Origin of the sequence: Paraburkholderia sp. J94, from assembly GCF_905220285.1 — a bacterium.
GTDB classification, from domain to species: domain Bacteria; phylum Pseudomonadota; class Gammaproteobacteria; order Burkholderiales; family Burkholderiaceae; genus Paraburkholderia; species Paraburkholderia tropica_A.
Genome location: NZ_CAJMZH010000007.1, coordinates 171,485 through 286,827, shown reverse-complemented (window position 1 = coordinate 286,827; position 115,343 = coordinate 171,485). Strand labels below are relative to the sequence as shown.

Below are 115,343 nucleotides of genomic sequence, written 5' to 3'. Positions count from 1 at the left end.
TGGTGCGCCACGGCGGCACCGCGATCCTCTCCGAAACGCCCGAGATTTACGGCGCGGAACATCTGCTCACGCGCCGCGCGGTGACGCGCGAAGTCGGCGACAAGCTGGTCGCGCGCATCCGCTGGTGGGAAGACTATTGCGCGCGCCATAACGCGTCGATGAACAACAATCCCTCGGCGGGCAACAAGGCGGGCGGCCTCACCACCGTGCTCGAAAAATCGCTCGGCGGCATCGCCAAGGCGGGCAGCACGAATCTCGTCGATGTCTACGAATACGCGCAGCCGGTGCTCGCGAAAGGCCTCGTGTTCATGGACACGCCCGGCTACGACCCGATCTCGGCGACGGGCCAGGTCGCGGGCGGCGCGAACCTGATCTGCTTCACGACGGGGCGCGGCTCGGCCTATGGCTGCGCGCCCTCGCCTTCGCTGAAGCTCGCCACGAATAGCGCGCTCTGGAAGCGCCAGTCGGACGACATCGACCTGAATTGCGGCGGCGTAGTGGACGGTAACGACGACATCGACGCGCTCGGCGAAGCGCTGTTCCGCATGATGCTCGACACGGCCTCGGGCACGCGCACGCGCAGCGAACTGCATGGTTACGGGCAAAACGAGTTCGTGCCCTGGCAGATCGGTGCGATCACCTGAAGCGCGTTATCGAGTACTCCATACGCATGCCTAACTAATATTCGACCATGACACAAGCTCAAGCCTCTGCTACGCCCTATCGCGGCGTCTTCCCGGTCATGCCGACCATCTTCACGGAAAACGGCGACCTCGACCTCGACGGCCAGCGCCGCTGCACCGACTTCATGATCGACGCGGGCTCGAACGGCCTGTGCATCCTCGCGAACTTCTCCGAGCAGTTTTCGCTGACCGACGCCGAACGCGAAACCGTGATGCGCTGCGTGCTCGAACACGTCGCGGGCCGCGTGCCGGTGATCGTCACGACTTCGCATTTCAGCGCGCGCGTGTGCGCCGAACGCAGCCGCGCCGCGCAGGACGCAGGCGCCGCGATGGTGATGGTCATGCCGCCGTATCACGGCGCGACGCTGCGCGCGAACGAGGCCGCGATTTACGGCTTCTTCCGCGCGGTCTCGGACGCCGTCACGATTCCCGTGATGATCCAGGACGCGCCGATGAGCGGCACCACGCTCACCGTGCCGTTTCTCGCGCGCCTCGCGCACGAACTGGAGCACGTGAGCTACTTCAAGATCGAAGTGCCGCAAGCGGCGGCGAAATTGCGCGAGCTGATCCGCGTGGGCGGCGACGCGATCGTCGGACCGTGGGACGGCGAGGAAGCGATCACGCTGATCGCCGATCTCGAAGCGGGCGCGACCGGCGCGATGACGGGCGGCGGCTACCCGGACGGCATCCGCCAGATCATGGACGCATGGGCTGCCGGGCAGGTCGAGGCCGCCGAGGACGCTTATCAGCGCTGGCTGCCGCTCATCAATCACGAGAACCGGCAAGGCGGCATCGCGACCGCGAAGGTGCTGATGAAGGCCGGCGGCGTGATCGCCTCGGACGCCGTGCGCGCGCCGCTGCCGGGCGTGGTCGAGGCCACGCGCGCGAGCCTGCTGCGCGTCGCGAAGCGGCTCGATCCGCTGGTGCTGCGCTGGGCCAAATAAGCCAGAATCGGTCCAACAAAAAAAGGCGCCGCGTCTTTCAACGCGGCGCCTTTTTCACGTCATCTCAACCTCACTTCTTGTCGACCACCGCCACGGCTTCTTCCACCGTATAGAGCTTGTCGCTCACGCCGCCCGGCTTGAGCTTGGCGAGTTCCGCGTCGAGCGTTTCGCGCGTCACGCTCACGAGCGGCACCTGAATGTCCTTCGGCATCTTCTTGCCCGCGAGCGCCTGCTGCGCGACCCAGAACGCCGCCGTCACCGCGCCCGGAGGATTCGACACCGAGGTCGTTTCATAACCCGCGCCCGCCTGGTTCTTCCACCAGTTCAGTTCGTCGTAGCGATTGCCGAGCACGATGATCGGCGTCGGGCGGCCCGCGGCCTTGAACGCCTGCGCGGTGCCGAAGCCGTCGTCGCCCTGCGTCGTCACACCGTCGATCTTCGGCAGCGTGGGCAGCACGCCCGCCACGGCTTTTTGCGCGACCGTCTGCGTCCAGTTGCCGTTGACGCTCGCGACGATCTTCATGCCCGGATACTTCTTGAGTTCGTCGACGATACCCTGGTGAATCGCCTCGTCCACCGACACACCGGCGAGACCACGCACTTCGAGCAGCGTGCCCTTGCCGTTCAGACGCTTCGCCAGATAGTCGACCTGATTCGCGCCCCACGCGTGGAAATCGAACGACACGCGATACGCGCACGGCTCGGTCACGATGCCGTCGTACGACACCACGACGATGCCCGCCGCACACGCCTGCTTGATGACACCGTTGAGCGCCGTGGGCGAAGCCGCATCCACGACGATCGCGTTATAGCCTTGCAGGATCAGGTTCTGGATCTGCTGCGCCTGCTCGGTCACCTGGTTCTCGGCCGTGGTGAACGTGGGCGCCGCCGCGACGCGTTTTTGCGCGACGGCTTCGTTCGTCACCGTCTGCCAGTCCTTGATCATGGTCTGCCGCCACGCGTTGCCCGCGTAGTTGTTCGACAGCGCAATCTTCTTCGTCGCCGTGCTCGTTTGCGACACTTGCGCGTGCGCGCCCGTCGCCGCAAACGCGAGGCTCATCAGCGCCACCGCGCCGGCAATGTGGCTCAATTTACGCATGGAAAGTCATCTCCTCTGAAGGGTTCTTGTCTTGCGGAATGCTGCGATATCGAATCAGCGCGCGCCGCGCACGCCAACCGGCAGCGAATAGACCGAGGTCGTCGCCGTGATGAACAGGCAGTTGCGGTTGAGGCCGCCGAAGGTCAGGTTCGCGACCGCCTCGGGAATCAGGATCTTGCCGAGCAGCGTGCCGTCCGGCGCGTAGCAGTGCACGCCGTCGGCGGCGCTGGTCCAGACGTTGCCGTGTTCGTCCACGCGCAGACCGTCGGGAATGCCCTGCTCCATCTCCACGAAAATGCGGCCGTTCGTGAGTCGCCCGTCGCGCACGTCGAACACGCGAATATGGCGCGGGCCGTTCTCGACATGCGAGGCGCCCGAGTCGGCGATATAGAGCTTCAATTCATCGGGCGAGAACGCGAGGCCGTTCGGCTTGACGAAGTCGTCGGCGACTCGGCGCGGCTCCAGCGCGCCGCGCACGAACGCATAGACGTGGCAGCCGCCGATTTCGCTTTCGGCGCGATAGCCTTCGTAGTCGCTGAGAATGCCGTAATCGGGATCGGTGAACCAGATCGTGCCTTGCGAATCGACCACGAGATCGTTCGGCGAATTCAGGCGCTTGCCGTCGTAATGCGAGGCCAGCACGGTCACGCTGCCGTCGTGCTCGGTGCGCGAAATGCAGCGCCTGCCGTGCTCGCAACTCACGAGCCGCCCTTCGCCGTCGCGCGTGTTGCCGTTGCTGAAATTCGCGTTCGCGCGGAACACGCCCACGCCCATGCCGGGCGCCCAGCGCATCATGCGGTTGTTCGGAATGTCGCTCCACACGAGCAGGTCGCTCGCCGGAAAATACACCGGCCCTTCGGTCCACAGACAGTCGCCCGCAATTTTCTGCAACAGCGCGTTGGGCTGAATCAGCCGCCGAAAGCGCGGATCGTGGACTTCGTGGTCGTGCGCGTTCATGGTGTCTCCTTGTTATTCGATTTAGGCGGCGCGCGATGGCGGGCGCAACAACAGAGGCGCAGGCGCATCTCGCGCCGCGCCACCTCCAGTTAATCAGGCATCCTTAGATAACGATCAGCGCAGCTTCTGCCCGCCCGCAACGGCGGTGACCGCGATGATGAGCACGCCGTAGACGAGCGAGCGCACGCCCGCGTCGGCGCCCACGGCATTGAGGATCGACGTCATCATGAAGAGGAACATCGACGCGCCCCAGACGCCGAGAATCGAAGCCTTGCCGCCCGTCACGAGCGTGCCGCCGATCACAACCACGGCAATCGAGATCAGCATGTACTCGACGCCCATGTCGAGCGCCGCGCCGCCCGCGACCGCCGCGAGACACACGGCCGCGAGCGAGGCGATGATCGCCGAGAGCACGTAGGCGGTGCAGCGCGTGCGATGCACGTTCACGCCCGCGAGCCACGCGGCGCGCGCGTTCTGGCCGACCGCCGAAAGCCGCCGTCCGTACACGCTGCGATGCATGAGCAGCGCGATCAGCAGCGAGAGCACCACGGCCAGCAGCGCGAGATACGGAATGTGCAGCAGGCGTCCGGTCGCGAAGTTGCCGAGCGCGGCGGGCGGCGCGGGCAGATTGCCGCCCTGCGTGATCGCCACCGACTGGATGATGAAGCTGGAAGACAGCGTGGCGATGATCGGCGGAATGCGCAGCAGGCGAATCAGCGCGTAATTGACGAGGCCGACCGCGAGTCCCACGCCGATCACCGCGACGATGCCGAGCGCGATGCGCGCGTCGCTGCCGTTCATCACGTGCATGCCGATCACGCCCGCGAGCGCGATCGTCGACGGCACCGAGAGGTCGATATTGCCGGTGCCGGAGGTGATGACGAGCATTTGCCCGAGCCCGACCAGCACCATGAAAATGCCGTAAACCAGCGCGGTTTCGAGCACATTGGCGGCCACCGGCAAGCCGAAGAAACCGACCGTCGCGGCCCAGACCAGCACCGCGCCCGCAAACGACAACGCCCACGGTGCGTCGAGTGCTTTCACGCGTGCGAACAGGCCTTGCGCGGATTCAGCGGAATCGGCGGGCGTGGCGGCGACGCCGCCGGAACGAGGCGTCGTCATTGGCGCTCTCCGTTACGTTGAAGCAGGACGCGCAGCGACAGCACGACGATCAGGATCGCGCCCTGCATGCCCACCTGCCAGTCCGACGAAATGTTGAGGAACGCGAGGAACGACGCCGCGAGCGTGAGCGTGATCGCACCGAGCACCGCGCCGACCACCGAGACGCGTCCGCCCACGAATTCGCCGCCGCCGAGGATCACGGCCGCGATCGAGAGCAGCGTGTAGCGCAGCGCGATGTTGGCGTCGGCGGAGGTCGTCAGGCCGAGCAGCGCGAGACCCGAGAGCACGCCGAAGATGCCGGCCACGCCGTACATCAGCGCGCGTCGTCCGACCAGCGACCAGCCGAAGCGGCTCACGGCGCGCGGATTGCCGCCGACCGCGCGGCTGCGCACGCCCGCCGAACTGCGCATCAGCAGGAAGTGCGCGACCACGGCGATCACCGCCGACCAGACGATGGGCGCGGCCACGAGCGGCGTCTGGAAACTCATCGCCGAGCCGAGCCAGCCGGGGCTGTTGCCGCCCGGCGACGGCAGCAGCACGATCGCGAGCCCGCTCCACACGAACGACAGCCCGAGCGTGACGACGATCGACGGAATGCGGCGAATCTCGATCAACGCGCCGATGGCCGCATAACCGGCCACGCAAGCGGCGAGCGCGAGCACGCCGAGCAGCGGATGCTGATCGAGGATCGTCGCGCCAATGCAGGCGACGAGGCTCACGAACGGCCCGATCGAGAGATCGAGGTCGTTCACGGTGATGATCGCGAGTTGCGCGAGCGTCGCGAGCACCAGCGGCACCGCGAGATTGAGCAGCAGATTGGAGCCGAAATAACTGAGCGTGGCCGGTTGCAGAAACAGGATCGGCACCAGCACCGCGCACAGCGAAACGGCGGGCAGCATCGTGCGCAAACGCGCCTGGGTCATCACAGTACTCATGCAGCCAGCTCCTCGAAGCTCGCCGCCAGCAGCGCTTCTTCCGTGCATTCGCCCGCGTGCAGCACGCGCGTGACGCGGCGCGAGCGGAACACGAAGGTGCGGTCGCAATAGGCGAGTTCGTCGTTTTCGGTCGTGTACCAGACGAAGGTGCGGCCCTTCGCGGCTTCGGCGCGCACGAGCGCGTAGATCTCGCGCTTGGTGCCGATATCGACGCCGCGCGTGGGATCGTCCATCAGAATGAGCGAGGCGTTCGAGGCCAGCGCGCGCGCGAACAGCACCTTCTGCTGATTGCCGCCCGAGAGCGACAGGATGTTCGATTGCATCGACGCGCCGCGTATGCCGATCTTCGTGCGCCACGTTTCCACCAGCGCACGCGCGGCCTTGAAGTCGATCAGCCAGCCGAGGCCTTTCGCGGCGCCGCTGCTCGCGGCATCGTTCGTGTCGTGCGCCGTCATGCCGCCGCGCCCGAGCCAGCGCACGTCGAGGTTCTGCGCGATCGACCAGACCGGAAACACGCCGTCGCGCGCGCGGTCGCCCGCGACGAAGGCCACGCTGTCGCGCGAGGCGCGTTGCGCGATGTCGTAGATCGCGAGCAGCGTTTCGGTTTGCCCTTGCCCCGCGAGGCCGCCGAAGCCGATCACTTCGCCACGCGATGCGTCGATTTCGGCGCGCCGGTGCGGCCCGATCACCCAGCGATAATCGCGCGTGGCGTGCTCGCGCGCCGTCTGCGCGGCGGCATCTTCGCGCGGTGCGTTCGCCACTTCCACATGCTGGCCCATCGCCTGGATGATCGCGTCGCGCGTGAGATTTTCGCGCGGCAGAATGCGCACGAGCTTGCCGTCGCGCATCACCATCACGCGGTCGGCCACGCGCTCGATTTCGCCGAGCATGTGCGTGACGAGCAAACACGTCACGCCGCGCGCGTTGGCCTTGCGCACATAGGCGAGCAGTTGTTCGGCCGTGTGCGCATCGAGGCTCGAGGTGGGTTCGTCGAGAATCACGAGACGCACGGGCGTGTCGGTTTCCGTGAATGCGCGCGCGATTTCCACCATCTGCCGCTGCGTGAGCGTGAGGTCGGAAACGAGTTCCGCGCCGCTCAGTCCGCAGCCCGGAAAGATTTCGGCGAGCTTCTCGCGCATCAGCGTGCTCGCGCGCTTGCGCCAGCCGCGTCCGCGCAGACGCGGATGCACGACGCACATGTTCTCCGCGATGCTCAGGTTCGGACAGAGCGACAGCTCCTGGAACACGCAGCGCACGCCCGCGAGTCGCGCGGCGTCGGCGTCGTAATGCGGCGCGGGCGCGCCGTGCGTGTCGATGCGGCCGTCGGTGGGCGTATACACGCCCGCGAGCACCGCCATCAAGGTCGATTTGCCCGCGCCGTTATGCCCGGCGATGCCGACGCATTCACCCGTGAGGAAATCGAAATCGATATCGGACAAGGCCCTCACATTGCCGAAGGACTTGCCGATGCCAGAAAAACGTATCAGGGGGGACGCGCTTTGTTTCGACTCGATGTTATCGATCACATCCGTGCTCCGAAAAACCTTCGCGGCGGGCGTCTCTCCGGTCGCGACACGTTCGTGTCCGCCCCGGCGACGCTGGTCTCCATGCTTGTACTCCATCTCGATGATGGAGGCTTTCTAATATACTAATGTTGCGGAAAACTTCAGACCCATAGGGATTTGCCCTAGACGGAGCACCGGCAGCGCGGCGCAAGGGCTTGCGGAAAGCGAAGGAAAGCGCGGGAAAACGATGCGCAATGAGGCGGCCGTTCGAGTCTAAGGACCGAATCGATATCGTTCTAATGAAAAACCGGACGCTTTCGATATCGGTTTCGATATCGCAGCCGCTGCGTGAGGGACGCAGCCTGATCCGACATAGTGGGATGCAGTGACTGTTTTTACCGGTTCGCCGCCGCATTGCACGGCGGCGAACCGCAGCCTTTAAAGCCGACGATTAAACCGGATTCAGCGCACTCGCGCCGCCGAGCACGGCCGCGACGTTATCGAGCGCGGTGAAGCCCATCTGGTCGCGCGTTTCCACCGTGGCGCTCGCCATGTGCGGCGAGAGGAACACGTTGTCGAGCGTGGCGAAGCGCGGATCGACGTTCGGCTCGCCGCGATAAACATCGAGGCCCGCGCCGCGCAGTTTCCCCGAGGTCAGCGCCGCGTACAGCGCATCTTCATCGACGAGACCGCCGCGCGCCGCGTTCACGAAGATCGCGTCTTTCGGCAGGAGTCCGAATTCGCGCGCGGTCATCAGCGGCGCGCCGCCGCCGGGCACGTGCAGCGTCAGCACCTGGCTGTGCGGCAGCATGGCGTCGAGGCTCTCGTAATACGTCGCGCCGTTTTCGAGCGCGGGCGCGGCACGCTGGATATCCGTATAGATCACGCGCATGCCGAAGCCTTGCGCGCGCCGCGCGACCGCGCGCCCGATGCGCCCGAACCCGACGATGCCGAGCGTCTTGCCGTTCACGCGCGTGCCGAGCATGTCGGTCATGCCGAACGACTTGCCCCAGCCCGCGCGCATGATGCGCTCGTATTCCGACGCGCGGCGGCAGGCCGCCAGCACGAGCAGCATCGTGAAGTCGGCCGTGCATTCGGTCAGCGCGTCGGGCGCGTTCGTCACGACGATGCCGCGTGCGCGCGCCGCCGCCACATCCATGTGATCGACGCCCGCGCTCGCGTTCGCGATGATCTTCAGCGTCGGCGGCAAGGCGGCGATGTGCTCGGCCTGAAGGCCCGACTTCTTGCCGATCAGCACGGCGGGCAGCGCGTGCTTCGTGCAGAAGTCGACCACGGACGCCGCGTCCATGTCGGCGTCGGTCACGTAGGCGTGAAATTCGGCTTCCGCGCGCTGCGCCACGGCAGCGGGAACCTTGCGTGCGATGAGCAGTCGGGTGCGTTGAGTGTCCGGCATCGTGCTTTCCTTTGGGTCGAATGACGACGAGAGACTACGAAGCCGCACACCGATGCGTCAATCTTGATTCGATCAATCAACTTATCGGCGGGTATCGCTCAAGCGCGCCGTTCACTGCGCTATTCACACGCAGTGCTTTAATTCGCGCCCTTAATTCGCGGACTGAATCACGGACTCAATCACGCACCTAAGCGCAGACTTAATCGCGCATGCCTTTTGCGCGTCCCGCCTCGCGCGCCGCATCGGGACATTCCCTGATGCCCCCCCGGCTGGCAAGCCCTCTGATGTTGATTGATCCAATCAAGATTGCTGCCCGTGTCAGCCGAATGCAATCCTTTTTCCGTGTTCAACCGAATCGACCAGAGGACGGGAAATGTCTGCATCGACGCATGAATCGAAACCCGCATCGTCCCCCGCATTGCCACGCGCATTGCCTCGCATCGCCGCCGTCACCGGCGCGGGTTCCGGCATCGGCCGCGCCACGGCCATCGCGCTCGCGAGAAACGGCTTCACGGTCGCGCTGATCGGACGCCGCCTCGAACCCTTGCTCGATACGCAGGAAGCGATCGGCCTGACCGGCGGCGAGGCGCAGCCCTTCACCGCCGACGTGACCGATGCCGACTCCGTCGAGCACGCGTTCGAGCAGATCGCGCAGCGCTTCGGCCGCCTCGACGTGCTGTTCAACAATGCGGGCCGCAACGCGGGCGCGGTGCCGCTCGAAGACTACGAACTCGATCTCTGGAACGACGTCGTCGCCACCAATCTCACCGGCGTGTTTCTGTGCGCGCGCGCCGCGTATCGGCAGATGAAAGCGCAGTCGCCGCAAGGCGGACGCATCATCAACAACGGTTCGATCTCCGCGCACTCACCGCGTCCGAACACGATCGCCTATACCGCGACCAAGCACGCGGTGACGGGCATCACGCGCTCGATCGCACTCGACGGCCGCGCGTACAACATCGCGTGCGGCCAGATCGACATCGGCAACGCGGCCACGCCGCTCACAGAACGTATGAACAAAGGCGTCTTGCAGGCCGATGGCCGGCTCGCGCCCGAAGCGCGCATGGACGTGGAGCACGTGGCGAATGCGGTCGTGCATATGGCGACGCTGCCGCCCGAGGCCAACATTCTCGACATGACGATCATGGCGACCACGATGCCGTTCGTCGGCCGCGGATAACGACACGAAGCGGACCGCATAAAAAAAGCCGCCTGACATGGAGACACCGATGAAATACGCAGAGGATCAACCGTTGCCCGCGGGCACGCCGGCTTACGCGCAAAGCGCGAAGCGCACGAAAGTCCGCTATGCCGTGCTCTCGATGCTGCTGATCGCGACCATACTCAATTACGTCGATCGCTCGGCGCTCGGCATCGTCGCGCCTTCGCTCTCGAAGGATCTCGGGCTCAACAAGATGCAGATGGGCGAGCTGTTCGCCGCATTCGGCCTCGCCTACTCCATCGCGCTCGTGCCCGGCGGCGTGCTCACCGACGTGCTCGGCTCGCGCGTGGCCTATGCGCTCTCGCTGGTGGGCTGGTCGTTCGCGACGCTCACGCAAGGTTTCGCGAACGGCTATCACATGCTGCTCGGTTCGCGTCTCGCGATGGGCGCGCTCGAAACGCCCGCGTTCCCCTCGAACACGCGCGCGGTCACCTTGTGGTTTCCGGTGCAGGAACGCGGCTTCGCCACGAGCGTCTACGTGATGGGCCAATACATCGGCACGCCGCTGTTCACGGGCCTGCTGTTGTGGATTTCGTCGATGTATGGCTGGCGCACGGTCTTCTTCGTGACGGGCGGTTTCGGCATGCTGTTCAGCGTGCTCTGGTATCGCACCTATCGCGATCCCGCGCGCCATCGCGCCGTGAACGCCGCCGAACTCCAGCACATCAACGGCGGCGTCACGCCCGCCTCGCGCAAGCCGCGCGACAAGTTCAACTGGCGCATGGCGCTGCGCCTGCTCGGCTATCGCCAGATTCTCGCGATCTGTCTCGGCAAGTTCTGCAATAACACGCTGCTGGTGTTCTTCACGACGTGGTTCATGACCTATCTGGTCGAAGCGCGCCACATGTCGATGATCAAGGTGGGCATCTTCCAGGCGATGCCGTTTCTCGGCGCGACGATCGGCATTCTCAGCGCCGGATTTATTTCGGACTTCTGCATACGTCGCGGCGTCTCGGTGTCCACCGCGCGTAAAGCGCCGCTGATCGTCGGCACCTTGCTGGGCGCATCCATCGTGCTCGTGAATTTCGTCGAGTCGAACGAACTCGTGATCGCCGTGCTGACCGTCGCGTTCTTCGCGCAGGGCGTGGGTTCGATGTCGTGGGCCGCCGTGGCCGAAATCGCGCCGCGCCAATATGTGGGCCTGACGAGCAGCATCACGAGTCTCGCCGCCAATATCGCGGGCATCACCACGCCGCTGATGATCGGCTATATCACGCAGCACACGGGCCACTTCTACTGGGCGCTGAATCTGATGGGCGCGATCTGCCTCGTCGGCACGCTCTCGTATTCGGTGCTGCTGGGCAAGCTGTCCCGCATCGAACTCTAACGCGCACGCCAACCGGAACCGCTCATGCCGAACCTGCCCTCGCCTGTCGAATGCCGATGGGATCATCTGCAACTCTGCTCGGCCGACGCCGAAGCCACCGCCGCATGGTTCGCGCGCTGCCTGAACGCCGAGATCGTGCGTCGGCCTGGCCGCGTCGATCTGCGCATCGGCGGCGTCGATCTGTTCATTACGCCGCTCGCGCCTTCGCAGATTCATTCGCAAACGGCGTCGTCCGCTGAATCGCGCGATGCGCAAGCGCGCCGCGAAGGCATCGATCACTTCGGCGTGACGGTGGACGATCTCGACGCCGCGTTCGCGCATCTCACGCGCTGCGAGGCGCAGATCGTCGAGCCGGTGCGCCAGATCCGGCCCGGCGTGCGCGCCTGCTTCGTGCGCGCGCCGGGCGACGTGCTCATCGAGGTGCTGGAGCGCCGCCCCGCCGAGATGACTTTTCGCTAGAAAGCCTGCAAGATGAGACGATGTCGGCGTCGCGCGCGGCTCGTCCGCGGCGCGTCGCCCCGCTCATCGTTCCCCGCATTCCCCTGTTTTCCCATGCGAAACTGGATCACTCTGGCCGAAGCCGCCCGGCAACTCGGCGTGCAAGCGCAGACCGTCTACGCCTACGCGAGCCGCGGCAATATCGCCGTGATGCCCGACCCGCACGATCCGCGCAAAAGCCTCTATCGCGCCGACGACGTCGCGCGCCTGTGCCGCAAGAAACAGGTCGGACGCAAGCGCGAAGCGCTCGCCGCGGGCACGATCTTCGGCGCGGAGCCGTGCATCTATAGCGGCATCACCACGTTCTCGAAGGGCCGCCCGTACTATCGCGGACGCGACTCCATCGCGCTCGCCGACCACGCCACGCTCGAAGACGTCGCCACGCTGCTCTGGCACGCGCGCGCGCCCGTGACCTTCCCCTTCGAGGCCGACGACGCCGCACCGGAAGGCGAAACGCGCGGACGGCAATGCGCGTTCACCTCGCTCGCGGCGCTCGCCGCCAACGGCCACTCCACGCTCGGCCGCACCGACGCCGCCCTGCACGTCGAAGCGGGCCAGCTGGTCGCGGCCGTCGCGCGGGCATTCGGTGCAAGCGGCGGTGCAAGCGGCGGTGCAAGCGGCGGTGCAAGCGGTCATGCAAACGGCGACGACGCCATGCCGGTTCACGCACGCCTCGCGCTCGGCTGGAATCAGGACGCCCACGGCGCCGAGCTGATCCGCAAGGCGCTCGTGCTGGTCGCCGACCACGAGATCACGAGTTCGGCGTTCGCGGCGCGCATCACGGCGTCCACGGGCGCCTCGCTGCCCGGCTGCCTGCTCACGGGTCTCGCGACCTTGTCGGGGCCGCTGCACGGCGACGCGTCCGGGCGCGTGCGCGCCGTCTTCGACGACGTGAACCGGCTCGGCGCGGATCAGGTCGTCACGCATCATCTGCAATCGGCGATTCCGGTGCCGGGCTTCGGCCATCATCTGTACCCGGACGGCGACCCGCGTGCCGCCGCGCTGCTCGACGCGCTGGAGCCGCCCGCCGAACTCGCCGCCTTCATCGCCAAGGTCGTGAAGCTCACCGGCCTCAAGCCGACCATCGACGTCGCGCTCGCGACGCTCGCGGCGCAACTGAATCTGCCGCGCGACGCCGCGTTCGCGCTGTTCGCCACGGCGCGCTGCGTGGGCCTGCTCGCGCACTGCATCGAGCAACTGCGCGTGGGCAAGGTGATTCGCCCGCGCGGACGCTATACCGGCCCGCCGCTCGAAGAAGAAGCGGGCCCGAGCGCGCCGCGCCGGAGCAAGGTGGCCGCGCCCGACGAAAAGACCTTGCAGAAGAATCGCTTGTTCAAGGTCGCGGGAAGTTGAGTCGAACCCGACTCAGCGCGCGCTCGCGAAGCGTTAGCGCGCCTGTGCGCGCAACACCTTCGCGGCCGCGACCATCTGCGTCAGCGCCGGAATCACCTCGGCCCACTGGCGCGTCTTCAGGCCGCAATCCGGGTTCACCCAGAGGCGCTGCGCCGGAATGCGCTCGGCCGCCTTCTGCATCAACTGAACGATATGCGCCTCGGTCGGAATATTCGGCGAGTGAATATCGTAGACGCCCGGCCCGATTTCGTTCGGATACCTGAAGGTATCGAAGGCATCGAGCAATTCCATATCCGAGCGCGAGGTCTCGATCGTGATGACGTCCGCGTCCATATCGGCGATCGACGCGATGATGTCGTTGAACTCCGAATAGCACATATGCGTGTGGATCTGCGTTTCGTCGGCGACGCCATTCGCCGCGATGCGGAACGACTCCACCGCCCAGCCCAGATACTCGCTCCATTGCGCGCGGCGCAGCGGCAGACCTTCGCGTAGCGCGGCCTCGTCGATCTGGATCACGCGCACGCCCGCTTTTTCGAGGTCGAGCACTTCCTCGCGGATCGCCAGCGCGAGTTGCTGGCACGACACCGAGCGCGGCTGGTCGTCGCGCACGAACGACCAGTTGAGGATCGTCACCGGGCCGGTGAGCATGCCCTTCATCGGCTTGTTCGTGAGCGATTGCGCGTAGGCGATCCACTCGACCGTCATGGCCTTCGGGCGGCTGATGTCGCCGAACAGAATGGGCGGCTTCACGCAGCGCGACCCATACGACTGCACCCAGCCGAACTGGCTGAACGCGTAGCCGTCGAGCTGTTCGCCGAAGTACTCGACCATGTCGTTGCGCTCGGCTTCGCCATGCACGAGCACGTCGAGTTCGAGCGCTTCCTGTTCGCGCACGCTGCGCGCGATTTCGGCGCGCATCGCGGTGCGATAGCCCGCGTCGTCGAGTGTGCCGCGCTTATACTGGCTGCGTGCCTGGCGGATCTCGCCGGTCTGCGGAAACGAGCCGATCGTGGTGGTCGGGAACGCGGGCAGCTTCAGCAACGCGGCCTGCTTCGGCGCGCGTTCCGCATACGCGTGCTGACGATGGCCGAGCGTCGCGTCGATACGCGCCAGGGCCGCTTTCACCGCCGGATTGTTCACGCGCGGAGAGTGTCGGCGCGCTTCGATGGCGGCGGCATTCGCCGCGAGTGCATCGGCCACGGCTTCGCGGCCTTCGTTCAGCGCGCGCGCCAGCAGCGTCACTTCGTCGAGCTTTTGCAGCGCGAAGGCGAGCCACGAACGGATCTCCGCGTCGAGCCGGACTTCGCTCGCGAGATCAACGGGCACATGCAGCAGCGAGCACGACGGCGCGATCCACAGACGTTCGCCAAGTTCGCGCGCGAGCGGCGCGAGCCAGTCGAGCGCGGCGTTCAGATCGGTCTTCCAGATGTTGCGGCCATTGATCGCGCCAACCGACAGCACGCTCGTCGCGGGCAGCTTCTGCGCCGCCAGCACGACTTCCTCGCGCGCGTTGACCGCGTCGATATGCAGGCCGTCGACCGGCAAGCTGCACGCGAGATCGAGATTCTCTTTCAGCTCGCCGAAATACGTCGCGAGCAGCAGCTTGACGCTGCGTTCCTCGAAGCCTTCGTAAGCGCGCACGAACGCCTCGCGCCACGCCGGTTCCAGTTCGGTCACGAGAATCGGCTCGTCGATCTGCACCCACTCCACGCCCAGCGCGTTGAAATGACTCAGCAGCGCGCGGTACACGGCCATCAGGCGCGGCAGCAGCGCGAGCTTGTCCGAGTCGTCCTTGGCCTTGCCGAGCCACAGATACGTGAGCGGCCCGACGATCACCGGCTTCGCCTTCACGCCCTGCGCCTGCGCTTCGCGCAGTTGCGCGGCAAGGCGCGCGGTGTCGAGATTGAACTGCGTATGCGCCGTGAATTCGGGGACGATGTAGTGGTAGTTCGTGTCGAACCACTTCGTCATTTCGCCCGCCGCCACGCCGCCGCAGCAGGCCGCGTGATCGTCCGCGCCCGCCGCCGAGCGGCCGCGCGCGACGCGGAAGGCGTTGTCGAGCGCGTCGCCGTGAAAATCGCGCACGCGTTCGGGCAGATTGCCGAGCGTGAAGCTCATGTCGAGCACCTGGTCGTAGAACGAGAAATCGCCGACCGGCACGAGATCGAGCGCGCGCTGATTCGCCCAGTGGCGAGCGCGTAGTTCGGCGCCGAGCGCCGTGAGTTCGTCGCGCGACGACTCGCCCTTCCAGTAGCGCTCAAGGCCGAATTTCAGTTCGCGTTGCGCGCCGATGCGCGGGAAGCCGAGGTTGTGTGTCGTGACCATTGCGCTGCCATCCGATAAAAAAGGTTCCGAAGTGGCAGCGATGATAGGGCTTACGGTCGATGAATAAAAATGGCATTATTTCATCGATCCATTAGAAATTTTCATCTGAAGTCCGATCCGTCTCTCCATGCTCGAACGCATACACCTCGTCATCGTCCGCGAAGTGGCCCGCCAGGGCTCGCTGACCGCGGCCGCCGAAACGCTGTTCCTCACGCAGTCGGCGCTGAGTCATACGGTCAAGAAAATCGAGCAGCAGCTCGGCACCGCGATCTGGGACCGCGAGGGCCGCAGCCTGCGGCTGACGCAGGCGGGCCGCTATCTGCTGTCGCTCGCGGAACGGCTGCTGCCGCAGTTCGAAACCGCCGAGGCGCGCATGAAGCAGTTCGCGGCGGGCGAGCGCGGCACGCTGCGCATCGGCATGGAATGCGCGCCGTGCTATCAGTGGCTGCTCAAGGTGGTGTCGCCGTATCTGGCGCGCTGGCCCGACGTGGACGTGGACGTGAAGCAGCGTTTCCAGTTCGGCGGCATCGGCGCGCTGATCGGTTTCGACATCGACGTGCTGGTCACGCCCGATCCGCTGAACCGGCCCGGCCTGCGTTTCGAACCGGTGTTCGACTACGAGCAGGTGCTGGTGGTCGCCGAAAACCATCGGCTCGCTCATGCGCGATACATCAAACCCGAGCAACTCGTGGATGAAACGCTCATCACCTATCCGGTGGAAACCGACCGGCTCGACATCTACAACCAGTTCCTGCGGCCCGCGAACATCATGCCGCGCCGTCACAAGACGATCGAAACCACCGACATCATGTTGCAGATGGTCGCGAGCCATCGCGGCGTGGCAGCGCTGCCGAAATGGCTCGCCGAGGAATACGCGGACCGCATGCCGCTCGCCATCGTGAAGCTCGGTAAACAGGGCATCGCCAAGCAGATTTTCCTCGGCACGCGCGAAGGCGACGCGGCTGTCGATTACCTCGGTTCATTCGTCGAATTCGCGCGCGAATCGAACTGGCAGGCGCCGCGCATGAAGCGCTGAATGCATGCGGATTGCCATAGGCGAAATCGTTTGTCACACGGCTTGTTCCAATGTCATCCGCGTGAGACGACAGCAATCTTTTTTTATCAGTAGAATGCTGCAAACGTATAGGCGCGCAGTGTTTCGAAACCGGCTACAGGACCGGCGAAGCAAGCGGGTGGTGCCAACGCCTTCCCTACCGTCGCGATGTGACGCGTATAAGGCAAAGGCATCACTCCTTGCCACGGTTTAGCCACCGATTTCGAACCCATTTCCTGTGGTACTTACCTAGCCGCAATACCGTGTATTCCAAAACGCAAATCGATCCGGTAGTGAGCTTCCGCAACTCGCAGGGCGAGCAGGTGCGGGGCACGATCATCAATCTCCAGCGCAAGTCCCTGGTGATGGAGGTCTATAACCCGTACTCGATTGTCCAGGTCAGCGAGGTGCTGAGCGACCTGTCGGTCAAGATGGGCGTGGAGCAGGCCTATGCAGGCAAGGCCGTCGTCATCAGCATGGTCAATACCGGCCTGACCGCGATCGTCTCGGTCACGCTGATCGACGAGTGGCGCGAACTGAGCGGCGGCGTGCTGGAGCCGCGCGCGGTGGGCGAGGAAGCGCGCCGCTTCGCGCAAGACTGGGCCGAGCGCTTCCAGATCCGCCGCGACTATCAGATCGCGGTCAACCAGCTGCGCGCGTTCCTCACCGACATGTCGCGCTGGGTCGAACAGGCCGATCTGGCCGACACCCTGCCGAAGGAAGGCAAAAGCCTGCGCGAAGACTTCTTCCTCGAACTGGCCTCGCCGCTGATGCAGCGGACCAAAGTCTATTTCGACGAATTCGAAGGCGAGGCGCGCCTCGTCGACGAAGAACTCGCGCCCGCGCATCGCGCGTTCGCCCAGGCGGCGCTCCATCCGCTGCTGCTGCGCTCGCCGTTCGTGTTCCGCACCTTCACGAAGCCGCTCGGTTACGCGGGCGACTATCAGATGGTCAACCAGATGCTCGACGACCCGCGCCAGGGTCCGAGCACGTACTTCCAGATCGTCAACGCGGCCTTCCTGCAAACGGCCGTGGCGCGCGCGCACCGCAACCGCATCGAGCTGCTGGTCGATTACCTCACGCGCCTCGCCAACGCCGCGCGCGCCGCGGAGCGGCCGTTCCGCGTGCTCAACGTGGGCTGCGGTCCCGCGCAGGAAATCCAGCGCTTCATCGAGGAATACGACGAGCCGCAGTGGCTCACGTTCGAGCTGCTCGACTTCAGCCAGGAGACGCTCGACTGGACGCGCAATCGTCTCGGCTCGCTCGCGCAGAGCCTGGGCAAGCCGATGAGCATCAGCTATACGCACGACTCGGTCCACCATCTGCTCAAGCGCCGCATGGACGCCGACGCGCCCGACACGCGCGTGTTCGACGCGGTCTATTGCGCCGGTCTGTTCGACTATCTGTCCGACAAGGTCTGCGCGCGGCTGACCCAGTATTTCGCGAGCCGCACGCGCCCCGGCGGCCGCCTGCTGGTCACCAACGTCCACGCCGACAATCCCGAACGCCTGAGCATGGAGCACGTGCTGGAGTGGTACCTCATCTATCGCAACGAGGCGCAGATGGCCGAGATCATGCCGGAGGACGGCGGCGAGCCGCGCCTGTACACCGACGCGACCGGCGTCAACGTCTTCGCCGAAGCGGTGATCGGCCAGCCTTGCGCTGCCTGAGATGAGTACCTCCCTCGTTGGGCTGCAAACGACCTATCGCGAGGAGCTGCGCGACTACCGGTTGTTGTGCAGCAAGGCCGGCGGCCTGACCGTGATCGTGCTCGTGCTGATGGGCATGGCGATGGATTACGTCGTCTATCCGTCCGAGCAGCGAACCTTCGCGTTCGTGCGCGCGCTCACCAGCGTCGCCATCGGCCTCGCCCTGCTCGCGCTCTACACGCAGGCCGGGCGCCGCCACGTGCAGGTCATCACCTTCGGCTGGCTGCTGCTGCCGCAGGTCATGATCTCGTGGATGATCTACGCCACCGAAGGCGAAGCCTCGCTGTTCTACGCCGGCCTCATGCTGACGATCTTCGCGGTGGGCATCCTGTTCCAGTCCGGCGCGTGGCAGACGCTCGCCTTCGGCGTCGCCACGGTGGCGCTCTATTACGTCGCCTGCGCCGCGCATCCGGGCGGCATCGAAGACGTCAGCAAGTTCCAGTTCCAGCTGATCCTGATCTTCTTCTGCGCGCTCGCGAGTTCCATCTATACGTACTTCAACGAGAAGGGCCGCTTCCAGCTTTTTCGCCTCAAGGACGAAGTCGCGAACAAGAACGAGCAGCTCGCGCGCACCAACGAGAACCTCGCGCAGATCAAGGGGCAGTTGTTGCAGCAGGAGAAGATGGCCGCGATCGGCACCTTGTCGGCGGGGCTGCTTCACGAGGTCAACAACCCCGTGAACTTCTGCCTGATGGCGATCGAGATCGCGATGGAGGAGCCGCAGGTCAAGGACAGCGACTCGCTCCAGGAATGCCTCACCGACGTCAAGCAGGGCATGCACCGGATCCAGCACATCGTCTCGGACCTCAAGACCTTCGCCTACCGCAAGCCGGGCGCGGCGGCCGACGACGTGCCGTTCCTGTTCGAGAAGGCGCTCGATTCGTCGATCCGGCTCAGCGCGCACGAACTGCGCGGCGTGACCGTCACGCGCGAACTGCCCGCCGACACGCTCGTGCTCGGCGACGAAGCCGCGATCATCGGCGTGCTCATCAATCTGTTTTCGAATGCGGCGCTCGCGATGCACAAGGCGCATACGGCGTCGCCGAAGGTGCACGTCACGGCGCAATGGCGCGACGAGCGGCTGCACGTGAACGTGCGCGACAACGGTCCGGGCATTGCGCCGGAAAATCTCGCGCGGGTGTTCGAGCCGTTCTTCACGACGCGCGAAGTCGGCCAGGGCCTCGGCCTCGGCCTGTCCATCAGCTATGCGGTGGTCGAGCGGCACGGCGGCACGCTGTTCGCCGAAAGCCAGTTGGGCGAGTGGACCGCGTTCAACTTCGACCTGCCGCGTGTGGAGTGAGGCCGAGATGAGCGAAACCCAGTCAGCACGCCCGACGGTCGTCTATGTCGACGACGAGGAATTGGCCCGCAAGTATTTCGCGCGCTCGGCGGGCAGCGCCTATGAAGTGCTGCTCGCCGACGGCGCCGACGAAGCCCTGTCGATCCTGCGCAGCGAGGGCGCGCGCGTGTCGGTGCTCGTGACCGACTTCCGCATGCCGGGCCGTCACGGCGACGAACTGCTGCGGGAAATCGCGCGCGACTATCCGCATATCGTGCGCGTGCTGGTGACGGCCTATGCGGACAAGGACGCGCTGCTCGACGCGCTCGCGTCCGGCGAGGTGTTCCGCATCCTCGAAAAGCCGCTGGGCGTGAGCACGGTCCGCGAGGTGCTGGCCGAGGCCGCGGCGGCGCGCCCGACGTGATGCGGCGCCCGACGATCGCGCCGCCTGCCGCTGCCCTTGTCATTGCACCGAACATGGCCCGCTTTCAGCCCCGCTTTGAGGCCCGCTTCCAGGCCCGCTTCCAGGCCCGCTTCCAGGCCCGATGTTTCAGGCGCGAGGTCCCGCGATTCGCGACGCTGGCAGCCCCCAATTTGAAGAATCGAATGCACAGGAGTGTTTCATGAGCCACACGATTGCCAGCCAGACGCCCCCCCCGGCGATTCTGTTCGTCGACGACGAAGCCACCGCGGTCAAATACTTCGAGCGCGCCATCGGCGCGATCGCGCCGGTCGCGACGGCCGGCTCGGTGGACGACGGCAAGGCGATGCTCGACGCCCACGCCGACAGCCTCGCTGTGCTGGTGTCCGACCAGCGCATGCCGGGCGAGTACGGCAACGAACTGCTGCGTTACGCGCGCGAGCGCTATCCGCACGTCGTGCGCATTTTGACCACGGCCTATTCGGAACTCGATCAGACCGTCGAGGCCGTCAATCAAGGCCAGATCCATCGCTATATCAAGAAGCCGTGGGACATCACCGCGCTGCGCATGGAGATGAAACAGGCGCTCGAACTCGCGGGGCTGCGCAAGGAACGCGATCAACTCGTGCGCGAAAAGCTCGGCGTGATGCAGACGCAGACCGTGGCCACGCGGCTCGGCATCGTGCAGACGCTGTGCGCGAGCCTGATCGGCCCGGGGCGCTTCCAGCCGGTGGAAACGTATCTGGCGGGCGCCGATCTCGCGGGCACGGGCAACGTGCAGCCCGACTGGCAGCGCATGGATTACGCCGATCTCGTGCGCGCCGAAAGCGAATCGAGCGGGCGCTTCGGCCACGCGGTCGCCACGCGGCTCGCGCAACTGCGCACGCAACTGGCGGGACGCAGCGCCGCCGACGCCGTGCAGGTGGTCGCCGACGCGCTCGGCGAGCGCGTGCGCGGCAGCGGCGATGCGCTGATCTGGGCCGCGCCCGATACGCTCAGCGAATTCCTCGCGCGGCCGGTCGGCCAGTCCGTTTCGGACGCGCACGCGGCCTGGCTCGCCTGCCTGCTGTGGATCGAGGAAGCGGGCGGCGCGCTGCAATTCGGGCGCGACGCGGACCTCCTACTCTGCCGCGCCGCCCCGCGCGCCGACAGCTTCGCCGCCGACCGTCTCGCGGTGTGGATCGAACGGTTTGCGGAACGCGCATTCGAGCAGACGCGCGTTTAAAAGCGCATTCGCTGAATTCAAACGGACGCCGCACGAGCGTCCGTTTTTTATTAAATAGCCGAATCTTTCAGCCGGTATTCCCCGCTTTAAATCCCCGGTAAATCTGTAATATTTTCTGACGCTGCGCGATCGCGCAAACGTTTAACCGGCGCTTACAGTTCACGACTCGATCATCGCGCCCCAAAATCCCGCAAACACCCGCCCCACCAGGCTTTCCAGGTTTTTCCCATCCGTTTAATCGCGCCCTTTTATTAAAAAGGCACGCGCAAACCTTTGCGTAAGATTACGAAATGAAAAACCCAATATTTCATCTAAGTTAATACTTAATTTCGGATCCTTAACGCCGATAAACCCGCTGGCGGAATACAAGACCAGTTCCGCCTCGCCCCGGTCGTTTTCGTCGCGCCTGGAGCGAGTGCAAAGGAAAGACGGGGAAATCGAACAATGAATCAGGCATACAACGTAGTCTGGAACGCGAGCCAGGGGACGTGGCAAGCGGTATCGGAACTCGCGAAGCGACACGGGCTGCACTCCGTGTCGAACGGCACGACGACGCGCGCGTCGGCCAGCGTGTGGCGTCCGGCGCTCAGCGCGCTCTCGCTGGCGGTATCGGCGCTGGCGATGACGGCGCCGACGAGCGCGTACGCGGTCAGCCCTGCCGTGGGCACGACCTACACCAGCGGCGACCAGACGATCGATTCGGCCACGACGGTGAGCGGCACGGCCACCGGCGTCGAGACCGACGGCAGCATCGGCACGCTCACCAACAACGGCACCATCACCGGCGGCACGAACGCGATCTACAACCTTAGCGGCAGCTCGATCGCGTCGATCATCAACGCCGGCCTGCTCTCGGGCAACTACGGGGTGTACAGCGAGGGCACCATCGGCGTGATCGACAATCAGTCGACCATCACGGCCAACAACAACTCGGGCATTTACAACGTTCTCGGCTCGATCACGTCGATCGTGAACGAGTCCGGCGCGCTGATCCAGGCGCACAACACCGGCATCCGCAACACCGGCACGATCGACACGATCACCAACGACGGCACGATCATTGGCACCACTTTCGCGGCCATCGACAACTCGCCCGGCACGATTGGCTTGATCAGCAACACCGGCGTGATGGAAGGCTCGACGTACGGCATCTTTAACGGCAGCGTCACGAGCTCGATCGGCACGATCGAAAACAGCGGGACCATTGCCGGTACGAGCACGGGTACCGTCTACGGTATCTACAACCTCGGGACGATCGGCACGATCGACAACGACGGCGCGATCTCCGGCTATATCGGCATCTACAGCGACAGCACCGGGACGATCGATTCGATCAACAACACCGGACTGATCAGCAGCAACTACGAAGGCGTCGACAACCTCGGCTCGATCGGCACGATCAGCAACAGCGGCACGATCTCCGCCGGCTACTTCGGGATCTATAACGTTGGCACGATCGGCTCGATCGACAACAGCGGCACGATCACCGGCACCGTCATCAGCGGCGCGAACTACGGCATCTACAACACCGGCTCGATCGGCGCGATCGACAACAGTGGCACGATCATCGGCAAGACCATCGGTCTCGGCGGCAGCGTCGGCATTGACAACCTCGGCTCGATCGGCTCGATCGACAATAGCGGCGAGATCTCCGGCTATTTCGGCATCTACAACGGCAGCGTCGGCACGATCGATTCGATCAACAACACCAGCGTGGTCAGCGGTAGCGTGTACGGCGTCGACAACCTCGGCTCGATCGGCACGCTCACCAACAGCGGCACGATCACGGGCAGCAGCTACGCGATCGTCAACGCCGCGACCGCGTCGATCGGCTCGATCGTGAACACGGGCGTGATCGCCGGCAACATCGAGAATGCGTCGAGCAACGCGCTGACGATCAGCGGCGGCACCGGCACGATCTTCGGCACGCTGACGGGCTACAACGGCACGGTCGGCACGATCACCAGCACCGACGCCGACCTCGTGTTCGACTCGGGCAACCTGCTGCTCAACGACTCGATCAACGTCGGCACCAACACGGTCTACAACAACAGCGCGACGCTCGAAGTCGACAGCGTCACGACCATCACCGGCAACTACACGCAAGGCCAGGCGGCCACGCTGCTGATCGGCGTGACGAGCGGCGCGATCACTACCGGCAGCCTCACCGACACCGGTTATGGCCGTCTCGTGGTGTCGGGCAACGCCACCATCGCCTCGGGTTCGTCGGTCGAACTCAAGAGCACGACGGGCGGCTACAGCTTCGCCGCGGGCCAGCGCTTCGTGGTGGTCGACGCGACCGGCACCGGCACCTATAACGAAGGCACGCTCAACTACTCGATCGCGGGCGTCACCGCCACGCTGACCGGCACCACGGTGACGACCTCCGACGGCCACACCGACCTCGTCGTGACCGTCGACAGCGTCGGCACCACCACCAGCTCGACCGGCGACGGTTCGTCGAGCGGCAGCGGCTCGTCCAGCAGCTCGACGACCGACTACACGAAGGTCGCGACCCAGGCCAACGCCTCGAACGCGATCTCCGGCCTGCTCGGCTACACCGGCGTGAGCAACGCCGCCCTGCTGAACCTCTACGACGCCGCGATCTCCTCGCTCGCCACGGGTTCGAGCAGCACCGCCAACCAGCTCGGCAAGCAGCTCGGACCGCTGCAGACGCAGTACGCCGGCTCCGCCGCAACGCTCGACGCAGTCGGCGTGGTCGGCGCGCACATCGACGCGCTGCGCATCGCGCACTCGTCGGGCGCCACCGGCCTCTCGACCGGCGACAGCCCGACGCACTGGACCGCGTGGGGCCAGGCATTCGGCGGCCACGCAAGCCAGGCTGAACGCGACGACACCGACGGCTACAGCGCCAACTACGGCGGCCTGCTGCTCGGCGCGGACCGCAGCGTCGGCGACAACTGGCGCGTCGGCGGCGCGTTCGACTACTCGCACACGGCGATCAACTTCACCGGCAGCGAGTCGGGCGACAGCGCCGACGTGAACGCCTACGGCCTGATCGGCTACGCGAGCTACTCGGGTTCGCCGTGGTACGTGAATCTCTCGGGCGCGGCCACGCTGCAGCACTTCGACACCACGCGCGCCGTGAACATGACGGGCTATAGCGGCGTCGCCTACGGCAGCTTCAGCGGCCAGCAGTACGTGGCGCGCGCGGAAGCCGGCTGGCCGATCGCGCTCGCGGGCATGACGCTCACGCCGCTCGCGAGCCTCACGTACAGCTACCTGAACGAAGCGGGCTACACCGAAACAGGCGGCAACGGTTCGGCGCTGACGATCGGCGGCGAGCATTCGAGCTCGGTGCGCAGCGCACTGGGCGCGAAGCTCGAAAAGTCGTTCGGCACCTCGTACGGCGAACTCGTGCCCGAACTGCGCGTGCAGTGGATCCACGACTACAATCGCACGCGTCAGACCACGAGCGCGAGCTTCGCGGCCGACCCGACCGGCGCGACCGCGTTCACGACGCTCGCGGCCACGCCGCTGTCGAATCTCGCCGATGTGTCGATCGGCGTGACGCTGGTGCGCGCGAGCAACCTGAGCGTGTCCGCACGCTACGAATTGCAGGCCGGTTCCGGGTTCATCTCGAACACCGGTATCCTGCGTCTGCAACAGCGCTTCTAATGTCGTCGCCGACATAACGCAAGCCTGACGGCCCGCCTGCCGCGCCGCCCTCACGGGGCGCGGCAGGCGGGCCGAACGATTCAACCCTCGCCCGCCGGGCCACGAATTCGACCACCGCGCATGCCGGACCAGAACGCTCCTTCGACCCTGACTCTCGCCGAGGCGCTCATGCGCGCCCACGCCCACTGGAACGCCGGGCAAGCCGCCCAGGCCGAACAGCTCTGCCAGCGCGTGCTGGCCGTCGCGCCGGGGCAGTCCGACGCGCTGCATCTGCTGGGCCTGATGGCGCACGCCTACGGCAAGCTCGACCTCGCGATCGAGCATCTCCAGGCCGCCTGCCGCGCGCCGCAAGCCCCCGCGGCGTACCACGCCAATCTCGCGGAAATGTGCCGCCAGCACGGCCATCTCGCCGAAGCCGAAGCAGCCGCGCGCCGCGCCGTCGCGCTCGACGCCGATCTGGTGGCCGGCTGGAACAATCTCGGCATCGTGCTGCAGGAAATCGGGCAATTCGACGAAAGCCGGCGCTGTCTCGAGCGCGTGGTCGCGCTCCAGCCCGACTCGGCCGAAGCCCGCAACAATCTCGGCAACACGTGGCGCAGGCTGGCCCGCTTCGACCTCGCCGAAGCCTGCTATCGCGAAGCGCTCGCCTGCAAGCCGTCCTACGCGCAGGCGCACAGCAATCTCGCGTTCCTGCTCTCGACCCAGGGACGTCTCGACGAGGCCGCCGCCGAAGCCCGTCTCGCGATCGATCTCGACCCGCATCTGATCGACGCCTACCTCAATCTCGCCGATGTCGAAAGCGCGCGCCTCGCCCCTGCTGCCGCGCTGCGCACGCTCGACATGCTCGGCGCGTTCGCGCCGCGCCATCCGGGCGCGCTGATCGCGCGCGCCAAGGTGCTGTGCCAGTTCGAGCGCCCCGACGAAGCGCTCGTCGTCGCGCGCGACGCGCTCGCACTCGCACCGCAAGTCGCCGACGCGCACCTCACGCACGCGCGCGTGCTGCAGGCGCTCGGCCAGACCGCGCCAGCGCTCGACGCCTACGCGCGCGCGGCGGAACTGCCCGGCGCGCTGCGCGAACAGGCGATGCTCGGCCGCGCCATGCTGCTGCTCGAAGCAGGCCACGGCGACGAAGCGCAGGCCGTCTACGAAGCGACGCTCGCCGCGTTCCCCGGCTCGGTGGGCGCACTCGCGGGCCGCGCCAACGCGCGCCGTTTCACGCGCGCCGACGACCCCGATATCGCCCTGCTCGAAGCCTTCGTCGCCGATGGCGCGCAGCGCGCGCGGCCCGAACGGATCACGGCGCGCTTCGCGCTGGGCAAAGCGTGGCTCGACCTCGGCGAAGCCGCGCGCGCGTTCGCCCATTTCGACGCAGGCAACCGCCTCAAGCGCGCGAGCCTCGTCTACGATCCGGCCGCCACCCGCGCGTGGATGGCACGCATTGGCGCGGCCTTCGCGTCGGCACGTCTCGACGGCGCGAACGCACCGCGCTCCGAACTGCCCGTGTTCGTCATCGGCATGCCGCGCTCCGGCACCACGCTGATCGAACAGATCCTGTCCTCGCATTCGCAGGTCACGGGCGCGGGCGAATTGCCCGCCCTGCGTCACGTGCTCGAAGCGCACAGCGCGGCGCATGCCCCGTATCCGGCGTGCGTCGCGACGCTCGACGCCGCGCAGCTCGCGCGCATGGGCGAGGACTATCTGGCGCGCGTCGAACCGCTCGCGCAAGGACGCGCGCGCCTGATCGACAAAATGCCCGCGAACTTCATCTACGCCGGGCTCGTGCCGCATATCCTGCCCGGCGCGCGCATCGTGCACGTGCGGCGCGATCCCGTGGATACCTGCCTGTCGTGCTACACGCGGGTGTTCTCGGGCGATCAGCGCTTCAGCTACGATCAGGCCGAACTCGGCGCGTTCTACGGCGACTACGCCAGGCTGATGACGCAGTTGCGCGAGTCGCTGCCCGCCGACCGTTTCATCGAAGTCGACTACGAAGACGTGATCGACGATCTCGAAGGCCAGGCGCGCCGCCTGATCGATTTCCTCGGCTTGCCGTGGGACGCCGCCTGTCTCGACTTCCACACCAATCCGCGCGTGGTGCGCACCGCCAGCGTGAGCCAGGTGCGTCAGCCGCTCTATCGCAGCTCGAAGGGCCGCTGGCACGCGCATGCCGCGCATCTGCAACCGCTGCTTGCCGCGCTCGCCGCCGCGGGCGTGAAGACGCACGCCGACACGACGCACGGAGACGCACCATGAGCACGGGCCAAGCCGATCTCGCGGCACTCTCGGCACTCGCGTCGCTCGAAAAGTCGGCGCAAACGCTGCTCAACGCGGGCCGCTACGAGGAAGCGGAGGCGCTGCTCGCGCCCTCGCTCGCCTCGGGCACCGGGCCGCTGCGGCTGTGGCGTCTGCTCGCCGCCGCGCTGCGTCCGCAAGGCAAGCTCGCGGGCACGCGCGCAATCCAGGAAATGCTGGTCGCGAATCTGCCCGGCGATTACCCGGTGCGTTTCGATCTCGCCGAAACGCTGCTGCTGCTCGGCGAATTCGAGCGCGGCTGGCGCGAATACCGCTATCGCTACAGCCTCGCGCACACGACGCAATACGAGCGCAAGGTGCAGAAGCCGCGCTGGGACGGCCAGCGGCTCACCGGCAAGACGCTGCTGATCCACGACGAGCAAGGCTACGGCGACACCTTCCAGTTCATGCGCATGGTGCCGTGGGCGAAGGCGCGCAGCGGCGCGCACGTGGTGCTCGAAGTGAACGCCGAGGCACTGCCGCTCGCGCGCCGCCTCGTCGGCTACGACGAACTCGTGGTGCGCGGCGAGCTGCCGCCTGCATTCGATCAGCATTGCGAAATGATGAGCCTGCCGATGGCGATGCAGCTCAAGCTTTCCGACCTGCCGGGACAGACGCCTTATCTGAGCGCCGATCCGCAACGCGTCGAGCACTGGCGCGCGCGTCTCGCGCATCTGCCGCGCCCGCTCGTCGCGCTCGTCTGGGCCGGGCGTCCGACGCACGGCAACGACGCGAACCGGTCGCTGCCGCTCTCGCGCCTCGCGCCGCTCGCGGCCACCGGCGCGAGTTTCGTGTCGATCCAGAAAGGGCCCGCCGAAGCGCAGGCGAAAGAGCCGCCCGCGGGCATGCCGCTGCTGTCGCTGAGCGACGAGATCCGCGATTTCGAGGACACCGCCGCGATTCTCGAAGTCGCCGACCTGCTGATTTCCGTCGATTCGTCGCCGGTGCATCTGGCGGGCGCGCTCGGGCGGCCCGTCTGGGTGATGCTGCCGTTCGTGCCCGACTGGCGCTGGCTGCTCGGCCGCGACGACAGCCCGTGGTATCCGTCGATGAACCTCTATCGACAGCCGCAGCGCGGCGACTGGGACAGCGTCCTGCGCGCGCTCGCCACCGATCTCACGCGCCTCGTCGCGCACACACCGCGACGCGCCACACCATGAGCCTCACGACTTTCATGCGCCGCTATTCAAGCCGGCAAACCTGGCGCGCTCTCGGCGCATTCAGCCTCGTGATCGGCGCGGTATGGCAGTTGAGCGCCTGCGCCGAACTCGACCGCAACGCGCACGCCGACTCGCTCGCCGCGCGCGCCCAGCCCGCCGCGCTCGTGCGCGAGCAGATCGCCACGCCGCAATTCGTGCTCACCGCGTGGACGCGCATCGCGCAGCCCGGCCAGCCGATCGACGTCTATATCGAAGGCGACGGTCTCGCGTGGCTCTCGCGCAGCGAACCCTCGCTCGATCCCACGCCGCGCGAAGCCACCGGCCTCGCGCTCGCGGCCGCCGATCCCGCGCCGAACGTGGTCTATCTCGCGCGCCCCTGCCAGTTCACACCGATGGCGCTCAACCCGCGCTGCGCGGTGCCCTGGTGGACCGGCAAACGTTTCGCGCCCGACGTGGTGACGTCGATGAACGACGCGATCGGCCAGATCGCCGCGCGCGCGCCGGGCCAGCGTCTGAATCTGATCGGCTTTTCGGGCGGCGGCGCGATCGCCGTGCTGGTGGCCGCGCGCCGCGACGACATCGCCACGCTGCGCACCGTGGCCGGCAATCTCGACGACGAGTACATCAATCGCACGCACGGCGTCTCGGCGATGCCGGATTCGCTCAATCCCATCGACGCCGCTCCGCGCGTCGCCGCGATTGCGCAAATCCATTTCGACAGCGACGCCGACCGCATCGTCACGCCCGAAGTCGCGCACCGATTCGCAGCGGCGGCGGGCGGCCATTGCGTGAGCGTGCGCACGGTGCCGGGCATGGCGCACGACGGCGACTGGAGCAGCCAATGGCCCGAGCTATTGAAAATCGCGCCGCGCTGCGAATAAAACAGGAATGCGAAACGCGAATGCGCGCCATCGTAGTGCGCATTCGCACCACGCAGACGCATCCGCACACCAACACGGGGAATTAGAGGAAGCGTACTTAAGTGCGCGCGCAACCTTGCCGTCAAACAGGGATGAAAGGCGCGTAAACTCGCGCGCTAATATTGGGCACGGCGGTTTTCAGTTCAGAATGTAGCGTAAAACAAGATGTCATTTTGGCGCGAGCGATGAAACACAATCCGTTTTTTCGACTACTGGGCCGCTTGCGCGTGGGCCGCAAATTGCTGCTGATCTATCTGCTCGATCTGAGCGCGGTGGTCTATATCAGCAGCATCCTGATTCACGAAAAATATATCTCGATCGATTTCTCGCAAAAGGAAATCGTCGGCAATGCGTATCTCGCGAGCGTGCGCGATGCGATTATCGATGTCGCGCAACGCGGCGCGGGCGGCCCGTTCGACGCGCAGCACGTGGCGAAAACCAAGGCCGCGCTCGCCAGCGCCGAACAGCAATACGGCGCGAATATGCAGAGCGCCGCACTGAATACGCGCGTGCGCGCCGCGCTCGATGCGCTCGCGCAGGTGCCCGACGCGTCGATCGCCACCGACACCGCCGAATCGCGCGCCGTCCACGATGCGCTCACCGCCTGCCGCGACCTGATCACGCGCGTGGGCAATCAATCGAATCTGATTCTCGACCCGGACCTCGACAGCTATTACTCGATGTCGCTGTCGATCCTGCGCTATCCCGCGCTGCTCGACGCCGTCGACGGCATCGGCCATCGCCTGCACGAAGGCGCGAGCGATGCGCAGCGGCGGCGCGAATTGAGCACGCGCTATCTCGTGCTCGAAGGCCAGCTCGACGCCGTGGCGCAAGGACTGCGCTCCGACTTCGCCGAGGCGGGCGCGGCCAACGAGGACGTGCGGCGCGCGCTCGATGCGCCGATCACGCGTCTGCTCGCGGCGCTCGAAACCTATCGCGACGCCGCGCGCGCGGCCGTGGCGCTGGACGGCACCGACCCGGCCACGCTCGCCGCCGCCGACGCCGCGCAGCGAACGCTCGTCGCGCGCGTGGGCGACGCGTGGCACGCGACGTGCGCGGAACTCGACACGCTGCTGCATGCGCGCGTGAGCGGCCTGTTCTCGCGCATGTGGCTGCATCTGGGCACCGCGCTCTTTCTGCTGTGCGGCATTCTCTCGATGGTCTATCTGGTCGCGCAGCAGATCTCGCGGCCGCTGCGCCAGCTCGCGCGCGTGATGGACACCGTGCGCCGCACCGGCGATCATCGCCTGCGCGCCACGTGGCACAGCCAGGATGAAATCGGCCAGCTCGTCACGGGCTTCAACGACATGCTCGCGCAGCTCGATCACGAACGCGACGTGCAAAAGGAACTCGCCGCCACCGCGCGCGCCTCGGAAGCGCAGCACGCGCTCGTCGAAGCCACGCCGGTGCCGATGATGGTCACGGCCGTGCCGGGTCACGAAGTGCTGCACGCGAATCATCCGGCGCTTTACTGGCTCAACGGCCGCACCTCGGACCCGTGGGCCTACGGCCTCGATTCCGCCGTGCGCGCGCGCTTTTTCCAGCAGCTTTCCGACCGCGATGCGATCGACGAATTCGAGGTGCGCTGGCTGGCGAGCGAGGAGCCCACGTGGGCCATGCTCTCGGCGCGGCGCCTCAAGTTCCAGGGCCGCGACGCCGTGCTCACCGCCTTCACGCCGATCAATCAGATCAAGCTGATGGAGCAGCGCCTCGAACTCTGGGCGAAGGTGTTCGAAGCGTCGTCGGAAGCCATCCTCATTCTCGACAACGAGCGCCGCCTGCTGACCGCGAACGCGTCGTTCTATCGCGCCACCGGTTATCGCGCCGCGAACATCAGCGGCACCCTGCCCCGCTTCATCGTGGCGAGCGGCAGCGACGCGCCGCTGATGGAGCAACTCGCGGCGCTCGTCGATATCTCCAGCGTCTGGAACGGCGAAGCCGTCGTGCGGCGGCGCGCGGGCGGCGACTATCCCGCATGGCTCATGATCAGCGCGGTGCGCGACAAGCACGGCAGCGTTTCGCACTACATCTGCACGCTGATCGACATCACCGACCGCAAGAAAAGCGATGCGCGCATCCAGTTTCTCGCCGAACACGACGTGCTCACCGAACTGCCCAATCGCGCATTGTTCACGCGGCGTCTGGGCGCGGCCATCGACACGGCGCGGCAGACCGGCGAGCAGGCGGCCGTGCTGTTCATCGACCTCGACCGCTTCAAGGACATCAACGATACCTTCGGCCATCACGCGGGCGACGGCCTGCTGCGTTCGGTCTCGCGGCGCCTGCTGCAATCGGTGCGCGCGGGCGACACGGTCAGCCGGCTCGGCGGCGACGAATTCACCGTGCTGCTCGGCGGCGTGGCCAATCCCGCCGACGTCGCGCGCCTGATCGACGACCGGCTGCTGCCGCTGATGCGCGAGCCGCACACGATCGGCGGCATGAGCCTGCAGGTGGCGTGCAGTATCGGCATCGCAATGTTCCCGGACGATGGTCAGGATATCGAAACATTGATGCAGAACGCCGACGCCGCCATGTACCGCGCGAAATCGAGCGGACGCAATCTCGTCAAATTCTTCTCGCAGGAGATGGCCGAAAGCACGCGTCAGCGGCTGGAGCTGGACACGCATTTGCGCACCGCCGTCGAACGCGGCGAGCTATGGCTTGCGTATCAGCCTTGCGTGCATGCGGCGACGGGCGAGCTGCTCAGCGTGGAAGCGCTGCTGCGCTGGCAGCATCCGCATCTGGGTCTGGTGCCGCCCGCGCAGTTCATTCCGATCGCCGAAGAAACGCGTTTGATCGTGCCGATCGGCGCGTGGGTGATCGACGAAGCGTGCCGCCAGATCGCGCGCTGTCGCGCGGCGGGACTGCCGCGCATTCGCGTGTCGATCAATCTTTCGGTGGTGCAATTGCGCGACGACGCGCAACTCGTCGAGCGGCTGCGCACCAGCCTCGCGGCCCATGGCGTCGACGCGGGCAGTCTCGAACTGGAGATCACCGAAACGGTGCTGATGGAAAGCGTGGATCGCTATCTGGGCGTGGTCAACGAGATTCGCGCGCTGGGCGTCAAGCTCTCGCTCGACGATTTCGGCACCGGTTATTCGAGCCTCAGCTATTTGCCGCGCTTCCCGCTCGACCGGCTCAAGATCGATCGCGCGTTCGTGAATGGCCGCCTCGACGCGCCCGCCGATCTCGCGGTGATTCGTGCGATCGTGGGCCTCGGCCACGAACTCGGTTTGCGCGTGGTGGCCGAAGGCGTCGAACAGGAACACGAAGCACAGGCGCTGCGCCGCATCGGCTGCGACGAGCTGCAAGGCTTCCTGTATGCGCGGCCGCTGCCGCACGACGAACTACTGAAATGGATGCAGTCGCGCGCCGATGTGTGCGAGAGCGAAGCGGTCCAGGCAATCTAGGCGGCTGAAACAGGCCGCGCCGCGCGCGGCATCACATCAGAGGAACTTCAGCGCGAGCATGATCGTGCTGACGACCGTGCCGACCGCGGCGAAGCATTTGCCAAGGCCGAAGGCCGTGTTCGTCACCGGCGGCTTCGAGGGATCGGGCAAGCCGAGCACGCCGTAAGTCACCGATTTGAGCGCCGAAGGCGCGGCGGCCGGATCGGTCGATGCGTTCGCGGTGCTCGATGTGTTCGAATCCGTCGAGCCCGATGCGTCGGCGCTGGACGTGCCGGCGTCTTGCGTATCCGTGCCTTGAGTATTCGTGTTGGGATTCGAGGTGCTGCTTTGTCCCGCGTCGCTGGCCGACGCCTGGGCACTCTTCTGCAAGCCCTCGTTCGACAACGTGACTTTCGTGCTGGGCTCCGGTTGCGCATTCGCATCGTTGCTGCCCGCCTTGGGCGCGCTCGCGTTGACGCGCGCGTTCCCGGCCAGTGCCTGACTGGATGTGGATGACGTAACCTGCATAGTTAACTAACCCCGCATATTTACGCGCCGACATGAAGTTTTAACGTTTGCATGCTTCACCGTACGACGCCGACGATATTCGTTCCCTTTTATATCGACCGGGAATTTCAATACTTGAGGTTTACACGCATGGATTTAATTCGGACAATTGAATTACTTCCCAATCATTTCCACATATTTCCTTTTCGTAAGAATTTAGCGGGATAGTTGAATCGCCTTTATTACTCGCGAGGTGCACTCCCTTGAGCATCGCCGACTTCGAATCCGCCGTCGTGTTGTCATCGCGCCTGAGCATCGAGCCGCTCATCACGCGGCACGCCGCCATCCTGTTCGAAGGGCTGAGCGACCCGGCGGCATATCGCTACATTCCGCAAGACCCGCCCGCCAGCATGGACGCATTGCGCGCCCGCTACCGGAAGCTGGAAGGCCGCCGCTCGCCCGACGCGAGCGAGGCCTGGTTGAACTGGGCGCTGATCGGCCATGACGGTCGCGCGCACGGTTACGTGCAGGCAACGATTCAACTGGCTTCAAGAGAAGCCTGGATCGCGTATTTTGTGTTCACGTCGAGCCAGCAATGCGGCTACGCAACTGAAGCGCTGCGCACGCTGCTGCCCGCTTTGCAGGAGGTCTATGGCATCGGCCGTTTCCATGCGGAAATCGATACGCGCAATATCGCGTCGATCCGGCTGGCCGAGTCACTGGGGTTTGAATGCGTCCGGCGCGTCGATCACGCCGACGCATTCAAAGGCGCCGTCAGCGACGAATTTCACTACGCGTTAGCGCGCGTTTGACGCGCCCGCCGCCAGTTCCGCGAAGTTCGTGATCTGGGCTTCGCAGGCGTGCACGAGTTTCTGATCGTGGCTCGAAAAGAACACGACGCGATCCGTCGCCAAGGTCTTGAACAGATCGACGAGCACGGCGCGCGCGGCCGCGTCGAGTCCGTCGCTCGCTTCGTCCACGACGACAACGGCAGGGTCGCCGATGGTTGCCGCAGTCAGGAAAAATTTCTTGCGCGTGCCGAGCGACATCTGCTCGAAGCGCTTCTCCAGATGCGGCTCCAGCCCGAAGCGATGCGCGAGGTCGAGCGTGCGCGCGTCGACGGCCGTTTGTCTGGCCGACGCCGCGAGTTCGAACAATTCGCGCCCGGTCTGCATCGGATACGCCATGCAATCGTCGGGCACGAAAGCGAGCGCGGCTTTCGCCTTCAGCGGCTCGCGGCGCAGCGAATGGCCGTCGAGCCAGATCTCGCCTTCGTCGGCGTCGATCGTGCCCGCGAGCAGGCCGAGCAAGGTGGATTTGCCGCTGCCGTTGTCATCGCAGAGCGCCACGCAGCCGGGGCCGGTGGAGAAATGGAGGCCCTGAAAAATAACGTGGCCGCCGTAGCGTTTGCTGAGCTTGTCGAATCGGAGCATGGGAACGGGGATCGAGCGAAAAAGTGCAAGCTCGAACGATACCCCATTCGCGGACTCACGCCCTCGCTACGGCGCCGCTTTCGCAATCATGCTGTGCAGCCGCGCCATCGAACGCGAATCGAGCGGATGCATTTCGCAGCCCACGCGGCTCCAGCCGTGCTCGTGATCTTCCGCAATCCAGCGCACGTCGAGATACACCGCGACGACAATCTCATCATCGTCGTCGACGGCCGACGACTGCAGCCATCCCGACACCGTTTCGCCGCGCGAAAACAGCCCGCTTCGCGCATGCAGCAGCGCGCCGTGCGAACTCAGGTCGGCGACCTGCGCGAGCGCCCTGCCGTCCTTGTTCAGCAGCAGCGGCGCGAACAACATCGGCGTGCGCACGCCGCGCCGGAAATCGCGTTCACTGCCCATAGCATTCACACCAGTTTTTCATGGTTTATTTTTATCGTGCTGATCGCGTCGGGGACCCGATTCAAGTCCCGCCCCGGTTTCCGTGAAATGGAAACGCTAATAAGTCGCTTATGTCGCTTACGTCATTACCCTGCGGAGCGCGGATTGTAGCGTGACACGCCGTGATCGCGCACCCATTATTCAGCGCCGCCGCCATTCAGTTTTTTATCGCCATCGATCCCGTCATCGATCCCGCCATCGCGCGCCGGAACTCACCGTCCGCGAGCGGCGATCCGCACAGGAAGCCCTGCATCTGATCGCAGTCGAGCGCGAGCAGCTTGAGCGATTGCGCGACGGTCTCTACGCCTTCCGCCACGACCTCGATACCGAGCACGCGCGCGAGCGCCATGACCGCCGAGAGCAGCGCCGAGCTGCGTGTCGAAGTGTCATCGAGACCGTTCACGAAGGCGCGGTCGATCTTGATCTGATCGACGCGGAAATCGTGCAGATGGCCGAGGCTCGACAGCGCCGTGCCGAAGTCGTCGAGCGCCACCGCATAGCCGCGATCGCGCAAGGCCTGCACGACGTGCCGCGTGCGGTCCACGTCCTGCATCGCCGTCGACTCGCTGATCTCGAACATCAGCCGCTCGGGCGGCACGCCCGCCGCCGCCACGATCGCGTCGATCCGCTCGACGATGCGCGGCAAATTGAATTGCATCGCCGAAAGATTCATCGAAATCGGCATCGGCGCGAGCCCTTCGCGCTCCCAATCGGCGAGATGCGCGCAGATCTCGCGCAGCACCCAGTCGCCAATCGCGATCATCAAACCCGCGCGTTCGGCGATCGGAATGAATTCGAGCGGCGGCACGTTGCCGAGGACCGGATGCGCCCAGCGCAGCAGCGCTTCGGCGCCCGTCATGGCCTTGCCGTCGACGGTGAATTTGGGCTGGAACACGAGATCGAACTGCTTGCGCGCGAGCGCCACGTGCAGGTCGCGCTGAATATGCAGCGAGCGCAGCGTGGACTGGCTCATGCTGTCCTCGAAGCGGCGGAAGGTGTTGCGGCCGCCGCGCTTGGCCGCGTACATCGCGCAGTCGGCGTGGCTCAGCAGCGCGTCGAGCGTGGTGCTCTCGTCTTTCGAAAGCGCAATGCCGATGCTCGCGCCGATGCGGATCGGAATGGCCTCGGCGAGCACGAACTCGTCGGCGAGGCTCGCGAGAATCTGGCGCGCGAGGCTTTCGGCGAGCGTGGCGGCATCGGTCTCGCGCCCATCGCCGGCCATGCCGTCTACGTCGGTTTGATCCGCACCGGCGCGCATGCCCTGGCCGCGCCGCGGCACGCCCGGCGGCCCCGACACCACGACCACGAACTCGTCGCCGCCGAGCCGCGCGACCAGATCGTCCTTGCGCGCGCAATCCGAAATGCGCCCGGCCGCCTGGCGCAGCAGATCGTCGCCGATCTTGTGGCCGAGCGTGTCGTTGACGATCTTGAAGCCGTCGAGATCGACGAACAGCACGGCCAGCGCCCCGCCGCCGCGCGCGCTGCGCTGCACGAGTTCCTTCGCGCGCAACATCAGATACGCGCGGTTCGGCAGATCGGTCAGCGCGTCGTGCGTGCCGAGATGGCGGATCGTGCGCGTCGCGCGATCGAGCGAGGCAGAGAGGCGGCTCGCCTGCGTGCCGAAGATCCAGAGCGTGCCGACGAGCACCGCCGTCGAGGCCACGCCCACCGCGAACGCGAGCGTGTTGGCATCGACCTTGTGCGTGCCCAGGCAGCGGCTGCCCTCCGCGAAAGTGGCCGCGCTCATGCCCGTGTAATGCATGCCGGTGATCGCAAACGCCATGATCGCGGCGGCGGCGAGACGTTTCCAGACGATGTTTTCGCGGCGCGAATCGCGCAGATGAAAGGCCAGCCAGAGCGCGGCGATCGACGCGCCCATCGCGATCGCCACCGAAAGCGCGACGCGCGAGAAGTCGTAATCGATGGACGGCGACATACGCATCGCGATCATGCCGGTGTAATGCATCCCCGACACGCCGATGCCCATCACCACGCCCGCCGCGAGCAGGCGGCGCGCCGAGAGCGTGCCGCGGCTCACGGTGGCGAGCGCCACGAGGGCCGCGAGCACGGCGAGCGCGAGCGAGGTGGCGCTCACGTCGAGGTCGTAACCCACGGCGATCGGCAAGGTCAGCGCGATCATGCCGATGAAGTGCATCGACCAGATGCCGATGCCCATCGCGCACGCGCTGCCGAGCAGCCACGCGTGGCGCCAGCGGCTGCTGGTCACCGTACTGAGCACGGCCGCGCCTTCGAGCGCCGTGAATGACGCGAGGAACGCGACCACCACGGACAGACACGTCAACAGCGGGTTATAGACACCGTTCATTCGTGGCCCTTTGCGCGCGTCTCTCCTGCGCGTCGTTCTGATTCTGTTCAGGTCTCGCGTTCGTGCGCATGAGCCGCCCGTCATCGGGCTGTGCGTCGCGCACGCACCGACGCCGCGTCTCTCAGCGCGGCGTGGATTGTATTCAGCGTCGATTCGACTTCGACAGGACGCATCGATGCGTATCGACTTCCGGCATAACGGCAGCGGCGTGAAAACCTGAAGGGCCTGCACGCGCGGCGCGGCGCGCGCTCCTTACGCTGCCTTACCGCGCGAGCGCACGCTCAGTTCTTCACCGGGAAATACCAGAGATTGCGGTCGGTATAGCCAAACTGTTTGAGGATCGAGGCGAGCGTGCCGTCGGCGCGCAATTCGTCGAGCGCGCGCGATACCGCGTGATTCAGATCGACATCGCCCTTGCGCAGCGCGTAACGCGCATAGCCGTATTCCTGCGGCAGCGGCCGGTAATCGGCCACCATCTCCATGCCCGAATTCGGATGCTGCTTCAGAAAGAGGCTGATCTTGATGCCGTCTTCCATCGCCACGTCGATGCGCCCCGCGATCAGGTCGGCGAATTCGGCTTCGCTGCTCGTATAGAGCTTCAGCTCCTTGAGATCCTTGCGCCCGTCGAGCAACTGGTGATTGATGCTGCCGCGCAAGGTGCCGATGGTGCGCCCGCCGAAATCGTCCCAGCCGTGAATCTTCAACGGATTGCCGCGCTGCACGGCAATCGCCGAACCGTACCAGTACGCGGGGCTCGTGAACGACACCACGCGCAGCCGCTGCGCGTTCTCATGCAGATTGTCGACGATGATATCGGCGCGGCCCGAGAGCAGCGCCGGAATCATCGCGTCGAACGGCATGATGTTCCAGGTGACTTTGCCGATGCCGAGCCGCTTCATGATCTCCTTGAAGATGCGCACGTCGGCGCCGTCGAACGCGTGGGTCTTGTCGTCGAGAAAGGTGGACGGCGGATCGGCGGCGATCGCCAGCGTGACGCCGTTGCGCACCGCGCGCGCATACGAGCCGTCGCCGCCGTCGAAACGCACGCTCGTGATCGCGGCGGTGTCGTCGGCATAAGCAGGGGGCAACGCGGCCAGACCCGCCAGCAAGGCGGCCAGCGCCAGCATGATTTTGCGCACGAGACGCTCCAGGACAAGTGGGGTTAGCAACGGTTTTACCGCTTCAAAATGATCGTTGCACGCACAGGAAATGCGCCATCATGCGCGTGTGAATTTCAACAGCCATTCCAATAGCCATGCGGCGTGCATCATCGGCGTCCGGCCGTGGAATTCGCGAAACGCGGACTGCCCATTTTGCGTTCGAGCCAGCGCACGACAAACGCGCTCGGCCACGAGAACGCCAAATATATCGCGCCGATGATCGTGAATACGGTGGCGTACTGAAAATTCGTCGAAGAAATAATCTGGCCTGTGAACATCAGTTCCTTGACCGTCACGATGGAGACGAGCGAGGTGTCCTTGAACAGCGAAATAGCGTAATTGCCGAGCGGCGGCACGACGATGCGCAGCGCTTGCGGCAGCACGATCAGCTTGAGCGTCTGGCCGTTCGACATGCCGAGCGCCTTCGCGGCTTCGAGCTGGCTTTTCGGCACCGCGAGGATGCCGGCGCGATACACCTCGGCGAGATAGGCCGAATAATTGATCGACAGCCCGATCACGCCCGCGACGAACGGATCGAAACGAATGCCAAATGAAGGCAAGACGAAATAAATATAGAAAAGCTGCAATAGCGCGGGCGTGCCGCGAATCAACTCGATATAGCCCGAAGCCAGCAATCGCGGCAGCCGCGCGTGACTGATCCGCCCAATGGCGAGCACGAGGCCGAACGGCAAACTCAGCGCGAGAATGCAGAACGTCAATTCGAGGCTCGTGAGCGCGCCGCGCAGCAGCTCGGGCAGATAGTGGCTCGCGCCGTGAAGGTCGAATAATTCCAGAAGCGTGGTCGGCATGAGGTCCTTGCCCGCGGCGGCCCTGCGGGAGTGCGGTAATTCCGGGAATGCGGCGGCGCGCGTGCCCGTCGAGCGCCGGGAGGCTGCGCGTCCGCGTTTGAATTCTTGTGTGTTCTTGCGCGCTAGCGCGTGCTTTTGTGTGCTTTTACGCGCTGATGTGCGCTTATATCGGCTTGTGCGTACTGGTTAGTTAGGCACGCGCGGCCGCCAGCGACTGCACCTGCGCCCCGAGCATGCCGCTGATACGCTCGGCATACATGCGCAGCGTGCCGCCCAGCGCGTGCAGGTCGTCTTCGCTGAGGCCGGTCTTGAGCGTGGTGACGCTGATCGCCGCCACGCCCTCGCCGTCGCGGTTCGTGATCGCGGAGCCCACGCAGACCACGCCGATGTTGTCTTCCTCGTCGTCGAAAGCGTAGCCGCGCTCGGCCACCAGCATCAGATCGCGCATGAATTCGGCGGGCGTCGTGCGCGTGAACTGCGTGCGCTTCGGCATGCCCGTCTGCGCGAGCAGCTTCACGACGCGCGCGGGCGGCAGCAACGCCATCAGCGACTTGCCGAGCGCCGAGCAATGCGGCAGCTCGCGCTGACCGAGCGCCGACGCAATGCGCACGATACCCGGCGCCTCCATGCGCGCGATCGCCACGGCGTAGCCCTCGTCGTCGAGCACCGCGAGCCGCGACGTGAGGCCGGTGGCCTCGGTCAGTTCGCGCAGCACCGGCATCGCAAGCTGGGACACGCCGATATCGGCCGCCGCGCGGTCGCCGAGATGCACGAGCGCGAAACCCAGCCGGTAACGCCGCGAGCCGCCGAGCCGCACGTCGATCACATAGCTGCGCGCGAGCAGCGTCTGCAACAAGGCGAACGCCGTGCTTTTCGACACGCCGATGACCGTGGCGATTTCGGCGACCGTGAGTCCTTCGCTTCCGCACGCCCCTAGGGCTTCGAGCACGTCGAGCGCACGGCTGACGCTGCGCAGCGCGTAGCGGTCTTCGGAGGTTTGAGCGGCCTGATTGTGAATGGTCTGGTTTTGAGCGGCTTGCGTCATTGTTATTTCATGTCCGTACCGGTTCGTACAAGTTCGTCCCGTTAGCGAACCCACCCGGCGATTCGCTAGCTTCGCACAGTCGATATTGACAGTCACTAGGGCGGAACCTACCATAAATAACACTACCGAACGTCGTTCGGTATAGCCGAACGATTGAATCCAGCGCGAATGGGGTTGCAGAACGGATGCGCCGCGGATTCACCGCGCGCCCAACCCAAACAGATGACAACAGGACGCCAACCGGCCGCGATGCGCTCAGGGCATGCGCATCGCTCAATGCCAGGCGAAGAACAATGGGAATCATGTCGGAACGGGGTTTACAGGGGGATGCCAGACAGAAGCTGTCGGGCGCCCATTCGTCGAGGCTTGCCCACGACGAGATCGTGCATATCAAGGCGGTGCTGCGGCGATTGTCCGCCGACGATATGAACGATTTAGGTTTGCCGCCTGGATATTGGCGCAAGCGTTTGCGCGACCTGATGCAAACCCATCAATTGTCGAATGGCCAATTCGACGAAATTGATCAATTGCTCGCCACGTTGAAAGAATAGCGGCGAACACTCAGCTTGATCGGCCAAAAAAATAGAACCTGAGAGAGTGGTAAACCAAACGATGCCGGACGCATAGTCAATATCGTTATGCGATTCGGCACGCGGCTGCGCACGAACGGCATTAAGCACGTTTAAGCGGACGGCGCGCTTTTGTGGCTGGGCGCGCTGTTTTAGCCGATGTTTTATTTTTACGTAGTGCCTTAACGTCCTCGGCGGCCAGCGCGGGCGCTTTCACCGCCCCCGAACGGATGCGTGAAAGCACGCGCTGGGCGTTGGCACTGCAATCCATATCGTCGGGTTTCGCCTCGATTTCCGCAAGCAGCGCCACGAGGTGCGCCTTGCTCTGCGCGAGCCGTTGTTGCAGCGCCTCGATTTCCCCAACCTTGCCGCGCAGCGTCTCGATCAGCGAGCCGTGCTGCCATTGCGCCCTATCGAGCGGCAGCAGCATGCGGATCTCGTCGAGACTGAAACCGGCCTGCTGCGCGCTCGTAATCAGATCGAGCACGAGCACCGCCTCGGGCGCATAACGGCGATAACCATTCGGTTCTCGCTCGGCTTTCAACAAGCCGATGTCCTCGTAAAAGCGAATGCGTGAAGCCGCCAGGCCCGTACGCTCCGCCAGTTCTCCGATTTTCATGTCTTTCGACCTCCGCGCTCAAACCAGGCGCCGACTGCCCTTCAGCCTGCACTTTAAGCTTAAAGTGAACTTGAAGGTCAAGTCGCGTGCCCTATCGCGACGATAGAAAAAATTCGCGCCCTAAATCGCCACTCGCCCATTGACATTCAAGTTGGCTTCAACCTTAAAGTCGGCACACGATCCAACGAGGTGAAGCCATGCATGTGTTCGACCCCTTAGCCCTGCCCAACGGTTCGTCGATACCGAACCGCATCGCCAAAGCCGCGATGGAAGAAAACATGGCCGACGCGCATCACGCGCCGTCGGCGCAACTGATGCGGCTCTATCGGGCGTGGGCTGAAGGCGGCGCGGGCCTCTTGATCACCGGCAACGTGATGGTCGACAGCCGCGCGATGACCGGACCCGGCGGCGTCGTGCTCGAAAACGATCAGCACCTCGAAGCATTTCGCGAGTGGGCGCGCGTCGGCCGTTCGCACGGCGCGCAATGCTGGCTGCAGATCAATCATCCGGGGCGCCAGATGCGCGCCAATCTCGGGCAGCCGACGTGGGCGCCATCGGCGGTGCCGCTCGCGTTGGGCACGATGTCGAAGCATTTCGCCACGCCTCAAGCGATGACGAACGAGGTCATCGACGACGTGATTCAGCGCTTCGCACGCACCGCGCAACTCGGCGAGCGCGCGGGCTTCACCGGCGTCGAGATTCATGCGGCGCACGGCTACTTGCTGAGCCAGTTTCTCTCGCCGCTGAGCAACCGGCGCACCGACCGGTGGGGCGGCTCGCTGGAGAATCGCGCGCGTCTGCTGCTGGAGATCGTGAGAGCGGTGCGCGCGGTCGTGTCGCCATCATTCGCCGTCGCCGTCAAACTGAATTCCGCCGATTTCCAGCGCGGCGGCTTCAGCGCCGACGACGCGCGCGGCGTCGTGCAATGGCTCAACGAACTTGGCGTCGATCTGGTCGAGCTGTCGGGCGGCAGCTACGAAGCGCCCGCCATGCAGGGCGACGCACGCGACGGCCGCACACTCGCGCGCGAAGCCTATTTCGTGGAGTTCGCGCGCGATATCCGCACGATTGCGACGATGCCCGTGATGGTCACGGGCGGCATCCGCCGCCGCGCGATTGCCGAACAGGTGGTCGCGAGCGGCGTCGATATGGTGGGGATCGGCACGGCGCTCGCGATCGATCCGAACCTGCCGCGCGACTGGCGCGCGGGCCACGACGCCGCGCCCGCGCTCGCGCCCATCACGTGGAAAAACAAGCCGCTCGCGTCGCTGGCCAATATGGCCGCCGTGAAATTCCAGTTGCAGCGGCTGAGCGCGGGAAAGCGGACCGATCCGAACGTCTCGCCGCTGCGTGCGCTGATCGTTCAGCAAGTCGCCGAAGCGGCGCGCACGCGCCGCTACCGACGCTGGATCGTTCAGCAGGCAAAGAGTTGATCAGCCCGCGATGCGGAACACGCCCACCGTCGAGCGCAGCCGTGCCGCCTGTTCGTCGAGCGCGGCTGCGGCGGCGGCCGCCTGCTCGACCAGCGCCGCGTTTTGCTGCGTGACCGTATCCATCTGCGAGACCGCCTGATTGACCTGCTCGATGCCGGTGCTCTGCTCGACCGACGCCGCCTCGATCTCGCCCATGATGTCGCTCACGCGCGTGATCGACTGCACGATTTCCTTCATGCGCTCGCCCGCCACGGCGACCTGGTCCGAGCCCGCATCCACGCGATCCACCGACGAGCCGATCAGCGCCTTGATGTCCTTCGCCGCCGCCGCGCTGCGTTGCGCGAGCGAACGCACCTCGCCTGCGACCACCGCGAAACCGCGCCCTTCTTCGCCCGCGCGCGCGGCCTCGACCGCCGCGTTGAGCGCCAGAATATTGGTCTGGAACGCGATGCCCTCGATCGTGCCGATGATCTCGCCGATGCGCTTCGACTCGCCCGCGATGCCCTGCATGGTCGCGATCACTTCGTCGACGGCGCTGCCGCCGCGCCCCGTCGCATCCGAGGCGAGCACCGCGAGCTGACGCGCCTGGCGCGCGTTCTCGGCATTCTGCTTGACCGTCGCCGTGAGCTGCTCCATGCTCGCCGCCGTTTCTTCGAGCGAGGCCGCCTGCTCCTCGGTGCGCTGCGAAAGATCGGCGTTGCCCTGCGCGATTTCCGACGAACCCGTGGCGATCGAATCGCTCGACTGCTGGATGCCCTGCACGAGATCGCGCAGCTTCACGCGCATTTCGTGCAACGCGTGCATCAGGCTCGTACGGTCGCCGGCGGCAAGCGCGATCGGCGTGGTCAGATTGCCTGCTGCGATCTGCGCGGCCAGCGCCGTCGCGTCGGCCGGTTCGCCGCCGAGCGCGCGGCGGATGCTGCGCGTCATGAGCCACGCCATCGTGCCGACCACTGCGAAAATCAGCACGGCGATGGCGATCATCGTGCGCGCGACGCGCCAGAACGCGGCGTTGATATCGTCGTAGAAAAAGCCCGTGCCGATCCACCATTGCCATGCGGGCACCGCCACCACGCCCTGCAATTTCGGTTCGAGCGGACTGTTCGCCGAGCGGTGGATCAGCACGTCGACGAGCGCCACGTGCTCACGTTGCAGCCCTTGCGCATAGGCCTGCGTGTCGGTGAGATCGCCCATCGTCGTGCGATTACCGCCCGTTTTCGTGCCGATCAGGCTCGGGTTCGGATGCACGAGGTTGATGCTGTCCGTCGTCGTGATCCAGAAATAGCTCTTGCTGTCCGCGTTCAATTCGCCGATGGCCGCCTTCGCCGCGGTCTGCGCGGCGTCGCGCGTGAGCTTGCCCTGTGCTTCCTGCTGCTGATAGTAGAGCGCCAGATGCTCGGCCTTGAGCAACAGGTTAGTGATCTCCTGCTGCCGGCTTTCGACGAGCGACTGCTTCAATTGCGACAAGGTGGTCGCAGCGATCAGGATGACACCGACAAGCGCGGTGCCCACGAGAAGGATCAGCTTGGTTGAGACTTTCATTTCGACTCGAAGAAGACGGGGAAAGACGCCGTGCGGGATGAACGTTTCCGCAAAATTAACCATTTGGTTAATGCATATCGGCACGGCGCCGCGCTTCTTGAGTCGGGTAATTGCGGAGGCCGCCGCGCGCCGCGTCGGACGGGCGGCGACGAGCAATTGGCGCGTGCGGCCTGAATGCGTGCTGCGACTTCAGGCATCGACGCAGCAAGGTGACAAACTACTTGTCTGTACAAGCCGGAATGAGCGTCACTTCGGCTCTCGTACCCGTCGGCTCGTACTTGTTCGCTTCCGTAGCAGGTTTATATACGTGGGCGACTACGCTGGCAGTTGCCGACCGCACCCCTAGTGTGTCGAGCACATCCTTTGCGTTTCTCGCACGGTCTTCCGCAATACGTTGTGGATATTGCTCGCGCGCATCGGCGAGACCGACAACGGAAATTCCTTCGAGTGTCGATCGAGCGTCGCCCATGTCTATGATCCAGTTCGCAAGCGCAAGCATTTCGGCGTTACTGATCGCGCTGGAATTGAATGCGAAATTGATGTCACGCGTTTCTCCTGGTTGGCTAGAGCACGCGAATGCAGGCGGCGCGCAAGCAATCAGGAATATAGAAGCGATTATTCGATTCAATTTAGTCACCCTCGACGATATAACCGGCGATGCTATCGGCGTTATTCAACGAAATATCGGAATGCACCTGCGCCCAATCCCGCAATGTATATGCGATCGTATATTTCGAGTCTTTCGTCGCCATCGTGTCGTGAAAATGGGTGACTTCATGAATGACGGTTGAAACGCGTGAATCTGAATCTGCAGACCAATGACGCATGCTGCAGAATCTCGGGCTGATGCTGATTGTATGCGTCGCAGTGTCTGGACCGCAGACGTGTGCCGCCTCTTGTTCTGCGCTGACAGGATTGGGCGTACAGCCCAGCATTTTGTCGTTGTCGTTGCTGGCGCGGACGAAATTACCAGGCGTCAGCGATCGAAGTACGGAAGCAACTCGCGGCAATCCGGCTAACAAAATCGCGCGCGCTGCATCGTCGTTTCGACCGAACCAGCGCTGGACACGGTTGCGCTCATTGCCCTCCCAGGTTTGCAGAGCCGCAATTCGACGTTCAACGAGTGGGACGGCACGCTTGAGAATGTCCCTGATAAGATCTCTGAATTCGCGATTCGTCATATTTTCACACATGGGTCGCGTGTTGATTACTACTTCGACAATCGAATCGGGATTCGTGTTGGTAACGGCGGAATCGTGAACGAGAAACCACTCTTCGTCTTCGCTTCGTCTGAATCCATATGAATTTTCTTTTGATAAATCATTCATACGCAATGCCTCCTGTGGAGAGTCCGCTTCCCGGCCCGGTCTCGTCCGGCGCCTGACTCTCCAAATTAACGGGGGGCTTTTGCGGGCAACATCAGACTCGTCTGAATTGGGGTTTGATCAATTCGCGGGGCGCTGACGTTCAACAAAGCGCTTAGACTGCGCATGACTTCGATTCGACGGATTCGCGGCTAAAGCCAGATCGATACAGTAAGGAGGCAGCGCCTTCTGAACTCACGAGACACCGTACGAGGCGCGACACGTACGCGCCTCGTACCCGACTGCCGTGCGTCGCGTTGCGCGACACGCAGTGTCTGTCCAAGCCGTGCCAAGGGACTCTCAGTTCTTCGCCTGCTCTGTCGCCGTCCCCGCCTGCACACTCTCCGCCGACCAGCCGCCGCCCAGCACCTTATACAGCGTGACCTGGTTCGACAGCTTCGCCAACTGATCGGTGACGAGCTGCTCCTGCGCCGTATACAGCGTGCGCTGCGCGGTCAGCACGGTCAGGAAGCTGTCGGTGCCGGTCTTGTAACGCGCCTGCGCGAGATCGTAGTAATCCTGTGCCGACTGCACGTAATCGCGATCCGCCGCCACCTGATCGACATACGTCGCGCGGCCCGCCAGCGCATTCGCCACTTCCTTGAACGCGGTCTGAATAGCCTTCTCGTAGTCGGCGATATCGATATCCTTCTCGATCTTCGCGACGTCGAGCGACGCCTTGTTGCTGCCGTAGTCGAAGATCGGCATCGTGATCGACGGCGCGAAACTCCACGCGCCCGTGCTCGCCTTGAACAGTTGCGACAGGCTCGTGCTCGCCGCGCCCGCCGATGCCGTCAACTCGATCTTCGGGAAGAACGCCGCGCGCGCCGCGCCGATATTCGCGTTCGCGCCCTTGAGCGTGTGCTCGGCCTCGATGATGTCGGGGCGGCGCGTGAGCAGGTCCGAGGGCGCGCCCGCGTCGACATCGGCGAACATCGCGTCGCTGTCGAGCAGCGTGGGGCCGCTGCTCAGATCGTCGGGCAGCGCGCAGCCGATTTCGGCGCTCAGCGTGTTGCGATCCTGCGCGACGGCGCGCGTGTACGACGCCATGCTCGCCCGCGCGCTCGCGAGCGAGGTCTGCGCCTCGCGCACGTCCTGCAACGACGCGCTGCCGATCTTCATCATGCTGACCGTGAGGTCGTAGGTGCTCTGGTCAGCGGCCACGGTGTCGGTCGCGACCTTGAGCAGCGCTTCGTCGGATTGCAGTTGCAGGAAGTCGGTCGCCACGTCGGCCACCAGCGAAAGCTGCGTGCTGGTGCGCGACGCATCGCTCGACAGATAGTTCTCCAGCGCCTGGCGCTTGAGACTGCGCAGACGGCCGAAGAAGTCGATTTCCCACGAGGTCGTGCCGACCGACGCGGTATTCGAGTGGCTGATCGCGCCGTCGCTGCGCGTGTTGGTGATCGAGCCGCCCGCGTCGATGGTCGGCGCGAGCGCGGCGCGCGTGATGCGGTACTGCGCCTCGTACTCGGCCACCTGAAGCGCGGCCACACGCAGATCGCGATTGTTGTCGAGCGCGAGCGCGATCAGCTTCTGCAGGCGCGGGTCCTTGAAGTAATCGCGCCAGCCGACATCGGCGGCGAAGGGCGCGGCAGGCGCGGTGGCAGCAGACGCCGCCGACGCCGCCGAAGCGCTCGTTTCATAAGCCGTTCCCGTCGGCCATGCGGAATCGACCGGCGCGGCGGGCCGCTGATAAGCGGGATCGAGAGAACACGCGCTCAGCGCAACGGCGCAGAGCACGGATAAAAGCTTCAATTTCATTCGGAATCCTTCGCAGACTGAGCCTTGCCGTCTGCATCGTCCTTGCGGACATCGCCGTGCTCCTTGAACAGCTTGCGCACGACGATAAAGAACACGGGCACGAAGAAGATCGCGAGCGCGGTGGCCGCGATCATGCCGCCGGCCACGCCGGTACCGATCGCGTGACGCGCGGCCGAGCCCGCGCCCGTGCTCACCACGAGCGGCAGCACGCCGAACACGAACGCCAGCGACGTCATGAGAATCGGACGCAAACGCTGATGTGCCGCTTCGAGCGTGGCCTCCACCAATCCGCGCCCTTGCGCCTGCAAATCCTTCGCGAACTCGACGATCAGAATCGCGTTCTTGGTCGCGAGACCGATGGTCGTCAGCAGGCCGACCTTGAAGTAGACGTCGTTCGAAAGGCCGCGCATATGCGCACCGAGCAGCGCGCCGAGCACGCCGATCGGCACCACGAGAATCACGGCAATCGGCACCGACCAGCTTTCATAAAGGCCCGCGAGACAGAGGAACACCACGATCAGCGAAATCGCATACAGGTAGGTCGCCTGCGAGCCCGCGAGCACTTCCTGATACGACTGGCCAGTCCACTCGATGCCGAAACCGGTCGGCAATTGCTTCGCGATGTTCTGGACGGCGGCCATGGCCTGGCCCGTGCTGACGCCGGGTGCCGGTTGCGCGCTCATTTCCATCGCGAGTTCGCGGTTGTAGCGCTCGATCTGCGGTGGGCCGAAGGTCCAGCGCGTTTTAGCGAACGCGGAGAACGGCACCATCTGGCTGTCGTAACCGGACGTGCTCGTAGTCGAAGTGGACGACGAACTCGACGACGAAGAAGAACTCGATGACGAAGAAGACGAAGACGAGGACGACGACGAAGAATCCGCCCGCACATACCACTGCCCCACGTCGTTCGGCATCATGCGATAAGGCGCGTCGGCCTGCACATAGACCTTCTGGATGCGGCCCGTATCGATGTAATTGTTCACGTACGACGAGCCGAACGCGGTGGACAGCGTCGAATCGACATCGGAAATCGACAACCCGAGCGCGCTCGCCTTTTCACGGTCGATATCGACGTAAAGCTGCGGCGTGTCTTCGAGACCGGCGGCGCGCGTCATCGACAGCGCCGGTTCCTTCGCGGCCAGCGCGATGAACTGATTGCGCGCCTTGAGCAGCTTGTCGTGGCCCTGGCCCGCGCGGTCCTCGATTTCGAAGTCGAGCCCGCTTTGCGTGCCGAGACCGTGAATCGCGGGCTCGTTCATCACGAAGACCTGCGCGTCGCGATTGCCTGCGAACGCGGCGTTCGCGCGATTGATCACCGCCTGCGCGCTGTCGTTCGAGCCGCGCACGCTCCAGTCCTTCAACTGCACGAATGCGAGCGCGTTGTTCTGCCCTTGCCCGTTGAAGCTGAAGCCGTTCACGGCCATCACGTGCGAGACCGCGCCCTGCTTGAGGAAATACTGTTCGACGGCTTCGACGGTCTTGACCGTCTTCGACGCGGGCGTACCGACCGGCGCCGAGATCGACACCATGATCGAGCCCTGGTCTTCTTCAGGCAGATACGAGGAAGGCAGCGTCACATACAGAATGCCCACGACGCCCGCGATCAGCGCGTAGCCCAGCATCCAGCGCGCCGGCTTCGCAACCACGCGCGCGAGCGTGTTGCTGTAGCGCGCATTGCTTTTCGTGAAGAAGCGGTTGAACGCGCCGAGCAGACCGCGCCGTTCGTGATGCTCGACGGCGGCCGGGCTCAGCAGGCTCGCGCACAGCGCGGGCGTGAGCGTCATCGCCAGCAGCACCGAGAGCACCATCGCCGAGACGATGGTGACCGAGAACTGCCGGTAGATCGCGCCAGTCGAGCCCGAGAAGAACGCCATCGGAATGAACACGGCCGTGAGCACCGTGGTCACGCCCACGAGCGCGCCGGTGATCTGGCCCATCGCCTTCTTCGTCGCGGCCTTCGCGTCGAGCTTTTCCTCGGCCATGATGCGCTCGACGTTCTCCACCACCACGATGGCGTCGTCGACGAGCAGGCCGATCGCCAGCACCATCGCGAACATCGACAGCACGTTGATCGAGAAGCCGATTGCCGACATCACGCCCAGCGTGCCCAGCAGCGCGACCGGCACGACGATAGTCGGAATCAGCGTCGCGCGCAGATTCTGCAGGAACAGATACATCACGAGGAACACGAGGATCACCGCTTCGAAGAGGGTCTTCATGACCTCCTCGATCGAGATCTTCACGAAGGGCGTGGAGTCGTACGGATACGCAATCGCCACGTCCTTCGGCAGTTGCGGCTGCAATTCCACGAGCTTCGCGCGCACGGCCTTCGCGACCGCCATCGCATTCGCGCCGGTCGAGAGCTTGACCGCCAGCGCCGAGGCCGGCTTGCCGTCGAGACGCGACGACGTATCGTACGAATCGCCGCCCACTTCCACGCGCGCGACGTCCTTCACGCGCACCTTCGAGCCGTCGCTGTTCACGCGCAGCAGGATGTCGCCGAACTGCTCGGGCGTGGTCAGCAGGCTCGACGAGGAGATCGTCGCGTTGATTGCCTGGGAGTCCGTAGCGGGCGCGCCGCCGAGTTCGCCGACGGAGAGCTGCACGTTCTGGTTGGTGACCGCGGTCGTCACGTCGGAAGCCGTGAGACCGAAGCTGCGCAGCTTGACCGGATCGAGCCAGATGCGCATGGCGTGCTGCGCGCCGAACAGCGTCACGTCGCCCACACCGTTGATCTGCGTGAGCGGGTCTTCGAGCTGCGTGGCGATCACGTTGCCGAGATCGATGGAATTGAGCGTGCCGCCCGGCGAGGACAGCGCAACGATCATCAGAAAGTCGCTCGACGCCTTCGCCACCTGCACGCCCTGCTCCTGCACCGTTTCGGGCAGCGAGGCGCTCGCCTGGGTCACCTTGTTCTGGACCTGCACCTGCGCGATGTCGGGATCGGTGCCGGGCTTGAAGGTCAGCGTGATGGTCGCCTGGCCCGCGCCGCTGCTCGTCGACGACATATAGAGCAGGTTATCGATGCCCGAAAGTTTCTGCTCGATGACCTGCGTGACGGTCTTCGCGACCGTGTCGGCGGATGCGCCCGGATAGGTCGCCGTGACCTGCACCGAAGGCGGCGCGATGGTCGGGTATTGCTCGATCGGCAGCGTGGTGGTCGCCGCGCCGCCAATCAGCATGATGACGATTGCGATGACCCACGCGAGGATCGGGCGCTGGATAAAGAAACCTGCCATGCGCCCTCCTTACGATGCCTTCGCGGCCGGCGACGACGCGGCGGCATTCGCCGCCGAACCTGCCGATGCCGCCGACGATGCAGCCGATACAGCCGATGCCGCCGATGCCGAAGCCGAATCCGCGGCCACATGCACCGCCGCGCCCGCCTGCACCTTCTGCAAGCCGTCGACGATCACGCGGTCGCCCGCCTTCAGTCCGCTCGTGACGACCCACTGATCGCCGTAAGCGCTGTCGGCCTGCACCGAAACCTGTTTCGCGTGGCCCGTCGCATCGACGACATAGACGCTCGCCGCGCCGTCCGACGCGCGCGTGACGGCCAGTTGCGGCACCAGCAGCGCGCTCGCGCTTTCGCCTTCGTCGAGCTGCGCGCGCACGAACATGCCCGGCAGCAATTCGCCTTCGGGATTCGGGAAGATCGTGCGCAGCGTGACCGAACCGGTGGTGGCATCGACGGTGATGCCCGAGAACTGCAGCACGCCCGTGTGCGTGTAAGGCGTGCCGTCCTCCATCACGAGCTGCACGGCCGCGCCGTTGCCCGCGCGCTTCATGCGGCCCGACGCGAACGCCTTGCGCAGACGCAGCCAGTCGGCGCTCGAACGCGTCACGTCGAGATACATCTCGTCGTAGGCGTGAATCGTCGCGAGCGCCGTGGTCTGGTCGGACGTCACAAGCGCGCCCTCGGTCACCGACGACGAGCCGATGCGCCCGGAAATAGGCGCGGTAATCCGCGTATAGCCGAGGTTGATGCGCGCCGATTCGAGCGAGGCGCGGTCCGCGATCACGTCGGCCTCGTCCTCGCGCACGGCGGCGATGGCGTCGTCGTTGTCCTGCGCGCTCACGGCGTTGATCTTCACGAGCTGCGCGTAGCGGTCGGCCTTGGTTTTCGCCGACGCCAGCGTGGCCTCGGCCTTCGCGAGCGTGCCGCGCGCCTGATCGTAGGTCGCCTGATAGGTCGCGGGGTCGATCTGATAGAGCACCTGACCGGCCTTCACGTCCGAACCTTCGACGAACAGACGTTTCTGCACGATGCCGCCGATCTGCGGGCGCACGTCGGACACTTTCAGCGAGGACAGACGCCCGGACAGTTCCGCCGTCATCACGATGCGTTGCGGCGCGAGCGTGCGCACGCCGACATCGACAGCTTGCGCGGCGGGCATGTCGGCCCCGTGGCGCTGACAACCGGCGATCGCCAGCACGGACGCGCAAACGAGCGCGGCGGCGAGCCAGCGCGGCGTGTGCGCGGCTCCACGGCTTGTAGGTTTGAGTTGCGGCATAGATCCCATCGAATACGTTGATGCTCCAGACCGGGCGAGGCGCGGAGCAATGCGGCGAGGAAAGAATCAGTAAGGATCGAACAAGGGGAAATGAAGGCTTTGAACGGCAGCCCGGTGCCCGCTCATCCCGTTCCAACCCTGAATTCCAGACTCGCGCTGCAATTCCGAATAACTAAACTGAACGGTATGGTTTATAATTGAACCCATGATCGCTGTCAATCCGATTACAGGCTTGCGCCGTCACGCAGATGTTTCAAATCGTCACCGTCACGGCGCGACGATGCAGACGAGCGCGGGAAGGTGCGAGTCAGAGGGATCGGGACCGGAGTCCGCATGAGAAAGAAAACGGAAGAAAAGCGCCAATCCATTATCGACGCTGCCCTGGCCGTGTTTCGGGAGGTCGGCTTCGAGCAGGCTTCGATGACGCAAATCGCCACGCGATCGGGCGCGTCGAAGGCCACGCTCTATAGCTATTTCGAGTCGAAAGAGGCGTTATTTGCTGAAACAATGACGAGCCGCGCAGGCTCCGAAATCCGCCAGGCGTTCGACCGCCTGACGCTCGACGTGCCGCTGCGCGAGTCGCTGACCGCGTTCGGTCTGCATTATCTGAACGCGGTGCTGCAACCCTCGTTTCTGTTCACGCGCCGCCTCTGCGTGCAAGAGGTCGATCGCTCGAACGTCGGGCGCGTGCTCTACGAAACGGGTCCGCAGCAGGGTCTGATGCATGTGCGCGACTTCCTCGCGAGCGCCATCGAGGCGCGCACGATGCGCCCGTGCGAGCCGGAAGTCGCCGCGCGCCATCTGCTCGCGCTGATCGAAGCCGAACTGGTCGAACTCGCCCTGCTCGGCTACGAGGTGAAGACGTCGCGCGCGAAACTCACGCCGGTGGTGAACCGCGCCGTGGACGTGTTTATGGCTGCTTATGCGGCGGGCGCGTCATCGGCGAGATGATGCGCCCGCGACGTGTGCGGTTTATGTAGCGACACCGTTAGAACACGTGCTGAATGCCCGCGTAGACGCCCGTCTGCGACGCGCCCGCGATCGGATTGCCGCTCGCCGCGCCCGTGCCCGCCGCGTTGGCGTTGAGCGAGAAGTTCGCACTGCTGCTGTTGCGCACGCTGGCCACCTGGAAGTCGAGCAGCGTGCGCGTCGAGAGGTTGTACGAGCCGCCCACGGTATAGATTGTCGCGTTGCCGCCGCCCTTGTTCGCGTTGACGTGATAGACCGCCGCGATCAACGCGGCAGCGGGCGAGATGCGCCACGTCACGCCGCCCCATTCGTGATCGAGCGTCGTGGGCGCGACGCCCGCCGTCGCGCTGCCGCCCGAGGTGCGGATCGCCTGATACGCGCCCTGAATCTTGAACGGCCCGAGAAACACATTGAGCGCGGCCGTGTATTCGCGCGAGGCCGTGAACGGATCGTCGAATTGACCATTGGCCGGATCGCGGATTTCGTCGTAAATGCCGCGCAACTGGAATAACGCCGACGTATAGGTGATTTGCGCGCCCGCCTCGCGGCCTTGCGCCGTCGTGCCATTGCCGTTCCAGTTCGTGGCATTCGACAGCGCGTATTGCCCGTAAAAATCGAAGCCCGCGTATTTCGGCGACTGATACGAAATCGTATTGCTCGACGAGGGCCAATTTCTGCCGCGCACGAGCGACCCCGACGCCCACGCCGATTGCCCGAACGGATCGAAATCCCACACGCCGTTGGCAATAAAGAACTGACGGCCGAATAACACCGTGCCGTAACGCTCGCTGCCCAAACCGACGAACGCGAGGCGATTGAACAATTGCCCGTCACCAGGGCCCGCGCCGTTCGTGACATTCAGCGCACCTTCGAGCTGAAACAGCGCCTTCAGCCCGCCGCCCAGATCCTCCACGCCCTTGAGCCCCCACATGCTCGCGCTGAAGTCGCCGTTCTCGGCGCGCCAGCGCGACGCGCTGCCGTTACTCGTCGGCACGCCGCTCATATATTCGATGCCGGTATCGAGCCGGCCATACAAGGTCACACTGCTTTGCGCATGCGCGGCGCTTGCCGCCAGCAGCGTCGTCAGCGACGCCGTCAACCAAATCGTGCGATTCAAATCCAGGACTCCTGTCGATCAGTTTCGTGGGATGAAGCCGAAAAGCCGACAGGATTGTTCAGTGAAAAACGACAATCGGCAAAGCAGCAAATCTCCGAATCAAATGAACGCGGCACTGCTTCGCAATGCAATTTACCGAAGCCCCGGTTAACGCCGATTATTTGCTTGCGATAGCAACGTTCTCGCGCGCATGAACATGAATAGCGCTGCGTTTTCAGGCTTTTTATCTGCTTTCTGCGCAGTGCGATGCCGCTTCTGTTACGAAGAATTTTTTCGCTCGACGCACGCCACGCGTTATCACAAACGCGCCACGCGAGCCAAGCGCCGATATCTCTTTAGCTTTTCAGAAATTGGCGGTTTTGAATTAATCGTTCGCTGAACATAATGGTTGATCCAGCCGGCAATCCCGCTTCGATGCCGGCGCTTCCACCGTTCAACCTGCCGCTTCCGGCGCTGCCCTGGAGATATCGACATGCAAACAGATCTTTCCGTCGCGGCAACCGCCGTCCGGCCTGCTTCATTGGCGCACTGATCATGCATTCGCTCATGGCACTCATCGATTACGCGCTGCTCGGGCTCAGCACCGGCGGCGCGTATGCGCTCGTCGCGCTCGGACTCGTGGCCGTGTATCGCGGCACCGGCGTGGTCAACTTCGCGCAAGGCGGCATCGGCATGGCCTCCGCCTACGCGTTCTGGAAATTGCATGCGCACGCGGGCGTGCCGCTGTGGCCCGCGATCGGCCTCGGCATCGCGGCGGGCGTGACGGTCAGCATCGCGTTCTACGCCTTCGTGGGGCGGCGTCTCGTGGGCGCGTCGACCACCACCAAGACGCTCGTCACGCTCGGCCTGCTGTTGATGCTCGAAGCGGCCGTGCGCATCGTCTGGACCAATCAGCAGGAGCGCGTGGACAGCTTCCTCGTCTCGGGCGGCACCACGCTGTTCGGCGCGCACGTGCAGTATCTCGCGCTCGTGCTGCTCGGCGCGGCGGTCGCGCTCACCGTGCTGCTCACGCTGCTGTTCGAGCGCACGCGCTTCGGCCACGCCACGACCGCGCTGCAGGACAGTCCGCTCGGCGCGCAGGCGCTCGGCTATTCGCCGCATCCGTGGGGCGCGGCCGCGTGGGGCATCAGCGGGCTGCTCGCGGCGCTCGCGGGCATCCTGCTTTCGCCGATCACCGCGCTCAGCCCGAACTCGCTGAGCAGCCTCGTGATTCCCGCGCTGGGTGCGGCGCTGATCGCGGGCTTCCGGCGCTTCGGCGTGGCGCTCGCAGTGGCCGTCGCGGCGGGCGTGGCGGAATCGCTCGCGATCGGTCTGTCGATCGAGCCAGGGCTCGGCAAGTCGATTCCCTATCTCGTCACGCTCGTCGCGCTGGTGATCAGCGGACGCAATCTGCCGGGACGCGGCACCTTCGACACGCCGCGCCTCTTTCGCGTCGGCAGCGGCCGCGTGAGTCCGTTCGGTCTCGCGCTCGGCGCGGCGACGCTCGCGGCGCTCGTCTACGCGCTGCCCGATTACTGGTCCGACACGCTCGCGCTCACCGCGATCTTCGCGCTGATCGGGCTCGCGGTCGTGGTCTCCACCGGTTACGCGGGCCAGGTGAGCCTGCTGCCGCTCGGCCTCGCGGGCGCCTCGGTGCTGTTCGCGGGCTGGCTCGGGCAGCATGGCGCGCCGTTCGGCGCGACGCTCGCGGGCACGGCGCTCGCGGCGGGCGCGGCCGGCTTCGCCATCGGCTTGCCGAGCGCGCGCCTACGCGGCATCGGCCTGACGATCGCGACGCTCGCCATCGCGGCCATCCTCGAAACCTGGGTCTTTACGTCCGACCGCTTCGTCAACGGGGTGCAGGGCTGGCGCATCGGCGACATCTCGCTGTTCGGCGTCTCGTTCGACAACGCGCTCGACCCGCGCCGCTTCGCATTGCTCGCGTGGGGCGTGACGGCTCTGGCCGCGCTCGCCGTGGCCGCGCTGCGGCGCAGCCGCGCGGGCCGCCGCATTCTCGCGATGCGCTCGAACGAACGCGCCGCCGCCGCGTGCGGCGTGGCCGTGCCGCACGCGAAGATCGCGGCCTTCGTGCTCTCGGCCGCGCTCGCCGGACTCGCGGGCGCGCTGCTCGCCGCGCAGAGCGGCACGGTCGGCGGCCAGCGTTTCGGCGAAGGCTACGCATGGGCCGATTCGCTCGCGGTGCTCAGCATGGCCGTGCTCTCCGGCGCGGGCTATCTGTTCGGCGGCGTGCTCGCGGGCGTATTCGCGCCGGGCGGCGCGCTCGCGCAACTGCTCTCGTTCGGCGGCACGATCAACGACTGGGTCGCGCTCGTGCTCGCGCTCAATCTCGTGTTCGTGCTGATCAGCGAACCGGACGGCGTGGTCGCGCAAATCCTGCGCGGCGTGGCGCATCTGCCCGACGCGTGGCGCAAGCCGATTCGCGCACTCGTGCAGTGGCCGCGCGTCCAGCACGCGCAGCCCACACTCGATACGCACGCGTTGCGCGACAGCCTGAGCCGCGCGCCCGCCGATGCCGACGCCCACACCGTCGCGCTCGAAGTCGAGGACTTGCGCGTGGCCTACGGAGACACCGTGGTGGTCGACGGCGTGAGCCTGCGCATCGCCCCCGGCGAAGTGCTGGGCGTGCTCGGCGCGAACGGCGCGGGCAAGAGCAGTCTCGTCGATGCGCTGACCGGTTTCGTTCCGGCGCGCGCGGGCCGCGTGCGCGTGCAAGGCGTCGACGTCACGGCGCTCGCGCCGCAGCAGCGCGTGGCGCACGGCCTCACGCGCACGTTCCAGGACCATCTGCTGTTCGACGACCTCTCGGTGCGCGAGAACCTCGAAACCGCCGCCGAGCCGAAAGACGCCTGGGCGTGGTTCGCCGCGCCGTTCGGCCTCGCGCCGCGTCGTTCGCTACAGACCGTCCATGCAGCCGCTCAGGTCGCGGGCGTCGTCCATCATCTCGACGCTGCCGCCGACACGCTCTCGCTCGGCTGGCAGGCGCGCGTGACGCTGGCCCGCGCGCTCGCGGCGCGTCCCCGCGTGCTCTGCCTCGACGAGCCCGCCGCCGCGCTGAGCCCCGAGGCGCGCCAGCATGCGATCGGCGTGATCCGGCGCGCGGCGCGCGAACTCGATGTGGCGATCCTGCTGGTCGAGCACAACATCGACGTCGTGCTCGCCACCTGCGACGCCGCCATCGTCATGGACGCGGGACGCGTGATCGCGCGCGGCACGCCCGCCGAGGTGCTGCGTCTGCCCGCCGTGCGGCGCGCGTATCTGGGCGATCCGCTCGATGCGGACGAGATCGCTGAAATCGAAATCCATCAGGATATCGAAGCAAATACGCACGACCCCATCCGCAAAGGAGCCCTCGCATGAGCACGCCCGTTCTGAGTCTGCGCGGTCTGCGCGCGGGCTATGGCCGCCGCCAGATCCTGCGCGACGTCACGCTCGATGTCCATGCGGGCGAGATCGTCGCGCTGCTCGGCCGCAACGGCGCGGGCAAGTCCACCACGCTGCTTGCCGTCGCGGGCTTCCTGCCGCAAGTCGAAGGCGAGATCCTGCTCGACGGCCAGCCGCTCGCGGGCGCGCCGCACACGCGCGCGCGTCGTGGCACCGGCCTCGTCATCAAGGGGCGCAGCCTGTTCGCCTCGCTCACGGTCGCGGAGAACATGCGGCTCGCCGATCTCGCGCCCGACGCGCTGCTCGATATCTTCCCCGAACTCGAAGCGCGCCTGCACGTGCGCGCCGGGCAGTTGAGCGGCGGCGAGCAGCAGATGGTGGCCGTGGCGCGCGCACTGCTGCGCCGTCCGCGCGTGGTGCTGCTCGATGAACTGACGTTCGGCCTCAGTCCCGCGATGGCGCGTCGACTCGTCGACGCCGTGGTCGAACGCGCACGCCAGGACGGCACCGCCGTGCTCGCCGTCGAACAGCACATCCATATCGCCGAACGCATGGCGACGCACGCGGCCATCGTGGCCGAGGGCGTCGTGAAGCTGCATTTGCGCCGCGACGAACTGCTCGCGCGCGCCGAGGAAATCGAAGGGATCTATCTCGGTCACGCCGTCGATGTCTGAACGCTTCGCGCATCGACACTCCGCTCAACACGTTCAACTCTCACCGCTTCCGCCAGCATGAAATCACGCTTTCCGCGCCCTCGTGCGCTCGCCCTTTCTCTGAGCCTCGGCCTCGCCGCCGCATTCGGCGCGGCCGTCGATACGGCCCAGGCCGCCGATCAGCCGCCCGTGCTGGTCGGCTTCATCATCGCGCAGAGCGGCTCGCCGTTCGCCGTCACCGATCCGGGCCGCGTCGCGCAGATCGCCGCGCGCGCCGTCAACGATCAGGGCGGCATCAACGGCCGCAAGCTCGTGGTCGAGATCTGCGATACCAAGGGCCAGCCCGCCGCGAGCCTCGCGTGCGCACGCCGACTCGCCGACGAAGGCGCGATCACGCTGATCGGCGGCAGCAGCGCGAACGGCGTCGACAAGATCCTGCGCGCGAAGAAAATGGCCGCGTGGTTCCCGATGGGCAGCGACCCGTCCGACGTGCGCAATCCGCTTTCGTTCATCACCGCGCTCAACGCGGCGGGCGCGGCGCAAGGCACGTATCTGGGCGCGAAACGCTTCGGCGCGAAGCGCGCGGTCTATGTGTCGATGCTCGGCAACAAGACCTATCAGCAGACGGCGCGCTTCGGCTACGCGCAGGCGGGCGTGAGCGACGTGCAGATCGTCGAGGTGCCGCCCGCGACCACCGACTTCGCGCCATACATCGCGAAGATCAAGGCGCTCAAGCCCGACGTCTGGGGCGGCATGCTCTACCCGCCCGAGCAGCAGACGCTGCTGGTCGAAGCCGCCGCGCAGCAGGGCCTGACGATTCCGTTCGTGAGCAGCAACAACGTGATCGAGGACGCCACCATCGCCGCGCTCAGCAAGGCGCCGTTTCCGAATTCGCTCGCGCTCGAAAAAGGCGAGGACGCGAAGCGCTTTCCCACGTGGGCCGAATACGAGCGCCAGCTCGCGAAATACGACCCGCATCACGACGTGAAAGGCCCGACCGACGGCTCGACCACGACCGACTGGCTCGCCGTGTGGACCTTCGCGCAGATCGCGCGCAAGCTGCCGAACGTGACCGTGGACAGCTTCCGCGACTACGTCACGAACGACAAGCAGTTCACCACCGACGTGCTGCATCCAATCGACTTCACGGCCGTTGCGCCGGTCGAAGGCATGCCGCGCCAGGAAAACATCTGGGCTTATGCGGGCCACGTGCAGGACGGCCATGAAGTCGTCGACGATGCGGTGCCGTACAGCGCGTGGCAGAAAACGCCGGTGCAGCCCTGGAGCAAACAACAGATCGCGGAGGCCACCGGAAAATGAGCGAATACTCGCATTTGAACGGCGCGCGCCGTCCGCTGATTTACAACGCGTTCGCGCACATCACGCCCAATCATCATAGCCATGGGTTCTGGCGTCATCCGCAAGGTCAGCATCAGCTCGATTTCCACAAGCTCGGACCGTGGATCGAACTCGCGAAAACGGCCGAGCGCGGCTGCTTCGACGTGGTGTTTCTCGCCGATGTCGCGGGCCTCTACGAAACCTCGAACGGTCAATGGCAGCAGGCCGCGCGCACCGGCATGCAGTTTCCCTCGCACGATCCGGCCGCGCTCGTTTCCGCGCTCGCGGCGGCCACACGCGATATCGGCTTCGCGGTCACCAGTTCGGTGATCCAGGAGCATCCGTTCAGCTTCGCGCGCAAGCTCTCGACGCTCGATCATCTGAGCGAGGGACGCGTGGCCTGGAACATCGTCACGTCCTATCTCGACAACACCGCGCGCAACTACGGCTTCGACAAATTGCCGCCGCACGACGAGCGCTACGTCTGGGGCGAGGAATACGCGGAAGTGGTCTACAAGCTTTGGGAAGCGAGCTGGGAAGACGGCGCGTGGGTCGCCGACGCCGCGCGCGACACGCTCGTCGATCCCGCGCGACTGCATGCGATCGATCACGTGGGCGCGCGTTATCGCGTGGCCGGTCCGCATCTCGTGCGGACCTCGCCGCAGCGCACGCCGGTGCTGTTCCAGGCGGGTTCGTCCGAAGCGGGCCGCGACTTCGCCGCGCGCCATGCGGAAGTCACGTTCCTGCCCTCGCGCACGCCCGAAAGCGCCGCCAACGATCTCGCCGATCTGCGCCGCCGCGCCGTGGCCGCCGGCCGTCACGCCGACGATATCCGCGCGATCGTCATGCTCTCGCCCGTGATCGGCAGCACTGAAGCCGAAGCGAAAGCACGCCGCGCCGAGATTCTCGACTCGTTCAGCCTCGACGCGCTCGCGGTGTTCTGGAGCGGCAGCATCGGCGTCGATCTGACCACCATCGACCCGGCCACGCCGCTCACCGAACTGCGCGAGCAGAACGGCACGCGCGGCAGCGTGCGCGCGTTCATCGACGCCGCGCCGCAAGGCGTGGTCACGTTCGGCGACGCCTTGCGCAAGACCATTTCCGCGCAGTTCGCGGGCACGCCCGAGCAGATCGCCGACGAAATCGAACGCTGGGCCGCCGCGGGCGTCGCGGGCTTCAACGTCGTGCCCGTGACCACGCTCGGCTGGTGGAGCGAGTTCGTCGATCACGTCGTGCCCGTGCTGCAAAAGCGCGGCCTGATGCAGCGCGAGTACGCGCCCGGCACGCTGCGCGAGAAGCTGTTCCGCGACGGGCCGCATCTGCCCGACCGCCATCCGGCGCGTCGTCTGCGGCCTTGGGCGGAGCACGGCGCCGCATCGCTTTCCGCCTCGCTTGCCTGACCCACGCGTCCAACCCATCAAGGAGTCTATCGACATGAGCCAAGACCGCACCGCGCCGCTGCCGCCCGGCATCGTCACCGGCCCCGCCTGGGGCGAGCCGCTTCCCGAACGCTATGCGGAGATCGCCACAACGTTCCGCCCGCTGTTCGCGCGCATCCGCGAGCAAGCCGCCGCGCGCGAAACCGAACGCACGCTGCCCTTCGAGGCGATCGAGTGGCTGCGCGAGACGCGCCTCACCGCCGCGCGCGTGCCGCGCGAGCATGGCGGGCTCGGCCTGAGCCTGCCGGAATTCTTCGAACTGCTGATCGAATTGTCGGAAGCGGAATCGAATCTCACTCAGGCGCTGCGCGCGCATTTCGGCTTCGTCGAACACATTCTCGCGAGCGAGCCGGAACGCCAGACGCGATGGTTCGAACGTCTGGCAAACGGGGCGATTGCGGGCGCAGCGTGGTCCGAGACCGGCGAGGCGAAGCAGGCGCAGTTCTCGACGCGCGTCACGCGCACGCCCGAGGGCTGGCGTCTGAACGGCACGAAGTTCTACACGACCGGCTCGCTGTTCGCGGACTGGATTCATATCGGCGCGAGCGATGAAAACGGCACGGCGATTTCGCTGACGATCGACCGGCGCGCGCCCGGCGTCGAGGTGATCGACGACTGGGACGGCATGGGCCAGCGCCTCACGGCGAGCGGCACGAGCCGCTTCACCGACGTGCCCGTGGAAGCACGCGAGATCGTCGCCGAACGCGCGCCCTTCGCGTATTCCGAGGGCTTTTATCAGCTCGTGCATCTGGCGACGCTCGCGGGCATCAACCGCGCGGCGGCCAACGAAGCGGCGGCGCTGGTCGCGGCGCGCACGCGCAGCTACAGCCACGCGCCGGCCGCGCGTCCCGCCGACGACGCCCAGGTGTTGCAGGTGATCGGCCGCATCCGCGCGCATGCGTGGACCGCGAGCGCGGCGGTCGCGCAGGCGGCGCGCGCGCTCGAACGCGCCGAGCGCGCGGTGGGCCAGGCGCACGAAACCGCCGCGATTGCCGAGGCCGAAATCGAAATCTGGCAGGCCCAGACCGTAGTCTCGCAACTCGTGCTGGACGCGACCGCGAACGTGTTCGACGCGCTCGGCGCGTCCGCCACGCTGCGCCCGCAGGCGCTCGACCGTCACTGGCGCAACGCGCGCACCATCACTTCGCACAATCCGCGCATCTACAAGGACCGCATCGTGGGCGAGTTCGCGGTGAAGGGCACGCTGCCCGCGGGGCAATGGCGGATCGGCATCGCGTAGCGGCACGCTGCGCAAACGTGGCGACGTGGGGCGATCCACGTCGCCGCTCATCGGCGTTCATCGACGTCGATCGGCGCGGGCGATCAGAACCGCGTGCGCAGCCCCACGGTCGCGACCACCTGCGTCGCGGTCGAGGACGCCCCGCCCGCCGTATCGATGAACGCCACGTAACGATGTCCCGCAACGTGCTGATAGATCCCTTCGAAGTACACGTCGGTGCGCTTCGAGAACGAATAGACGAGTTGCGCGTCGGCCTGCTGCCATTTCGGATCGCTGCCGTAGGTGCTGCTGTCCGACACGTGACCATCCGTGTAGACGTAAGCGAGGCCGAGCTTCAGATGGTTCGCGAGCGGATATTGGCCGTTGAGTTCGTAGTTGTCGAAGCGGACGTCGCCGCCCGCCGAGCCGAACGCCGTGCTGCCTTCGAACTGGCTGTGCGAATAGACGAAGGCCAGCGACGCGCCGCCCGCCGCGTAACGGATCGCGCCCGCCGCCACGCGCTGCACGGCCGCCGACAACGTGAAGCCGCCCACACCGTTCGCCGCCGATTCGCTGACGTCGACCGCGCCCGTGCTCGTGCTGCCCGCGCGATCGATCTGCAAGTAGCCCGCACCCACGCTCAACGGACCGTGCGTATAGCGCGCGCCCGCGCTCCACGCGCGATTCTCGCTGAAGTCGGTGTCGTTGGAAAACGCGTAGAGACCGCCGAATTGCAGGCCCGCGAAATTCGGGCTCGCGTATTTGACGGCGTTGCTGAAGCGCAGCGTGTCGGCGAGGTTGTCGTTGTCGAACGGATGCGCGAAGCTCGTCTTGCCGAACGATCCCGCTTCGGCCGAGAGCGGCGCGACGTAATCGACGACCGAATCGTATTGACGGCCCACGGCGGCAAAGCCATAACGCTCGCTCGCGAGACCGGCCCACGCTTCGCGGCCGAACAGGCGATTGTCCTGGCCGAGCTTGCCGTTCTGCACGTTGAAGCCGTTTTCGAGCACGAACAATGCGGTGACGCCGTCGCCGAGCGATTCGCGTCCGCGAATACCGAAGCGGCTGCCGTTGATGTTGCCGCTGGTGGCCTGGAACAGTGCGCCGCTATGGCCGGACTTGCTCACGTTGTTGGTGTACATGAGACCGGCGTCGATCATGCCGTACAACGTGACCGAGTTCTGTGCGAAGGCGTGCGATGAGAGCAGCGCGGCGGTCAATGCGCCGAGCCATGTTTTAGTTTTCAAGCGGAACCCCTAAAGCGTGTATCAAGCCTTGCGGTGTGCAAGGTCTGATCGATGCTAGGGAGGGGCTATCGCTTTTCTAACGCATCATTTAATCGAAGCTCTTTGCGCGCTTTTTGAATTGCATTTCACGCTGGAGGGAATGCGTTTTTCGTGCGTGGAGCGCGAGATGGCCGATGCGAAAAACGCGTTTTGCGTCAGGCGTTTCCACACGATGCGCGACGTTGAACAATGCGCCTGAAATGCGCGCATGAAACCCGGCTCACGCGCACTATTCAGCTTTTCTAAAGTGAGTTTTCCGCTTTTTATGTGGCGCGATGACGACGACTCCGCCATCGCTCAACATCTTCAGGCGCTCGCTTCCACCGCCACGCCGCCTACGCTGAGAAACGCGTCGTCGGGACAAAATACATAGCCGTCGCGATAACGCGTCTGAATATATTGGCGGCCGCACGGCGACAAGCCCAGCAATTTACGCAGACGAAACACGATCACATCGAGACTGCGCGCGTGCAATTGCGAATTGCGGTCGAGCTGGCTCAGAATGCGCTCGCGCGAAAGCGGACGCATGCGGTTCGCGGCGAACACCGTGAGCACCGCGAGCGCGAGCGGCGGCGCGGGAATACGCGAGCCGTTCTTGAACAGCTGATTGTCGATGGCGTCGAGTTCGAAACCGTCGAATTCGTAGCGCGCCTTTTTCGGCGGCGCATCGGGCAGGTCGATCTTGCAGCGCAGCGCGTGGCGCATGCGCGCAAGCAGTTCGCGCGGATCGAACGGATCGACGAGGTAATCGTTGGCGCCCAGTTCGAAGGCCAGCACCTTGTCGGCCACATCGCCGCTTTCGCTCACGATGATCACGGGCACCGAATGTCCGCATTCGCGCAGGCTGCGCAGCGCGGCGATGCCGTTGACGTCGCGCGTGTCGTGGCGCATCAGGATCAGCGAGGGCATCTCGCGCGCGAGGCGCTGCTCCAGCCCCTTGGTGCCGTACAGCACCGACATGGTGATCTGCTGGCGTTGCAGATAGCCGCGCAGGTTGTCGCGGTAAGCCTCATCGGGCTCCACTACCAGCACATGAATGTCCATCGATCCGTCCCCCACTAGGTCAAGCTGAAAGCCACTGAAGCATCACGCGCTGGGACCCAGCAGCCGCGATTCGACGGGGTGGATCATACGGAACAAAAGTGCAGGAAAAAGATGGGAAATCTGGAGAAAATGTGAATTCGCACCGGCAATGCGGTCCTGACCGTACGCTTCGTGGAAAATAGCGGCTATTAAACCGAATACACCGATTAGATCTCACACCGCCATTCCACCGGATAACCGTCGGCTTTGCCGATCCGTCCCCGTTGGGCCACTCATGAAAGCCAGTATCACTTCCAAACTCTTTCTCGCGATTCTTTCGGCCTGCGTGCTGGTCGCGGTGGCCATGGGCGTCGCGGTCCGCACGAGTTTCGAATTCGGTTTCATCGACTTCCTTCAGGAGCAGAGCGCCGCCGACCAGGCCTCGCTCGTGAACGAACTGCAATCCGGTTATGCCGAGCACGGCAACTGGGATTTCGCGAGCGAGAAGTACGCGCACCAGCGGCCATTCGACGACGGGCCGCCGCCCGGCGAGCCGCCCGGCCAGGGTGGACCCGGCGGTCCCGGCGGCCCGGGCGGTCCGGGTGATCAGAATGGCTCGCATGCGCCCGACGGCCCGCCGCCCGGCGGCTTTCGGGGCGACGGCGGCAAGAACGCGCCGCCCGGCGGCCCGGATTTCGACGACCACATGCGCCCGCACCGCCCGCCGTTCGTGCTCTACGACCAGCACATGAAGGCGATCGTGAGCGAAGGCCCGCCGCCGCCGCCCGACGCCGACCGCCAGGCGCTCAAAGTCAACGGACAAACCGTCGGCTGGCTCGCCGTGGCGAGCCCGATCTCGCTCATCAACCAGGCCGAGAAGCGCTTCAAGAACCGCCAGCTTCAGGCGACGTGGATCATCGTGGGCTTCACGGCGCTGCTGTCCGCGGCCGTCTCGATCGTGCTCGCGCGCACGCTGCTCACGCCGGTCAAGCGCATCGTCACGGCCACGCACCGGCTCGCGGGCGGCGACTACGCGACGCGCGTGCCCGCCAAGGGCAGCGACGAATTGCAGATGCTCGCCAACGACTTCAACCGGCTCGCGGCCTCGCTCGAAAAAGCCGAGGGCAACCGGCGCGACTTCATCGCCGACGTCTCGCACGAATTGCGCACGCCGCTCTCGGTGCTGCGCGGCGAACTCGAAGCGATCGAGGACGGCGTGCGCCGCCCCGACGCGGCCACCATCGCCTCGCTGCAAGCCGAAGTCGCCATGCTCAGCCAGTTGATCGACGACCTCTACGAACTCTCGCTCGCCGACATCGGCCAGCTTTCGTTCGAGACCGTGCCGCTCGATCTCGTGCCGATCGTGGAGGCCTCGTGCGACGCGTTCCGCGAACGCCTCGCGGCCAAGCAGATCGCGCTCGAATTCGTTCCCGGTCCCGGCCACGCCACGCTCTCGGGCGACCCGTACCGCCTCACGCAACTCTGGAAAAACCTGCTGGAAAACGCGCTGCGTTATACGAATGCCGGCGGCCGCGTGGTTGTCGCGATCCACGCCGACGACCAGCACGTGAGCGTCGACTTCCAGGATTCGTTCCCGCCCGTGCCCGCCCCGCTGCTGCCGCATCTGTTCGACCGCTTCTTCCGCGTCGACCCTTCGCGCAGCCGGCAAAGCGGCGGCGCGGGCCTCGGTCTCGCGCTCTGCAAACGCATCGTCGAAACCCACGGCGGAACCATCGAGGCGTCGCGCTCGCCGATCGGCGGCCTGCGCGTCCTCGTCCAACTTCCTCGCCTGTACACACAATGATTGAACCGACTACACGGCCTTCCGTCCTGATCGTCGAAGACGAACCGAAGCTCGCGGCGCTGCTCGCCGACTATCTGGCCAAGGAAGATTTCGCGACCCACGTCCTCGCGGATGGCCGCGCCGTCGTGCCCTGGGTGCGCGAGCATGCGCCCTCGATGGTGCTGCTCGACCTGATGCTGCCGGGCCGCAGCGGCCTCGAAGTGTGCCGCGAATTGCGCACGTTCTCGCCGGTGCCGGTGATGATCATCACGGCGCGCGTCGATGAAATCGATCGTCTGCTGGGCCTCGAACTGGGCGCCGACGATTACGTCTGCAAGCCGTTCAGCCCGCGCGAAGTGGTGGCGCGCGTGAAGGCGATCCTGCGCCGCGCCGAGTTGTTCGCGCGCGCGCAGCAGGAAGATGCGGGCGAGATGCCGTCGCCGTTTTCGATCGACGTGACGCACCACGCGGCGCGCCTCGACGGCAAGGACCTGCATCTCACGCCGATCGAATTCCGTCTGCTCGCGCTGCTGCACGCGGGCGCGGGCCGCATCTACGCGCGCGATTATCTGCTGCGCGCGCTCTACGACGATCATCGCGTGGTCGCCGACCGCACGATCGACTCGCATGTGAAGAATCTGCGCCGCAAGATCCAGGGCATCCGTCCCGATCAGGACATGGTGCGCTCGATCTACGGCGTGGGGTATCGGCTCGAACTGGTGCCGGTGAACGATTGATGTTTGCCTGATGTGCGCTTGATGGATGATTGATGCATCCGCATCAATCAAACGCATCACATCGATGACGCCTCGCTTTTCGCCATGCGCGCGAACGCGGACAGCACGCGCGCACACGTCAGCGACTCGCGCCAGAAGCGCTCCTTGAGGCGCCCCGTCGGCACCCATTGCCACGGCAGCACGATATGCGCATTGCCCCACGCGGGACGCCAGCGCTGCGCGACCGCGCGGCGGCGGAACAGGCTCAGCGTGGGAATGCCGAGGTTGGCCGCGAGATGCCCCATGCCCGAATCGTTGCCGATAAACCAGCCGCTCTCGTAGACCCACGCCGCCAGGTCGTTCAGATTCGCGAAGGTATGGACCGCGAAGCGGCCGAGCAGCGGCTCGCTCCAGCGATTCAATTCGTCGGGCGACATCACGAAGGCGACGTCGTAACCCTGGCGTTCGAGACGGCGCGCGAGGCGCAGGAAACGGCGCGGCAGCCAGCGCTTGTCGAGCGTGCTCGCCTCGGGATGAATCACCACGCGGCGCACGTGGCCGCGATGCTGCAAGCCGGGCAGCGGCACGATGCCGTTGTGCGTGCCGACGTCGTGCACGCCGAATTCGCGTTCGCAGAACTCGGCGAAACGCTGCAACATCGGACGGTTCAGCGGGTCTTCCGTGAGCGCCTCGACATAGCGCACGCGCGGGTGCAGCGCGTCGACATTGGGTACCGGCTGATGCGCGTGCATCTGCAACACCACGTCCCATGCTTCGAGCACGCCGGGCAATTGTCTGGCATCGGGCAGCGGGCGGATGTCGACATCGGGAAACCAGTCGCGCAGCGAATGCGCGGCGCGTCCGAACACCGCGACCTCGATGCCGTGCCGTTGCAGATTGCGCACGATCACCATCAGCAACAGCGTGTCGCCGAGCGCGTGCGAGGCGAGCACGGCCACGCGGCGGGGGGTTTGCGGCAAGGCGTTCATGCGAGAGTCGCCGAGCGCGGGAGAAGGGATCACGGCCGCGTGAGAGGCCGGCTGCAAAACTCGCATCGCAATTCCAGTCGGAGCGGCCCCGTCGGCGGCTGACTGACCGCCGAAACCCGCCCCGCAGAGTTAGAAGAACGGGCGCGAGCTTAGCTCGACGAAATCTTCCATCGGTTACATGAAAGTTACAGCGGATGACACTGAAAGGAACCGCTCGTCGCGCGGCCCGGCGCACCGCGGGACGGATGCGACGGCGCGCGATCCGCGATTTGCCATTCGCGAACCGTACAGGCAGCTTACTGAAATATGCATTAAGAGAACGCACGCCCGTCGTAACCTGGACGCGCGCGCGATCGTCTATCGTGGCGCCATCGAATCACGCAGGTTGCCCGCGATGTCCCATTCCCTTTTCTCGAACCGCGAGCGCGTCATGCCGCGCGCCGCGCAAACGGCGGGAGCACGCACGCATGGCTGAAGACATCACGGCGGTCGTGCGCAAGATCAGTTCAGCCGACCTGAGCGCGGACGGCGAATTCCTGCTGATTCACGACGGCAACGCCACGGCCGCGCTGCATCGCTCCGTGTTCAACGACCTGCTGGTCGCGCTGCCCAATGCGATGGAAAAGATCCAGCGCATCGAGAAGACGCCCGCGCCGTCGTTCACCGTCATGCACGCGCGCGGCTGCGAGATCGGCCGGCTCGACGGCACGCGTCATCTCGTCATCCGCTTCCGTCTGTCGATGACGGCCGGCCTGTCGTTCGCGGTGCCGTGCGAGCAGATTCCCGGCATCGTCGAAGCACTCGAAAGCGCCGCCGACCACGAAGCCGCGCTGTCCTCGCGCCCGACGTGGCTGCAATGAGCGCGCCGCGAAGCTGAACGCGATCAGCCAGCCGCCCCGCGCTGGCAGCAACGCCCCGAGGCATGGGCCGGCGCGCGAGCGCCGCGCGCGCCCCGGATGCTCCTCACTTCCCTCGTTATCTCGCCCGCCTTGATCCGTGACGTAATGCGCGGCTTTCGCCTGAAGCCCCTGATTTCCCTGCTGATCGCCGTGCCTGGATTCGCGCCGCCCCACGCCCTCGCGCAACTCTCGGGCGCAGCGGCGCAGCCTGCGGCGCTCGGCGACGACTGGGCCTTGCGCGTCGATCCGCAATTGCAGGAGCACCCGCTGCAAGGCGGCCAGAAAGGCGCGACCGATGCGCTCGGCGATTCGATGACGAGCACCACCAACACCGACTTCACGCTGCACGGCAACGCCGAATTGCGCCGCTACGAATCGGTCCTGAAAGGCGACGCGATCCATTACTTTCAGGACACCGACACCGCCGACGCCTATGGTCACGTGGACATCACGCAAAGCGGCGTGAGCTTCTTCGGCCCGTATGCGCACATGGTGGTGGAAGCGGAGCAAGGCTATATCAGCACGCCGCGCTACCGCTTCGTGGTGAACGGCGGCTGGGGTTCGGCCACGCGCGCGGACCTCATCGACAACGAGCGCGCCGTGCTGCACAACGGCACCTATACGACCTGCCAGTGCGACGGCGAACCCGCGTGGTATTTGCGCGCCTCGCAGTTCGACATGGACAGCGGCAGCGACACCGGCGTCGCGCGCAACGCCGTGCTCGTGTTCCAGGGATTGCCGATCTTCGCGAGCCCGTGGCTTTCGTTCCCGCTGTCGAGCGACCGTCGCAGCGGTCTGCTGCCGCCGACGTTCTCGTTCAATTCGTCGGGCGGCTTCGACCTGACGATGCCGTTCTACGTCAATCTCGCGCCGAACTACGATCTCACGCTCACGCCGCGGATCATCAGCCGGCGCGGCGAATTGATGACGGCCGATTATCGCTACATGGGCAGCGATTACACCGGCGAAATCTCGGCGCTGCTGCTGCCGCACGACGCCCTCACGAACACGCAGCGTTACGATATTTCGATCAAGCACGACTGGAACATCGGCTCGGGATTCTCGGCGTATGTGAATTACAACCGCGTCTCCGATGCGAACGTCACCACCGATCTCGCCTCGTCGGGCCAGTATCTGCTCGGCTCGACCACGCTCTACGATCAGGAAGCCGGCCTGCGCTACGCGAACGGCCCGTGGTCCGTGCTGCTGCGCGAACAGCACTGGCAGCAGTATTCGGGCGACACGATCTATAACCGCGAGCCGCAGATCAACGTGAAGTACGCGCGCTACAACGTGGACGGTCTCGACTTCGGCGCGGAAGCCGACGCCTCGCGCTTCACGATGTCGAGCGGCGACGTCGCGCAGGGCAATCGCTTCGTGTTCAATCCCTACCTCGCGGCGCCCATCGTGCGGCCTTCGTGGTACATCACGCCGAAGGTGCAGTGGCACTTCGCGGCCTACGATCTTTCGTCGCTGGGCTCCAGTCCGATCGCCGGCCAGCCGCGCAATTTCTCGGTCAACGTGCCGACGCTCAGCCTCGACTCGGGCATGACCTTCGAGCGCAGCGTCACGCTGTTCGGCCGCTCGTATATCCAGACGCTCGAACCGCGCCTGTTCTACGTCTACACGCCGTACCGCAACCAGAATTTCGCGCCGCTGTTCGATACCGCCGAAAGCGACTTCGGTCTCGCGGAGATCTTCTCGACCAACAGCTTCGTCGGCAACGACCGCATCGCCGACGCCAATCGCATCACCGCCGCCATCACGACGCGTTTCATCGACCCGCAAACGGGATCGGAAGCCGCGCGCTTCGTGCTCGCGCAGCAATACAACTTCACGACGCCGCGCGTGACGCTGCTGGCCGACGGCTCGACCACCGACCTCACGCGCACGGGCATCATCGAAGGCAGCTCGCTCAATATCGGCAGCGCGTTCAAGGCCGAGCAGGCGATCGAGTACAACGAGTCGAAGTCCTACCTCTCGCACACGAGCACGGGCTTTTCATGGGAGCCCGCGCCGGGCCAGGTCATCAACATGGCGTATCGCTACACGCGCGCCGATGCGTCCCTCGACAACGAGCCGGTCAGCCAGTTCATCATCTCGAGCCAGTGGCCGCTGACGCGCCACCTCTCCAGCGTCGCGCGCGTGAATTACGACATGCATGTGCATCGTCTGATCGCGGGCATGCTGGGCTTTCAGTACAGCGCGGACTGCTGGTCGCTCGGCATCGCGTTCGAGAAATACACCAACGAAACCAGTTCGACGACGGTGCCGAGCACCGGCAGCCGCGTGATGATGCAGCTCGAACTGCGCGGTCTCTCGAAGGTCGACAACGGCATGCTGAATCAGTTCAAGGAAGGCGTGCCGGGCTACACGCCGTCCTCGAACAACATCACGCCGCTTTCGCGATTCACGGACTACCAGTAAGCGCGCTTCACGCTCGATCGATTACTGATAGAACACGTAGGTCGCGAGATAGGGCGAGCTGCCCGACTCGTGCTCGCTCGTGCACGGCGCAGGCGGCTTCGCGCCGCCGACCGTGTTGATGCGCTGCACGTAACGCACCGGGGCGAGCAGGCCCGGCGCGCCCGTCGAATGCGTTTGCAGCAGCAGTTGCGGCACGCTGCCCGGCGTCGCGCTCGGCTGCTGCGCCACCACTTTGCCTTCGATGCGGCTGCCGTCCGGCGCCGCCCATGACGGCCCCGCCGCATGCTCGATCACGGCCGCGCCATGCGCGTCGTAGAGCTTCGCGCGCGGCTGCTGGAAGGTCCAGCCGAGCGTGTGATCCGCGCCGTATTCGCAGGTGTAGATCTGCACGCCCGACGCGGTGGTGCTCAATATCTTTTGCGCGCCTGGGGCGTCGATGGACTCCGCGAACGCAGACGTTGTGGCGAGCGTCGCGAGCGCGCCCACCATGCAAACGCTCCGCTTCACGCGTAACAGACGAATCATGCCGATGCTCCTCGTGTGGGTCAGGCTGCACAGTGTGCACCCTGAACGCAGAACACGCATGCTTCATCGGCTATTCCGTGCTTGCTTTGCGTGTTTTTCTGCGCGCTTTCCTTCGATTCGCTTTCGGCAAAAAAACGAATTACACTGCGCCCGCCTGCTCGACCGGCGGAATGCAAAAGCGGAACACGGTGCCGTTCGCGCCCGTGCGCACGAGTTCGATCTCGCCGCCATGCGCCTCGACGATCGACTTGCAGATCGACAGGCCCATGCCCATGCCCGACTTCTTCGAAGTCACCAGCGAATCGAATACCGTGGCGGTCAGATCACCCGGAATGCCCGGTCCGCTATCGGCCACCACCACGTGCAAGGTGCCGCCCGCATCGACTGAGGTGTCGATCTCAATCGCGCGCGGCCGCCCGCTCACGGCGCGCAGCGCTTCCAGCGCATTCATGACGAGATTGATCACCACCTGCTGAATCAGCGTGCGGTCGGCCACGATGTCCAGACGCGTGTCGTAATTGCCGCGCACTGCGATCTGGTGATCAGCGAGTTGATCGCTGAGCAAACGCAGCACTTCGCGAATCGCGTCGTTGATATCGGTGAGTTCCGATTTCGGATGCGACTGCTTCACCATCGCGCGCACGCTCGCAACAATATCGACGGCGCGCTGCGTATCGAGCGCGATCTGTTCGAGCATGGAATTCGCTTCGTCGATATCGGGCGCCTCGCGATTCAACCAGCGGATCGCCGCGCGCGAACACGCACTGACCGCGCTGATCGGCTGACTGATTTCGTGCACGATATACGCGGCCAATTCGCCGATCACCGACAAACGGCCCGCGCGTTCGAGCTTGCCCTGCGCCTCGCGCAAATGCCGCTCGACCGCCACGCGTTTCTGATGCTCGGACTCCACCTTGTGATAGAGCTTGGCGTTCTCCAGTGAAATCGCCGCCTGCGACGACAGCATTTCCAGAATACGCAAACGCGCCGACGTAAAGACATCGGCGATCAGGCGATTCTCCAGATACAGCAGCCCCGAAAGCGAGCCTTGCTTGACGAGCGGCACGCACATCGCCGAGCGCGGCCGATACGCACGAATATAGGCGTCGCGGCCGAAATTCTGATCCTCGATCGCATTGCCGAGCACGACCGGCTCGCAGGTGCGCTGCGTCCAGTACGCGATCGACATCGGAATGCTGTCGGCCGACGCGCTCTCGCGTTCGATTTCCACCGTCACCGCGCCATCGGTATACGTGGCGCGCGCGACGACATCGAGTTGTCCTTCTTCGATCAGGCACAGCGTCGCGCGATCGGCGCCCGCGTATTGCAGCGCCGTGTCGAGCAGCACGTTGATCAGTTTCGCGAGCGACATTTCACTCGACAAGGCCTGGGTCGCTTTCAAGACGACTTGCGTATCGAACGCGCGCACATTCGCGCCTTGCGCGGCGGCCCAATCGAATTGTTTCGGCGCGGCGCTCGCGAGCCCCTGATTCGGAAATTCGCCTTCGAGCGCGCGCAATTTGGTGTCCGCGCCCAGACACGCCCACGCGCTCCACGCCTGATGCAGATAGCCTTGCGACGCCGCGTGCCAGTGTTGCTGCGCCGAAAAACGCGCGGCCAGTTCGCGCGAGAGCGCCTGCAATTGCAGCATGCGCGCGTGATCGGCGAGACGAATCGCTTCCTCGTAATCGCTTTGCGCGAGACGCGGATCGTCGCCGACCGACGCGAGTTCCGCGCGCACGAGCGTGGCGCGGCTCAGGAAATTCTCCGGGCTTTGCGCACACCAGCGCTCCAGCGTCGCCAGACGCGCGCGCGCCATCTGCAGATGTGTCTCGCGTTCGCTGCCTTGTGCGCGGCGGCTCAGCGCCACGCGCAGCAACGCGCTATAAAACACGAAGTCCGGCATTTCGAGGAACGAGCGCGACGCCCACGCCGTGGCGTCGGCGGCCTGTTCGGCCTGCAACGCGGTCGGCCAGTCGGCGAACAGATACGCGACCTGCAAGCGATACGTCCAGAACGAAAACGCCGCGATATCGCGGTGCACGCGTCCAGTCAGGCAATCGTCGAGCACGTGTTCGAAATCGCGGCTCGGTGCGCCGAGACCGATATCGATCGGCAAGCCGCGCAGCGCCTGCACCACCCAGGCCTGCGCGATAAACGCGTCGATCACCAGCGCGAAGCCGGCCTGGCGCGCGAGCGGCAAACCTTCTTCCACCACTTTCTGCACGTCCGAAAGCGGCGCGCCGCAAAACAGATAATTGGTGACGAGATGGCGCCGCGAATAAATCAGATACGTGACGTCGCCGAGCCGCGCCGTGAGCGCGATCGACGCCTCGATATGCTCGCGCGCGCGCGTCGCGGAACCGGTCCACGGCAAACTCATCGCGCCATAACACATCTGCACGCGGCCCTGAAATTTCGTCAGCGCGCGTTCGGCGGGCAGACGCATCGCGAGCGCCGCGAAACGGCGCACCGTGTCGTAATCGCCATAACGCTCGCCGACAATCTGGCTCAGGCCGACATACGCATAGCAGGACGCATCGCAGTGGCCGTGTTCGAGGCTCAGCGTGCTCATGCGCAGCATCATCAGATCGGCGAGACGCTGGCTCAGAAATTTCGCGGCAGGCGCGAGATCGGTGAGCACATCCATGGCGATATAGATGCGGCGATCGCTCATCAACGGCACCGCGGCGAGTTCGTCGATGCTGCGATTGCCGTCGAGTGTCTTGAAACGCGCGAATTCGCGATCGATATCGGCATCGGTCGGCGTGCGCGCGAGCACGATGCCCGCTTCGTCGCGCACATATTGCAGGCCGATATCGAGCGCCGTCGCCGATTCGTCGATCGTCACGTGCATTGCCACGCGCAAACGCGCCAGCTCCGCGCGCAGATCGAGCGGCAGCAGCGCGCTATTCACGGCGGCGAGCCGGCGTGCCGCCGCCGCGACTTCCATGCAGAGAAACTCGCATTCGCCGAGCCGCAGCGCAATCAGCGCGTCGAGCGGTTCGCCCGCCGCGCTGCCTTGCGCGAAACCCTGCGCCACCGCCAGATAAACCATCGCCGACGCATAAGCGGTCGCGCCAATGGCGCGCTGCGCGGCATCGAGATTCAGGCGCGCGCAACGCTCGCGCTCCTCGGGCGCCACCACGAGCCGCGCCGCGAGATTCAACTGATTCGCGACCACGAATAAACTGCTCGACGACGCGAGATAATTCGTGCAATCGAATAAACGGCGGCCAATTGCCAAATGGCCCGCCTCGCGTTCTTCGAGACTCATGCCGTAATACACGGCGTCGCGAATGCGGTCGTGCGCGAAGGTGTAAAGATCTTCGTCGAGAATAATCAGCGCGGCGTCCATTGCGAGCCGCAGCGACACTTCGAGACGCGCGGGTTCGCTGCCCACGGCGTCGGCGAGCATTTTCAGCGGCACCGGTTTGGCGATCAGCGCGACCGAACGCAAGACGGCTTGCGTCGACGGCGCGAGCGCGGCGATTTTTTCGGTCAGCAGTTCCATCAGGCTCGACGAACTCGCGCGCTCGGCAATGCCCGCCACACTCGACTGCCATTCGCCCCGCGCTTCGTTGAATTCGAGCACGCTGTCGTCGACGAGCGAACGCACGAACTGAATCGCAAACAGCGGATTGCCGCCCGTATAGGCGCCGATCAGATCGACGGATTCGCGCAACTGCTGCACGTGGCCCGTCAGCATCGCCTCGATCAATTGTTCGAGATCGTCGCTCGATAAAGGTTCGAGCGCGACCCGATGCGAATGCGCGCCATCGCGCAGCGCCTGCACGAGCCGGTTGTCCGTGCGAATTTCGTTATCGCGCAGCGCGGCGATAAACAGCACGCGCTCGCTGCCGCTTTGACCGATCAGATGCGTGAGCACTTCGAGCGTGTCGCGATCGGCCCATTGCAGATCGTCGAGAAACAGCACGAGCGCCTTGCCCGGTTCGGTGAACGCGCGCATCAGCTTCGACATCGCGTCGAGAAAGCGCGGCTTTTCCGCGTGCGCCGACACCGCGCGCTGGTGCTCGGACTGGCCGAGCACGCGCGCGAGTTCCGGGAAGACCGCGGTGACGATCGAGGCGTCGTCGGCGAGCGCGTCGCGCAGGCGGCGCTGCACGCGCTCGAATTCGGCGGGCGCATAGCCGAGCACGTGGCGCAGCAGCGAATGCAGGGCGCGCGCGATGCTCGCATAGGGCGCGGCGCCATCGGCCTGTTCGCACTTGCCGGTTGCGAACTCGTGCCCCGCGCCCGCGAGACGCTTTCGCACGTGCTGCACGAGCGCGGTCTTGCCAATGCCCGCCGGGCCTTCCACGAGCATCAGCGGCGGACCGCCTTCGAGCGCGGCATCGCGCGCGGCGGCGAGCAACTGTTCGATTTCGCGGTGACGGCCATAGAGCGAATCGGGCACGCCCAGCGACGGCCGGATCTTCAACTGCCGCGTGAAGGCGTGCGCGCGCGTCATGCCCTCGTCGGCGTCGAGCAAATCCTTCGCGAGATGCGCGGCCGACTGATAACGTTGCGCGGGCTCCTTTTCGAGCAGCCGCTGCACGATCGCCTTGAGCTTGTCGGGAATCCGCGCGTGCGTGTCGGCCGACTGGCCGCCTTCGAACGGCCGCCGCGTGAGATGCGCGTGCATCGCCTCGGACGCCGTGAGATTCGGAAACGGCACCTCGCCGGTCAGCATGCGGTGAAAAATGCAGCCCAGCGAATACAGATCCGAGCGCGCGTCCACGACGCGGTCGATGCGCCCCGTGGCTTCCGGCGCCGCGTAATCGAGCACGTCTTTTTCGATCTCGGGCGCGGTCTCGCTGCCTGAGAAACCGGTCAGCCAGGCACGGTCGCCGGCGGCGTCGAGCATGATGCTCGCGGGCCGCAACGCGCCGTGCACGAGCCCGGCGAGATGCGCGAGGCCCAAGGACTGCGTCATGCTCACGGCGCGCCGGATAAAGGCGGCGACCGGCATCGCGGCGTGGCACGCCTCGCTGAGCATCTGGCCGCCCGGATCGTGCAGCAACAGCGCGGGCGCCTGATTGTGCACGACGAACTGAATCGGATGGAGCGCGAAGTCGGGATCGAGACTCGCGCGAATGCCATACTCGTAGCGCAGACGAACGAGCGCGGCCACCGGGTCGGGCGCAGACGGCACGGCGGCCAGCACCGACTCTTCCGGCGTAACGATGCGATACAGCCGCGGCGCGCCGTCCTGAATCAGTACGAATCGCGCACGGGACCAGTCCGCGGCGGATTCGGGAATGACATTGACCATTTATCCTCTGCGCCTTGTGCCGGATAGCCTTTTGCCGGATAGCGTCCGGGCCTTATTCTCATTCGTCTCGTCATGGCGATGTACGCAAACTTCCGCGTACGCTCAAGCGATAAACGCCATGCAAATGGCGTATCTTACCCTTGGCTTACGCATAAAGAGAAATCACGCCACACGTGAATATCGAATAAAGCCGGAATGGCGGCGCGCCATTACCCGCATTACGCCGTTTATTTCATAGATTAACCGCCTCGTGTATCGGCAATATGTCCGCTTTATGTCGCGCGCCCAATCGGGCATAGGCCATAAAGCGCTGATTTAAATAAAAAAGCGCGGTAGCGCCATCACTGGCCTACCGCGCTTTTGACTGGTCGCGCCATTGCACCGGCGCGGCCTGTGAAGCGAAGACTTACGCTTCGAGTTGTTCGAGCACCTTGCCCTTGGTCTCGATGCCGAGGAAATGCACCGCCACCGCCGCGAGCAGCGGCACGGCTGCGAGAATATAGAACGCGACGTCGAGATTGCCGCCGATCATCGTCTTCGACACGATGGTGGGCGCGAAGATCGCCGCGATCTTCAGCCACGCGCCGCCTACGCCGCAACCGAGCGCGCGGATGCTGGTGGGATACAACTCCGGCGTGTACACGTAGGCCGTGATGAAGCCGCTCGCGAGCAGGCCGAGCGCCAGTGCGCAGAACGTCGCCACCACATAGACCGACATCGCATGGCAGATCCCGGCCAGCGCCAGCGAGATGCCGCAGAGCACGAACGAGACGTTGATGATGGGCTTGCGGCCCACCTTGTCCACCAGCAGCGCACACGTGAGCGAGCCCAGCACGCCGAGCACCGAAGCGGCCACCGCGAGATTGAGCGCCAGTTGCAGCGGCGCGTGGTAGACGCTGCGATAGATCGTCGGCAGCCAGGTCGAGAGACCGTACTGAATGAAGCCGCAGGTCATCCACAGCATCGCCACCGCGATCGTGCGCTTGCGGTACGCCGGGCCGAACAGGTCCTTCACGCTGCGCTTCGGATGACGCTTGGTGAGCGCGTCGAATTCCGCTGCGTTCGTGACCGGCTCCAGCGGACCCTTCACAGTGCGCTCGAATGCGCTCACGGCGTGATCGGCGTCTTGCAGACGTTCGCGTTCGGCGAGCCAGCGCGGCGATTCCGGCACGAGCTTGCGCAGCACGAAGAACAGAATCAGCGGCATGCCGCCGATGAAGTACATCACCTGCCAGCCGAAGCGCGGCACGATCCACGCGCCCAGCGCATTCGACGCGAGCAGGCCGATCGGGAACACGATCTCGTAGAGGAGAACGAAGCGTCCACGGCCATGCGCGCGGCTGACCTCGTTGATATACGTTGCCGCCACGGGCAATTCGCCGCCCAGCCCGAAGCCCTGAATCACGCGCAGCGCCGCGAACACCGCGAAGCTCGGCGCGAACCCGCAGGCAATACTGGTCACGCCGATGATGCCCGAACTCCAGGCAATCGCACGCACGCGGCCATGACGCTCCGCGAGCCACGGAAACAGGAACGCGCCGAACAACTGGCCGACCGAACCCGAGGCGATCAGGAAGCCGATTTCCCACGGCGTGAGGTGCCACTTCTGGATCAGGATCGGCAGCGTCGCAGCGATGGCGATCACGTCGAAGCCGTCGAAGAACGTGGCGAGGCCGATCAGGATCCGCGCGCGCACCTGCATGGCGTTGGCCGGCATGCGTTCGAGCCGCGCGATGATCGAACCGCGCGTGATGGACTCGCCGACCGCGGCGCCGCCGCGATGACCGAGGGTGTTGTCGAGGGTTCTCATGCCTGTGATCCCATCCCGTATGTGAGGTCCGTTGTGTAGTGCCGAGCGCGTCAGGCGAGAGCCTTGCTGGTGTCGACGAGCGCCGCGACGTCCACCGCGCGGCCCTGGTTCATCCACTTGCGTGCGAGCTTGAGGTCGCGCGCCGAGTTGATCGCGATGACGCCGCGCAGATGGCCGTCCTCGACGAAGAACAGCGTCGCGCGTTTTTCCGCGAGATTGCCGCGCAGCACGGGCGCGATGTCCGGCGGCAGGTCGCCCAGAATCTGCAGGTTCACGTCGTACTGGTCGGACCAGAACCACGGAATTTCCGCATACGGCTCCTTCACGCCCAGCACGGCCTTCGCCGCCGCAATCGCCTGGTTCTGCGCGTTGGCCCACGACTCCAGACGCACGCGGCGCTTGAGCCACGCATTCGGATGATTCGCCACGTCGCCGCACGCAAATACATCGGAATCCGAACTTTGTCCGAATTCGTCGACGACAATGCCGTCCTGCACCGCGATGCCCGCCGCTTCCGCGATTGCCGTATGCGGTGCGAGGCCGATGCCCGCGACCGCGAAGTCGGCGTCGAGCGTGCTGCCGTCCGCGAAGGTCGCGCGCACGCCGCCTTCGGCGCTGTCTTCGAGCGAGACGAGCGCCGCGTTCAGGCGCACATCCACGCCGTTCGCGCGATGCAGGTCGAGCAGGAAGTCCGACACCTCATTCGGCAACGAACGCGCGCACAGACGCGGCGCGCCTTCGATCACCGTGGCCGCGACGCCGAGCTTGCGCGCCGTGGCCGCCACTTCGAGGCCGATCCAGCCGCCGCCCACCACCAGCACGCGCTGGCTGCGGCGCAGGCGTTCGCCCAGCGCCATCGCTTCGTCGAGCGTGCGCAGATAGGTCACGTGCGCGCTCTTTGCGACGCTCGCGGGCAGCTTGCGCGCCGCGCCGCCCGTGGCGATCACGAGCTTGTCGTATTTCACCGTGCGGCCCGAGCGCGTGGTGACCGTGTGCGCCACGCGATCGATCGCGCTCGCACAGTCGGGTTGCCACGCTTCGATATCGAGCGCCGCGAATTCGTCGGGCTTCGCGATGCGCACCGTTTCGATATCAGCCTCGCCCGCGAGCACCGCTTTCGAGAGCGGCGGACGCTCATAAGGCAGATGCGTTTCGTCGGCGATCATCACGAGACGGCCCGCGAAGCCTTCCTTGCGCAGCGTCTTGACGACCCAGCCCGCAGCCTGGCCGCCGCCGATCACGACGACGGTGCGCGGCGAAGCGTGTTCGCCGGATTCGATCGCGTCGCTCATGGCTTACGCTCCGTCATGAACTTGCCCTTCGGCGCTTCGGCGTTCTTCTGGCGGCGCGTATTGCCGTCGAGACCGCCGTCGATGGCCCATTCGGCGAACACCGTCGGGCCCGGTTCGAATTCGCGCGGCTGCCATTCGGGCGTGAGCATGTCTTCGTCGGCGTAATACTCGATCAGGCCGCCGGCCGGATTCTTGAAGTACCAGAAGTACGCCGACGACACCGGATGACGGCCCGGGCCAAGCTGCGTGGTCCAGCCGCAGCGGCTGATATGCAGGCCGCCGCCGAACACTTCGTGAATGTCGCGCACAGTGAACGCCACGTGATTCAGGCCCTTCTTGCCGTCGGGCAGCGCGAGCAGGAACAGGTCGTGGTGACCGCCGTGCGGCGCGCAGCGCATGAACGCGCCGCGATTCGGATAACGGTCCGAGGTCTCGAAGCCGAGCAGCTCGTGATAGAAGGCTTCCTGTTGCGCGAGGCAATTCGTGAAGAACACCACGTGGCCCACTTCCACCGGCTCCGCGCGTTCGTAGATCGGCGAAGGCGTATCCACGCGCAGCGTCTGGCCCCAGACGTTCGACGGCGAACCCGTCACGTCGAGTTCGCGCTTGCGCGTGACTTCCACGCGAATCGCCATGCCCGCAGGGTCGAAACAGCCCACGCCGCGTTCATCGCTGTAATAGCCGGGCTGGCCCCTGAGGCGTTCGCGCAGCGCGTCGAGTTCTTCGCGCGTCGCCACGCCCCACACCACTTCGCGCAGCGTCGGGCCTTCCTCGAAGGCGGCGGGCAGCGACGCGTCGTTCGCGTCCACGGCCAGCACGGTGCAGCCGTTGAGCGTTTCGAAGCGCGCGCGCGTTTCGTCGTGCGCGGTTTCCTTCAGGCCCCAGTCCGCGAAAAAGCGGCGGCAGGTGGCGAGATCCGTCACGCCGTAGGTAATCTGTTCGATGCCGAGAATCGTCATGTTCATTGCTCCGTTGCGCGCGCTCAGGCGTTGGCCCAGGGCAGCGGCGCGTCATTCAAGCCCCAGTACAGGCTCTTTTGCTGCATGTATTCGCGAATGCCGAGCCGCCCTTTTTCGCGGCCCATGCCGCTTTCCTTCCAGCCCGAGAACGGCGTGGAAATCGAAAACAGCTTGTACGTATTGATCCAGACAGTGCCCGCCTCGATCTTGCGCGCGACGCGCCACGCGCGTTTGTAATCGCGCGTCCAGATGCCGGCGGCGAGACCGAACACGCTGTCGTTGGCTTCTTCGATGAGCGCCGCTTCGTCGTCGAAGGGCATCGCCACGAGCACCGGGCCGAAAATTTCTTCCTGGCAGATGCGCGCGCGATTGGTCAGACCTTCGAGAATCGTCGGCTGATAGAAGCAGCCCTGCTCGCGGCCCTCGCCCACCGGACGCTCGCCGCCGCACAGCAGACGGCCGCCTTCTTCGAGACCGATCGCCACGTAACGCTCGACCGATTCGCGATGCTTCGGCGTGATCAGCGGACCCATCTGCGTCTTCTCGTTCGACGGATCGCCCACGCGCAATTCGCGCGCGGCCGACACGAGGCGCTTCATGAACGTGTCGTAAATCGAGCGCTGCACGAACAGGCGCGAACCCGCGATGCACGCCTCGCCCGACGAACTGAAGATTCCGTATAGCACGCCATTAATCGCGTGATCGATGTCGGCATCTTCGAACACGATGGTCGGCGACTTGCCGCCCAGTTCGAGCGAGACCGGCATGAGCTTGTCGGCGGCGATGCGCGCGATGCCGCGGCCCACTTCGGTGCCGCCCGTGAACGAGACCTTGCGCACGAGCGGATGGCGCACAAGCACGTCGCCGATCACCGAGCCCTTGCCCGGCAGCACGCTCAGGATGCCCTTCGGCACGCCCGCTTCCTCGCAGATGCGCGCGAGCGCGAGCGAGATCAGCGGCGTGACTTCGGCGGGCTTGAGCACCACCGCGTTACCGCCTGCGAGCGCGGGCGCGAGCTTCTGCGCGTCGGAGGCGATCGGCGAATTCCACGGCGTGATCGCCGCGACCACGCCAATCGGTTCGTACACGCTCATCGTCAGATAGTCGCCGCGCGAAGGCGTGACTTCCTCGTCGAGCGTTTCGAGGCAGGCCGCGAAATAGCGGAACGTATTCGCGGCGCTCGCCACCAGCACGCGCGTTTCGCCAATCGGCTTGCCGTTGTCGCGGCGCTGCAATTGCGCGAGCGCTTCGTGGCGCTGCATGATGAGGTCGGCGATGCGATAGAGCACGAGCGCGCGCAGATGCGGCTTCATACCCGACCACGCGCCCTGCTTCCAGGCGGCGTGCGCTTTTTCGACGGCTTCGGCGGCGTCTTCGGCGCTCGCCGTCGAGACCTCCATGTTGAGCGACTGGTCGGCCGGATAAACGCTCGCGAAGGGCGCGGCGCGGCCCTGGCGCCATTCGCCGCCGACGAAAATGTCGCCGTTGGGAACGAGGCTCGTATCGAAGGGAGTCATGTCAGAGGTCTCTTTGTTTCATTGCCGGCGATACCTGTGCATCTGCACACGTATCGCCTTCCATCACTGCCGATGCGTCGTTCGCCGCATCGGATCACGCCATCAGATCACACAGCGCGCGGCACGATTGCGCAGCGCGCGAATCGCGCTGTACGCCGTGAGCGCCGACGTTTTCGGATTGTCCGGCAGCGGCTTGCCCGACATTTCGAGCGACATCTCGCCGAACACGCCGCGCGCCACGATGCGGTGCACGTTGCGCTCGACGGCCGGATCGGCGATCAGACGCACCGTCGTGTTGTCGAGGCCGAGGCCCGCGAGCGCGATGGTCGCCGCCACGTTCGCGTTCTTCGGAAAGAGCCGCGCCGCTTCGCGCGCGCTGCCTTCGAAGATCACCTGCTCTTTCGTGAGCGCACGCAGATCGCAGACCTTTTCCGCCGGCGTATCGAGCCAGCCCAGCGGCGGCTTGCGGCCCGTGTACAGCACTTCGTCGAGGCCACCGAGCTTGGCAGCCGACAGCGCGTCGATGCCGCCGATCGCGCCCGAGAGCAGCGTGACCGTCGCGTCGCCTTCGTCCGCCGCGAGCGACAGCCGTTCGAGCAAGTCGACGTCGGACAGCGCGCCGATCGACGCGACCGCGCAATCGGTGCCGCTTTGCAGCAGCGGCACGACGTGATCGACCAGCGCCGCGTGGCCCGCGCATTCGAGCGCGAAATGCGGCTTCGTCGACAGACGATCCACCGACGACACCACTTCCACCGAGCCGTCCACCTGTGCGCGCACGGCGTCGGCGTGATGCTCGGGCACGATCACGTGCGAGACGTGCACGAGCGGATCGGCGGCGACCGCGTGATAGACGGTCTGGCCAATCGCGCCGAAACCGATCATCGCGATGTCGATGGGCGCATGCATGGCGTGGCCCGCGCGACCGTTAGGCGTGCTGTGCATCTTGCGGCTCCTCTTTGCGCACCGGCGGGCCGGCGAACACGGCTTCGAAGCTGCCGACCGACTTCATGTCGACTTCGAGCAGCACCGGGCCGTCGAACGCGATGCCTTCGCGGATCACTTCGTCGGCGTTATCGAGCGACGAAAGGCGGAAATGCTTGAGGCCCAGGCTCGCGCAGAACTGCGAGAACTCCGGCTGGTGCAGATCGACGAACATGCGGCGGCCGCCGTACTGCGCGTCCTGAATGTTGCGGATCACGCCGTAGCACTGGTCGTTCATCAGCACGATCATGACGTTGGCCTTTTCCTGCACGGCCGTCGCGAGTTCGCCCACGTTGACCATCAGGCCGCCGTCACCGACGAGGCAAACGGTCTTCGAGGCGGCGTTCGCGAGCGCTGCGCCGATCGCCATCTGCATGCCCTGGCCGATGCCGCCGCCCAGTGCGTGCACGCCCGCGCGCGGCGTGAAGATCTTCAACAGGCGGTTGCCCCACGTGCTGTTCGAGATCGTGACGTCGCGCACCCAGTTGTAGTCGCGGCCCACGCCGCGTTGCAGCGCTTCGACGAGGCGGCGATACGGGCCGAGACCCTTGGCCGTTTCGCTCACGGCGGTTTCGCGCGCGGCGGCGAGATCGGCGGCGAATTGCGGATCGACCTTGAGCTTGCCTTCGAGGCGCGTGGCGAGTGCGTCGAGCACGCGCGCGGCGTCGCCATGCACGAAAAGTTCGTTGCGATAGCCGCGGTTATCGGCGAGCGCATCGGCGTCGATACGATAGAGCGGCTGCGGCAGACCGAGCTTGTACTTGAGCGTTTCGTTGCCACGCAGGCGCGAGCCCACCACCAGCATCGCATCGCAAGTCTTGTAGAGGCGCTCGACCGACGGGCTCACATTGAACGCGCCGAGCGACGCCGGATGATCTTCGGGCAGCACGCCACGACCCTGCACGCTCGTCACCACACCGAAGCCCAGCGCCACCAGACGCTCGACCGCGCTGCGCGCGTGACGCGTGCCGCCGCCGAGCCACAGCAGCGGACGCTTCGCCTTCGAGAGCGCATTCGCCAGTTGTTCGACGCGCGCTTCGTCGTGCGTGAGCGTCGTGAGATGCGGCGCGGCCAGATCGGCGGGCCATTCCGTCAACGCAGCCTGAATGTCGATGGGGATCTCGACGCTCACGGGGCCGCTCGGCGCCGTTTGCGCGACGCGCACGGCTTCGCGGATCGTCGGCAGTGCGGTTTCGACCGAGCGCACGCGGTACGCGGCCTTCGAGATCGACGAAAGCATCGTCAATTGATCGGGCGCTTCGTGAATGTACGCGAGGTCCTGATCGAGATATTCGGTTTCGATCTGGCCGGTGATGTGCAGCAGCGCCGTGCCTGCCGTGAGCGCTTCGACCATCGCGCCCGCTGCGTTGCCCGCCGCCGTGCCCGTGCTCGTGAACGCCACGCCGAGGCCGCCCGAGACGCGCGCGAGGCCGTCGGCCATGTTGACCGCGCCCGCTTCGCCGCGCGCGCCGACATAGCGGATGTTGCCGCGCACGCCGATGGCGTCGAGGATCGGCATGTTGTGAATCGAAATCACGCCGAACGCGGTTTGAACGCCGCATTGTTCGAGGAAGGCGGCGATCAGTTCGCCGACGGTGGTTTTATTAGACATGACGTGCAACGCCTCCAGATACATCGATATGACTGCCCGTCGTATAGGACGACAGGGACGTGGCCAGATAAAACAGGGCTTGCGCGGCTTCTTCGGGGCGACCGAAGCGGCCGAGCGGAATGTGTTTCTTGCGCGCGAGTTCGCCGGTCCAGTCCTGCCAGCTTTGACCGGCGGCCTGCGCGGCGGCGTCGTTCTCGTAGCGGCGGCGCCACTGGCCCGACTCGACGATGCCGATCAGGATCGAGTTCACGCGGATCTGCTCGGGCGCGAGTTCGACCGCGAGCGACTTGATGAGGCTGAGCACGCCCGCGCGCGCCGACGAGGTCGCCACCATATGCGGCTCGGGTTGCAGCGCGAGCAGCGAGTTCACGCAGACGATCGACGCGTTTTGCCCTTGTTTTGCCGTGCTTTTCAGCATCGGCAAAAACGCGCGGGTCGGGCGGATGATGCTGAAGTACTTGAGGTCGAGTTCTTCGCGCCACGCTTCGTCGGTGGTGTCCGCGAAGGTCGAGACGCGGCCCTGGCCTGCGTTGTTCACGAGCATGTCGGCGCGGCCGAAGCGCTGTTCGACGGCGCTCGCGAACGCGGCGACGTCGTTCGCGTCGAGCACGTCGCAACGCGCGGCCAGCAGTTGCGCCTGCGGATGGCGCTCGCGCAGTTCGCGTTCGGCGCGCGCGAGGCGGTCGCTGTCACGGCCGCAGATCGCGACCGAGGCGCCTGCCTGCAAAAAGAGTTCGGCGGTGGCGAGGCCGATGCCGGACGAACCGCCCGTGACCACCGCGACCTGGCCGCGCAAATCGAGTTGAATCATTTGATCCCCAGTGCCTTCATGTACGACGTTTTCTTGCTGCCCGCAGCCTGCGAAGACTGACCGCGGTAATTGAGGCGCTTCGACAGTTCATCGGCTGCGTGGCGCACCTTGTCGATCAAGCCGTTGTCGAGCAGCGAAGTGTCGATGCCCGGACGCGGAATGGTGGTCGTCACCACGGCGGCGATGCCGCCCGTGTCGTTGCGCACGGGCGCCGACACCACAGAAATGCCGCGCTCAAACGACGACTCGCTCACGGCATAGCCGCGTTCGGCGTCTTCGCGAATGCGTTCAAACAGTTCTTCGACCGTGTCCGGCGTCGAGGGCGTGAAGCGTTCGAGCTGCGGCTCGGGATAGAGCGCGCGCAGTTCGTCGAGCGTGAGATCGCCCATCAACACCTGGCCGTGCGTGGTGGCGTGCGCGGGCAGACGCGTGCCCACGTTCACCTTCACCGAACTGAAGATCGGCGCGTGGCTTTGCGCCTTCGCCACGAACACGATGTCGCGTCCGTCGCGGATCACGATGTGCGTGGTGAGGCCGGTGGCGTCGCGCAGCGCTTCGATCAGCGGCAGGCCGAGATCGGTCAGTTCGAGCGAGCTCAGATATTCGAAGCCGAGGCGCAGCACGGCCACACCCAGGCGATAGTTGCGATCGCGGTCGGCGCGTTCGAGAAAGCCGAGCGATTCGAGCGTCTGCAACAGACGGAACACCGTCGTGCGCGGAATGCCGAGGCGGCGCGACAGTTCGGGCGCGTCGAGCACCGGCTCGCGCGGCGAGAATTCGGTGAGAATGCGCAGCCCCCGTTCCAGACCCGGCACGCGATAGCTGGTGTCGTTGCGGTCTTCGTCGGCGTCGGGGGACGCGCTGGCGAGGTCGGGTGTCATTCTTTAAGGGTTCCTTAATGTGCGCGGCAAAAGGCGTCGAGCAACGCGCTGTAGGCAGCCGGTTGTTCGATATAGCCCGCGTGGCCCGCGCGCGGCACGGTCTGAAACGGCGCCTGCGCGACTTGCGCGAGACGTTCGCAGGCGGGCGGCGGCGTGATGGTGTCGTCGGCGCCGACGGCCACGGCCATCGGCACGCTGTTCACGCAGCGCGCAAGGTCGGCGGCGAGGTCGGCGTTCGCGAGCAGATGCGTGGCCTGCGCGTAACCGTGAGGGATCACGCGCGCCATGTTCCAGCGCACCCACGCGCGCGCGGCGTCGTCGGCGTGCGCGGACAGCATGTTGGCGCTGCGCTTTTCGGCGAGCCCTTGCGGGCCGAGTTCGGCAAGCATGGCGAGGCGCGCGTCGCGCTTGTCGGCGCGCACTTGCGGGTCCGCCGCGCCATAACCGCCGGCGGGAGAAATCAGCAGCAGGCCACTCACGCGCTGCGGATGCGCCGCAGCGAACGCGCCCGCGATGATCGCGCCGAGCGAATGGCCGACCAGCACGCAGCGCGCGATGCCGAGCGCGTCGAGCCAGTCCGCCAACACCTGCGCGTAGTCGGCGGCGAGCGGCGACGCGCTCGCGACCGGCGTGGACGCGCCGTAACCGGGCGCGTCCCAGGCGAGCACGCGACGGCTCGCGCCCAGCGTTTCCATCTGCTGCACCCACGAAGCCGCGCCCGAACCGATACCATGCAGCAGGACGAGCGGCAGCGCCTCGTTGCCGCTCGTGCCATGTTCATGACCAGCTTCGCGATAGCTCACGACGGCCTCGCCCGCTTGCGCGTGGCGCGGCGCAAAGCGCGCGAGCCGCGTGTCGAGCGTGGCGGCTGATGAGGCGTCGGTGAGCATCGCGTCGTTCATGGTTTCGGTGTTGGCTTGCAACTTCGGTTCGCAACTTCGTCAGGTGTACAGATCGACTGCTTGTTTACTTCTGTTCGCGCTTGATCTTCGCGAGCGGCGAATCGGGCGGATACGTCGGCGTGATCGGCTTCGACGAACCGAGCATCACGCACATCAGCGCATCTTCCTCGCCGATGTTGATTTCCGTGCGATACACGCCCGGCGGCACCGAGATCAGGTCGCGCTCGCCGAGCACGGCTTCCCACGTTTCGCCGTCCTTCTCGCAGATCACCTTCATCTTGCCGCGCAGCACGAAGAAGATTTCTTCGACGTCGATATGGATATGGCTCGGGCCGATGTTGCCGGCCGGGATCACCATCGTCGAGAACGTGAATCCGCCCGACGGCACGGTGTTGCTGTCCTTCGACACGCCGGTGCCGCCCGTGCCCACGTAGCGCATTTGCGCGCGGCGGTACTTCGGGTCGTAGTCGGCCTGGAACTTCAGCGCGTCCCAGTCATAGCGGCGCGTTTCATAGCGCGCCACGCGGCTGTTCATCCAGTCATCAAAACTCGCTTCTGCGGGACGGTCCCACGACTTGCGCTCGAGATCGGCATCGGCCATCGTTTTCTCCTTGGGTTCTTTCAAACGTTCTCGCGAACGGATAGTCAACTCGTCGATATCAATTCATCACGAAGCCGCCGTTCACGGGCAGCAACTGCCCGGTCACGAAACGCGCGGCGTCGGTCAGCAAAAACAGCACGGGGCCGGTCACGTCCTCGGGCACCTGGGCGCGTTGCAGCGCGCGGCCGTCGAGGTAGAACGCGTGGCGCTCGGCCGGCACGTAAGCGGTGGCCTCCACTTCGGTGAGGCCCGGCGCGATGGCGTTGACGGTGATGCCCTGCGCGCCGAATTCGCGCGCGAGCGAGTGCGTCATCGCGATCACGGCGCCCTTGCTGGCCACGTAGGCGAGCAGCTTGGGCGCGCCCCACAGCGCGGTGTCCGAGGCGATATTGACGATCGCGCCCCGGCCCGACTCCGCGAGAAAGCGCTGCGCCGCCGTGCACATGAGCCAGGTGCCGCGCACGTTCACGTCCATCACCGCGTCCCACGTCGGCACGCTGATTTCATGCGCGAACTTGCCGCCCGAGTTCGTGATAGCCGCGTTGTTGATGAGCGCGTCGATGCCGCCCATGCGCTGCGCCGCGCCTTCGACGAAGGCCGCGATACTCTCGGGCTGCGCAAGATCGAGCGCCGCGAACGCGACGTCGTGACCTTGCGCCGCGAGCGATTGCGCGAGCGCTTCGCCCGCTTCGTGCAGCACGTCGCCGAACACGACGCGCGCACCGGCTGCCGCGAGCGTCGTGACGAACGCCGCGCCGAGTCCGCGCGCGCCGCCCGTGACGATCACGCGACGGCCCGCGAGCGCGCCTTGTGTCGCGCTTTGTGCCGCGCTTTGTGCCGCGCTTTGTGCCGATGAGCCGGACTCACGCATGGCTGTGGCTCTCGGCTTGCGCGTCGGCGGGCTGCTGCGCGCGGAACGCTTCGAGATCGGCGAAATGCTGCTGCGCGCGCTGGCGCAGCATGCGGCGCACGCGCGTCATGCCCACGTCGTGCTGATAGAGGAATTCCTGATCGCGCGCGTTCGGCGCCATGCTTTCGAGCACGTAGCGGTCTTGTTCGAGCACGGCCCAATGCAGACCTTCGAGGCGGTTGCGGTACATGAAGCGCCATGCGTCGCGCTGCCAGCCCTGCACCTTGCGCGTGCGCCAGAAATACACCTGGCAGTTGTCCGCGTCGACGGGCACGGCGAAGCCGATGATGCCGAAGTTGCCGCCCGGTCCGAACTTCTTCTTGTACGGAATTTCCAGACGCATCCACAGGCAGCCGGTTTCGCCCAGTTCGACCCAGTCGAAGTTGACGTCGCGCTGGCCGACCTTTTCGAACACGAGGCCCGAGTCGGTTTTACGCACGCGCATGTCGGCCTGCTTGTCGCCTTCGGCCATCGAGTGCGAAGTCGCGTGCAGATACGCGCCGTGCATCGGGTCCATGACGTTGTCGATCGCGTACTGGTAATTGCACTTCCAGTTCGACATGCACAGGAAGCTCGCGTATTCCTCGCCCACGAGTTCTTCCGGCAGTTGCAGCGGCGCGGGTTCCTTGTGCGCGTCGTCGCCGAACCACAGGAACACGGCACCCGCATGCTCTTGCGCCGGATACGACTTCACGCACTTCTGGCCTTCGAGCGGGCACGCCGACACGGCCGGCACGCTCTGCACGGTGCCGCTGCCGTCGACTTCGATGCCGTGATACCAGCACGCCACGCGGTTGCCCAGATTCCAGCCGAGCGACAGGCGCGCGCCGCGGTGCGGGCAGCGGTCTTCGAGTGCGTGGACCTGGCCGTCCTGATCGCGCCACAGCACGATCTGTTCGCCGAGGCGCGTGATGCCGATGGGCGCGTTACCGACTTGCCAGCTCGGCGCGACGGGATACCAGTAGTTCTTGATGCCGCGGTCGAGATAGGCGCGGATCGGATCGGCGCTCGCTGCGGTTTCGGTCGTGGGGGACGTCATGATGAGGACTCCGTATTCTTGTTGGCCCGACGCGCGCTTATTCGGCGAGCAGACGGAATTCGGCGGCGAGGCGTTCCGCGTTCCAGGCCGCGCCTTCCGGCGTGCGCAAACCGATGCGGTTCAAACCGGCGACCACGTCGTCGAGTTCGGTGGCGCCGGCTTCGAAGACTTGTTCGAGCGCGTCGCCGAAGTCGTTTTCGTATTGGGTCGGCTCGGCCTTGCGGTTTTGCCAGATCATGTTTTCGGTCTGGCCCGGCTGCTCGATCACGCCTTTACCGGCGACGTTGTTGGGTTGCGGCGCGACCCAGGGCTTGAGCATCGGATTGAAATTCACAGGGACTTCACGCATGTCATTCCACCTTGATCTGGATTTCTTCACCGGCGAGACGCACGGCGTATTGCTTCAGCGCGCGGCCGCCCGGGCCTTTGATGCACTCGCCGCTCTTGATGTCGAACACGGCTTCGTGCAGCGGGCATTCCACCGTGCCTTCGTCGACGAAACCTTGCGTCAGCAGCGCGTACGCGTGCGGGCAGACGTTTTCGAGCGCGTAGACCTCGTCGCCCACCTTGTAGATGCCGATTTCGGTGCCGTCGAGCTTGTACTCGATCGGCGCGTCTTCGGTCAGATCGCCGGCATGCCCGGCACAGCGCCATTGTTCAGCCATTTCTCACCTTTCCTGAAGCAACCGTGTTCCATACGCGGAACAGTAGTTTATGTATGGTCATTATAGAAGTCTGGCCGGGAGGAAAAAATAAAAATCCAGCGCTCCTGGGGAAAACACTGAGCCTGTCTTCAAAAGGGTCGGCCAGGCACTCGTCGAGGACGCCGAAACAGTTGCCAAAACGCTTACGGTGCAAGTGCTTAGGTATCGAGGACGGGTTTGTCCACGCTTGCCCACCCAGGGGAACCACTCTCCCGAAAAAGTATTTTGGCGTCTCGTGCAAGTCTCTATACTTTCCATAGGCAGCACGTTTGTCCATAGGTGAAACATACGACGGACAAAAAAGAAAAGCAAAGCGGCCATCGCATCGAGGGGTTGGGTCTAGCGGTTCCGGACAGGCTTTCAAGGCCATTTCACCGGAGCCGGTCATTCGTCATACGATCAGGAGTCCAAAGTTGAAGCACTTCATTGCCGCGGGGTTGACGGGTCTGTGCGCCGTCTCGTCTGCATGGGCGCAAAGCAGCGTCACGCTATACGGCAGCCTGGATGCCGGTGTGGCCTACGTCAGCAACGTGGGGGGTCATTCGAAGTGGATGGAAGAACAGGGCAACATGCAGCCCGACCGTTGGGGCCTGCGCGGCCAGGAAGATCTGGGCGACGGCCTCAAGGCGATCTTCCAGCTTGAAAACGGCTTCTATACGAACACGGGCGCGATGGCGAAGGCCAACACGCTGTTCAATCGCCAGGCTTATGTGGGGCTAAGCTCGGACCGCTTCGGCACGCTCACGCTCGGCAACCAGACGCCTTTCGCGTTCGACGTGCTCGATCCGTTCAGCACCGCGTATCTCGCGGCGAGCTGGTATGCGTTCCATCCGGGCAATATCGATCAGCTCGCGGATACCGGCGTGGTGCCCTACAACAATTCGGTGAAATACCGCTCGCCGAACTGGTACGGCTTCACGGCGGGCGCGATGCTCGGCTTCGGCAACACCACGAACTTCTCGACCGGCCGCACGATGGGCTTTTCGATTAGTTATGCGAATGGTCCGTTCAAGGCCGGCGCAACGTGGTCGAACGAGCATGACCGTTCGGTGTCGATGTCGACCACGGGCATCACCACGTTCCAGGGCCAGGCCGCCGCAAGCTATATCGCCGACAAGGTCGAGAACATGGGCATCGGCGCGTCGTACTCGTTCGGCAAGGTGCTCGTGCACGGTCTGTATACGCGCACGAAGCTGCAATCGAACGGCTATTCCGACACGTTCCAGAGCTACGACGCAGGCGCGAACTATCAGCTCACAACGGCGAACTCGATCGTGGGCGGCGCGGCCACCACGACGCTCTCGGGCCGCCGCTGGACGCAGCTGATGATCGGCGATGTCTATGCGCTCTCGAAGAGTACGCAGGTCTATGTGAACGCGCTCTACGAGCACGCGAACTCGGAAGCGCAGGCCGCGTTCTTCACGGCGGGCGTGTCGAGCGGACGCAATCAGACGATCGTGCTCACGGGCATCCATCACTCGTTCTGATGCGGTGATCCGCGAGTAGTACAAAAAAGCACGAAAAAAAGCGCGCCGCTTTACACGGCGCGCTTTTTCGATTCAGGCTTCCAGAACCGACTCAGCCCGCGTGCACGCTGCGGCCATGCGCGGCTTGCGCCGCCGTAGGATCGCCCGGCAGCGGACGATAATTCAGACGCGCCGACAAATCCAGCGCCGCAGCACACACCGCCGTGACGAGCGGCGCGCGTTCGGCCTCGCTGCCGATATCGGAGCGCGGCACCGTGGCCGTGAGCGCCGCAACGATGCGGCTCGACTGGTCGCGCACCGGCGCGCTCACGACCGAAATCCCCGTTTCGAACGACCCTTCGCTGAGCGCATAACCCTGCTCCGCGAATTCACGCACGCGCGCGTAGAGGTCGGCGACCGTGGCGGGCGTGCGGTCCGTATAGCGTTCGAGCTGCTTCTCTGGATAGAGCCCGCGCAGTTCGGTGAGCGAGAGATCGCCCATCAGCACCTGGCCGTGCACGGTCGCATGCGCGGGCAGGCGCGTGCCCACATGCACCTTCACCGAGCTGAACATCGGCTCACGCGTTTGCGCCTTGGCGACGAACACCACGTCGCGTCCGTCGCGGATCAGCAGATGCGTGCTCAGGCCCGTGGCGTCGCGCAGGCGTTCGAGCACCGGCGTGCCGAAATCGGTCAGTTCGAGCGAGCTTAGATATTCGAAGCCGAGCCGCAGCACCGCCACGCTCAGGCGATATTGACGGTCGCCGTTCGCGCGTTCGATGAAGCCGAGCGCTTCGAGCGTCTGGAGCAAACGGAACGTGGTGGTGCGCGGAATGCCGATGCGGCGCGACAGTTCGGGCGCGCCCAGCACGGGTTCGCGCGCCGAGAATTCGGTGAGGATGCGCAGGCCGCGTTCGAGGCCCGGCACGAGATAGGTCGAAGCGCCCGCGCCTTCGTCCTCGGCGGGGCTGGCCGATTCGGCGTCGGCGAGTTCGTCGAGGGGCGCGTTCTGCGCGGCGGCGCGGGTCTCCTCGGGCGGCGCGGCGCGCTTGCCCGGCGCCGGGCTGCGTCGCGCGGCGCCTGTCGTGTTCTTGGTGGCCATGGGCGGCTGGAATCTGCTGAAGTCGGTCGATGATTGGAGGCAATGATAACGCGAAGCGCCGCCCGGACTTAAAGATCGGCGGTTCAGGCGCCATGCCGCCGCGTCGGATTCATGCCGGAATCGCCCTCCATGCGCGGACGATGCACGGACGATTCGCGGACGATTCGCGCCCGCCAGCGCCGCCATCAGGCGCTGGCCGTGCCCCGCAATGTGACCAGGCGGCCTCGCGCCTCAGGTGCGGAACACCGCCACCGCCGAAGCGAGCCGCCGCGCCTGATCCTCCAGCGAAGCCGCCGCAGCCGCGGCCTGCTCGACGAGCGCGGCGTTCTGCTGCGTCACCTGATCCATCTGCGCGACCGCGAGATTCACCTGGTCGATGCCCGTGCTCTGCTCGGTCGCCGCCGACGCAATCTCGCCCATGATCGCGCTCACGCGTCCGATCGCGCCGACGATCTCCTCCATCGTCGTGCCCGAGCGCTCGACGAGCGTCGCGCCGGTTTCCACGCGCGCCGTCGAGGTGTCGATCAGCGATTTGATCTCCTTGGCCGCGCCCGCGCTGCGCTGCGCGAGCGAGCGCACCTCGCCCGCCACGACCGCGAAGCCGCGCCCTTCCTCGCCCGCGCGCGCCGCTTCCACGGCCGCGTTGAGCGCCAGAATATTGGTCTGGAACGCGATGCCCTCGATCACGCCGACGATCTCGGCGATGCGCCGCGAGTCGTCGACGATGTTCTGCATCGTGCCCACCACCTCGCGCGCGAGTTCGCCGCCGCGCGCCGCGAGCCCGGACGCGCCGTGCGCGAGCGAGCTGGCTTCCTGCGCGTTGCCCGCCGTCTGCTTGACCGTCGACGTCAGCTGCTCGATGCTGGCCGCCGTCTCTTCGAGCGAGGCGGCCTGCTCCTCGGTGCGCTGCGACAGATCCGTGTTGCCCGCGGCGATTTCGCTCACGCCCGTATCGATCGATTCCGCGCCCGCGCGCACCGTGCTCACCATCGTCACGAGCGCGGCCTGCATGCGCTGCAAGGCCGCCGAGAGCTTGCCCATCTCGTTGCGGCTCGCGATCGCCACCGCCGCGCTCAGGTCGCCCGCCGCGATGCGCTCGAACTGCGCGACGGCCGCATCCACCGGATGCACGATCGCGCGCATCAGCGCCGCGCGGCCGAGCCACGCGCACAGCAGCGCGAACACCATGCCGACGCCGACCGCGATGCTCACGGCCTTGAAGCGCGTCTGCGCGTCGCGATAGCGCTGCGCGCCGTGGTCGATCTGACGCTGTTCGAGCGCGAGCATCGCCTTTTCGAAACCGTTGTAGAGCGCGGGCAGCTTGTGCGCCTGCAATTCCTGGAACGCCGTGCGGTCGCCGCCCTTGAGCGCCGCGAGCGCCGGATCGACGCCCGCGTGCAGGAAGGTGTTGCGCTTGTCCTGCATCTCGGCGATCAGGCGGCGCTCCTCGTCGTCGTGGCTGGCCAGCGACAGATAGTGATCGAGGCGATCGTTGGAAATCTTGAGGTAGGTGTCGAAGCGCTTGAGGACGGCGTTGGCGCCGTTCTGGTCGCCGAGATCGGCCAGCGAGGCATAGGTGGCGAGCGCGAGCCGCAGCCGCAAGAGCTGGCCGGCGCTGCCTTCGAGGTCGGCCACGGCGGGGGTGTCCACCGTATACATATCCTGCATCGCGTCGTTGCCCGCGCGCATCGACAGTAGCCCGGCCGCGGCGCCGATCACCAGCACCACGCCGAAAAACGCCACCATCAGGGTCAGACTCGCGCGTATCGAAAGCTTGTTGAGCATTCTGGTCTCCTGGAACGCGGCGCGAAAGCGCGATGCGCGGCGTTCCCTCTGTTCAGCCGTCGCCGGGAAGGTGGCGACGGACGGATCGTCCGCCCTGTCGCGAAGCGTGCGCGGGCGGCTCTATTCGGGTTGGTGTAGTCTCGATGCGGCTTTTTTAGGCTTCAGAACGGGTCAACGGCAGGGCGCTGCAAAAACTTTAGGCATGTGCTTAATGCATCGCGGCGCGGGGCCGACCGCGAGCCGACCTTGCACCAACGCGATGCCGATGTAATGTGGACGTCAGGCCGATCCCGGCCCGCGCCGCCCCTGCTCTACAATCCTCCACTTGCGCCCGCCTCGCCGCCTGTCACTCGCCGCTTGTCGCTCACCATTCGTCACGCGCGACGCGCGCGGCCGGGCCGCCTCCGAACGAACGCCGTACACACCACGCCCCCATGCGCCTCCTCCACACCTCAGACTGGCATCTGGGCCAGAACTTCATGGGCAAGAGCCGCCAGTCCGAGCATCAGCAGCTCATCGACTGGCTGGTCGCCCAGGTCGACGCCCACGCCGTCGACGCCGTCCTGATCGCGGGCGACATCTTCGATACCGGCACGCCGCCGAGCTATGCGCGCGAACTCTATAGCCAGCTCGTCGTGCGCCTGCACGCCGTCGGCGTGACGCTGCTCCTGCTGGGCGGCAATCACGATTCCGTGGCGACGCTGCGCGAGAGCCGCGCGCTGCTGGAGCGCCTGTCCGCCCACGTCGTGCCGCACGCCGACGCGCCGCAAAACCAGGTGCGCGTGCTGCCCCTGCGCGGCGGCGCCAATGAACCGGGCTGCGTGGTCTGCGCGATTCCGTTCATCCGCGCGCGCGACGTGATGCAGGGCGAAACCGGCCAGAGCGCCGAGCAAAAGCAGCAGTCGCTGCAACTCGCGATCCAGGCCTATTACCAGGCCGTCTTCGCCGCCGCCGAGTCCCAACGCGCGCAACTCGCCACCGAACTCGGCCGCCCGCTCCCGCTGATCGCCACCGGCCATCTGACCACCGTGGGCGCGAGCGCGAGCGAATCGGTGCGCGAAATCTACGTGGGTGCGCTCGACGCGTTCCCGACCAGCGCGTTTCCGCCCGTCGACTACATCGCGCTCGGGCACATTCATCGTCCGCAGAAAGTGGGCGGCCTGGAGCACATCCGCTACAGCGGTTCGCCGATCGCGCTGAGCTTCGACGAAGCCACGCAGCGCAAGGAAGTGCTGCTCGTCGACATCGGCGCGAACGGCCTGGAAGCCGTCACGCCGCTCGCCGTGCCCGTGTTCCAGACGCTGATCGCGCTGCGCGGCAATCTGAAGACGCTGCCCGCCGCGCTCGCCGACGCCGCGCGCGACGCCACGCCCGAGCGCCCCGCATGGCTCGAAGTGACCGTGGCCGAGGACGACTATCTCGCCGACCTGCCCGCGCGCATCCAGGCGATGACCGACGATCTGCCCGTGGAAGTGCTGCGGATTCGCCGCGAACGCGGCAACGCCGCCGCGCAACTGCACGCCGACGCGGGCGTGACGCTCGACGAACTCGATCCGCTCGACGTGTTCGCGCGCCGCCTCGCCCACGAAACGCTCGACGACGATCTGCGCGCCGCGCTCACCGACCGCTACAAGCACATCCTCGCCGCCATGCAGGCCACGCCGGAGGACGACGCATGAAAATCCGCAGCCTGCGACTCAAAAATCTCAACTCGCTGAAGGGCGAGTGGCGCATCGACTTCACCCAGCCGCCTTTCTCGGAGAACGGCCTGTTCGCGATCACCGGCCCGACCGGCGCGGGCAAATCGACGCTGCTCGACGCGATCTGCCTCGCGCTCTATCACGAGACGCCGCGCCTGAAGACCGTGTCGGCGTCGGCGAACGACATCATGACGCGCCACACCGCCGACTGCCTCGCGGAAGTGGTGTTCGAAGTGAAAGGCGCGGTTTACCGTGCGTTCTGGAGCCAGCGCCGCGCGCGCGACAAGGTCGACGGCGCGCTCCAACAACCACGCGTCGAACTCGCAACCGTCGAAAACGAAGACGGCAGCGGCACGATCCTCACGCAGCACATCAACGAGAAACTGCGGCGCGTCGAAGAAATCACGCGGCTCGATTTCCCGCGCTTCACGCGTTCAATGCTGCTCGCGCAGGGCGGCTTCGCGGCCTTCCTGAACGCCAACGCGAACGACCGCGCCGAACTGCTCGAAGAACTCACGGGCACCGAAATCTACGGCGAAATCTCGCGTCAGGTGTACGAGCGCGCGGGCGCGGCGCGCGACGCGCTCAAGCAGTTGCGCGCACGCGCCGACGGCATGGAATTGCTGACGCCCGAACAGCGCACGTCGATGGCGCAGGAAATCGCCGCGCTCGCGGAGCAGTCGAACACGCTCGCGACGCAGACGAAAACGCTGCACGCGCAGCGCCAATGGCGACGCGATCTGGCCCAGGCGCAAGCCGACGCGCAGGCGGCGCAAACGCGGCTCGCGAGCGCGAGCGCCGCGTTCGATGCGGCCGCGCCCGAACTCGCGCGCCTCGCCGCGAGCGAACCCGCCGAAGCGCTGCGTCCGGTTTATCAGCACGCGCAGCAGACCGACAGCGCCTGCAAGCAGACCGATGCCGATCTCGCCGCGTCGCGCCGCCATCGCACCGAGCAACTGGCGGCGCAGCGCCGTCAATATGGCGCGACCGCCGCGCTGGCCGCGCGCATCGCACGCGACGCCGAACGCCGTCTCGCGCAACTCGACGCGGAAAAGCAGCACCTCGATCGATACTGCAACGCGAACGCAACGCACGCGCATCTGGGCGAGCGCATCGGCGCGTGGCGCGAGCAGTTCGAACAACGCGCGCGCCGTCATGCGGATAGTCAGGCGCGCGAAACGCAGCATGCGAACCTGCAAAAGCAACTCGCCGATGGTCACGCGCAGCGCGAACAGCACGGCAAGACGCTCGCCGATTGCACACGCGCGAAAGTCGAATCGGATACGCAACTGCAGACGTTGAGCGCCGCGCAAACCACGCGTCTCGCGGGTCAGACGCTCGCACAGGTGCGCGATGCCTCGCAAACGGCGCAGCGCGCGGTCGAGCGCTGGGCGCAACTGCAAACGCTCGCCGAGCGCCGCCGCCGTCTCGCGGCGGAAACCGCGACGCTCGCCGCCAGTCTCGCGCGCAGCGACAGCGAGATCGCCGCGCAAGACACTGCGCTCGTCGCGCTGCAACGTGCGCATGCCGAACTCCAGGCGCGCGCCGCCGACAAGCAGACGCTGCTCGAACAGGAGCAGGTGATCCGCAGTCTCTCGCAGCATCGCGACGCCCTGCAGCCCGGCGAGGCGTGTCCGCTCTGCGGTTCGCATGAGCATCCGGCCATCGCGGCGTATCGCGCACTCGATGTGTCGGCGACGCACAGCGCGCTGCAAGCGATCCGTGCAGATGTTCAGGCATCCGAACAATCGTTGCGGGGCGCGGCGGAGAAACTGTCGGCCTTGCGCGCGACGCAGGCGCAGCAGCGCGCGCAACACGACACGCTCGCGGCCCGCGACACGCAGGATCGCGCGGACTGGAACGCACTGACCGAAGCCCTCGCCTCGCCGGTCGCGCTGAATACCGACGCCTGGCAAGACGCCGACGCGCTCACGCAAGCGCGCGACGCCGCCGCGCAATCGGCCCAGAAAATCCGCCAGCATCTGCACGATGCCGAACGCGCCGAAGAAGCGCTCGCCCTCGCGCGCGAAGCGAACACACGCTGCGCGCAAGCGCTGCAAGCGGCGCAGGCGCGCGCCGAATTGCTGGAGCAGTCGCTCAAGAGCGTGCAGGAACGCCGCGCGGAAATCGAACGCGAACTCGCGGCCTTGCGCGTGCGTATCGAAGAAGAAGCGCAGGCGTTGCTCGAATCGATGCAGATGGGCGGGACAGGCGGCATGGCGCTCGCCGCGCTGCCCGACGATCCTCTCGCGTGGCTGCAAACGCGCGAAAGCGAATGGCGCAAGTGGCAGGACACGCAGCGCCGCATGCAGACGCTCGCGGAATCGCTCGTGCATGAACGCGCGCAGGGCGAAACCGCGCGCGCGCAACTTCAATCGTGGCGAGAGCGCTGCGCCGCGATCGGCGCGGAAGTCGCGCAAGCGGCGCACAACGTGCCGATGGATTCGCTATTCGACGACGAAGACGACGCGCCCGACGAAGACTTCGCCACCGCCGCCGCGCGCGCCGACGCGCTCACGCAAACACTCGCTGCGCTCGACGGCCAGGTCGCGCAACTCGAACGCACGCTCGCGCAGCAACGCGATGCCGCGGCGCAAGCGGCGCAGCAGTGGCTCGCCGCGCTCGCGGCCAGCCCGTTCGCGCAGCAGGACGCGTTTCTCGCGGCGCTGCTGCCCGCCGAGGAACGCCAGCGTCTGCACGCGCTCAAGCAACAGCGCGAGCAGGAACGCGAAACGGCCACGGCATTGCTGAACGGCGCGCGCGAAAAACTCACGCGACTCGAAGCGACCGTGCAAACCGACGCCACGCTCGCCGAACTCGACGCGCAACTCGACAGCGTGGAAAAGGAAAGCGCGACGCTCAACGAACGGCTCGGCCATCAGCGCGGCCTGCTCACGCGCGACGCGCAGCAGCGCGACAGCCAGCGCGCGCTGTTCGCGCAGATCGACGCGCAGACCCAGGACGCCGATCTCTGGCAGCATCTCGAAGCGCTGATCGGCTCCGCGAAGGGCGACAAATTCCGTCGCTTCGCGCAGGGTCTCACGCTCGATCATCTGCTCGCGCTCGCCAATCGTCATCTCGACCGTCTGCACGCGCGCTATCTGCTGCGCCGCAAATCGACGGGCGAGCTTGAACTGGAAATCGTCGACGGCTGGCAGGCGGACGTCACGCGCGACACGCGCACGCTTTCGGGCGGCGAGAGCTTCCTCGTGAGTCTCGCGCTGGCGCTCGCGCTCTCCGATCTCGTGAGCCACAAGACCTCGATCGATTCGCTGTTCCTCGACGAAGGCTTCGGCACGCTCGACGGCGACACGCTGGAAATCGCGCTCGATGCGCTCGATACACTCAACGCGAGCGGCAAGATGATCGGCGTGATCAGCCACGTCGACAGCCTCAAGGAGCGCATCGCCACGCAGATCCGCGTGGAAAAGGGCGGCGGTATCGGCCACTCGCGGCTGGTGATCTAGCCGCGCGCGACGCGAAAGAACGCAGCGAGGACGAGGAATGCAGCGCGCGTCAGCCCTGCGCTTCCTTGCTCGCGGCGATCTCCCGCATCGGCTCGCCGATCTCGCGTTCGCCGCGCGCCAGGAGCGTCTCGGCCGCGCCGCGAATGTCGCGCGCTTCCTTGTTTTGCGAGAGCTTGCGCTTGCCCGTGAGCCGCGTGATCTCGATCTCGATGCCGACGATCGCCTTGAGCATCGTGTCGAGATAATCGGCGGGCGCGTCACCCATCTTCCACGGCTGCGGCTCGCCCGCTTCGTGCGTGCGCGTGAGGCGCGCGACCACGCCGCGCACGAACTTCTCGTCGTCGCGCACGCGGATGCGGCCGTGGGCATGCACGACCGCGTAATTCCACGTGGGCACCTGCTTATGGTGTTCGTGCTTGCTCGGGTACCACGTCGGCGAAATATAGGCGTCGCCGGCGCGGAAGATCGCGAGCACTTCGTCGCCGTCGGCGACTTCCTGCCAGAGCGGATTCGCGCGCGCGACGTGCGCGTGCAGCGTGCCGAGCGCGCCTTCGCCCGCGAGCAGTTCGAACGGAATGTGATTGGCGTCGAGACCGCTCGCGCCGTGCGTGACCAGCGTGCCGAACGGATGCTGGGCGATGAAGGCGTGCAGCGCCTCGGGGCGCGATTCGTCGAAATGGGCTGGGACGTACATGGGGGCTCCGCGTGGCGCCGACGGCTAAAGCCGCGCGCATCGAACGTCAAAAAACGTATTGTCACGCGAAAACGGCCGACGCTGTAGAGCCAGCGAAGACAGCATTCGGGGAACCAGGCATGCGTGCGAGCGCATGCCTCCAACTGAAACAATCGATGCGAATCCGCGTGATTCGTTTCGCGTTTTCGATCGATGGCAGCGTCGAATCTCCACCTTACGATTGCTTGACTTCGCGAGACCGCCTCCTATGCTTGAACGATCGCCGATTCACGGCGCATCGCCGCGATGCTGTTAAAGCATCGCCACGCTCGATCAGGGAGACGGACATGGAAACCGGCGACACATTCGCCCAGATTGCCGCGACGATCGAGCGTTTTTTCATCGGCATGCACACGGGCGACGCGCGGCGTCTGCGCGCGGCGTTCGATCCGCACGCGCAGCTTTGGGGCTATTACCACGGCGACTTTTATCGCCAGTCGCTCGACGAATGGATCGTGGAAATCGAGGGCATGGACAAGCCTTCGGAAAACGGCGAGCCCTTCGACATGCGCATCGTCGCCGTGGACGTGACGGGCCGCAGCGCGGCGGTCAAGACGGCCACGCTGTATCAGGGCTTGCGCTTCACGGATTATCTGACGCTGGTGGAATTCGACGATGGCTGGAAGATCGTCAACAAGACTTACCACCACGATTGAGGGCGCAACCTGGCGCTAGTCCTGCGCGTCCACCCCGTCCACCACTTCCACCTCCACGCCGCGCAGCGCGCGAAACGGTGCGAGCGCCGATTCACTCGCGCTCGCGGACGTGATCAGACGCCAGTCGCGCTCGATCGGCGTCCAGTGCTGCTGGCGCGCGCGGCCGAGCTTGTCCGAGTCCGCCAGCACGATCACCTGCGCCGCGCGCCGGATCATGCAGGCCTTGAGCGACGCCTGCTGCGCGCTCGCTTCGCAGAGGCCGAATTCGGCCACCACGCCATCGGCGCCCAGAAAGGCCGTATCGACGCTCACGCGCGTGAGCAGCAATTCCGCGAGCGGGCCGAGCGTGCTCATGCTGGAGCTGCGCAAATCGCCGCCGAGCAGCGTGACTTCAATGCCGGGCGCGTTCGCGAGTGTGGTGACCGCGAGCAGATTGTTGGTGATGACATGCAGATCGCTGCGCGCCAGCAGATGACGCGCGAGCGCCGCGCAGGTGGTGCCGCCGTCGAGCATGACGGTGTCGCCGTCGCGCACGTGAGCCGCCGCCGCCAGCGCGATGCGCTCCTTCTGCTCGCGCTGCGCCGCCTTGCGTTCCTCGAGCGAGGCCTCGGGCTCGTGCACGCCGACCATCGCGGTCGCGCCGCCATAGGTGCGCACGAGACGGCGCTGCTTGTGCAGCACCGCGAGATCGCGGCGGATCGTGGCCTCCGACACGCCCAGCGCCTCCGTCAACTGTTCGACGTTGGCCTCGCGCGTCTGCACGAGTTCGAGAATGGCGCGGTGACGGTCGGACGCTTTCATTGCTAAAAAGTGAGCTGCGGGAACCCGGCGATCTTACACGATGGCACGTGCGCGCCGGGCCGCGCGGCCCATGTGAGCGACGCGGCGCTTAGCGACTTAACGGCGCTCACTTAACGGCGCTCACTTAACGGCGCGTCGCCAGTTCCGCGCCCTGGCGCAGCGCTTCGAGCATGCTGCCTTCGTCCACGACGCCCTTGCCCGCGATGTCGAACGCGGTGCCGTGATCGACCGAGGTGCGGATCACTTCGAGACCCACGGTCACGTTCACGCCCGCTTCGAGGCCGAGCACCTTCACGGGGCCGTGGCCCTGGTCGTGATACATCGCCACCACGAGGTCGAAGTCGCCGCGGCCCGCGCGGAAGAACAGCGTGTCGGCGGGCAGCGGGCCGGTCACGTCGAGACCGCGCTCCTGCAGCAGCTTGACCGCCGGAATGATCTTCTCTTCCTCTTCGCCATAGCCGAACAGGCCGTTTTCGCCCGCGTGCGGATTGATCCCGCACACGCCGATGCGCGGCTTCGCGATGCCCGCCTTCACGAGCGTGGCGTTGCCGCGCTCGATCGTGCGCTGCACGAGGCCGGGTTCGATCTTGCGGATCGCGTCGATGATGCCGATGTGCGTCGTCACGTGAATCACGCGCAGTTGCGGCGCGACCAGCATCATCGAGACTTCGTCGACGCCCGTGAGATGCGCGAGCATTTCCGTGTGGCCCGGATACTTGTGGCCGCCCGCGTGCAGCGCTTCCTTGTTCAGCGGCGCGGTGCAGATCGCGTCGATCTGCTTCGCCTGCGCGAGTTCGACGGCGCGCGCGATGTAGCGGTAGGCGGCGTCGCCCGCGAGCGGCGAAAGCTCGCCGAACGGCAGGTCTTCGGGAATCAGTTCGAGGTCGATCACGTCGATCGTGCCGCGCTCGTAGCGCGCTTCGGACGGATCGGCGATGCGGCGCACGTCCATGTCGAGCTTGCAGATGACGATGGCGTGCTCAAGCCGGCGCGCGTCGCCGATCACGAGCGGACGGCATTGTTCGTAGACCTGCGCGTGCGTCAGGCTCTTGACGACGACTTCGGGGCCGACGCCGGCGGCGTCGCCCATCGTGATGCCGATGACGGGGATATAGGTGCTCATACGTTCCTCGATGGTGCAGTGAGCGCGCCGGCGTCCGGCGCCGTTGGCTCGTGTTTTGTGCTGTTTTGTTCGGTGCTGCGTGCGGTGCTTTGTTCGTTTGCTTGCGTCGCTTCATGCGGCGTGCCGCGCAGATGCAGCCACGCCGCGTACAGCGCCTGTTCGGTGCCGAACGCGCCCGCCTTCGTGACGACGGCAGGCCGGTGCGCGCGCGCCGGCGCATGCGGACGCGCGACCGCCACGCCCGCTTCGATCTCGGCGATCAGGCGCAGGCTGCCGATGCCCGCCGCGTCGAGCATCGCGCGCGCGGTCTCGCCGCCCGTCGCGATCAGCCCGGCGGTCTGCGTGAAATGCGGCGCGACGAGCGCGGCGAGCCGCGCGGACAAACGCGCGCCCTCGGCGGGATCGAAGGCGTCGTCGCGGCCGATACGCAGCAGCAGATCTTCGCCCGCCGCCAGCGTCGCGCCGATGCGCGCGCCCCATTGCGCCCAGTGCGCGTGCGTCTCGCCCGCGCGCAGGACGGCGGGCGGCACGATCAGTTCCGCGAGTCCCGCGCGCTCGCGCAGGACCGCGCATTGGCGCTCGCCGACCGCCGAAAGGCTGCCGACCAGCACCAGAATCGGACCGGCACCGCTGCCGCCGAGATCGCGCGCGGGTGCTTCGCCGATATCGGCTTGCGGCGAGTCTTGCGTCACAGCCTGCGGCGCATCCAGCGTCGCGAGTTCGCGCGCGAGACCGCCCGAGCCGACCCAGAAGAACGCGCTGTCGAGCGCGAGCGTGGCGCGTGCGAGTTCGCGCAAATCGTCGGCGCTTTGGGCATCGACGATCAGCGCCTGCGCGCCCTCTTCGCCTTCCGCCACGATCAGCGCCACGCGGCGCGCGAGCGCACGCGGGTCGGCGTGCAGCGTCGCGGCGTCGAAGCGCTCGCTGCGCAGGCCCGCCGCCGCCAGCATCACGGCCATGTCGGCGGGACGGTCGGCGTGTTCGAGACGCCAGGTGTCGGTCTGCGCGAGCGGCACGCCGTGCACGAGCAGCGCGCCGTCGCGCACCGTGCGGCCTGTCGCAGGAAACGCGGGCGCGACGATCGCAAGGCCCGCGCGCGCCTGCAAGGCCGCGACTTCGGCGGCCCAGTTGCCGCGCAGCGTCGAATCGATTTTCTTGTAGAGCTTGCGCCGGGACGCGGCCGCGCCGCGCAGCGCTTCGAACGCGTGCGCCGTGCGCGCCGCCGCGTCGGCGGGCGTGAGGCGGCGCGTGTCGGTGTCGGCGGCGATCACGTCGGCGTCGCGCGGCGCGTGTTCATCGGCGCCGTCGTGCGCGCTGCCGTTCGCGTTGTCGTTCGCGACTTCCACCGCGCGCGACGCGTCGAGCGTCACCAGCGTGCGATGGCCCGCGTTGGCGAAACCAATCGCGCAGTCGGCGGCGCCGGACAGATCGTCGGCGATGATCAGCAGCTTCATTGCGCGACCCGTTTCGCGTCACCGGCGGCGCTGACATCGGCGGACGATGCCTCGCCGCGCTTCGCGAGACGCGCGTTGGCGCGCTTGGCGACCCACGCGGTCAGCACCGGCGAGACGATCGCCGAGACCACCACGGCCGCCGCCACCAGCAGCGTCGCGCTCTGCGCGGCCGGTTCGTAGACCGGATTGGCCGCGGCCACCAGCGCCGGGACCGCCGCCGCATTGCCCGCGGTGTTCGCCGCCGCCACACCGGCGACGCCCGTGCCGCCGGTCGCGCGATCGGCGAAATACAGCGGAATGCCCGTCACGATCACCACGCCGATGCCGAGCCCGATACCGAGCAAACCGGCCTGCCAGACCTTGTGCAGATCGAGGCCCGCGCCGAGCGCCAGCGCGAAGAACGGAATCATCACCGGCACGGCGCGCGCGAGGAAGGCGCGCATTTCGCGGTCGAGATTGCCGAGCAGCATGCCCGCGCACAGCGGCAGGATGCTGCCGACCAGGGTCTGCCACGGAAACGCCGAGAGCCCCGCCACGCCGAGCGTGACCATCGTGAGGAACGGGCCCGATTCGAGCGACATGATCGTGTACGCGCCGACGTCTTCCGAGCGGCCGTACTGGCCCATCAGCGCCATATAGAGGCCGCCGTTGGTGTCGTTCATCGCCGCGATCACGGCCAGCGTGGACAGACCCGCGAACAGGCCCGACGCGATCGGCTGCTCGCCGAGCAGATGTCCCATGACGATGCCGACCAGGATCGCCGCGCCCACCTTGGTCGCGAACAGCGCGCCGCCCTTCTTGAGCAGATAGGGCGTGGCCTTCACGTCGATGCTCGCGCCCATGCACACATAGAACACGGCGAGGATCGGCAGCGCGCCGGTGAACAGCGCGTTCGTGAACGAGCCGAAGAACTTCGGCATGCCGGGCGCGAAGGTCGCGACGAGCGAACCGAGCAGCAGCGGCACGATCATCATGCCGCCGGGAACGCGCTCGATCGAACGCTTGATGGGAATCTGAGCCATGGGGAGTCTCCTCAATGATGATCCGATCGGCGCACGGCTCGGGCCGACGCGCCCGGTTTGAGCGTTTTGATCGGTTTGCTCACTGTTTTGATTGAAACGATCATGGCGGAGTGTAAACGCGTGCTCTGATTTGCGCAATTCGATCAAACGAATGATTAAAACGATCAAATTGGGGACGATGCGCGCACGCGCGAGCGTGCGCGGCCGCGTGGCGCGGCTTGAAGGATAAAGCGAAGGGAACGGCGCTGCCGTCGGGGCGGCGCGCGGCGGTGTGGATTGGGGTGTGGCGGGGTTTTAGCGGCGCTTGCTGGCAGTTATCGGCAGATATCGGCGTGGATCGGCGCGGTTCCCCGCTCAAGGCCGATTCACGGCGACCGCGTCAGGGCGCGAACACACCGCGCGGCGCGACGAGGCGCGCAGCCGGATCGGCGTCGGCGCTGGTGAGCACGTTCGCCTGCGCGCCGCTCGCGCGCTCCAGCAGTTGCAGCAGCCTGGCGATGCGCAGCCGCTGGCTGACGACGAGGTCGTGCGTCTGCTCCAGCGTCTGCAAGCGCTTGCGGCAGTATTCGGGGTCGATGCCATGCGTCGCGCTGCCTGCCGCCGCGGAACTGAGGAATTGCAACATGCGCTCGACGTGATCGAGTTGCGCATCGGCGAGTCGCGCGGGCAGCAAGCCGCTCGCTTGCGCTGCCGTTTTCGTTGCCGTTTTTTTTGCCGCTTGCGTTGCCGTCTGCGTTGCCGCTTTCGTTGTCTGCGTCGGTCCTTTCGGCGGTTTCCGAGGGGTCTCGCTCGTGCTCATGGTTGCCTTTGATCGTCCTGGTCGTGCGTTCCGGCGCGGCCGGATCAGCGCCGATGCGGGCCGTTTCCCCGGGCCCGCCGTATCGGCGTCGCGCGGCTTGCGCCCGGCCCGGCGCAATGCCCCGAACACGGCTGGAAACCGGCGCTAAACCGGCTATTTGTCGTACAACAATATCCCGTAATGTTTGGTAGGCTTGACCGTCCGTCTCACGAGCATCCGCTGACTGAGATCAATGCCAGATCCCAACTCGATCGCCCTGACACGCCGCCCTTTTCAGCCGTGAACGCACCACCCGCCCCGGGCGAACTCGCCCGCGAACCTGTCAGCAGCAACGGCGCCGTCCTCGCGACGAGCCGTTTCGACACGCACGCGCACGCGCGCGGCGAGCAGTTGCTCGCGTGGCGCGAGCGCGTCGGGCACGTGGTGGACGTGGTGCCGTCGAACCGCCAGCTCGAAGCCGGCTTTCGCGGCGAGATCGACCGCTACGCGACGGGCGCGTTCTCGTTTACCGACTGCACGACCGACACGCTGGTCATGGAGCGCACGGTCGCGCGCGTCTCCACCGACCGGCGGCGCGACTACGCCTTCCATCTCTACGTGCAGGGCGACGCGGGCCTCACCACCGGCATGCGCCGAAAACGCAGCGCCGACGAATCGGCCACGCGCATCGTCGCCATCGACATGAATCAGCCGTTCCACGTCGTGCGGCCCGCCTGCCGCGTGCTGAGCCTGTTCGTGCCGCAGGAAATCGTCGACGCCGATCTGCCGTATGCCGAGTCGATTCACGGCCTCGGCATCGCGCCGCAGACGCCGATGGCGCAACTGAGCCTCGCCCACGCGCTCTCGCTCGCCGACACCCTGCCGCAACTCGACGCCGCGCAGGCCACCGAAGCCATGCAGGTCGCCGCGCAGCTGCTGGTGTCCGCGTATCGCGGCGAGGCGCGCCTCAGCGAGCGCGGACGCGCCGCCGCGCAGGCCGCCGTGATGGCCCAGGTGCGCCGTTACGTCGATGCGAACCTGCATCAGGGCGATCTCACGCCGAGCGCGGTGGTCGCGGCGCTGCAACTGAAGCGCGCGACGATCTATCGCTGGTTCGAGCAGGAAGGCGGGCTGGGCGCGTATATCCGCCATCGCCGTCTGCGCGAGGCCGCCGACGAGCTGGTGCGCTTTCCGCATCTGCTCGTGACGGAGATCGCGTATGGGCTGGGGTTCAATAGCGCGTCGGATTTCACGCGCGCGTTCCGGCGCGCGTTCGGCATGAGCCCGCTCGACATGCGCGCGCGGGTGGTGGAGTTGCGGCGCGCGGAGGCTTGAGGGGCGCGGGCGGGCGACGGCGGCACTTGCGCGCCGGGCGCATTTACAATCGTCGCGCTCCCGCATCTCACGCACTTCTCACGCACCTATTCATGACCAATTCGACACGACTCGCCCCGGTGCGCCGCCTCGCGCTGGCGCTCGCGGCCGGCTGCGCGCTGGGCGGCGCGGCTCAGCCGGCGTCCGCCGCGCAAGCGGCCACAACGATCAAGATCGACGACACCACACGCGCGCAGATCACGCGCATCGACGGCACGCACGTACGCGTGCGCATCCTGCCCGACGGCGCGACGCAGACGCTGGAAGTAAAGGCAGTCGACGAAGACGGCCATTTCGGCATCGAAAGCGCCGACTACAACTTCGACGGCCATCGCGACCTGTCCTTCGCAGCCACGCTCGGCCAGGTCAACCGCGAATACCAGATTTTTCTCTACGACGACGCCCAGCGCCGCTTCGAGCCGCTGCGCATGGCTTCGGAAAAAGGTCCGAACGGCAACTGCGACGGCCTGTTGAACATCTCGCCTGACCCGAAAACCCACGTGCTGAACAGTTCGTGCCGCGGCGGCCCGATGTGGTACACCGACGCCTGGCGCTATCGCGCCGATGGACGTCTCTATCTGTACCAGGCGGACGCGCCCTTGCCCGACGAAGTCAACGCGCTGTTCGGCTTGCCCGAGGACAGCGGGCCCGACTCGATCCTGATCACTTACGACGAAACCGGCCACGTCGTCGCGCGGGAGGCGCAGGTCTACGGCGGCGGCAAGGCCACGATGAAGGTGAAGGTCGCGCGCCTGCCCTTGCACGAGCGCGCGCAAGACACGCCGACGAAGCGCTACGTGGTGGCCGGCGACATCCTCGACGTGCTAGACGTCAGCGACGACGGCAGCTGGCTCAAGGTGCGTTACACCCGTCCACGCGGCAACCCGCAAGCGCGCGCGGTGACGGGCTGGGTCGCGGTCAGCGAAGCGGCCGCGACGCCCTGAGAGCGCAAAGGCGCGGCGTCACCCGCCCGCGCCTTCGCGCTTCAATTCAAACCAGCAAATCCTCGTAAAACGCGCCGTACGGTTTCGTCGGATGCGCGATCTGGATTTCGAGGATCCACAGGCCGGTGTTCGGGCACGCATCGAAGTCGCCGAGATCGCCGGCGCGATAAATCGCGTGCGGAAAGTCCGAGACGCGATGGCCCTTGATGTCGAGATTCAGACGCCAGCCCAGCGCCTGTGCGCGCTCCTCGGCGAACGCATAGAGCGCCGTGCCCGCCGAACCCGTCGTGCGCCAGTGCTGCTCGACTTCGTCGAACAGCGTTTTCGCGGCGGCGGCGCACGCCTGCATCTCAGCATCGTCGCCGACGACGAAGGTCGCGCCCGAGTCGCCCTCGTGCGCGTCCCAGACCACGCCGAGATCGAGAAAGAAGATGTCGTTGGCCTGGAGCACCGGATCGCCCACCGAGCGCTCCTTGAAAATGCGCAGCGTGTTCTCCCCGAAGCGCACGATGGTCGGATGCCAGATGCGGTCCATGCCCAGTGCTTTCATCTCTGCGGTGCACAGCGCCACCGCCTCCGACTCGCGCATGCCCGGCACGATGCGCGGCGCCACGCGCTCGATCACTTCCCAGGTGCGCTCGCGCGCCGCCTGCATCCGCTCCTTCACATACTTGCTGCCTACCGCTTCTTTCGGGCTCGTTGCCGTGCTCACCGTGGTCTCTCCGCTTCGATATATCTTTTCGAATATATCGCGCGATGCGGCGCATGTCCATCGCATGGGCGGCATCGCGCGCGCAGAGCGCCCGGGTTCAGCGAGCGAAATCAGCGGGCAAAATACATGTCGTGCAGTTCGTCGACGTTCACGTCCTGCGCGCGCGCCTCGAAGGTGACCTTGCCGCCCTGCATCAGATAGACCTGATCGGCGAGCCGCAGCGCCATATGCGTGTTCTGCTCGACGAGCACGATGGTGCGCCCCGCCGCCTTGAGCCGTTCGAGAATCGCGAACACTTCCTGCACCATCACGGGCGCGAGGCCCAGCGAAGGCTCGTCGATCAGCATCAGTTGCGGCGACGACATCAGCCCGCGCCCGAGCGCGAGCATCTGCGCCTGGCCGCCCGAGAGCGTGCCCGCAGGCAGCGCGCGGCGCTCCTTGAGCAGCGGAAACAGCCCGTAGACTTCTTCGAGCTGCTGCGCCGCGCCCGCGCGCCGCGACTTCGCGAACGCGCCCAGCATGAGGTTTTCCTCGATCGACATGTCGCGAAAAATCATGCGCCCTTCCGGCACCATCGCGATGCCGCGCTGGGCCATGTCCCACGTCGGCACGCCCGCGAGCGGCGCGCCGTCGAACACGATTTCGCCGTGCGCGAGCGGCACGAGCCCCATGATCGCGCGCAGCAGCGTGGTCTTGCCCGCGCCGTTCGGCCCGACGATCGTCGTCACCTCGCCCTTCGCGATCGCGAGCGAGACGTCCCAGAGCACGTTGATCGCGCCATAGCCCGCGCGCGCGTGGCGAATTTCCAGCATCTCAGGCATGAGCGGCCTCCCCCGTATAACTGCGCACGACTTCAGGATCGCGGAACACCTCGGCGGGCGGACCGTCGGCGATCAGCTTGCCGAAATTGAGCACCGCCACGCGGCGGCACAGGTTCATCACGGTTTCGATGTCGTGCTCGATAATCAGGATGCCTACACGATAGCGTTCGTGCACGTCGATCAGCGTCTTCATGAAGCGCCGCTTGGTGGCCGTCTCCAGGCCGCCGAGCACTTCGTCGAGCAGCAGCAGTTTCGGTCCGGTCGCCAGCGCCTTCGCCACTTCGAGCGCCTTCAGTTCGGTGAGCGCGAGTTCGGTCGCGGCGTCGCGCTGCGCCTTGCCCGCGAGCCCCATGAAGTCGAGGATCTCGTCGATGCGCGCCTCGTCCACGCGGCCCGCGCCGAAGCGTTGCGCGACGATCAGGTTCTCGCGCACCGTGAGTTCGTGCAGCGGCTGCGGCACCTGGAACGTGCGTCCGATGCCGAGTCGCGCGCGCCGGTACAGCGGCGTCTTGAGCAGGTCGATGCCCTCGAAGCGGATCGCACCGCTCGTGGGCCGCACGAGTCCCGAGATCGCGTTGAACAGCGTGGTCTTGCCAGCACCGTTCGGGCCGACGAGGCCCACCACGTCGTGTGTGCCGAGCGTGAGCGAGACGCCGCTCACGGCCGTGAGTCCGCCGAAGCGGATCGACACGTCCTTCAATTCCAGTTCAGCCTGCTGCATGAGCACCTCGTCCGGTCCGTTTGAAGCGCAGCGCGGTCAGCCCCGCGGGACTCACGATGATCATCGCCACCAGCAGCATGCCGAGCACGATCTGATGGCCCGTCGGCAAGAGGCTCTTGAGCACGAGCTGATCGATCAGATAGACCGACACCGCGCCCACCAGCGGCCCGAGTATCGTGCGATAGCCGCCGCAGATCGCCGCGATGATCGGCACCACGGCCCAGCTCGCGTTGAACGCGTAGTCGGGTTCGAGAAAGTTGATGTAGTGCGCGTTGAACGCGCCGACGAGGCCCGTCATGAGCGCGGAGAGCATCAGCATCGCGAGCTTGAGGATCACGCTGTTGACGCCGACCACGCGCGTGGCGTCCTCCGATTCGTGCATCGCGCGCAGCGCGAGCCCGACGTTCGAGCCGCGCAGCTTCGCGTAGAGCAGCGCGAAAACCAGCACGAGCGTGAGGATCACGACATAGCCGCCGCTCTTGCTGCCGAAGTCCACGCCCAGCAGTGTCGGCAACGCCGGAATGCTGGAGAGGCCGCTCGCGCCGCCCGTGAGTCCCGACCACTCCGTCGCGACGATGCGGAAGATCTGCGCATACGCGAGAATCGCCAGCGCGAAATACGGGCCTTTCAGGCGCAGCGCGGGCGCCATCGCGAGCGAGGCGACGCTCGCGCCCACGCCGCCCGCGAGCATCGCGGGAAACACGGGCCAGCCCGCCTTCATCGTGAGCAGCGCGGAGATGTACGAGCCCACGCCGAAGAACGCGCTGTGCCCGAAGCTCACCATGCCGCCGAGATTGCCGAGCAGCGCCCACGCGAGCGCGACGCCCGCGATCGTCAGCGAGGCGACCGCGAGACTCATCAGATAGAGGTTCTGGCCGAGCGCGAGCGGCACCGCCGCGTAGAGCACGACGAGCGTGACGGCGAGCACGGCGATGCGCTGCGCGGACCAGCCCGGCTTCGCGCGCGCGGCGACGTTGGCCGCCACGCCGGGGTTGTTGGTGGTGGTGTTCATTGCAATTGCCCCTTTATCCCCGTCTTTTCGCCACGCCGAACAGGCCGTTGGGCAGCACGTACAGCACGACCAGGAACAGCAGCATGCCCGCCAGTTCCTGCAGCGCCGAACTCGCGAGCGTGACCGTGAGCGCCTCCGCCACGCCGAGCAGCAGCGCGCCCGCGAGCACGCCGGGAATCGAGCCCACGCCGGCCAGCACGGTGATGATGAAGGCCTTCACCGTCAACGCCTCGCCGATGGCGGGCTGCACCGCGCTCGACGCATAGATCGACACGCCCGCGCACGACGCCAGCACGCCCGCGACGACGAACGACACGAGTTCCACCTTGCGCGGATCGATGCCCATCAGGCGCGCCGCGTCGCGGTTGCTCGAAATCGCCCGCACCGCGCGCCCGTACCACGAGCGCGTCAGCCACCACCAGAGCGCGAGCATCAGCAGCACGCTGATGCCGAACGACAGCACCTCGCTGCGCATCGACAGCAGATTGCCGAGCATCACGCTGTCCTGGAGCCAGGCGTCGTTGGTCGAGCGCACGTCGGCGCCCCAGCCCAGCAGCACGGCGTTGGTCAGCACGATGCCGATGCCGTAGGTGAGGATCAGCGAATTCAGCTCGCGGTCGCGCTTGATGCGGCTGACCAGATACCACGCGAGCGCGGCCGCCGCGCACACCACCGGAATCGCCACAGGAATCGCGAACACCGGATTGATGCCGAGGCGCGTCTCGAACGTGTAGGCGATATACGCGGCCAGCAGCACGAGTTCGCCGTGCGCGAGATTGATGATGCGCATCGAGCCGAACACCAGCGCGAGCCCGAGCGCGACGAGCGCATACGCGCCGCCCACGAGCACGCCCGAATACAGCGACTGCAACACGAGTTCGCTCATCGCGATCTCCCTTTCGATAACAGCACACGAAGCGCGATGCGCGCGCTCACCACGGCAGCGCCGGATAATTGAGCTTGCCGGTCGCGCGTTCCTTCGGCCACACGAGCACGATGCGGTCGCCCTGGATCTGCGCCATGTTGTTGACGAACGACGGATTGTCGCCGTTGGCCGCGAAACTGACCTTGCCGATCAGCGTGTCCTGCGGCTTCGCGCGCAATTCGGCGGCGATGCCGTCCTTCTTGAGCGTGCCCGCGTCGGCGGCGCGCGCCATCGCGTTGAACAGCAGCACCGACTGCACGAACGCGAATTCGGCCACGTAATCGGGCTCTTTCTTGTACGCGGCCACGTAGGCATCGACGAAGGCCTTGCCCTCGGCCGAGCCGAACTGCGCCGGATGCGGCAGCATCGCGCAGCCGATCACGTTGTTGACGAGGTCCGGGAATTCGCCGGCCATCTTCGGCGTGGCGAGCGACCACGCGCCCATCACCGCTTTCAGCTGCGGCTTGAGCACCTTGGCCGCGCGCAGGATGCCGATGTAATCGTTCTCGTAGCCGATCATCAGCATCACGTCGGGCTTGTCCTGCAGGCGGATCTTGTTGACGAGCGGCTTGAAGTCCGTCATCGACGGCTCGAACATGTGCAGCGTCACTTTCACGCCCTGCGCGCGCAGCTTCGTGGCAACGTCGTTGCTCACGTCGGCAGTCGCCTGCTTGGTCGAAGCGACGATGGACACCGACTTCGCGCCCATCGCGTCGAGCTGCCCGAGCATCGCCTTCGAATAGCCCGACGCGGGCCCGACGCGGAAGAAGCGCTTGAGCCCGCGCGAGGTGATGCCGCTGTCCACGGCGCCCGAGGTGATGTAGACGAGACCGGCCTTGTCGGCGGCCTCCGAGGCGGGGCTGACCGAGTTCGAGCCGTAGCCGCCCGTGATCGCGAGCACGCCTTGCGAGGCGAGCTTTTCGACGGCGGAGACGGCCTTGGCGGGCTGCGCCTCGTCGTCGAGCACGGTGAGCGCGACCTTGTGCTTGCCCGTGCCGCCGAGCTTGCCGCTGTTGAACAGATCGGCGGCCACCTTGATACCTTCGAGCTGCGCCGTGCCCGCGCGCGCCATCGAACCGGTGAGCGGCAATTCGACGCCCACCGGCAGGACTTCCGCGAACGCGGCGGGCGTGGCGCCCAGCAGCGTGAGCGCGCTGACGCTCAGGTTGACGAAAAAGCGGATCGCGGCGCCCGACCCGGCGCGCCGCTGGCGAGAAGCGTTGTGTGCAGTGCTGCGATCCATCGTGCCTCCAAACCGGCTTTTATGGTTTCATGCGCGCCCTGTGCGTGGGCGCGTCGGTCGTTGCGCGTCGTGATGGTTGTAGTGCGCGCTTTTTTTATTTCGGATACCCGATTACTTTTTATCGGTGACGATTCACCACGGCACGCCCGGATACGCGGGCTTCGCGGTCGCCACCTGCTGCGGCCAGACCAGCGCGAGCTTGCCGTCGCGCGCGAACTGGCCCATGTGCGCGACGTAGTGCGGGTTGTCGCCGCGCGCATCGAAACTCACCTTGCCGAGGAAGGTGTCGTCGCGCTGCGTGGCGCGCAGCGTATCGGCAAGACCGCCCTTGTCGAGCGTGCCGGCCTTCTGCGCCTGCGCGATCGCGTCGAACAAAACCTGCGCGTAGACGAACGAGGTCTGCGACTGATAGTTCGATACGGTCTTG

The 115,343-nt window shown here is 65.8% G+C and carries 93 protein-coding genes (2 of these 93 running past the window's edge); 35 read left to right on the top strand and 58 right to left on the bottom strand.

The genetic code is table 11. The annotated features are described in order from the left end of the window. Both U4Y88_RS17175 and U4Y88_RS17170 read left to right on the top strand, forming a co-directional pair. On the top strand, positions 1-644 hold the final stretch of the coding sequence (locus U4Y88_RS17175; protein ID WP_321785489.1) for an altronate dehydratase family protein. Its footprint begins 922 nt before the window's first position; the window shows 644 of its 1,566 coding nt (coding positions 923-1,566); the start codon falls outside the window, past its left edge; its stop codon occupies positions 642-644. 47 nt (positions 645-691) lie between these two features. Further along, positions 692-1,627 carry a dihydrodipicolinate synthase family protein gene (locus U4Y88_RS17170; protein WP_321785262.1) on the top strand — a complete coding sequence of 312 codons (936 nt, stop codon included), beginning with the start codon at positions 692-694 and terminating at the stop codon, positions 1,625-1,627. A gap of 70 nt (positions 1,628-1,697) precedes the next feature. Here U4Y88_RS17170 and U4Y88_RS17165 read toward each other — a convergent pair whose 3' ends face one another. The 6 genes from U4Y88_RS17165 to U4Y88_RS17140 all read right to left on the bottom strand — a co-directional run bounded on the left by U4Y88_RS17165 (position 1,698) and on the right by U4Y88_RS17140 (position 8,659). After that, complete coding sequence (locus tag U4Y88_RS17165; RefSeq protein WP_224008647.1) at positions 1,698-2,726, bottom strand: ABC transporter substrate-binding protein; 1,029 nt, start codon at positions 2,724-2,726, stop codon at positions 1,698-1,700. 54 nt (positions 2,727-2,780) lie between these two features. Next, on the bottom strand, positions 2,781-3,683 hold the full coding sequence (locus U4Y88_RS17160; protein ID WP_321785260.1) for an SMP-30/gluconolactonase/LRE family protein: 903 nt from the start codon (positions 3,681-3,683) through the stop codon (positions 2,781-2,783). Positions 3,684-3,797: 114 nt separating this feature from the next. After that, entirely contained in the window at positions 3,798-4,805 is a 1,008-nt protein-coding gene (locus tag U4Y88_RS17155; RefSeq protein WP_321785258.1) for an ABC transporter permease, read from the bottom strand. Then, the gene (locus tag U4Y88_RS17150) at positions 4,802-5,740 is read right to left on the bottom strand and encodes an ABC transporter permease (protein ID WP_224008660.1); all 939 of its coding nucleotides are present in this window, start codon (positions 5,738-5,740) and stop codon (positions 4,802-4,804) included. Before U4Y88_RS17150 ends, U4Y88_RS17155 begins: the two co-directional genes overlap by 4 nt. Next, positions 5,737-7,263: a sugar ABC transporter ATP-binding protein gene (locus U4Y88_RS17145; RefSeq protein ID WP_321785487.1), complete on the bottom strand. Its 1,527-nt coding sequence runs from the start codon at positions 7,261-7,263 to the stop codon at positions 5,737-5,739. The genes U4Y88_RS17150 and U4Y88_RS17145 overlap by 4 nt, the downstream gene beginning before the upstream one ends. A 433-nt stretch (positions 7,264-7,696) precedes the next feature. Next, positions 7,697-8,659, bottom strand: coding sequence for a D-glycerate dehydrogenase (locus U4Y88_RS17140; RefSeq protein ID WP_321785257.1), 963 nt, complete (start codon positions 8,657-8,659; stop codon positions 7,697-7,699). Between the two features lie 373 nt (positions 8,660-9,032). On the opposite strand from U4Y88_RS17140, the gene U4Y88_RS17135 reads away from it, so the two are divergent. The 4 genes from U4Y88_RS17135 to U4Y88_RS17120 all read left to right on the top strand — a co-directional run bounded on the left by U4Y88_RS17135 (position 9,033) and on the right by U4Y88_RS17120 (position 13,059). Continuing rightward, positions 9,033-9,839 carry an SDR family oxidoreductase gene (locus tag U4Y88_RS17135; RefSeq protein ID WP_321785255.1) on the top strand — a complete coding sequence of 269 codons (807 nt, stop codon included), beginning with the start codon at positions 9,033-9,035 and terminating at the stop codon, positions 9,837-9,839. Positions 9,840-9,888: 49 nt separating this feature from the next. Beyond that, the gene (locus U4Y88_RS17130; RefSeq protein WP_321785253.1) at positions 9,889-11,208 is read left to right on the top strand and encodes an MFS transporter; all 1,320 of its coding nucleotides are present in this window, start codon (positions 9,889-9,891) and stop codon (positions 11,206-11,208) included. A 24-nt stretch (positions 11,209-11,232) separates the two neighbouring features. Continuing rightward, positions 11,233-11,667, top strand: coding sequence for a VOC family protein (locus tag U4Y88_RS17125; RefSeq protein WP_310631804.1), 435 nt, complete (start codon positions 11,233-11,235; stop codon positions 11,665-11,667). A gap of 93 nt (positions 11,668-11,760) precedes the next feature. Further along, complete coding sequence (locus U4Y88_RS17120; protein WP_321785251.1) at positions 11,761-13,059, top strand: citrate synthase; 1,299 nt, start codon at positions 11,761-11,763, stop codon at positions 13,057-13,059. A 33-nt stretch (positions 13,060-13,092) separates the two neighbouring features. Here the strand turns inward: U4Y88_RS17120 and metE are convergent, their stop codons facing one another. Further along, positions 13,093-15,387: a 5-methyltetrahydropteroyltriglutamate--homocysteine S-methyltransferase gene (gene metE / locus U4Y88_RS17115; RefSeq protein WP_321785249.1), complete on the bottom strand. Its 2,295-nt coding sequence runs from the start codon at positions 15,385-15,387 to the stop codon at positions 13,093-13,095. Positions 15,388-15,514: 127 nt separating this feature from the next. On the opposite strand from metE, the gene U4Y88_RS17110 reads away from it, so the two are divergent. The 10 genes from U4Y88_RS17110 to U4Y88_RS17065 all read left to right on the top strand — a co-directional run bounded on the left by U4Y88_RS17110 (position 15,515) and on the right by U4Y88_RS17065 (position 32,496). Continuing rightward, entirely contained in the window at positions 15,515-16,423 is a 909-nt protein-coding gene (locus U4Y88_RS17110; RefSeq protein ID WP_321785247.1) for a LysR family transcriptional regulator, read from the top strand. A gap of 281 nt (positions 16,424-16,704) precedes the next feature. Next, entirely contained in the window at positions 16,705-18,111 is a 1,407-nt protein-coding gene (locus U4Y88_RS17105) for a class I SAM-dependent methyltransferase (protein WP_224008675.1), read from the top strand. A gap of 1 nt (position 18,112) precedes the next feature. Beyond that, a complete protein-coding gene (locus U4Y88_RS17100) occupies positions 18,113-19,450 on the top strand; it encodes a sensor histidine kinase (RefSeq protein ID WP_321785245.1) in 1,338 nt (445 codons plus the stop codon). Between the two features lie 7 nt (positions 19,451-19,457). Beyond that, positions 19,458-19,853 (top strand): response regulator, encoded by a 396-nt coding sequence (locus tag U4Y88_RS17095; protein WP_321785243.1) that lies wholly within the window; start codon positions 19,458-19,460, stop codon positions 19,851-19,853. 199 nt (positions 19,854-20,052) lie between these two features. Next, entirely contained in the window at positions 20,053-21,075 is a 1,023-nt protein-coding gene (locus tag U4Y88_RS17090) for a response regulator (RefSeq protein WP_321785241.1), read from the top strand. Positions 21,076-21,519: 444 nt separating this feature from the next. Beyond that, positions 21,520-24,714, top strand: coding sequence for an autotransporter domain-containing protein (locus U4Y88_RS17085; protein WP_321785239.1), 3,195 nt, complete (start codon positions 21,520-21,522; stop codon positions 24,712-24,714). 168 nt (positions 24,715-24,882) lie between these two features. After that, entirely contained in the window at positions 24,883-26,967 is a 2,085-nt protein-coding gene (locus U4Y88_RS17080) for a sulfotransferase (RefSeq protein WP_321785237.1), read from the top strand. Then, a complete protein-coding gene (locus U4Y88_RS17075) occupies positions 26,964-28,166 on the top strand; it encodes a glycosyltransferase family 9 protein (protein ID WP_321785235.1) in 1,203 nt (400 codons plus the stop codon). The genes U4Y88_RS17080 and U4Y88_RS17075 overlap by 4 nt, the downstream gene beginning before the upstream one ends. Further along, on the top strand, positions 28,163-29,047 hold the full coding sequence (locus U4Y88_RS17070) for an alpha/beta hydrolase (RefSeq protein ID WP_321785233.1): 885 nt from the start codon (positions 28,163-28,165) through the stop codon (positions 29,045-29,047). Before U4Y88_RS17075 ends, U4Y88_RS17070 begins: the two co-directional genes overlap by 4 nt. Positions 29,048-29,271: 224 nt before the next feature. Next, positions 29,272-32,496 carry an EAL domain-containing protein gene (locus tag U4Y88_RS17065; protein ID WP_321785231.1) on the top strand — a complete coding sequence of 1,075 codons (3,225 nt, stop codon included), beginning with the start codon at positions 29,272-29,274 and terminating at the stop codon, positions 32,494-32,496. A 36-nt stretch (positions 32,497-32,532) separates the two neighbouring features. Here U4Y88_RS17065 and U4Y88_RS17060 read toward each other — a convergent pair whose 3' ends face one another. After that, positions 32,533-33,003 carry a hypothetical protein gene (locus tag U4Y88_RS17060; RefSeq protein WP_321785229.1) on the bottom strand — a complete coding sequence of 157 codons (471 nt, stop codon included), beginning with the start codon at positions 33,001-33,003 and terminating at the stop codon, positions 32,533-32,535. A gap of 242 nt (positions 33,004-33,245) precedes the next feature. Here U4Y88_RS17060 and U4Y88_RS17055 point away from each other — a divergent pair, with 242 nt between their 5' ends. Further along, positions 33,246-33,794 (top strand): GNAT family N-acetyltransferase, encoded by a 549-nt coding sequence (locus U4Y88_RS17055; protein ID WP_321785227.1) that lies wholly within the window; start codon positions 33,246-33,248, stop codon positions 33,792-33,794. Here U4Y88_RS17055 and U4Y88_RS17050 read toward each other — a convergent pair. The 6 genes from U4Y88_RS17050 to U4Y88_RS17025 all read right to left on the bottom strand — a co-directional run bounded on the left by U4Y88_RS17050 (position 33,780) and on the right by U4Y88_RS17025 (position 40,211). Beyond that, on the bottom strand, positions 33,780-34,415 hold the full coding sequence (locus tag U4Y88_RS17050; RefSeq protein WP_321785225.1) for an ABC transporter ATP-binding protein: 636 nt from the start codon (positions 34,413-34,415) through the stop codon (positions 33,780-33,782). The two genes, U4Y88_RS17055 and U4Y88_RS17050, sit on opposite strands and share 15 nt — an antisense overlap. Before the next feature lie 66 nt (positions 34,416-34,481). Beyond that, entirely contained in the window at positions 34,482-34,832 is a 351-nt protein-coding gene (locus U4Y88_RS17045) for a PilZ domain-containing protein (RefSeq protein ID WP_224008706.1), read from the bottom strand. Positions 34,833-35,028: 196 nt separating this feature from the next. Further along, positions 35,029-37,197 carry a putative bifunctional diguanylate cyclase/phosphodiesterase gene (locus U4Y88_RS17040; protein WP_321785223.1) on the bottom strand — a complete coding sequence of 723 codons (2,169 nt, stop codon included), beginning with the start codon at positions 37,195-37,197 and terminating at the stop codon, positions 35,029-35,031. Positions 37,198-37,478: 281 nt separating this feature from the next. Beyond that, the gene (locus tag U4Y88_RS17035; RefSeq protein WP_224008710.1) at positions 37,479-38,336 is read right to left on the bottom strand and encodes a substrate-binding periplasmic protein; all 858 of its coding nucleotides are present in this window, start codon (positions 38,334-38,336) and stop codon (positions 37,479-37,481) included. Positions 38,337-38,464: 128 nt separating this feature from the next. Then, on the bottom strand, positions 38,465-39,166 hold the full coding sequence (locus tag U4Y88_RS17030; RefSeq protein WP_321785221.1) for an amino acid ABC transporter permease: 702 nt from the start codon (positions 39,164-39,166) through the stop codon (positions 38,465-38,467). 190 nt (positions 39,167-39,356) lie between these two features. Beyond that, on the bottom strand, positions 39,357-40,211 hold the full coding sequence (locus U4Y88_RS17025) for an IclR family transcriptional regulator (protein WP_321785219.1): 855 nt from the start codon (positions 40,209-40,211) through the stop codon (positions 39,357-39,359). Between the two features lie 293 nt (positions 40,212-40,504). Between U4Y88_RS17025 and U4Y88_RS17020 the strand changes: the two genes are divergently transcribed. Beyond that, a complete protein-coding gene (locus U4Y88_RS17020; protein WP_321785217.1) occupies positions 40,505-40,762 on the top strand; it encodes a hypothetical protein in 258 nt (85 codons plus the stop codon). 121 nt (positions 40,763-40,883) lie between these two features. Here U4Y88_RS17020 and U4Y88_RS17015 read toward each other — a convergent pair whose 3' ends face one another. Next, on the bottom strand, positions 40,884-41,399 hold the full coding sequence (locus U4Y88_RS17015) for a MerR family transcriptional regulator (protein WP_224008718.1): 516 nt from the start codon (positions 41,397-41,399) through the stop codon (positions 40,884-40,886). Between the two features lie 197 nt (positions 41,400-41,596). Between U4Y88_RS17015 and U4Y88_RS17010 the strand changes: the two genes are divergently transcribed. Then, complete coding sequence (locus U4Y88_RS17010; protein ID WP_321785215.1) at positions 41,597-42,832, top strand: NADH:flavin oxidoreductase/NADH oxidase family protein; 1,236 nt, start codon at positions 41,597-41,599, stop codon at positions 42,830-42,832. Here the strand turns inward: U4Y88_RS17010 and U4Y88_RS17005 are convergent, their stop codons facing one another. The 6 genes from U4Y88_RS17005 to U4Y88_RS16980 form a co-directional block, all read right to left on the bottom strand. Then, positions 42,833-44,374, bottom strand: a complete 1,542-nt coding sequence (locus U4Y88_RS17005) for a methyl-accepting chemotaxis protein (RefSeq protein WP_224008723.1) — start codon at positions 44,372-44,374, stop codon at positions 42,833-42,835. 217 nt (positions 44,375-44,591) lie between these two features. Further along, on the bottom strand, positions 44,592-45,002 hold the full coding sequence (locus tag U4Y88_RS17000; protein WP_321785213.1) for a hypothetical protein: 411 nt from the start codon (positions 45,000-45,002) through the stop codon (positions 44,592-44,594). 1 nt (position 45,003) lies between these two features. Further along, positions 45,004-45,702 (bottom strand): M35 family metallo-endopeptidase, encoded by a 699-nt coding sequence (locus U4Y88_RS16995; RefSeq protein WP_321785211.1) that lies wholly within the window; start codon positions 45,700-45,702, stop codon positions 45,004-45,006. A 336-nt stretch (positions 45,703-46,038) separates the two neighbouring features. Then, entirely contained in the window at positions 46,039-47,499 is a 1,461-nt protein-coding gene (locus tag U4Y88_RS16990) for an efflux transporter outer membrane subunit (RefSeq protein WP_321785209.1), read from the bottom strand. Next, positions 47,496-50,738 carry an efflux RND transporter permease subunit gene (locus U4Y88_RS16985; RefSeq protein WP_321785207.1) on the bottom strand — a complete coding sequence of 1,081 codons (3,243 nt, stop codon included), beginning with the start codon at positions 50,736-50,738 and terminating at the stop codon, positions 47,496-47,498. The genes U4Y88_RS16990 and U4Y88_RS16985 overlap by 4 nt, the downstream gene beginning before the upstream one ends. 9 nt (positions 50,739-50,747) lie before the next feature. Further along, positions 50,748-52,013: an efflux RND transporter periplasmic adaptor subunit gene (locus U4Y88_RS16980; RefSeq protein WP_321785206.1), complete on the bottom strand. Its 1,266-nt coding sequence runs from the start codon at positions 52,011-52,013 to the stop codon at positions 50,748-50,750. A gap of 333 nt (positions 52,014-52,346) precedes the next feature. On the opposite strand from U4Y88_RS16980, the gene U4Y88_RS16975 reads away from it, so the two are divergent. Next, complete coding sequence (locus U4Y88_RS16975) at positions 52,347-52,964, top strand: TetR/AcrR family transcriptional regulator (RefSeq protein ID WP_321785204.1); 618 nt, start codon at positions 52,347-52,349, stop codon at positions 52,962-52,964. A gap of 37 nt (positions 52,965-53,001) precedes the next feature. On the opposite strand, the gene U4Y88_RS16970 is transcribed toward U4Y88_RS16975, so the two are convergent. Then, entirely contained in the window at positions 53,002-54,099 is a 1,098-nt protein-coding gene (locus tag U4Y88_RS16970) for a porin (RefSeq protein WP_321785202.1), read from the bottom strand. Between the two features lie 335 nt (positions 54,100-54,434). Further along, entirely contained in the window at positions 54,435-54,647 is a 213-nt protein-coding gene (locus tag U4Y88_RS16965) for a hypothetical protein (protein WP_321785200.1), read from the bottom strand. On the opposite strand from U4Y88_RS16965, the gene U4Y88_RS16960 reads away from it, so the two are divergent. The 5 genes from U4Y88_RS16960 to U4Y88_RS16940 are packed head-to-tail and all read left to right on the top strand — an operon-like array spanning position 54,646 to position 62,150. Next, positions 54,646-57,456 (top strand): ABC transporter permease subunit, encoded by a 2,811-nt coding sequence (locus tag U4Y88_RS16960; protein ID WP_321785198.1) that lies wholly within the window; start codon positions 54,646-54,648, stop codon positions 57,454-57,456. The two genes, U4Y88_RS16965 and U4Y88_RS16960, sit on opposite strands and share 2 nt — an antisense overlap. Further along, positions 57,453-58,154, top strand: a complete 702-nt coding sequence (locus U4Y88_RS16955) for an ABC transporter ATP-binding protein (RefSeq protein ID WP_224008736.1) — start codon at positions 57,453-57,455, stop codon at positions 58,152-58,154. The genes U4Y88_RS16960 and U4Y88_RS16955 overlap by 4 nt, the downstream gene beginning before the upstream one ends. A 57-nt stretch (positions 58,155-58,211) precedes the next feature. Further along, positions 58,212-59,453, top strand: coding sequence for an ABC transporter substrate-binding protein (locus U4Y88_RS16950; protein WP_321785196.1), 1,242 nt, complete (start codon positions 58,212-58,214; stop codon positions 59,451-59,453). After that, positions 59,450-60,871 (top strand): NtaA/DmoA family FMN-dependent monooxygenase, encoded by a 1,422-nt coding sequence (locus tag U4Y88_RS16945; RefSeq protein ID WP_321785194.1) that lies wholly within the window; start codon positions 59,450-59,452, stop codon positions 60,869-60,871. The genes U4Y88_RS16950 and U4Y88_RS16945 overlap by 4 nt, the downstream gene beginning before the upstream one ends. A 34-nt stretch (positions 60,872-60,905) precedes the next feature. Further along, complete coding sequence (locus U4Y88_RS16940; protein ID WP_321785192.1) at positions 60,906-62,150, top strand: acyl-CoA dehydrogenase family protein; 1,245 nt, start codon at positions 60,906-60,908, stop codon at positions 62,148-62,150. Between the two features lie 83 nt (positions 62,151-62,233). On the opposite strand, the gene U4Y88_RS16935 is transcribed toward U4Y88_RS16940, so the two are convergent. From U4Y88_RS16935 to U4Y88_RS16925, 3 genes are all read right to left on the bottom strand, one after another. Then, positions 62,234-63,379 carry a porin gene (locus tag U4Y88_RS16935; RefSeq protein ID WP_321785190.1) on the bottom strand — a complete coding sequence of 382 codons (1,146 nt, stop codon included), beginning with the start codon at positions 63,377-63,379 and terminating at the stop codon, positions 62,234-62,236. A gap of 84 nt (positions 63,380-63,463) precedes the next feature. Continuing rightward, complete coding sequence (locus tag U4Y88_RS16930) at positions 63,464-63,712, bottom strand: hypothetical protein (RefSeq protein WP_321785188.1); 249 nt, start codon at positions 63,710-63,712, stop codon at positions 63,464-63,466. 12 nt (positions 63,713-63,724) lie between these two features. Next, complete coding sequence (locus tag U4Y88_RS16925; protein ID WP_224008746.1) at positions 63,725-64,462, bottom strand: response regulator; 738 nt, start codon at positions 64,460-64,462, stop codon at positions 63,725-63,727. Positions 64,463-64,736: 274 nt separating this feature from the next. Here U4Y88_RS16925 and U4Y88_RS16920 point away from each other — a divergent pair, with 274 nt between their 5' ends. Then, positions 64,737-66,245, top strand: coding sequence for an ATP-binding protein (locus tag U4Y88_RS16920; protein WP_310631647.1), 1,509 nt, complete (start codon positions 64,737-64,739; stop codon positions 66,243-66,245). Then, entirely contained in the window at positions 66,242-66,961 is a 720-nt protein-coding gene (locus U4Y88_RS16915) for a response regulator (RefSeq protein ID WP_321785186.1), read from the top strand. Before U4Y88_RS16920 ends, U4Y88_RS16915 begins: the two co-directional genes overlap by 4 nt. A gap of 56 nt (positions 66,962-67,017) precedes the next feature. On the opposite strand, the gene U4Y88_RS16910 is transcribed toward U4Y88_RS16915, so the two are convergent. Then, the gene (locus U4Y88_RS16910; RefSeq protein ID WP_224008752.1) at positions 67,018-67,929 is read right to left on the bottom strand and encodes a glycosyltransferase family 9 protein; all 912 of its coding nucleotides are present in this window, start codon (positions 67,927-67,929) and stop codon (positions 67,018-67,020) included. Positions 67,930-68,396: 467 nt separating this feature from the next. Here U4Y88_RS16910 and U4Y88_RS16905 point away from each other — a divergent pair, with 467 nt between their 5' ends. Beyond that, on the top strand, positions 68,397-68,789 hold the full coding sequence (locus U4Y88_RS16905) for a hypothetical protein (protein ID WP_224008754.1): 393 nt from the start codon (positions 68,397-68,399) through the stop codon (positions 68,787-68,789). Between the two features lie 144 nt (positions 68,790-68,933). Next, positions 68,934-71,255, top strand: a complete 2,322-nt coding sequence (locus U4Y88_RS16900; RefSeq protein WP_356789172.1) for an LPS-assembly protein LptD — start codon at positions 68,934-68,936, stop codon at positions 71,253-71,255. 21 nt (positions 71,256-71,276) lie between these two features. Here the strand turns inward: U4Y88_RS16900 and U4Y88_RS16895 are convergent, their stop codons facing one another. The 16 genes from U4Y88_RS16895 to U4Y88_RS16820 all read right to left on the bottom strand — a co-directional run bounded on the left by U4Y88_RS16895 (position 71,277) and on the right by U4Y88_RS16820 (position 91,038). Continuing rightward, complete coding sequence (locus U4Y88_RS16895; protein WP_310631652.1) at positions 71,277-71,744, bottom strand: DUF3455 domain-containing protein; 468 nt, start codon at positions 71,742-71,744, stop codon at positions 71,277-71,279. Positions 71,745-71,919: 175 nt separating this feature from the next. Next, a complete protein-coding gene (locus tag U4Y88_RS16890; protein WP_321785184.1) occupies positions 71,920-77,055 on the bottom strand; it encodes an AAA family ATPase in 5,136 nt (1,711 codons plus the stop codon). Between the two features lie 406 nt (positions 77,056-77,461). Beyond that, on the bottom strand, positions 77,462-78,865 hold the full coding sequence (locus U4Y88_RS16885; protein ID WP_321785182.1) for an MFS transporter: 1,404 nt from the start codon (positions 78,863-78,865) through the stop codon (positions 77,462-77,464). A gap of 50 nt (positions 78,866-78,915) precedes the next feature. Beyond that, positions 78,916-80,157: an NAD(P)/FAD-dependent oxidoreductase gene (locus tag U4Y88_RS16880; RefSeq protein WP_321785180.1), complete on the bottom strand. Its 1,242-nt coding sequence runs from the start codon at positions 80,155-80,157 to the stop codon at positions 78,916-78,918. Continuing rightward, positions 80,154-81,116 (bottom strand): VOC family protein, encoded by a 963-nt coding sequence (locus tag U4Y88_RS16875; RefSeq protein WP_321785178.1) that lies wholly within the window; start codon positions 81,114-81,116, stop codon positions 80,154-80,156. The genes U4Y88_RS16880 and U4Y88_RS16875 overlap by 4 nt, the downstream gene beginning before the upstream one ends. Positions 81,117-81,139: 23 nt before the next feature. Continuing rightward, positions 81,140-82,633, bottom strand: a complete 1,494-nt coding sequence (locus U4Y88_RS16870; protein WP_224008791.1) for an aldehyde dehydrogenase — start codon at positions 82,631-82,633, stop codon at positions 81,140-81,142. Between the two features lie 102 nt (positions 82,634-82,735). Continuing rightward, positions 82,736-83,578: an aspartate dehydrogenase gene (locus U4Y88_RS16865; RefSeq protein WP_224008793.1), complete on the bottom strand. Its 843-nt coding sequence runs from the start codon at positions 83,576-83,578 to the stop codon at positions 82,736-82,738. Then, complete coding sequence (locus tag U4Y88_RS16860) at positions 83,562-85,229, bottom strand: thiamine pyrophosphate-binding protein (RefSeq protein WP_321785176.1); 1,668 nt, start codon at positions 85,227-85,229, stop codon at positions 83,562-83,564. Before U4Y88_RS16860 ends, U4Y88_RS16865 begins: the two co-directional genes overlap by 17 nt. Further along, complete coding sequence (locus U4Y88_RS16855; protein ID WP_224008797.1) at positions 85,222-86,040, bottom strand: SDR family oxidoreductase; 819 nt, start codon at positions 86,038-86,040, stop codon at positions 85,222-85,224. Before U4Y88_RS16855 ends, U4Y88_RS16860 begins: the two co-directional genes overlap by 8 nt. After that, positions 86,037-86,921, bottom strand: a complete 885-nt coding sequence (locus tag U4Y88_RS16850; protein ID WP_321785174.1) for an IclR family transcriptional regulator — start codon at positions 86,919-86,921, stop codon at positions 86,037-86,039. The genes U4Y88_RS16855 and U4Y88_RS16850 overlap by 4 nt, the downstream gene beginning before the upstream one ends. A gap of 14 nt (positions 86,922-86,935) precedes the next feature. Further along, the gene (locus U4Y88_RS16845; RefSeq protein ID WP_321785485.1) at positions 86,936-87,823 is read right to left on the bottom strand and encodes an alpha/beta fold hydrolase; all 888 of its coding nucleotides are present in this window, start codon (positions 87,821-87,823) and stop codon (positions 86,936-86,938) included. Between the two features lie 64 nt (positions 87,824-87,887). Beyond that, on the bottom strand, positions 87,888-88,424 hold the full coding sequence (locus U4Y88_RS16840) for a cupin domain-containing protein (protein ID WP_224008801.1): 537 nt from the start codon (positions 88,422-88,424) through the stop codon (positions 87,888-87,890). A 58-nt stretch (positions 88,425-88,482) separates the two neighbouring features. Then, complete coding sequence (locus U4Y88_RS16835; protein ID WP_321785172.1) at positions 88,483-89,295, bottom strand: SDR family oxidoreductase; 813 nt, start codon at positions 89,293-89,295, stop codon at positions 88,483-88,485. Further along, positions 89,288-90,373, bottom strand: coding sequence for an aromatic ring-hydroxylating oxygenase subunit alpha (locus U4Y88_RS16830; protein ID WP_224008806.1), 1,086 nt, complete (start codon positions 90,371-90,373; stop codon positions 89,288-89,290). The genes U4Y88_RS16835 and U4Y88_RS16830 overlap by 8 nt, the downstream gene beginning before the upstream one ends. Positions 90,374-90,410: 37 nt before the next feature. Next, positions 90,411-90,722: a recombinase-like helix-turn-helix domain-containing protein gene (locus U4Y88_RS16825; protein WP_224008808.1), complete on the bottom strand. Its 312-nt coding sequence runs from the start codon at positions 90,720-90,722 to the stop codon at positions 90,411-90,413. Between the two features lies 1 nt (position 90,723). Further along, complete coding sequence (locus U4Y88_RS16820; protein WP_065057802.1) at positions 90,724-91,038, bottom strand: non-heme iron oxygenase ferredoxin subunit; 315 nt, start codon at positions 91,036-91,038, stop codon at positions 90,724-90,726. A 452-nt stretch (positions 91,039-91,490) separates the two neighbouring features. On the opposite strand from U4Y88_RS16820, the gene U4Y88_RS16815 reads away from it, so the two are divergent. Then, a complete protein-coding gene (locus U4Y88_RS16815; protein WP_224008809.1) occupies positions 91,491-92,564 on the top strand; it encodes a porin in 1,074 nt (357 codons plus the stop codon). A 91-nt stretch (positions 92,565-92,655) separates the two neighbouring features. On the opposite strand, the gene U4Y88_RS16810 is transcribed toward U4Y88_RS16815, so the two are convergent. Beyond that, entirely contained in the window at positions 92,656-93,645 is a 990-nt protein-coding gene (locus U4Y88_RS16810) for an IclR family transcriptional regulator (protein ID WP_321785170.1), read from the bottom strand. Positions 93,646-93,876: 231 nt separating this feature from the next. Next, positions 93,877-95,430, bottom strand: a complete 1,554-nt coding sequence (locus U4Y88_RS16805) for a methyl-accepting chemotaxis protein (RefSeq protein WP_224008813.1) — start codon at positions 95,428-95,430, stop codon at positions 93,877-93,879. Between the two features lie 434 nt (positions 95,431-95,864). Between U4Y88_RS16805 and sbcD the strand changes: the two genes are divergently transcribed. Both sbcD and U4Y88_RS16795 read left to right on the top strand, forming a co-directional pair. Then, positions 95,865-97,109, top strand: coding sequence for an exonuclease subunit SbcD (sbcD, locus tag U4Y88_RS16800; RefSeq protein WP_321785168.1), 1,245 nt, complete (start codon positions 95,865-95,867; stop codon positions 97,107-97,109). Next, the gene (locus U4Y88_RS16795) at positions 97,106-100,597 is read left to right on the top strand and encodes an AAA family ATPase (protein WP_321785166.1); all 3,492 of its coding nucleotides are present in this window, start codon (positions 97,106-97,108) and stop codon (positions 100,595-100,597) included. Before sbcD ends, U4Y88_RS16795 begins: the two co-directional genes overlap by 4 nt. A gap of 49 nt (positions 100,598-100,646) precedes the next feature. On the opposite strand, the gene U4Y88_RS16790 is transcribed toward U4Y88_RS16795, so the two are convergent. After that, positions 100,647-101,291, bottom strand: coding sequence for an FMN-binding negative transcriptional regulator (locus U4Y88_RS16790; protein WP_224008819.1), 645 nt, complete (start codon positions 101,289-101,291; stop codon positions 100,647-100,649). A gap of 326 nt (positions 101,292-101,617) precedes the next feature. On the opposite strand from U4Y88_RS16790, the gene U4Y88_RS16785 reads away from it, so the two are divergent. Further along, positions 101,618-101,986 carry a nuclear transport factor 2 family protein gene (locus U4Y88_RS16785; RefSeq protein ID WP_310633745.1) on the top strand — a complete coding sequence of 123 codons (369 nt, stop codon included), beginning with the start codon at positions 101,618-101,620 and terminating at the stop codon, positions 101,984-101,986. 15 nt (positions 101,987-102,001) lie between these two features. On the opposite strand, the gene U4Y88_RS16780 is transcribed toward U4Y88_RS16785, so the two are convergent. The 5 genes from U4Y88_RS16780 to U4Y88_RS16760 form a co-directional block, all read right to left on the bottom strand. Beyond that, positions 102,002-102,787: a DeoR/GlpR family DNA-binding transcription regulator gene (locus U4Y88_RS16780; RefSeq protein WP_321785164.1), complete on the bottom strand. Its 786-nt coding sequence runs from the start codon at positions 102,785-102,787 to the stop codon at positions 102,002-102,004. Between the two features lie 124 nt (positions 102,788-102,911). Next, on the bottom strand, positions 102,912-103,910 hold the full coding sequence (pdxA, locus tag U4Y88_RS16775) for a 4-hydroxythreonine-4-phosphate dehydrogenase PdxA (RefSeq protein WP_224008825.1): 999 nt from the start codon (positions 103,908-103,910) through the stop codon (positions 102,912-102,914). Then, positions 103,907-105,364: a four-carbon acid sugar kinase family protein gene (locus U4Y88_RS16770; RefSeq protein ID WP_321785162.1), complete on the bottom strand. Its 1,458-nt coding sequence runs from the start codon at positions 105,362-105,364 to the stop codon at positions 103,907-103,909. The genes pdxA and U4Y88_RS16770 overlap by 4 nt, the downstream gene beginning before the upstream one ends. Continuing rightward, the gene (locus U4Y88_RS16765) at positions 105,361-106,386 is read right to left on the bottom strand and encodes a 2-keto-3-deoxygluconate permease (RefSeq protein WP_224008829.1); all 1,026 of its coding nucleotides are present in this window, start codon (positions 106,384-106,386) and stop codon (positions 105,361-105,363) included. Before U4Y88_RS16765 ends, U4Y88_RS16770 begins: the two co-directional genes overlap by 4 nt. 379 nt (positions 106,387-106,765) lie before the next feature. Further along, complete coding sequence (locus tag U4Y88_RS16760; RefSeq protein WP_321785160.1) at positions 106,766-107,059, bottom strand: hypothetical protein; 294 nt, start codon at positions 107,057-107,059, stop codon at positions 106,766-106,768. Positions 107,060-107,464: 405 nt separating this feature from the next. On the opposite strand from U4Y88_RS16760, the gene U4Y88_RS16755 reads away from it, so the two are divergent. Both U4Y88_RS16755 and U4Y88_RS16750 read left to right on the top strand, forming a co-directional pair. Further along, positions 107,465-108,499 (top strand): helix-turn-helix transcriptional regulator, encoded by a 1,035-nt coding sequence (locus tag U4Y88_RS16755; protein WP_310633748.1) that lies wholly within the window; start codon positions 107,465-107,467, stop codon positions 108,497-108,499. Positions 108,500-108,591: 92 nt separating this feature from the next. Further along, the gene (locus U4Y88_RS16750; RefSeq protein ID WP_321785158.1) at positions 108,592-109,482 is read left to right on the top strand and encodes an XAC2610-related protein; all 891 of its coding nucleotides are present in this window, start codon (positions 108,592-108,594) and stop codon (positions 109,480-109,482) included. A 46-nt stretch (positions 109,483-109,528) separates the two neighbouring features. Here U4Y88_RS16750 and U4Y88_RS16745 read toward each other — a convergent pair whose 3' ends face one another. The 7 genes from U4Y88_RS16745 to U4Y88_RS16715 all read right to left on the bottom strand — a co-directional run. After that, the gene (locus U4Y88_RS16745; RefSeq protein ID WP_224008837.1) at positions 109,529-110,194 is read right to left on the bottom strand and encodes a M24 family metallopeptidase; all 666 of its coding nucleotides are present in this window, start codon (positions 110,192-110,194) and stop codon (positions 109,529-109,531) included. A 110-nt stretch (positions 110,195-110,304) separates the two neighbouring features. Continuing rightward, the gene (locus tag U4Y88_RS16740) at positions 110,305-111,006 is read right to left on the bottom strand and encodes an ABC transporter ATP-binding protein (RefSeq protein WP_224009061.1); all 702 of its coding nucleotides are present in this window, start codon (positions 111,004-111,006) and stop codon (positions 110,305-110,307) included. Position 111,007: 1 nt separating this feature from the next. After that, positions 111,008-111,736, bottom strand: a complete 729-nt coding sequence (locus U4Y88_RS16735) for an ABC transporter ATP-binding protein (RefSeq protein ID WP_310633752.1) — start codon at positions 111,734-111,736, stop codon at positions 111,008-111,010. Beyond that, positions 111,723-112,748 (bottom strand): branched-chain amino acid ABC transporter permease, encoded by a 1,026-nt coding sequence (locus tag U4Y88_RS16730; protein WP_321785156.1) that lies wholly within the window; start codon positions 112,746-112,748, stop codon positions 111,723-111,725. Before U4Y88_RS16730 ends, U4Y88_RS16735 begins: the two co-directional genes overlap by 14 nt. 13 nt (positions 112,749-112,761) lie before the next feature. Beyond that, on the bottom strand, positions 112,762-113,634 hold the full coding sequence (locus tag U4Y88_RS16725; RefSeq protein WP_224008842.1) for a branched-chain amino acid ABC transporter permease: 873 nt from the start codon (positions 113,632-113,634) through the stop codon (positions 112,762-112,764). A 46-nt stretch (positions 113,635-113,680) separates the two neighbouring features. After that, complete coding sequence (locus tag U4Y88_RS16720) at positions 113,681-114,916, bottom strand: ABC transporter substrate-binding protein (RefSeq protein WP_310631942.1); 1,236 nt, start codon at positions 114,914-114,916, stop codon at positions 113,681-113,683. A gap of 132 nt (positions 114,917-115,048) precedes the next feature. After that, positions 115,049-115,343: the 3' end of an ABC transporter substrate-binding protein gene (locus U4Y88_RS16715; protein WP_321785154.1), read on the bottom strand. Its footprint extends 941 nt past the window's final position; only the last 295 of its 1,236 coding nucleotides appear in the window; the start codon falls outside the window, past its right edge — the gene reads right to left on this strand; the stop codon is at positions 115,049-115,051.

Coding starts and splice junctions, on each gene's coding strand:
- U4Y88_RS17170 (WP_321785262.1), top strand. CDS start 692: ATGACACAAGCTCAAGCCTCTGCTACGCCCTATCGCGGCGTCTTCCCG.
- U4Y88_RS17165 (WP_224008647.1), bottom strand. CDS start 2,726: ATGCGTAAATTGAGCCACATTGCCGGCGCGGTGGCGCTGATGAGCCTC.
- U4Y88_RS17160 (WP_321785260.1), bottom strand. CDS start 3,683: ATGAACGCGCACGACCACGAAGTCCACGATCCGCGCTTTCGGCGGCTG.
- U4Y88_RS17155 (WP_321785258.1), bottom strand. CDS start 4,805: ATGACGACGCCTCGTTCCGGCGGCGTCGCCGCCACGCCCGCCGATTCC.
- U4Y88_RS17150 (WP_224008660.1), bottom strand. CDS start 5,740: ATGAGTACTGTGATGACCCAGGCGCGTTTGCGCACGATGCTGCCCGCC.
- U4Y88_RS17140 (WP_321785257.1), bottom strand. CDS start 8,659: ATGCCGGACACTCAACGCACCCGACTGCTCATCGCACGCAAGGTTCCC.
- U4Y88_RS17135 (WP_321785255.1), top strand. CDS start 9,033: ATGTCTGCATCGACGCATGAATCGAAACCCGCATCGTCCCCCGCATTG.
- U4Y88_RS17130 (WP_321785253.1), top strand. CDS start 9,889: ATGAAATACGCAGAGGATCAACCGTTGCCCGCGGGCACGCCGGCTTAC.
- U4Y88_RS17125 (WP_310631804.1), top strand. CDS start 11,233: ATGCCGAACCTGCCCTCGCCTGTCGAATGCCGATGGGATCATCTGCAA.
- U4Y88_RS17120 (WP_321785251.1), top strand. CDS start 11,761: ATGCGAAACTGGATCACTCTGGCCGAAGCCGCCCGGCAACTCGGCGTG.
- metE (WP_321785249.1), bottom strand. CDS start 15,387: ATGGTCACGACACACAACCTCGGCTTCCCGCGCATCGGCGCGCAACGC.
- U4Y88_RS17110 (WP_321785247.1), top strand. CDS start 15,515: ATGCTCGAACGCATACACCTCGTCATCGTCCGCGAAGTGGCCCGCCAG.
- U4Y88_RS17100 (WP_321785245.1), top strand. CDS start 18,113: ATGAGTACCTCCCTCGTTGGGCTGCAAACGACCTATCGCGAGGAGCTG.
- U4Y88_RS17095 (WP_321785243.1), top strand. CDS start 19,458: ATGAGCGAAACCCAGTCAGCACGCCCGACGGTCGTCTATGTCGACGAC.
- U4Y88_RS17090 (WP_321785241.1), top strand. CDS start 20,053: ATGAGCCACACGATTGCCAGCCAGACGCCCCCCCCGGCGATTCTGTTC.
- U4Y88_RS17085 (WP_321785239.1), top strand. CDS start 21,520: ATGAATCAGGCATACAACGTAGTCTGGAACGCGAGCCAGGGGACGTGG.
- U4Y88_RS17080 (WP_321785237.1), top strand. CDS start 24,883: ATGCGCGCCCACGCCCACTGGAACGCCGGGCAAGCCGCCCAGGCCGAA.
- U4Y88_RS17075 (WP_321785235.1), top strand. CDS start 26,964: ATGAGCACGGGCCAAGCCGATCTCGCGGCACTCTCGGCACTCGCGTCG.
- U4Y88_RS17070 (WP_321785233.1), top strand. CDS start 28,163: ATGAGCCTCACGACTTTCATGCGCCGCTATTCAAGCCGGCAAACCTGG.
- U4Y88_RS17065 (WP_321785231.1), top strand. CDS start 29,272: ATGAAACACAATCCGTTTTTTCGACTACTGGGCCGCTTGCGCGTGGGC.
- U4Y88_RS17060 (WP_321785229.1), bottom strand. CDS start 33,003: ATGCAGGTTACGTCATCCACATCCAGTCAGGCACTGGCCGGGAACGCG.
- U4Y88_RS17050 (WP_321785225.1), bottom strand. CDS start 34,415: ATGCTCCGATTCGACAAGCTCAGCAAACGCTACGGCGGCCACGTTATT.
- U4Y88_RS17045 (WP_224008706.1), bottom strand. CDS start 34,832: ATGGGCAGTGAACGCGATTTCCGGCGCGGCGTGCGCACGCCGATGTTG.
- U4Y88_RS17040 (WP_321785223.1), bottom strand. CDS start 37,197: ATGAACGGTGTCTATAACCCGCTGTTGACGTGTCTGTCCGTGGTGGTC.
- U4Y88_RS17030 (WP_321785221.1), bottom strand. CDS start 39,166: ATGCCGACCACGCTTCTGGAATTATTCGACCTTCACGGCGCGAGCCAC.
- U4Y88_RS17025 (WP_321785219.1), bottom strand. CDS start 40,211: ATGACGCAAGCCGCTCAAAACCAGACCATTCACAATCAGGCCGCTCAA.
- U4Y88_RS17020 (WP_321785217.1), top strand. CDS start 40,505: ATGGGAATCATGTCGGAACGGGGTTTACAGGGGGATGCCAGACAGAAG.
- U4Y88_RS17015 (WP_224008718.1), bottom strand. CDS start 41,399: ATGAAAATCGGAGAACTGGCGGAGCGTACGGGCCTGGCGGCTTCACGC.
- U4Y88_RS17010 (WP_321785215.1), top strand. CDS start 41,597: ATGCATGTGTTCGACCCCTTAGCCCTGCCCAACGGTTCGTCGATACCG.
- U4Y88_RS17005 (WP_224008723.1), bottom strand. CDS start 44,374: ATGAAAGTCTCAACCAAGCTGATCCTTCTCGTGGGCACCGCGCTTGTC.
- U4Y88_RS16995 (WP_321785211.1), bottom strand. CDS start 45,702: ATGAATGATTTATCAAAAGAAAATTCATATGGATTCAGACGAAGCGAA.
- U4Y88_RS16990 (WP_321785209.1), bottom strand. CDS start 47,499: ATGAAATTGAAGCTTTTATCCGTGCTCTGCGCCGTTGCGCTGAGCGCG.
- U4Y88_RS16985 (WP_321785207.1), bottom strand. CDS start 50,738: ATGGCAGGTTTCTTTATCCAGCGCCCGATCCTCGCGTGGGTCATCGCA.
- U4Y88_RS16980 (WP_321785206.1), bottom strand. CDS start 52,013: ATGCCGCAACTCAAACCTACAAGCCGTGGAGCCGCGCACACGCCGCGC.
- U4Y88_RS16975 (WP_321785204.1), top strand. CDS start 52,347: ATGAGAAAGAAAACGGAAGAAAAGCGCCAATCCATTATCGACGCTGCC.
- U4Y88_RS16960 (WP_321785198.1), top strand. CDS start 54,646: ATGGCACTCATCGATTACGCGCTGCTCGGGCTCAGCACCGGCGGCGCG.
- U4Y88_RS16965 (WP_321785200.1), bottom strand. CDS start 54,647: ATGAGCGAATGCATGATCAGTGCGCCAATGAAGCAGGCCGGACGGCGG.
- U4Y88_RS16955 (WP_224008736.1), top strand. CDS start 57,453: ATGAGCACGCCCGTTCTGAGTCTGCGCGGTCTGCGCGCGGGCTATGGC.
- U4Y88_RS16950 (WP_321785196.1), top strand. CDS start 58,212: ATGAAATCACGCTTTCCGCGCCCTCGTGCGCTCGCCCTTTCTCTGAGC.
- U4Y88_RS16945 (WP_321785194.1), top strand. CDS start 59,450: ATGAGCGAATACTCGCATTTGAACGGCGCGCGCCGTCCGCTGATTTAC.
- U4Y88_RS16940 (WP_321785192.1), top strand. CDS start 60,906: ATGAGCCAAGACCGCACCGCGCCGCTGCCGCCCGGCATCGTCACCGGC.
- U4Y88_RS16930 (WP_321785188.1), bottom strand. CDS start 63,712: ATGGCGGAGTCGTCGTCATCGCGCCACATAAAAAGCGGAAAACTCACT.
- U4Y88_RS16925 (WP_224008746.1), bottom strand. CDS start 64,462: ATGGACATTCATGTGCTGGTAGTGGAGCCCGATGAGGCTTACCGCGAC.
- U4Y88_RS16920 (WP_310631647.1), top strand. CDS start 64,737: ATGAAAGCCAGTATCACTTCCAAACTCTTTCTCGCGATTCTTTCGGCC.
- U4Y88_RS16915 (WP_321785186.1), top strand. CDS start 66,242: ATGATTGAACCGACTACACGGCCTTCCGTCCTGATCGTCGAAGACGAA.
- U4Y88_RS16910 (WP_224008752.1), bottom strand. CDS start 67,929: ATGAACGCCTTGCCGCAAACCCCCCGCCGCGTGGCCGTGCTCGCCTCG.
- U4Y88_RS16905 (WP_224008754.1), top strand. CDS start 68,397: ATGGCTGAAGACATCACGGCGGTCGTGCGCAAGATCAGTTCAGCCGAC.
- U4Y88_RS16900 (WP_356789172.1), top strand. CDS start 68,934: ATGCGCGGCTTTCGCCTGAAGCCCCTGATTTCCCTGCTGATCGCCGTG.
- U4Y88_RS16895 (WP_310631652.1), bottom strand. CDS start 71,744: ATGGTGGGCGCGCTCGCGACGCTCGCCACAACGTCTGCGTTCGCGGAG.
- U4Y88_RS16890 (WP_321785184.1), bottom strand. CDS start 77,055: ATGGTCAATGTCATTCCCGAATCCGCCGCGGACTGGTCCCGTGCGCGA.
- U4Y88_RS16885 (WP_321785182.1), bottom strand. CDS start 78,865: ATGAGAACCCTCGACAACACCCTCGGTCATCGCGGCGGCGCCGCGGTC.
- U4Y88_RS16880 (WP_321785180.1), bottom strand. CDS start 80,157: ATGAGCGACGCGATCGAATCCGGCGAACACGCTTCGCCGCGCACCGTC.
- U4Y88_RS16875 (WP_321785178.1), bottom strand. CDS start 81,116: ATGACGATTCTCGGCATCGAACAGATTACCTACGGCGTGACGGATCTC.
- U4Y88_RS16870 (WP_224008791.1), bottom strand. CDS start 82,633: ATGACTCCCTTCGATACGAGCCTCGTTCCCAACGGCGACATTTTCGTC.
- U4Y88_RS16865 (WP_224008793.1), bottom strand. CDS start 83,578: ATGCACAGCACGCCTAACGGTCGCGCGGGCCACGCCATGCATGCGCCC.
- U4Y88_RS16860 (WP_321785176.1), bottom strand. CDS start 85,229: ATGTCTAATAAAACCACCGTCGGCGAACTGATCGCCGCCTTCCTCGAA.
- U4Y88_RS16855 (WP_224008797.1), bottom strand. CDS start 86,040: ATGATTCAACTCGATTTGCGCGGCCAGGTCGCGGTGGTCACGGGCGGT.
- U4Y88_RS16850 (WP_321785174.1), bottom strand. CDS start 86,921: ATGACACCCGACCTCGCCAGCGCGTCCCCCGACGCCGACGAAGACCGC.
- U4Y88_RS16845 (WP_321785485.1), bottom strand. CDS start 87,823: ATGAACGACGCGATGCTCACCGACGCCTCATCAGCCGCCACGCTCGAC.
- U4Y88_RS16840 (WP_224008801.1), bottom strand. CDS start 88,424: ATGGCCGATGCCGATCTCGAGCGCAAGTCGTGGGACCGTCCCGCAGAA.
- U4Y88_RS16835 (WP_321785172.1), bottom strand. CDS start 89,295: ATGCGTGAGTCCGGCTCATCGGCACAAAGCGCGGCACAAAGCGCGGCA.
- U4Y88_RS16830 (WP_224008806.1), bottom strand. CDS start 90,373: ATGACGTCCCCCACGACCGAAACCGCAGCGAGCGCCGATCCGATCCGC.
- U4Y88_RS16825 (WP_224008808.1), bottom strand. CDS start 90,722: ATGCGTGAAGTCCCTGTGAATTTCAATCCGATGCTCAAGCCCTGGGTC.
- U4Y88_RS16820 (WP_065057802.1), bottom strand. CDS start 91,038: ATGGCTGAACAATGGCGCTGTGCCGGGCATGCCGGCGATCTGACCGAA.
- U4Y88_RS16810 (WP_321785170.1), bottom strand. CDS start 93,645: ATGGCCACCAAGAACACGACAGGCGCCGCGCGACGCAGCCCGGCGCCG.
- U4Y88_RS16805 (WP_224008813.1), bottom strand. CDS start 95,430: ATGCTCAACAAGCTTTCGATACGCGCGAGTCTGACCCTGATGGTGGCG.
- sbcD (WP_321785168.1), top strand. CDS start 95,865: ATGCGCCTCCTCCACACCTCAGACTGGCATCTGGGCCAGAACTTCATG.
- U4Y88_RS16795 (WP_321785166.1), top strand. CDS start 97,106: ATGAAAATCCGCAGCCTGCGACTCAAAAATCTCAACTCGCTGAAGGGC.
- U4Y88_RS16790 (WP_224008819.1), bottom strand. CDS start 101,291: ATGTACGTCCCAGCCCATTTCGACGAATCGCGCCCCGAGGCGCTGCAC.
- U4Y88_RS16785 (WP_310633745.1), top strand. CDS start 101,618: ATGGAAACCGGCGACACATTCGCCCAGATTGCCGCGACGATCGAGCGT.
- U4Y88_RS16780 (WP_321785164.1), bottom strand. CDS start 102,787: ATGAAAGCGTCCGACCGTCACCGCGCCATTCTCGAACTCGTGCAGACG.
- pdxA (WP_224008825.1), bottom strand. CDS start 103,910: ATGAGCACCTATATCCCCGTCATCGGCATCACGATGGGCGACGCCGCC.
- U4Y88_RS16770 (WP_321785162.1), bottom strand. CDS start 105,364: ATGAAGCTGCTGATCATCGCCGACGATCTGTCCGGCGCCGCCGACTGC.
- U4Y88_RS16765 (WP_224008829.1), bottom strand. CDS start 106,386: ATGGCTCAGATTCCCATCAAGCGTTCGATCGAGCGCGTTCCCGGCGGC.
- U4Y88_RS16750 (WP_321785158.1), top strand. CDS start 108,592: ATGACCAATTCGACACGACTCGCCCCGGTGCGCCGCCTCGCGCTGGCG.
- U4Y88_RS16740 (WP_224009061.1), bottom strand. CDS start 111,006: ATGCTGGAAATTCGCCACGCGCGCGCGGGCTATGGCGCGATCAACGTG.
- U4Y88_RS16735 (WP_310633752.1), bottom strand. CDS start 111,736: ATGCAGCAGGCTGAACTGGAATTGAAGGACGTGTCGATCCGCTTCGGC.
- U4Y88_RS16730 (WP_321785156.1), bottom strand. CDS start 112,748: ATGAACACCACCACCAACAACCCCGGCGTGGCGGCCAACGTCGCCGCG.
- U4Y88_RS16725 (WP_224008842.1), bottom strand. CDS start 113,634: ATGAGCGAACTCGTGTTGCAGTCGCTGTATTCGGGCGTGCTCGTGGGC.
- U4Y88_RS16720 (WP_310631942.1), bottom strand. CDS start 114,916: ATGGATCGCAGCACTGCACACAACGCTTCTCGCCAGCGGCGCGCCGGG.